This window comes from Flavobacterium sp. 140616W15, from assembly GCF_003668995.1.
In the GTDB taxonomy this organism is placed as follows: Bacteria; Bacteroidota; Bacteroidia; order Flavobacteriales; family Flavobacteriaceae; genus Flavobacterium.
In genome coordinates this window covers 1,211,101-1,326,443 of record NZ_CP033068.1, presented here as the reverse complement: position 1 = coordinate 1,326,443, position 115,343 = coordinate 1,211,101, and the positions used below count along the sequence as shown (strand labels likewise).

Genomic DNA, 115,343 nt, shown 5'->3' with positions numbered 1-115,343 from the left:
ATGCTAATGGAAGCCCAAATACTTCAGTGCTTAGTGCGCAGGAATATTACAAAGCGTCATACAATATTAGCGAAGCTTATATTTATAGCTCCACTTTTGTAAAACTAAGAGAAGTAAAACTTAGCTACAATTTTAACAGTGATTTTGTTAAGAAACTTGGTTTTCAAGGTGCAAGTATCACTGCAACAGGCCGTAATTTATTCTTTATTTACAGAGATGTACCCAATATCGACCCAGAATCAGCTTTCAATACCGGAAACGGACAAGGTTTAGAGAGTTTGGCTTTGCCAACTACCAGAAGTTTTAGCCTTAATGTTAATCTTAAATTTTAAAAACACGAAATCATGCTAAAAAGAATATCATATATAACTCTATTTGCCTTGTCACTGATCTCTTGCAACGACAGTCTGGATGAAATAAATAAAAACCCAAATGCAACTGCAAAACCATTAGCCCCTTATCTGTTAACAGGATCATTAAAACAGGGAGCTGATTTGTATTGGGGATCAGATAGTAATTTTAACTCCTCTTTATTATTTGTGCAGCATTGGGCTAAAGTTCAATATACAGAACCAGACAGATACGATGTATCTAACACCTCTTTTGCTCCTTTGTGGAATACAGGATATGCAACCCTGATTACAGATTTAAACACAATCCTGAATTTTCCTGATCAACAGGCAAATTCAAATTATAAAGGAATTGCATTAACACTGCGTTCATGGACATTTTTATTACTTACAGACGCTTTTGGAAGCATTCCTTATAGAGAAGCAGGTCAAAAAGTGACGCCAGCCTATAATACTCAAAAAGAAGTATATACGGGCTTGCTAGAAGACTTAAAACAAGCTCAGTCTTTACTAAATCCTGCAAACGGAACTGTAACAGGCGATTTGTCCTATAAAGGGGATATTTCGAAATGGAAAAAACTAGTGAATTCGCTTCGTTTGCGTATTGCATTGAGAATTTCAGACAAAGAACCTGCTTTAGCCAAACAAACAGCAATAGAAGCAACTACAGATCCTGCTGGAGTAATTAGTAACAATAACGAAGCTTTTAAGTTTGTTTATACCAGTTCGCCACAACAAAATCCAGCTTCGGCTTGGTTCGAAACTCGTGATGATTTTCGTATTTCGAAAATATTGGTTGATAAGTTAAATGAGTTAGCCGACCCACGTTTGCCTGTTTACGCTCAATTGCCATCTGATGCAACTGTAAATAAATATGTTGGAGCTGCTAATGGATTATCAAACAGTGATGCCAATAGTCAAGGTTTTGCTAAAACATCAAAACCGGGTACTTACTTCCTGACTTCGACATCGCCAGCTGTAATTGCTTCGTATTCTGAAACATTGTTCAATCTTTCTGAAGCAGCAGCTCGTGGTTATATTTCTGGAGATGCAGAACAACTCTATAAAAGTGCCATTACAGCATCGTTCAATCAATTTGGTATTACTGATGCAACTACTATTGCTAACTATCTTAACCAGTCAACTGTGAAATATGATGCAACAAATTATGCCAAATCGATTGGGACACAAAAATGGATTGCATTCTTCGGACAAGGTCTTGATGCCTTTGCTGAGTGGAGAAGACTTGATTATCCAGTATTAAAAGCAGGTCCATCAACGGTTTTAAATGGACAGATTCCTTCGCGTTTCTTCTACCCAGGCACAGAGCAATCATTAAACGGAAATAGTTACCAAGCCGCAGTAGCTGCTCAGGGAAAAGACTTGCTTACTACAAAATTATGGTTTGATGCAAAATAAACTTTAATAGTTCAAAGAAAAGAAATCAGTACTGCTGAAAATATTTTTCTTTTAGAATATTCAAGTTTTATCAAATCATCACTATTTACACAATAAAGAAGCTGTTCGAAAAGTAATTTTCAGACAGCTTCTTTTTTAATTTTTTAAAGTCTTAGAAAACATGATTGTCATATATATCACACCAGATAGGATTTGAAATTACGCCCAGCACCTCTACCCTATCTCATTGAGCATTGATCCAATTTTATCAATCAATTTGCTCGTTTTCTCACATGATTTCAAAAACAAAAATGAGACAACTGATGTATAAAAAACATAAAAGAAAGCCCATTTCTAAACTGAAATGGGCTTTTAAAATTCTAAAAATATCTTCTTCAATTTAGAACAAAAAAATATTTAAGTTAAAACTATTGAACAGGATTATACTTTATGATTTTTTGATTTATTTTTCCAAATATAGATTTACCTTCATTATCATTCATTTCTATCGCTACCATATCACCAAATTTCAAAAAAGGTGTTGTTACCTCTCCTTTTTCGATCATTTCCAAACATCTGATTTCGGCAATACAACTTGATCCAGCAGCAGCTCCTTTATTTGCAACTGTCCCAGAGCCAATTATGGTTCCAGCCATCAGAGAACGAGTTTTAGCTGCGTGCTTAATTAATTGTCCAAAATCAAAAGTCATATCTATCCCTGCATTTGGTGACCCAATTTTTATTCCATTTATAAAAGAATGCAAAGGTAAATGTACCTTTCCTCCATCCCAATTATCCCCTAATTCATCAGGAGTAACAACAACAGGTGAAAAACTCGTCCACGGTTTAGACTGATAAAAACCAAATTGTTTTTTTAATTCATCTGGGATTAAATTTCTTAAAGACACATCATTAACAAGACCAATTAACTTAATGTGTTTTTTGGCTTGTTCTGCACTAACTCCCGGTGGCACATCGTCAGTAATAACTACAACTTCAGCTTCCAAGTCAATACCCCAATCTTCATTCTCTACTTTAATATCATCATTAGCCCCTATAAAGGCATCCGAAGCCCCCATATACATCAACGGATCTGTCCAAAATGATTCTGGTAACTCTGCATTTCTTGCTTTTCTAACCAACTCCACATGAGTTACATAAGCGCTTCCGTCTGCCCAATGATATGCTCTAGGGATTGGAGCCATTATTTTTGCATCAGTAAAATCAAATATTCCGTCTATTTTTCCTTCTTCTAATTGTCCTGCAGCCACTCTCAAAAGACTTTCACATTTTTCCCAATTATCCATTGCTTGTTGCATAGTTGCAGCAATTGATGGAACTTTAACGGCTTTTGTCAGGTTTTTATTAACCACAACTAATTGCCCATCTCTTGTTCCATTGTCGATTGTTCCTAATTTCATTTCTCTTTTTTTTGTAAAACTATAAAATTCTTTTTGATATCCAAAGCAGAATATAATCCATCAAAGAAACTGAAAAAGTTGCCTTTTTGCCTCAAAAAAACAAGGTTGCTTTCTTAACTTTTTGTGACAAAAAGATGCTAATTCCAAAAGTTTATAAAGATAAATAGGCCTTAACTGACTACTATTATATAATTTTGTGATGCATGAAGCAGCTAGCTTCTTGCCTATTATACTATGAGCAATACATTTTCTGACAACAGCCAAATAGGAATGGCAGCTACCTTTTCTGAGCTTGTGCATACCGATTTCAAAGGAGAAATGAATGCTTTATGCTGGCACAGAAATCTGGATGGTGATTTTAAGGAGATTGTAGCCCTATTATCTTTACAAGAAAATATAACCGAAGTTTTTCCCGAAGATTTACTTGCACTCCAACTCTCAGAAAAGGGAAATATAGCAAGAGAAACAATCTTAAATGATTTACAATTATTAGCTGATTTTGGCGCTTCGCCTTCTCTTAATTTACTGAAGTGTTATGAACGTGATGATGAATTTGATTTCATATCTACAGATGTGTATTCGTTTCATGTAGATCGTTCGCCTATTGCAACAGATACTTTTTTATGCACCTATCACGGAGCGGCAAGTGATATTATTTCTAATTCGCAGGCAGAACAAAAAATTCTAATTCCAGAAATTCGAGCCAAGCTAAAAGAACTGCATGATGGACCAGAAGAAGAATTCGAAAACTTTCTACAGGAAAATTATTTTGATTTGCATTATCAGCTAAATGCAGATGCAGAACCTATTAATTTAGGATTGGGGCATCTTTGGCGACTGGCTGTAGATCATCCTAAACAACAAGTACTACCTTGTATTCATAGAGCTCCAATCGAAAATGAAGGAGAATATCGGTTGTTGCTGATTTGTTGAGTAAGTTGCTGGAAAATACATTTATACCCATGAAATCAGGTATTGTTTTTTATATTTGACATTAGTAAATTTGTTCTTTATCAAAAATAATCATCATGAAGAGTAAGAGTATAAACGGTTCTTTAGTAATGAAATTAACTTTTTTAAAAAATAAAACAGCAAGTCTGGTAAAACAACTTCTTTTTGTGATGCTTCTTCTTCCATTTGCTGCATTCTGTCAAAAGACAGTTGCACCAGGCAGCAAGGATATCAATACCAAATACATTAAACCCGAAAAGTCCCTTTATACAGTATATTATGTTAAAGATACAAGCTGGGTAAAGCAAGGATCATTGACGTATGATATTGTTGTGGCAAATAATCAGTTGAGTTTAACCAATTCCTATACTCCAAAAGACAATTCCAGAACCAGCACTCGCACCACTGTAGCAAATCAGCAAACACTAAAACCGATCAGTTATACCAGCGACGAAAAGAATTCAAAATTAAATCTCGACTTTGGTGAGACCGTTACAGGTAATTACTATTCTAAGAAAACCAAAAAGGATAAAAAACTGAAATTGCATCCAAAAGATGCTTATATAGACTGGAACTGGACCGATCATCTTATAGGAACATTACCATTAGATGTTGGTTATAAAGCACGCTTTCCACAATTCTATTATAACGATGAGTCGAATGTTCTTGTAGAATACTATACCATCAAGGAGGTAAAAAGCTTTATCTACAACTCTCCCAGAACAGGTAAGCACGAAACATGGCTTGTTACGGTTTCAGAAGAAAGTACTGGTGCCATTTATAATTATGTTATAGACAAAAAAGACCATCGTCTGTGGCAGAGGGAAATGTCAATGGGCAAAGGAATGTGGGAAATCACCGTGAATGAGGAATTAGACTATCAGCCTATTAAAAACAAATTCAACAAAGAAGAAACTGCTCAACAGATTTCTAAAGGCAACAGTGTTATTATTGGTACAGCCTATGCAAGATCAGATTCAGGTAAAAAATTGGGTGGTTTGGTTAATACAGCCAAAAAACAATATGCCCCAAAAGGCACGGAGATTACACTTTTTCCAAATTCTGCATATTATGAAGAATGGGTAGAAGTCAACAAGAAAATTCGCAAACAGAAAAAAATGCCAGAAGTTCCTTTGAATGCCGATTTTGGTTATTCTGTCAAAAAAGCCAAAGTCTATGATGATCAAGGGCATTTTGAGTTCTCAGATCTAATGCCGGGCACTTATGTTGTTATGGCCAGCTTTGATTTTTCTAACTCTTACAACTATTCGTATGTATCTGGCTATACCAATTATTATAACTATTGGGGCTATACAGGTTCCTCTACAAATTACGGTTCTGCCAGACAATCCTATATTGATAAGGCCAATGTTGAGAAACGTGTAACCATAGATAAAGATGGCGATAAAAAAGAAGTCAACTTAAAAGAATAAAATAGAAAAAGTGTAAAACAGAGCCTTTGCTTTGGTTTGATGATTGTAAAATAGTTCATCACGAACCCCCTTAATAATGCTATCTAATTTTTCTTGCTAACGCGAGCATATTGCTCGTGAACGCAAACCAATATAATCTCTATAAATATCTTTCCAGCAAACTCTTGCTAAATTCTTATTTTATTTAGTTGCCATTCTTTGTGTTCACGAGCGAGACGCTCGCGCCAGCTTGGGGGTTTATAAACTTATCAAATAGAAAGTGCCAACTCTAGAACATTTAGAGAATTTATACAGACAACTCAATAAGTAAATTAAAAGCTTTAGTATTTTAAATTTTTCTAATCAGCATTTAATTTTAATATATCTGTCGATTTAAAAAAATCAAATTATTTTAGTTTTTAAAACCTTTGGTTTTTGCAAAAAAAACTATTGTAGCAAAAGATATTGAATTTTCTACATTTGTTTTCCGGCTATTGTAACTAGATTTTAGGAGATTAATAGATTTTTCTTCATTATGTTTCGTTTGATCTAAACGACAAAGCGATAAAAAATATTTCTCACCTACGTCGTAACTAAAGCTTGATGCGATGGCAAAAGAAACTTTGAGCCAATTATCGTGTGTTTCGGTTATAGACAAATTTCTTTTACTAAGATATTTTATAATTTGTCTCATTATATTCTTGTTTTCTGCTTGATTTAATCCTTCTGTTGCAAAAGCACTTTTTAGAAGGGAAATATCTCTTGTAGGACTATTTGATTTACCTGAATTTTTTATTTTAATCTTCTCAATAAAATCTAAATATATTTCAGAGTGTGGATTATAAAATAAATTTTCATCCCAAGAGGAAAAACAAAGTCTTGAAACATCTTTACCACTGGGATCAAGTTCTATTTGATATTTTTCAAAGAAATATTTAGTTAAAGAGTTAAAAACTGCTTTATGCTTTTCATAATGATTATTAATTCTTACCAAGCATTTTATACCTTTTCCAGATGGTGAATCCCAAAAAGATAAAATGTATTTATCAGCAATGAGAAATTCTTTAATATTCGATAGTTCATCACTCGAAATATGATCAATATCTAACACCATCAAATTATTATATACAGATACTTCAGACGCCTTTCTTATATTATCAAACTCACCGCAGAAAGTTACTGCAGGTAATTTAGTCTTGAGGTCGCCATATAATTTATCATCACCATTCTCTAAAGCCTGTCTACATTTTATAATTAATTTTTTGTAAGTCCCATTTTTGATATTTCTCAATTCATCAAACAACAAAATAGTTGTGCCATTTTTGGCCTTCATGTTTTGAAATTTTGATATCTTTATTGTAGAAAGTTTTTTCATATGAAATACAAAATTAGTTATATTTGTTCAATGCGTAGCTAAGAGTGTTATGTATAACATTAATTTAGACAGGTAGGCTTTGCCTAGGAAAAGTAAAATTAACCGAAAAATCCGCGAGTCATAAGGTCCTGCATATTTTTTTTGGCTCGATTGTGTATTACGCTTATTGGTACATGATCTTTATTCATCTATTATGTTTTTTCCGGCTACGCTATTTTTAATTAGATATTATGACAGACCTTGATCTTTACTTTACTGATAAAAGTATTATTGAATTATTATGCAAGTATAGGGTAAACGAAGCAAATAAGCGACATTCAAAACATATGATTCGTAATGTTAGTTTGCATAAATCTACAAATAAAGTTATAATTACTAATGAAGAAAAAAATTTTAAGTTTCTACAAAATATATTCCCATCAAGAAGAGATTGGAAAAAGCTAAATGAAAAGGAACGTAAAATCTATAATGACACTCTAAGTATTAATAGGAAAAGACTTTTTAAGTCGTATTTAGTAGCAAAAAGAGAAATTGATAGAGGAGGATGTATTCCAGTTTGGTATAGTAATTTATTAGATTTTGTCCATGATATACAAAATGACATTCAGAATATTCAGCAATCAAACTTTAGATTAAGATCTCCTAATATAAAAGGCATTAAAAAAGAAGTAAAAGACGGGATAATAATTTATAGACCCATTGCATTATATGATTTTAAAGAAAAAATTATCTGTTCATTAACATCAAAATACCTTGTAAATTACTTCGAAAATTTATTTAATACATTAGATTGTTCTTATGCATTTAGACCCAAAAGAGTTGATAATACAATTCCAGATCACCATGATTGCATAAGTGAAATTATTAATTATAAAAAACGCTATTCAAAACTTTGGGTAGCTGAATGTGATATTCAAAAATTTTTCGATGCAGTTCAGCATCAACATATAGTTAAAGTTTTCGATCGACATGCTTCTGAAATTGAGAAATATTTTGGAGTTTCTTTGGACTCACGTGCTAAAAAAATTTTTAACTTATTTCTGGATTCATTTAATTTTCAAGAAAATATTTTGAGTCTCACGGCAGAATGGTTTGAAACAAACCGATTGCCTTTTGGAAAGTTTAAATGGGTTGAAAAAGATCTAAATTTAAAGTTTGGCTCCGAATATACAAAAAAGCACAAGATAGGAGTACCCCAAGGTAATGCAATATCTTGTTTTATAGCAAACCTAATTTTACACGATGTAGATGTTGCTGTTAAAAATTATAGTAATTCCATTTTTTATATTAGATATTGTGATGATATGATTTTAATGCACACTGAAGAAAAAGTATGTTCAGAAGCTTTAAAAATCTATATGGATAATATTGACAAAAATTTTCTTCTATTTCATGAACCTGAAAAATTTATAAATTATAAAGATCGTTTAATTTGTAAAGAATTTTGGAAGTCTAAATCAAAAGAACCATTTCTTTGGGGAGATAAAAATAGTAATGAACAAAATGTACCATGGCTTTCTTTTGTCGGTTATCAAGTAGATTATCAAAATCGTGTAAGAGTAAGGAAGTCAACTTTAAAAAAGGAAACTAAGAAGCAAATTTTTGAAACCCAAAAGGTAATTAAATCCCTTGGCAAACATCATCGCAATTTAGAAGTACAGGATGAGCATGCAAGATTATCGAAAGGACAAATTGTATTTCGAATACAGCAACGTTTAATTTCGATGTCAGTAGGTCGTGTAACTATTCATAACCACAAAAGACCATTAGAGCAAGGCTTTTGTTGGACAAACGGTTTTAAAAAACTTGATAAGAATAGAATTAGTAGTAAACAATTACGATTTTTAGATAAAAGAAGAAACATTCAAATTCAAAGAATTAATAGAGAATTGAATAAAATCGTTAAAGAAACAGAAGTTGCAACTTTTCCTGATGATCTGAAGCATATTAAGTTTGGAGGAGCTTACAGTTATTATAACTATTTAAAACATAAGTGACTTCAAAATTATTTCTTAAATTTTTAAGCTTGACGAAAATTTTTAAGCTTGACGAATTAATTAATTTTTTGTGATTTAATGATGTGAAGTTTTTGTCAAGCATAATTTATAATCGATTATAATACTTTCGAATCGATGAAGGAACTCTTTCTTTCCAGTTTTTCTGTTCTACATGAAAACCATGCCACTGCTTTTGCGGGTTATGACCTTCATAAAAAAATTCTAAATATTTATTATGCACATCGTCAAAATAGAACAATCTGTTTTTCTCCTTAAAATCCGCAATTGAATTATTTAGATAATCCTGCGCCATTTCTTTGTTACAAAGTAATGGAGACTCGCCTTGCCATTGACCTTTACCGTTTTCCCCATGTTTTGGAGATAGATTAAAGTTTCTGACCTCTCCATCGTCCTTAAACCATTTTATAATTGAATTTGTATCAGGAATAAAATGAAAACAAAGCTTTTCAAAATCTGAATTACTACGTATTCGAATGTAATGGCCCCTTTTTTCAATGTCATTAAGGGAGATTAGTGCAGTTTTTTCTTTATTTACTATATCTCGAAAATAAATGTCATGTACAGGTTCCAAAAATGAATGTTGGTTGTTGAAATTAATAGAAAAGGCATAAGCGTCAGACGTTTTATGAACAGGTTCTGCCCCTTCTAAAATTAAATCCAATTTATTAGCATCTGAAGTAATAAAATTGTCATCTAGATCCTCACAGTTTCTTATAAAATCATCTAATTGCGCTTTGCTATAATATAAACTACATAAATGTTGTCGTGCAAAATTTACCACTCCAAATAGATTTGGCAGATAATTTGGGATTTCTATGTGTTTTTCCCAACTTAAATTTATAAAGAAATTAAATTGTGTATACATTAAAAGTCTAATAGCGTTTTTCTGTCAATGGTGAACTGATCAAAAAAACCTTTTGGTGTTTTTGTCATAATACCACCTTCTTTTATTTCGATTTTATTAGGAACACTGCTGTGCTCTTCTTCATTTCTTGTAAAGTGGTATATAGAAATGTTATCCTTATCAATACCTAATCCTTTATCTTCAAATTTTTTGCAATTAACTAATAGACCATTTATAATATGGTCGCTATGTGTTTCTAAAATAATTTGAATTCCTGCTTGGCTTGCTAATGCTATAAGTTCAGCTAATTTAGCTTGACCATTAGGGTGAATATGCGCCTCAGGATTTTCAATTAACAATAATGATCCTGCTGGTGCAGATAGTATTGCTACTAATATTGGCATTACGTAGGAAAGCCCAAATCCTACATTTATAGATCTAAAGATGTCTGTTTTTCCATCTTGCGATTCTGTTGCAAATTGATATTTTAATTCATAGCCTAAGTTTCCCAAATCTTCGACAACGATATTTACATTAGAACTTATTTCTTTTTCCCAAGCAGAAGTTTGATAAAATAAATCCTCTGCATCTGTAGATAGATTTCGTAATTCAGGCAATACGGTTCTGTCTTTGTTTACCATTAGGTAGTGAACAAAATGTTCTGATCGACCCTCTATAACGGATATTTGATTATAAATATCCACAACTACGTCATCTTTTTGGTAAATTGCTTGTGGACCTAATCTGGCAGCACTTATAAATTGACAATGTTTATTAAATAAATTCTCAGATGAAAGTTTCTCTCTATCATAAATATGCTCAGTGTCTGCTGCTTTAGACATCATTGTCTTACTTAATTCAGATACTTTAGAAACAAAGGTATATTCTAATTTATTTAGATCTGTTTCTATACCTATTTTAATTTGGTTTTCGTTTGCAAATTGATATATAACATCTTTGGCAGACCCAATTGTTATTGGATTGGATTTTAAATCAAGGTACTCAAATTTTGAATCGGATAAATATGATTCGCGAATTAGCAAAATAGCTTGCATCGCTGATGATTTACCTACTCCATTAGAACCACAAAATACAGTAAGATTTCTTATATCTAATATTGTATTCTTGTGTGATTTGAAATTTGTTAGTTCAATTTGTTTAATCATACTGTATATCTATCAATAAGTTTTTTAAAATCATCGTGCCTTAATTTAACACGATCTTTACTTGCCGTACCAGTAGTAATAGCAGACCAAAATTTTTCATTAAGTTGAATTTGTCTAAATTGCTCAATAAAATTTAATTTATCACCTAAAATAGCTTCTCTTGTATCGTTGGAGCACTTAGCAAAAAAAACGCTTATAATTTCAAAAAGAGGTTTATTAATAGGTTTTCTTTTGTCGCTTATATCTCTTCGCTTGCGAAAGGCATCTCTTCCAAATATATCGAACGAAAGCTTCATAGATTCACGAAAGGCCGTTTTAATTTCAGTTTGTTTTTCACTCTCTATTGGTATTTTTTTTGTCCCTTTTGTTAAAAACGAATCCATATCTGGCTCATAGATATTGTAATCAAGTAAATAAAAAGTAATAAATCTTGTAATAAAATCTAAATCTTGCTGTCTTTTACTCGGTATTGAATTATCTGTAGCTGTAAGAAAAAGTATTCCTTCAGGGCTATCTGTCGACAATAGTTCCTCTAAAAAATCTATTCGGTACCCCTGAAATAATGCCGTTCTTATTTCTTGAGGCGCAAGTTCAATTCCTCCTTGATTAATTCGGCTAAAAATATTAAATTTAACTTGGTCAGGTGTACCCTTACCTATTAAATTTATTGTTATTTGATTAGTTGAGATTCTTCTTTGAACATCTTTAGGAAGATCTGTCCAGTATTTACCATTATATTCCGTTCTAAATTCCAGATCCTGCAGCTTAAAAGGCTCATGATTTTCACTAATTGTATCTTGCTTTTGGCCTGATAATATAAAGTGTTCTAAAGTACTAATTCTTTGTAATCCGTCAATTACCCTCCATTTTTTATCCATACCTTCGTCGAAATAGAACAAAGGAATAGGTAGACTAAGCATCAGAGATTCAATGAATCGACTTTTTTTCTTTAAATCCCATAAATTCGGCAGTCTTTGATATCTAGGAATTAAAATTTCATTGTATTCTAACATTTCAACTAACTGTCCAACATTTCGTGGCACAATATTAATATTTATGTCATTAGGGTTAAAAGGAATTTCGTTAGTTATGTTTTCGTTTCCTTCTTCTGATTCTACAGGATTTAATTGCTCAAAGTCCTCTTCCATGCGATAATTTATAAGATATCATTTAACCCGCAAGGTACAAAAAAAATTATAAGATTATATTTTACAAAATTCAAATCTAGGTTCAACTTTCATATTTTAAAAATACTTAAGAAATATTTTCAGTTCTTTTGTTCGAAAGAAGTGGAAAAATAGCTCTTTATAGTTATATGTATGTCATGGCTTTTGTTAATATAGCAGGTCAAATAATTATTTATTGAATAATTTTTCAAGTTTTGCCAACATTTCATCTTTCTCTTTCAACATACGCTCGTATAACGCAATTTTTTCTTCATGTAATTTAACCAATTGATCAATTTGATTAATGGTAGAATTGTAAAATACAGATGCAGGTTGCTGACAATTATCAAAAGTATTAGAAATAATATTTATTGCTTGTTCTTCATCAAAATTCTGAAAAGCTTCTACAGGAATTCTTAATACAGCTGAAATTTGTTTCAGCAGGTTGTCTTCAATTACATCTTTCTGCTCCAGCATAGAAATTTTCTTCTGATTCCAGTCTTCTCCCAGATCATAAGCTAATGCTTCCTGCTTTATGTTAAGCATTTCTCTAAAACGTTTTACGTTTCTTCCCTGATGTATTTTCTGTTCCATAATGAATGTCAATTTTCTGAAGGCTCAAAGATAAAGCCATTTGCGTAAAAATCGTGAATTTCAAAGATAAAAAAATATATCATAATACATACTTTTTGTCAGATATTATATCCGTTTTAGAATAGTTTATCCTTTTGAAAGAATAGAACTTCGTTTGTAAATTTTAAATCTCTTGAGTATGAAAAAGAATAAAATCTCCTTCGAAACTAGCTTTTGGCCAGGTCATGTGGCAGGAAATCCTTTTAAGGCAATTAAAGCTTTTTTTGACTATGCAGATCTGGATTATTACAAACAAAGTTTAACCGAAGTGGTAATTTACAGCTATAAGAGAGAATGCTACGAAGCCAAAAACCCCTCTACTGCTTTTATTTTTTATACTGCTATAAACACTTTTCTCAAATTGTGTTACTGCCTGCCGGAGAAAAGCAAAAAATGGAAAGTTACAGCCTCTTTGCACTCCGAGACAACATTTCATCTATCTTCCCTGACAGAGGAAGAATATGACAATCCCTTTATTGTATTTCAAAAAGCATTTGATGAAAATACTCTTGAGGAGTTTGAATCATTTCTATGTCTAATCCTGGAGCTTTCATTGTCTCCTTATGATGGATATCCTTACTCCGACCTGACGACGCCCTATATTTATTTAATCAAAATGCTCGATGCTGCGTCACTAATGAAAGAAAGAGGCATTGAGAAAATCAGCAAATCTCCTGAATCTGTGTGCTAAAAAACTCCATAATTAGCTAGTAATCATTTTTAGGTTTGAGACTAAATAGAAGTTCTTATAAATTATTATTTAATCAATCCTAAATTATATATTCACGCAAAGGCGCAAAGAAGCTAAGTAAGCTATCCGATCGCGCAGATTTAGCTCCGCAACGATAGCACGGATTTGCAATCCGTGCCCACAAAGTAATTCCTTCAAAAGCTCACAAATAAAAAACCGATTGCTCGGATATGCTCAACGATAGTGCGGAAATTCTTTTCGTGCCCTTTCCTAGATTAATAAAACTGGATTTTCTTTTTTTTAAATCTGTTAAGATATACTTCGCGGGCACGGATTGCAAATCCGCGCGATCGGGTTTTTCTTGTTTGTTCTACCTTTTAGTGTAAACTCTTACTTTATTTTATCATTTTTTCTGTAATAATTGGCAAATGAATAACTAAACATTAACACAACAGCACTTATAAAAGAATAATTCCAATTCATTCCACTATTAGGCTCTTTCGTATATATAAAATACATGTTTAAAAGAAATACAGGAACAATAGTTATTAGAACAGCAACGAAATTTCTCATAGTCATTTATTTTTATATTTAAAACCCTGCTTTTACAATTTTACTCGAATCAGTTATTTCCTCAGTTAAATACATTTCACTTATTTCTGGTTTAACTTTAGAATATTTTATTTTATAGAATTTTTTTAAAGGAGAATCCATTTCATAGTCACGCCTTTTATTTCCAATGAACTCTATATTATTAACGTAATATTTAAATACTAAAAAATCTTCATTACCACCATAACCTGAATATTTATATACTTTGCCAATTGTAAACGCAAAGTTTTGTGCAAGATGTTTTTTACGCATTGAGACTTCGTATACTGTATATAATATTACTAGTGCAAAGATTGCATATAAAATGTTTTGAGACTTCTCCTTTGTTATAATTAATTTATTCATTTTTATTAACCACACTTTTAGTTCCTTTCTTCTTTTCCTTTAAATCATTCTTTACCACATTAGTGGTTGCTTTAGACCCCATCTGTAATAACGTTTCAGAAATAGTTTCCATACTACTACTAAACTCTGGAATTTATTTCATCATCCTTTTCCTGACCTTGGAATCCGTAATGATACTCGTTGGTATTACCATGTCTATTCGGAACCTGCATTCCAAAAGGATAATAATCTGAATAACTAAGAACGTCTGGACTGAATGTTCCGTTTGTGTTAAAAATACTACGGTCGGAAATTACCGAAACTACATTTCCTAAATGGTTAGATAACTCATATTCTTTATCACCCACAAAGCCATATACCATTATAGGGATACCTGCGGTAGCCTCTTTTCCTTGTCCTCACATTCACAAACATCTCCAATTCCATTTTTATTAACATCTTCTTGTAATGGGTTTGGAGTCATTCTGCAATTATCGCAAACATCTCCAATACCATCTTTATCTGTGTCTATCTGGTCAAAGTTAGGTGTTTCTATATAATTATCACAACCTAAATCTCCTGGTTTATCTCCATCGCCTCTACCATCTTTATCTTTGTCTATCTGCAGTGGGTTATAATGCTTACAATTGTCGCATACATCTCCAACACCATCTCCATCAATGTCATCTTGTTTTGGATTAAATGTATCTGGACAATTATCTTCAAAATCTTTTACTCCATCATCATCTTTATCTCCCTCTTTTTATCCCTCTTTTTATCCCTCTTTTTATCCCAACGATCGCGCAGATTTAACTCCGCAACGATAGCGCGGATTTGCAATCCGTGCCCACAAAGTAATTCCTTTAAAAGCTCACAAATAAAAAGTAAAACTTTCCATTATACTTTTTATTTTTATAAGAAAAAAGATCATGTAGGCAAGATACAAAGCAACAACAACAACAACAACAACAACAACAACAACAACAACAACAACAACAACAACAACAGAGGAAACATATTTTAAATCTATAGCCTTCCAGAAAATATTAACGACAATTGAAATTTTTGATTTGAATTGCGCCCAATCTTTGCGGGCACGGATTACAAATCCGCGCTATCGGGGTTAGAAAATGATTTAGAGGTTGTTTTGTTAGATCTGTTTTGAAAAAAATCTATAACCTTCCAGAAAATATTAACGACAATTAAATTTTTTGATTTGAATTGCGTCCAATCTTTGCGGGCACGGATTACAAATCCGCGCTATCGGGGTATCAAACAATAGGAAAAAGACATAAAAAGGCATTTGATGATTTATGAAATAAAAATCCTATTTTTGAAAATAGATAAACATTGTCATTTATCAGACATATCGCCCCATTTTAGTGTTGATAAGTCGGATATCGTCAGACATATTTACAAGTTAGCAGAAATCTCAAGGAAAAATCGTAAATTAAACAAAAGACAAGAATGAATACAAAAATCAAATTATTATTGACTTTTTTAGTGATATCTAATATTGTATTTGCCCAAAACGTAGTCAAAATGACTAATAATTATGGAAGTGAAAATTCCGAAATTCAAAATATTATTGACTTTGAAAATATTTACATTGAAAAATTGAATTTTGAAAGCAATGAATTAATTGGGAAATTTATCACGATAAGTATAGACGAATACAAAAATGGAAAATTTAAACAAACATCAATATTATTTGATGGTCCTGAAAGTGATTATTTTAAAATTGGATCCGATAAAGAGTCCTTAAAATTCTTTTTTAAAATGAACGATGGAAAGCTAAAAACATATATAAGAGGACAAAAATTCGGAAGTAAAAAATCATTTTTCAAATTATTCGAAGAATCTGAAAAATATGCTTTGAAAGATTTTTTCGGAAGTAAAACGGAATTAAACTTAGATATTAAAAAGAAGAATCCAGTTTTTGCAATTATTACACCGACAATCCATAAGGATGGTTCAGGCTCATATTGTGAAGTTGCTCAATCAAATATCGAAGCGGAAAAACTTGGTGAACATTTTAATATCCCACATTATTTCATAATCAACATTGAATTTAAATAAAGAGACTTCTGCAAACAACAGTTTGGCAAAATGGCGGTTCAGTGCTAAATTGAAAGTAAGTACTTCTAAATCTGCCACTTCGCAAGCTGCAAAACGTTAGGCATCATTGTACAGCGACACCGTAAACATTGAACCAATAGAAAATGATTGAAAATTTACCTACATATATTTCGCTGGCTTTCGGACTGACAACAGTTGCTACTTTATTACTTTTTATTTGGACAATTAGAAACTCAAATTCTGAACTGACACGAAAAAAAGCAATGCCAATTTTTATCGGTTTGACAATTTGGTTGACAATCCAAGCGGTTTTGACTTTAAAAAACATTTACAACTCTGATGCAAACACTTTTCCTCCAAAAATAATTTTGATTGGAATTTTACCGACTATTTTGACAATTATTTTATTGTTCGTAACCTCAAAAGGTAGACAATTTATTGACAGTTTGCCACTTAAAAACTTGACTTACCTAAACATTGTGAGAATACCAGTTGAAATTATTTTGTTTTGGCTTTTTCTCAACAAAGCAATTCCTGAATTGATGACTTTTGAAGGTCGAAACTTTGACATTCTTGCTGGAATTTCCGCGCCAATTATTGCATATTTTGGCTTGACAAAAACAAAACTGAGCCGACAAACAATTTTACTATGGAATTTTATTTGCCTTGGACTTTTAGTAAATATTGTTGTGAACGCTTTATTTTCAGCACCTTCACCAATTCAAAAATTTGCCTTCGACCAACCAAATATTGCAATTTTAAATTTTCCATTCAGTTGGTTGCCAACATTTATTGTTCCAATCGTTTTATTCGGACATTTAACATCAATCAGACAATTAATAAAATAGAAACTAAAACGAACGGCTAACAGCAGTTTGACAAAAAATGTAACATTGAATCAAAATTTTAGCAAATACTAAAAAAATGAAAAACCTGATTTACGGAATTAGCATCTTATTCCTATTCGTTTCTTGTAAAACAGCCAAAGAAATTCAAAAGACAGATCCGATAAACGATCCAAGCGTATTTATCGGAAATCATAAAGCAAAAGCAATGGTTTTAGGTGTTTTTCATTTTAGCAATTCGCAATTGGACAGTTATAAGCCAAAATTCCCCTTCGACATTCTAGAAAAACAAAGACAATCGGAGTTGGATATCCTTTTGGAGAAAATAGCAGAATACAAACCGACAAAAATATTACTGGAACTGAATCGCATTGAAATGGACAGTCTGACGAATGAAAACTATCAAAGTTATCTTAAAGGTAAATTCCTCATTGACGACAAAACCAATGAAGTTTATCAAATCGGTTTCAAACTTGCAAAAAAATTAAATCATCATCGAGTGTATTGTTCCGACGCAGATGCGAAATGGTTCGGAGTTAATTTAGATTGGGACAATTACGATGCAGAAGCCTATTTAAAATCCAAAGGACAATATGAAAAAACAATCCGATATGATTACGAATCGCTATATAAGCTTCAAGATTCGTTAAAAACAATCCAATCATTGACTAAAACGCTCAATATGCTGAATAATCTAAGAGGCAGACTGAAAGACCATCAAGCCTATCTAACGAACATTTTAGAAGGAGCGGGTGATAACTATTTGGGAGCCGACAATGTGGGCCGCTGGTACAGACGGAATTTGAGAATTTTTTCTAACGCATATGATTTTACGAATTTTAATAAAGAGGAAAGACTTTTATTAATTTATGGTTCAGGACACGTTTGGTTGCTACGGCAATTTTTTAAGGACTCGCCAGATTTTGAGTATATAGAAGCAAACGACTATCTGAAGGATTAAAATCCTCGTCTTTTTATTCTTGGTGTTCTTTGAGGTATTTTTTTGAGTAATCTTTAAAAAAGTTTTGGACAAAAAAAAATCCTCATCAAATTCATGATGAGGATTCTAAAGAAAGGCGACGACATACTCTCCCACATAACTGCAGTACCATCTGCGCAGGCGGGCTTAACTACTCTGTTCGGAATGGGAAGAGGTGAGCCCCGCCGCAATAACCACCTTAAGGTCGTTAGTTGCTTTAGGCAACTTTTGTAATAAAAATTAACAATTGATAATTAATAATTACAATAATATCTTAACACACTGAGATAAAGAAAAAATAATTTTTTAGAAAGTTTCTCCCCCCGACTTGCGTCGGGGGAAAAGGCGTACATAAGCTTACGGATTATTAGTACTACTCGACTATGACATTACTGCCTTTACATCTATAGCCTATCAACGTGGTCATCTCCCACGATCCTTAAAAGAAATCTCATCTTGTGGTGGGTTTCGCGCTTATATGCTTTCAGCGCTTATCCCTTCCAAACGTAGCTACTCTGCGGTGCTCCTGGCGGAACAACAGATACACTAGAGGTTTGTCCAATTCGGTCCTCTCGTACTAGAATCAGATCCACTCAAATTTCTTGCGCCCACAGTAGATAGAGACCGAACTGTCTCACGACGTTCTGAACCCAGCTCGCGTGCCACTTTAATGGGCGAACAGCCCAACCCTTGGGACCTTCTCCAGCCCCAGGATGTGACGAGCCGACATCGAGGTGCCAAACCCCCCCGTCGATATGAGCTCTTGGGGGAGATCAGCCTGTTATCCCCGGCGTACCTTTTATCCTTTGAGCGATGGCCCTTCCATGCGGAACCACCGGATCACTATGCTCTACTTTCGTACCTGATCGACCTGTATGTCTCTCAGTCAAGCTCCCTTATGCCATTGCACTCTACGCACGGTTACCAAGCGTACTGAGGGAACCTTTAGAAGCCTCCGTTACTCTTTTGGAGGCGACCACCCCAGTCAAACTACCCACCAAGCAATGTCCCCCGCAATAACGGGGTTAGGCCTCAGATAAACAAAGGGTTGTATTTCAACAATGACTCCACAACGCCTAGCGACGCCACTTCACAGTCTCCAACCTATCCTACACATCATTTATCCAAGGTCAATACTAAGCTATAGTAAAGGTGCACAGGGTCTTTTCGTCCCACTGCGGGTAAGCGGCATCTTCACCGCTACTACAATTTCACCGAGCTCATGGCTGAGACAGTGTCCAGATCGTTACACCATTCGTGCAGGTCGGAACTTACCCGACAAGGAATTTCGCTACCTTAGGACCGTTATAGTTACGGCCGCCGTTTACTGGGGCTTCAATTCAATGCTTCTCCGAAGATAACATCTCCTCTTAACCTTCCAGCACCGGGCAGGTGTCAGGCCCTATACTTCATCTTACGATTTTGCAGAGCCCTGTGTTTTTGATAAACAGTCGCCTGGACCTCTTCACTGCGGCCAGCATTGCTGCTGGCGACCTTTCTCCCGAAGTTACAGGTCTATTTTGCCTAATTCCTTAGCCATGAATCTCTCGAGCACCTTAGGATTCTCTCCTCAACTACCTGTGTCGGTTTACGGTACTGGTACTAATTACCTGAAGTTTAGAGGTTTTTCTTGGAAGCCCTTAGGCGCACTATCTCTTCAACCGAAGTCTCCGAGTACTATCGTATTTCCCCAAAATCTGTGGATTTGCCTGCAGATCTTATAGGTAGGTACTTCAACGAACTATTCCGTCAGTTCGCGGCGCTTTCATCACTCCGTCACCCCATCACAGTAATTAGTAGTACGGGAATATTAACCCGTTAGCCATCGACTGTCCCTTTCGGGTTCGCCTTAGGACCAGACTAACCCACAGCTGATTAGCATAGCTGTGGAAACCTTAGTTTTTCGGTGTGCGGGTTTCTCGCCCGCATTATCGTTACTTATGCCTACATTTTCTTTTCTAACCAGTCCAGCATGCCTTACGACACACCTTCAACCCTGTTAGAATGCTCCCCTACCACTTAGAGTAAACTCTAAATCCATAGCTTCGGTAATATGTTTATGCCCGATTATTATCCATGCTCGTCCGCTCGACTAGTGAGCTGTTACGCACTCTTTAAATGAATGGCTGCTTCCAAGCCAACATCCTAGCTGTCTGGGCAGACAAACCTCGTTCTTTCAACTTAACATATATTTGGGGACCTTAGCTGATGGTCTGGGTTCTTTCCCTCTCGGACTTGGACCTTAGCACCCAAGCCCTCACTGTTGTGAAACATTATATAGCATTCGGAGTTTGTCAGGAATTGGTAGGCGGTGAAGCCCCCGCATCCAATCAGTAGCTCTACCTCTATATAACTTTATGCACAACGCTGCACCTAAATGCATTTCGGGGAGTACGAGCTATTTCCGAGTTTGATTGGCCTTTCACCCCTACCCACAGGTCATCCGAAGACTTTTCAACGTCAACCGGTTCGGTCCTCCACTGTGTGTTACCACAGCTTCAACCTGCCCATGGGTAGATCACACGGTTTCGCGTCTAACACTACTGACTAAAGCGCCCTATTCAGACTCGCTTTCGCTACGGATCCGTGGCTTAACCACTTATCCTTGCCAGCAACGTTAACTCGTAGGCTCATTATGCAAAAGGCACGCCGTCACCCCACGAAAGGGCTCCGACCGCTTGTAAGCGTATGGTTTCAGGATCTATTTCACTCCGTTATTCACGGTTCTTTTCACCTTTCCCTCACGGTACTGGTTCACTATCGGTCTCTCAGGAGTATTTAGCCTTAGCGGATGGTCCCGCCAAATTCAGACAGGGTTTCACGTGCCCCGCCCTACTCAGGATACCACTATCATTTACACTCATTACCTATACGGGACTATCACCCTCTGTGGTTCTACTTTCCAGTAGATTCTAATTCTTTGTGCAACAAATATCGTGGTCCTACAACCCCAACATTGCCGTAACAACATTGGTTTGGGCTAATCCGCGTTCGCTCGCCACTACTTACGGAATCACTTTTGTTTTCTTCTCCTCCGCCTACTTAGATGTTTCAGTTCAGCGGGTTTGCCCACCTATCGGTGTACTATGTCTTCAACATAGTGGGTTGCCCCATTCAGGTATCTACGGATCAATTCGTGTGTGCCGATCCCCGTAGCTTTTCGCAGCTTATCACGCCTTTCATCGCCTCTGAGAGCCAAGGCATCCCCCATACGCCCTTATTTTGCTTATTGTACCAATCATAAATTAATATGACCGTTTTTTTTTGTTTTTATTATCGCTAATAAAAACGCTTTCTACTTTTTATTATTTTCTTATCTCAATATGTCAATGAACTTTTATCGCACCCAATTAAGGGATTGACCTGTGGAGAATAACGGAGTCGAACCGTTGACCTCCTGCGTGCAAGGCAGGCGCTCTAGCCAGCTGAGCTAATCCCCCATTTTTAAAATGATGATGAATTATGAGTTATGAATTCGCTCATAAATGCTCAACTTCTAAAATTTCCTTTTATTTAAGTTTAAATAGTAGTCCCGGGCAGACTCGAACTGCCGACCCCTACATTATCAGTGTAGTACTCTAACCAGCTGAGCTACGAGACTCTGTTTTTACTTAAATTTATTATTTGAACTAACAGCAGAGTAATATAATCTTTAGAGATGAACCTTTAAAATCTTTCGTCTTCTTTCCCTAACGTGCATTACTGCTAACATATAGGGCTCTAGAAAGGAGGTGTTCCAGCCGCACCTTCCGGTACGGCTACCTTGTTACGACTTAGCCCTAGTTACCAGTTTTACCCTAGGCAGCTCCTTGCGGTCACCGACTTCAGGCACCCCCAGCTTCCATGGCTTGACGGGCGGTGTGTACAAGGCCCGGGAACGTATTCACCGGATCATGGCTGATATCCGATTACTAGCGATTCCAGCTTCACGGAGTCGAGTTGCAGACTCCGATCCGAACTGTGACCGGTTTTATAGATTCGCTCCTGGTCGCCCAGTGGCTGCTCTCTGTACCGGCCATTGTAGCACGTGTGTAGCCCAAGGCGTAAGGGCCGTGATGATTTGACGTCATCCCCACCTTCCTCACAGTTTGCACTGGCAGTCTTGTTAGAGTTCCCGACATGACTCGCTGGCAACTAACAACAGGGGTTGCGCTCGTTATAGGACTTAACCTGACACCTCACGGCACGAGCTGACGACAACCATGCAGCACCTTGTAATTTGTCTTGCGAAAAATCTGTTTCCAAATCGGTCAAACTACATTTAAGCCTTGGTAAGGTTCCTCGCGTATCATCGAATTAAACCACATGCTCCACCGCTTGTGCGGGCCCCCGTCAATTCCTTTGAGTTTCATTCTTGCGAACGTACTCCCCAGGTGGGATACTTATCACTTTCGCTTAGCCACTGAGATTGCTCCCAACAGCTAGTATCCATCGTTTACGGCGTGGACTACCAGGGTATCTAATCCTGTTCGCTACCCACGCTTTCGTCCATCAGCGTCAATATATTAGTAGTAACCTGCCTTCGCAATTGGTATTCCATGTAATCTCTAAGCATTTCACCGCTACACTACATATTCTAGTTACTTCCTAATAATTCAAGTTTAACAGTATCAATGGCCGTTCCACCGTTGAGCGATGGGCTTTCACCACTGACTTATTAAACCGCCTACGGACCCTTTAAACCCAATGATTCCGGATAACGCTTGGATCCTCCGTATTACCGCGGCTGCTGGCACGGAGTTAGCCGATCCTTATTCTTACAGTACCGTCAAGCTGGTTCACGAACCAGGGTTTCTTCCTGTATAAAAGCAGTTTACAATCCATAGGACCGTCATCCTGCACGCGGCATGGCTGGATCAGGCTTGCGCCCATTGTCCAATATTCCTCACTGCTGCCTCCCGTAGGAGTCTGGTCCGTGTCTCAGTACCAGTGTGGGGGATCTCCCTCTCAGGACCCCTACCCATCGTAGCCTTGGTAAGCCGTTACCTTACCAACTAGCTAATGGGACGCATGCTCATCTTTTACCGTTGTGACTTTAATTATAAAATGATGCCATTTAATAATACTATGAGGTATTAATCCAAATTTCTCTGGGCTATCCCTCTGTAAAAGGTAGATTGCATACGCGTTACGCACCCGTGCGCCGGTCTCTGCTTCCGAAGAAGCATACCCCTCGACTTGCATGTGTTAAGCCTGCCGCTAGCGTTCATCCTGAGCCAGGATCAAACTCTTCATCGTATATTTTTATATTATATTGCGACTAAGATTCTATCGGTTATATTCAAATCTTGCGATTCTATTACTCTTTATTCTTTGTTTCGAAATCTCTTTCGAAACGGCTGTCAATTCAATATGTCTAAGAACTTTATCTTTATTTCTGTATCGCTTGTTTCTCAAAGCGGGTGCAAAAATAATGAACTCCTTTTTAACTGGCAAGATTTTTTTGAAGTTTTTTTTTAGAAACTTTCGTTTCCGTTTTCTTCGTTTTTCTTAGCAGTATTTCAAGGAACTTCCGTTGTTTTATCTCACTTAACTCTTATCTAAAGAAGTGTTCGATGAACTTCGTTTGCGGGGTGCAAATGTAACTTTCGTTTTCCAAACTCACAAGCTTTTTTTAATCTTTTTTTTAGAAACTTTCGTTTCTAAATCCGATTGTTTTGCTTGCCAGTGTGTCAGTGAACGTCTTGTTTGTTGCGGGTGCAAAACTACCGCCTTTTTATAGATAAACAATACTTTTCGATCGCATTTTTGCGTTTATTTTGCGTTTATTTTTTAACGCATTGATAACTCACATCTTACTGTTTGGCTATTTTTGGGTTTTCTAAGTATTATCGCAATCAGAATGCGTTTTTGATAAAAACCTCTAAGTCTTAGTGCAATTATTACGTGATTCTCATTAAGAAGAGCTCTTTTTTGATACGCTTTCTTAACTAATCCTCATCTCAATACCTTAAAACAGCAATCAAAGTAAATTCTATTCCTTATATATAATAAGAAACAATAATCCTTCCTTTATATATACTATCCAACTCTTACTTCTCCAGACACCCTTATATAATATGAAACCTACTACCCTAGCCCCAATAGAAATGGAAATCCTTTTATGACGGGGTTCGACATAAAAGATTGAAATGTATAGTGGGATTAAGCTCCTGATAAATTTTACTCTTATATATAGGTCTCATCTAATCTCCAGCTCCCTCCCGCGCTACCTTTTCTCTACTTCATCTCTGATTCAAGCAAAGGCGTAAACTTATAAAACCAGCGCTGAATCGCAGCATGATCCACAAGCACCTCTCTAATTTTCATTATTTCGTCAACATCACGGTAACTAAGTGTAAATCTTAATTTGAAATATACTGCCTGAAGAATTATGTGTTTTGGATTACAATAACCTCTAGTATTCATTTTTTGATCGCTTTAGAATTCTAAAGATAAAAGTTATTGCGAGATGCGACAGAACCGCCAAGATTGCTTTAATAAATTATAGATATCTACAATTGACAGCCAAAAGATATTTTGCATAAACTGGTCCCCAAAATAAAGATGATATTAAAATTATATAAAAAAGAGTGGTTACTAAAATCGAAATTTTTGGGCTACCTAAGAAATCTGGTTGTTGTTTTATAATCTTTTTCGACCTTCCGTTTTTTGTAAAATATAGATAATTAAGTAATAAACAAATAACTCCAATTGCAATCATAAACCATTTCCCCATATTGATGCAAAAAAAATGAATCACTAATAAATTAAAAATAACACTTACAAAAAAGCCTTCTGCAAATCCTAATGCCCAGATAGTAGTCGAATAAGGAGTATCATCTTTTAGATTTTTTTATAAAATAAAAAACTATAATAATAAATAACTTTCATAATAAATTAGTTCGGTTCTGTCGCATCTGTCAGAAACAAATATAAGAATTTAAGTAATTTAAAAATTAGCCTGCCAATTTACAGAATGATTTAAACATAGTTATCCCTAGACTAATCATCTGATTCTTTCTAAACATATGAACAACTTCAATTCCACTCAAGGTTCGTTTGGGCGATTCAAAACTTTTAAAGCCTAATGCATTTTGTATGCGCCAATTGATAAAACGATGATCCTGTTCTACAATATTGTAGAGATATTTTCACTGTCTGATTCTAATCTTTGAGAACGAACGTTTGTTATATACTTTGTAATCTCCAGCTCCCTCTCACTCTACCTTTTCTCTTCTTCCTCTCTGACTCAAGCAAAGGTGTAAACTTATAAACCCAGCGCTGAATCGTAGCATGATCCACAAGCACTCATCTAATTTTCATTATTTCGTCAACATCACGGTAACTAAGTGTAAATCTTAATTTGAAATATACTACCTAAAGAATTATGTATTTGGGATAACAATGACCTCTAGTAGTCATTTTTTGATCGCTTTAGAATTCTAAAGATAAAAGTTATTCCCAGATGTGACAGAACTCTTTTCTCCGCAGATTCAATTAAGAATCTAAAAAGTAAAAACAGAGGAGGAAGTTGGAGTTAGACCTTTTCGAAAATAATCATCTGTAAAAGTTTGTCCTGAATTATTATCCCAATTAACATACGTTTTATCTTCAAATTCACATCTTACGAAATTATGATCAGGAACTTCAACCATATTTATTGGAAAATTCAGTACTTCTCCAATTGACATATATAAAATTGCACCTAAATCACAATCAATACCATAAAAGTACGAAGAAGCATTTTGCTTAACAAACTCATCTCGATATCCAGGTTTATTATTATCTATTGATTAAAGTCTACAGAAAAGCTTCTAAATAATTTCAGTCCCCGAAAATAAACAAGATGTAAATAAAGTTCAAATGCAATTAATAATATGAAGAAAAAAATTAGCACTTTTAGCTTTCTGTGACAAAATAGTGATTCATTAGTTTTTGAAAGACCTAAAAAATGTAGTATCCCAAAGGGTAAAAAAAGTTTGGCTTCGAATCTTAGCTCCTATTGTACCTAAAATCCATGAGCTACAGTAAGCAGTGGCTTGCTAACTTCTGACTCCAAATTACACAGAATTTTATTACTTATTTTTTTCACAAGTAATCGAAACTCCTTACTTGCGACTTGATATCGGATGTAAACCGATATGTCCAATACAAAAGGTAAAACTACTTTAATTTTTAATCTCAACTACCAAATTAAGTTGCATTTCATCAGCAAAAAAAGTATTTCATCGGTATTTCACCCACAAGAACAAAGACACTAACTACTTGACAAATAAATACTCAATAAAAAATAAGTATGTTTTTAATATTTATTTTCTATAAAAAAGTTCAATTCAAGAAACTGGGTGTTTATTTTTTATTCTTTTATCTAAAAATTGTCATTTCAACGACTTTTTATGTTATTGAAAGAAAAAAAACAATAACAAAAATAGAGTATATAAATTTAATTCTGTTAAAAAGATACATATTTCATAAATTTTAAATTAAAAGACTATGAAAACAAAAACTACGCTACTTCCACAGACTTTTTAATTCTACCATTTTCGACAATAGACTGTTATTCACAAACAAATCCAAGGGTTAGCTTAGGTGAATCAATAGGTTTTAAATATTCAGGTTGTCCTTCAAAAGACATAACAATCCCATATTTTTTATTAAAAAATTAATTACTGGTTTATTTAAATAATACAGATTATGAAAAAAATTACTTTTATTCCGTTTTTAGCTTTTTTGGTATTGTTGTTTTCTACAATAGTTAGTCATTCTCAAAATACTAATATTACATTCGATAATACTAGCGCTTCATTAACAACAACTCCAGCTTGTTCATTTAATCAATGTAATGCTCAAGATGTAAATTTTGAAGATGTTTATTTAGGTGATAATGTTGGGAATGTAGCTACTTTGGCTTATATTTCAAATCCTGTAAATGGATTATATATCTGGGTCACGATTGCATCTAATAGTTCCAAATATGATTTGTTATTTCAATTTGACTATCTAGTTGGGGGAGTTCGAAAAATTTCGATAACACTAATTTTGTTGGTGCTACAACAGATAGGTTAACTATTAAAATTAGAGGGAGTATAATTACAGCCGGTTTAAAATGAGATAGCTATATTTGGATACGTTAAAGGTTGCCCAATCGCTCATATATACACAACGAGAGTACGGAAAATCTTTCCGTGCTGGTTCCTATATTAATAAAAACTGGATTTTCTTTTTTTAAATTTGTTAAAATATACTTTGCGGGCAAGGATTACAAATCCGCACGGTCGGGTATAGAAAAACAAAAAGAGACAGTATTATGGCTGAAATTGAACAACAAAAACTAAAAAAGTATTTCAAAAAAAATGTTACTAATTTGTTATAACTGCATGAAAAAAATATTACTAATATTATTTGCCTTACTGCCTTTAATTAGTTTCTCCCAAAATAGTGAAGCTTTGAGAAAACAAGCCATGCAGTTTTACAATGAAGGAAAATTTAATGAATCTCTTAAAACATTTGATAAAATAAAAGATAAGGAACTTTTACAAAATACCAATATTGGTGTTTGGAAAGAGCATATTACTTCGATTCTCAATCATAAATTTTCGGAGAAATATAGTATATCGGATAAAGATACCTTGAACATTAAAGTTAGAGTACAAACGGTAAATATTGTATCTGAAGGTGTTTTTAATAGAAAGACAAATACTTATGTGATTGCACCTATTTACGATTGGATTTTAGCTTTGTGCGATGATAAATTTAATTTTTATGTGGTCATTAAAAATAATCAGCAAGCACTTCTTGATAAAACTGGAAAAATTGTAATACCATTTAAAAATCAGAAAATTACAACCAGCGAAGATTATTTTACTTATCACAACGGTTTGCAGGGGGCGTTAGAATATTTTATCGTAACCGATTTGGACAAAAATTCAAAAACTAAGGAAACCATTGGCATTTATGATTTAAACTGTAAACTGATTTTTGAGTGTTCTTCGGCTATACTGTATAGAAATAACCTGCTATTGGCTAAAAAAGATGGTAAATGGAAATTTATCAATTTAAAAAACAATGAAGTTTTAGTTGATTCTATTGATTCTTATGAAGAAATGTATCCGAATTATGCTGAAGAAAAGGAATCACAATATTTTATTTTACACATCGGCAATCACCTTTCTATTTACCGTCCGCAAACGAACCAATTGATCAAGGATGTTTTTGATTCTTATACAAAAGAAAGTCAGGATGAGAATATTTTGTCAGAGATTATTTTTTGTAAAGAAAATTTTGTCGAACCTAAAGAAGTTCCTTTAAAAAATAAAAATAAATATTTAATTGTAAAAAAAGACAACAAAGCGGGGGTTTATAACTTTAGCAAATTTGAGTATTATACAGAACCTGTTTATGATTCGATTTCGAATATGGGAAATACATTTTTAAAAGGTAAGGACTCGAATCTTTTCTTTCCAGAGCCTGTTGTAGGACAAAAAGAATTTTCGAAATACTATATTTTCATTACAAAAAGTAAAAATAAATTTGGTGCCAGGCTATTGGATGGGAAAAAGCTATTAAATAACGATTATGATGAAATTAAAAGTTTTAGCAGTAACAGTTATTACAAAGATGTACTGTTTTATAGGATAAAAAACAAATGGGGATTTACCATTTTGAATAATAAAAAAATAGAACAACCAAAGTATGATTTTGTATGTACTGATAATGCTAAAGCTCGGGATTTACTTATAGCAACTTATCACAACAAAAAAAAGACCCTTTATAAATTAAATGGTGAATTATACCGCGATTCAAAGGACAATAACCCAAAAGAATATGTATCAAGCCAAAATCCGTTTGATGGACAGAATGATAGTTACACAGATCGACAATTATTTAAACAAAATAATAAATATGGTATTGCGGATGTTGATGGTAATGAAGTTCTAAAGGCTCAATACTCGTATATAGTTCGTGCTAATAAAAATATTTTTTTAGCTGGAAATGATATAAAAGATTCTAAATCGCTTGAAGGTTTGTTGGATATTAATGGAAAAGAAGTTTTACCCATAAAATATGAAAGTATTACTATTTATCCGAGTCCAAACTATAGCGAAAAAAGAGAAGAATCCCTTGTCTTTCAAGTAAAAAATAAAGATAATAATTATGGTCTGTATAATAGCAAAGGACAAAGCATTTACCCTTTTATAATTCAGGATATATTAGAAAGATTGGTTATCCGAAATGATTCCATAAAAACATACTATTATATTATTTCTGAAAAAGTAAATCATCAAAACATTACCTATTTTGATAATGGGAGACAAATTTATAATTACAAAATATCCTTGTTGAAAATACAGGGAGACACACTTACCAAGGTATTGGATAATTGCAATAATATCCGAACTGATATCCACAATATTATTCTTGGTTATCAGGATAAATTAGGTCGATACGGATTATACAATCTTCAAAACGGAAAGGATTCGGGAGCAATATTGGCACGTTATACTCATCCACAGCATGATCAAAAATTTATTTTGGCAAACACTGCCGATGAAAAACAGGTGTTTTTTGATACAGATTTTAATATGCATCAAATTCCATATCCAATAGTTTCATATAAAAATAAATTTTTCATCTATAAAGATAAAGATCTCTACGGAGCTATTAACGATAAATTGGAAATTGCCAAGTTCAAGTATCCAGTAGTAGATTATTATTATCAAAATGATAAAGAAAGAAATCAAGTTTCTGAAAGTCAAAAGATAATTTTTAGTTTATTTAAGTTTAAGACCGATGCCAAAAGCGATAAATACGGTATAGTCAACTTTGACGGAAAAGTTTTAATGCCAGCAGACAACAAATATGATGAAATCATTTTTCCATTTGAAAATCATAATAGTGTTTGGTGCAACAAAGCAAAAAGAGATGTTATTTTAGAATATGTCAACAAAATATTCATTTGCAAAACCAAAGACAAAGTAGATATTATTGGCCCAGAAAGCAAAAAAATAGTTTCGTTTATAGTGCCTGCCAATTGGAAATTTGATTTTAGTGATATAACCGTTAATCATCATTTGATAATTAGGGACGGTAACACCATTAAACTGCTGAATTTAAAAACGCAAAAAATAGATTTAGAAACTATAGCAACAAAATTTAGTGACGACATTGACGGAGGTTATTCAGATAGGCAATATGACGATAAAAATCATAGTGTGAAAATGATTAAATATAGTAAATATGGTCGTTTGATTTTTGAAGATTCAAAAACAATGGAGCATTATGATCGTAATTACGATCCTTTTTTACGCACTACACTTTTTATGGTTAAAAGGAATAATAAATATGGGGTAATTGATGCAAACGAAAGTATAGTAATACCCTTTGTAAATGATAGCTTATATACGCCGGACAATATCAATTTCATTGCTAAAAGAGGTACTAAATATGGAGTGCTTACTAATAAAAATCAGATGCTTCATGAATTTGTTTATGATAATATTAAAAATATTGATTTTAATAAAGGGTATGCGAATCAACAAAAGGTATTGGTAGTTACAAAAAACAAGAAAAAAGGAATCTTAGATTTTCTGAGTGGTCGCGTAATAATTCCGATAGAACAAGATGATTTAAATTTTACAGAAGGAATCCAAGGTCGAAAGAATAAAACACGCACAATGTATGGAAGCTATGGAGAAAAACAATTTTCGATTGAATGCGATACATTGTATAGAGAAAAAAATCTTCCTTATTGGTGCTATACCTTTATAAAAGATGGAAAAAAGGGACGAATTGATTATTATGGAAACCTAATTGATAATGACCGTAATCCGTATGAAATTACTCCTGAAAATCAGGAAAATGATAAAACAAAATCGGAAAATAATAAAGACTATGATGATTATAAAATCCTTGAAAGGACAAATTTCGCTATCGTTTCCAAAGAACAAAAACAAGGAGTGGTAGATTTATCAAATTTCATAATTATTTCACTTATTTATGATGATATCAGATATATAGAGAAGGGATATTTTGAATGTAAACAAGGTAAAAAAGTAGTATTGGTGACACCACAAAATAAAGTGTTTTACGAAATAAAGAATAACGACAATAATTAAAATTATGAAAACAACTCTATTCTGTACCGTTAAACCCGATCGCTCAGATATGCGCAACGATAGCGCGGAAATTCTTTCCGTGCCCGTTCCTATATTAATAAAAACTAGATTTTTTTTAATCTGTTGAGATATACTTTGTGGGCACGGATTACAAATCCGCGCGATCGGGATTTTAGCTTTTAAATTTCAGTATCACATTACGTTTTTAGTTCTATTTTTCAACCGCCGGGACTACTTTGCTATCAACCACATTATATGTAATTAAAGTTGCAGTATCGCCACCTTTGTCGTTCCATACACATTCTTCAGAATTCCAATAAAGAAAATGTATAAGATGTTTGTCTTTGTAATGTTTTTCTTTTTTATATTTTCCCTTCCCTGTATATAACCTGACGAATTCGCCTGGGTTTACTTCAAGGTCTGGAAAAATAAAAATATGTCGAAATTCATTGGAAACTTTGCCTTCATCACTAAATGTCTTATCTATTAGTGCATATCCTTTTAAATTAATTTTTGTTGAAGTTTTGAATCTAATAATCTCACTTTCAGGATTGTTTGAATTATTCACGCTGTAAATTTTTAAGCTCATTTTTTCGGTTTTTAGTTAAGAAATAGCCACTTTAGGCTATTTATATGTGTTTCATGCAAGATTTGGTAAAGCCATTACTATGGTTTCTTTATAAATATCTTTCAATCAGTTTGTAGTTATCTTCATCTAATATATATTCGCTTATTGATTCTTTAAATATAATTTCGGTTTCATCAATTTTTTGAATATATTTCTTTAATTCATCAATTTCATCAAAGGTAAATCCGTACTTCAACATCCAAATTTCAGTATCGTCATTTGTACCATATTTTATATAATTACTCAATACAATTGCCCTATTATCTCTTGTCTTCTGATAATATAAAATAAACACACTAGAAACAGGATCTTTTATTGATAACGATAAAACTTTGTCAATATAATCGTATGTGTCATAAACAACTTTATCAAAATCAACATCATCTAGATGCGTATTGTTCGAAAATAATGGAACTCCCTTTTTAAAATTAATATCAGGCAAAGTGTTTGCTATACAAGAATATCGAACTTGTTTTTCTTTTAGTAATTTTCGATATTCCTTTAACGATATTTCTTTGTTAATAAGTTGCTTACGAGATTTTCTTCGAAAATCCTTCTCTGAAAGAAATGCATATCTTAAAGAAATAATTTCTGCGAATGATTTTCCTTGTATCAACCATAGCAAAACAGGAATTGAGGTGCTTAGTACATTTTTTTCACCCATTGTCAAATCTTGTCTTCGCAAGTGAACTTTATAAATATTTTCAAATGATTTTTTTACTTTTTTCCTTTTGGATTCCTTTAGATGATAATATTCTTTAACTGTTAAAGGTTTTGATTCTGCATTTAAAAAATTATCTAAAATGAATTTAATATCTTCTTCAATATTTGAATTGTTTATTCTTTCAATTTGTGTTTCCGTTAAATGCAGTTCAGTATTAAAAGTATCATTTCTAATTGCATCAACTATATCAGCAAAGTCTTCATTGTTACTATTAGTTTCTATGTCAAGATCTGATGTTTCTGACAAAGAAGACTCCTTATTTAATCTTGAAATAAAAAGTTTTTTATTCTTTTTTTCGATCACAACATATCCATAATCAAAGGAATTATTTTCCAATGTAGTCCTGCCTGCTCTACCTATTAAATTTTTCAGATTTAAAGTTTTCTGATCTTCATTACCATTAAATGTGAAGTTGTTAATCCAAACAAGATCAAAAGGCATATTAATTCCTTGTATTAAAGTGGAGGTTGAAAAGCAAATTTTTGCGTGCTTGTTGTTTACAAAATCCTCAATTATTAATCTTGCTTTTAAAGGAATTGAACCATGATGTATAACAATCCCTTTCTTCATCAAATAAATTAATAATGATTTTTTTTCGTTATCATTTTTTGTTCCAAAAAACTCTTCTAATTTGTTAATGTAAGTTAAGGCTTCTGCATTCTGTATATCTTCACACAGATCGACATATTCAGAATATGTATCCATAAAACTACCATCATAGATTTTAGATTTTGATATAAAAATTAAAGCAGTTCCATTTTTTAGGATAATTTCTTTAATGATATTGCCATCAACATTCTTTCCTCCAATTTTATCTTCAAAAGGTGAAAAATATTTAAATTTATTTTTAAAATGTTCTATATAGATTTTTCCAACTGTTTTTTGATTATATGTCTCGTAGTCAGTATTATTTTCAATATTATGTTTTAAAAACTGAGCTTCTGGATTTATTACAAAAGGATGCGTAAAAACCTTCTTGACATTATTTAATTTTTTATCAACTCTCCGAACAAAAGAATCAAATTTCATTCCTCTAATTCCTTCTTCTGAAATTTGAGCTTCATCTAATAAAATTAATTCAATATTTAATTTATCTAAATTCTTAAATAACTCTTCTCCTCTTTCTGGAGTAATTATAAAAATCCGATTTTTTGTTCGTTTTGTATTTACTATTTCAATAAATGCTAAGACAAGGGTTTCTTTTGATACAAGCTTCTTGACTTTAATTAAATATTCGGAAAGCAATGCTCTTGAAGGAATTACAATAATAATATCACCGCGAGATTCTTTGATAATTTCTTGAAACAGAAAAGATTTTCCTGCACTCGTTGGAGCCGAGAAAGAAAAGTTTGTAAACCTTTTAATTGAATTATATGCATCAGCTTGGACAGGTGTAAAATTATGCCCAGTATCTTCTAATATTGCCTGCGCATAAGAATTATAGATTGCTTCAAAAAATGAATTTGGTTCATCAGTCTTGTAAAATAGTCCCATTAAAAACATCAATTTTGATTCGTATTTTTTGAAAGAATCTGGTTGAAGTTTTTTAAAATAGGATAGTGTTTCTAAATGATTTTGGTCAACAGGACCGTTTTTATGAAAATCATATAAAATTTCATCAATAATCTCTATCTTGAAATTTGTATTAAAAAAATGTTCATTGATCATATCTCAACTGCTATTAGGTAAAGTTCTTTGTGCTTTATTACTTCTTTTACTATATCTGAGTTTAAGGCATTATTAAATATTGTCAGAACATTATTTCCATTAAATGAAAAAGCGGCAGTGTAGCCCTTATGTCCATTAGCAATGTGAGTAATAGTGTCATTTTCCAAAAATGGTTTCAACCATAACAATTCAGCATGATCGCGGTCATTAATGAAAAGACCGATTTGATCTAAAGCTTTAGCCCTAGGTGTTCCTTCCATACTAAACTTTGCTTCTCCAAAAATTAAATATTTATTTGAACTTATTGAATGAAAATCAAACCCAGGATTACCAGATATTTTTTCTTTTAACAATTCTGCCAATGGTATTTTAGTATGAGTAAATTCTATTTCTAATGCACTTTGCGCAGCATAGGATACAATATATTCCCCAATATCAACAGTAAGACTGGTTGTTACTTTAGCGATAATATCATTTACTATCTTATCGATAGTTTTTGTTGCATTTGCTTTAAATGCCATTTTCGATAATTCATCAAGTGCATTAATCCAGCTTGTATCGGTAATAGTTTTTTGAAATTCTTGAATAATTGGTTTAAAATTACTAATCTGTATATGTATGCAATTAATTTCGCAAGAAGAAACTGATGATAAGTCAGGATATTTTTTTTTATCAATTACGTTTATTTTCATATATCAGTTAAGTTTGAACGAAGATATAGTTCTTCATAGATAATATTTTACGGTTTTCCATAAGTAGGACAAAAGTCAACTATATTTCGAATAAATAACTTAGTAAAAACACCTGATTTAAATATGTTTTATGAAAAATTATATGATAAAATAAAACTCATATTGAATTACAAAATGATTTTAACAAATTAAGTTAATTAGATAAAATTTTTAACGGTTTAAGTCTAGCCTTGGTAACTCTATAGCAAACCCGCTCTCCGAATAGTTCTTATGAAAAGCTGTCCGAATGTCTTTGGACTTCGCAAATACTATTAAAACAAAAAAAGAGACTCGAAAGTCTCTTTGTAAATTAATATATCTTCTATAAATAATTACTTATTGATTAATTTTTCAAGCTTCACCATCATTTCATCTCTCTCTCTCAACATACGCTCATATAATGCAATTTTCTCATCATATAATTGAACAATTTTATCAATTGTATTAAATGTACAATTATCATTCTTCTGAAAACCAATTGCACCATTATCGAAATTATTCGAAATAAAATTTATTGCTTGTTCTTCATCAAAATTCTGAAAAGCTTCAACTGGAATTCTTAATACAGCTGATATTTGTTTCAACAGGCTATCTTCAATTACATCTTTCTGCTCCAGCATAGAAATTTTCTTCTGGTTCCATTCTTCTCCCAAATCAAAAGCTAAAGCTTCCTGTTTTATGTTAAGCATTTCTCTGAAACGTTTTACGTTTCTTCCCTGATGTATTTTCTGTTCCATAATGAATATCAATTTTCCAAAGACTCAAAGATAAAGCCATTTGGATTAAAAATAGTGAATTTCAAAGATAAAAAAAAATCCCACTTCGTAAGAAATGGGATTTTTTTGTGACCTCGACTGGATTCAAACCAGTAACCTCTTGAGCCGTAATCAAGTGCGCTATTCAGTTGCGCCACGAGGCCTTTTGTTTACAATTCCGCTATTTTTTTGTAGCTTTGTTGTGTGCTCATTGCGGGTGCAAATATAAGAACAAATGTTAGATAAACAAGCAAAAAATAACAGAAAAATTAAAAAAAATGCAGATAAAAAATTATATACGTGATATTCAAGACTTTCCAAAAGAAGGAATTTTATTCAAAGACATCACTCCACTCCTAAATGACCCCATTGCGAGGGAAGAATCGCTTAAAATTTTATTAGATTCTTTAGAAGGTCAAAAAATAGACAAGGTAATTGGAGCTGAAAGTCGTGGTTTTTTCTTCGGAATGTTACTTGCACAAAAATTAAATGCAGGTTTTGTACCTGTAAGGAAACCAAAAAAGCTTCCTTTTAAAACTATTTCAGCAGAATTCGACTTAGAATACGGCACCGATTCATTAGAAATACATATTGATGCTATTAAAAAAGGTGACAAAGTATTAATTCACGATGATGTTTTAGCCACAGGCGGAACTGCCAAAGCGATGTGTGATCTAGTAACTGAATTAGGTGGCGAAATTGTACAATGCAACTTTTTGATGGAACTTTCCTTTTTAAATGGAAGAGAGAAAATAAAAGAGAATCCCATTTTTGCGGCAATTACATATTAAGGCTTTAAAAGCTTTTAAAATATCTAGAGCATACTATTATTAGAATTAACTATAATGCCTTTTAGAAGCGGCGAAACCTTATGCTGTATTTGTATCAAGATATGATAATAAAAAAACATCCCATAAAGAAAGGTTCTTTTGGGATGTTTTAATTTTTAAAAGTGTGTTAAGCCATTTCTACTTCTTCTACTTTTAATATTTCTAGTTTTAAATCGCCTTTCTTAGAAGGCCAGTCTATAAGTTTACCTACCTTTTGAAAACTTGATGCAAAAAAAAGGAGCACAAACAGAGCATAATAAATTGAAGCAAATAATTTGATTTTTGATTTTTGATTTGGATAATTAATATATTGTAATAATGCTGTCCATTCAGATTGACTAATGGAATATTCATTTATTAATACCACAGTTTAAGAATTGTTTTTTAGGTATTTATACCTGTTTTTAATTTTAAGAGTTTTAGTATATTTGATTTGTAATACCTATTCAGTCAAAAATGATACTGGAAATACAATGCGAAATACAAAAACAAAATTTCAACAGAAAACGGACTCAAAGATACTTTCACCTCAAAAAGATATAAATGTCATCACGGTTAAAAATGCAGGTATTGTACTATTGAATAATTATATAGAAATGTTAATAGACAGACTGGATTTATTAGAAAAAAAACAATTTAAAGATAGTAGTTCACAATTAAATGCTGTTCATTATTTGCAATATGTTGTCACCGGGTTAACCAAAACAGAAGAAACCTCATTACCTCTAAATAAAGTATTGTGCGGATTACCCATAACAACACCTGTGATAGAGAATATAACTATTACAGAAGATCAAAAAAATTTAATTAATGGACTTATTAGTGCCGCCATTTCCCATTGGCCAAACGTAGGAGACACCTCCATATTAGGATTTAGAGGAAATTGGTTGGTACGAGATGGGATCCTTATAGAAAAAGAAGAACGCTGGGAATTAACTGTTGATAAAAGAGCCTATGACTTATTGATTCACAAATCACCCTTTTCATTTTCTATTATTAAATACCCCTGGATGCAAAAACCTTTGCATGTTATTTGGCCCTATTAATTAAATATGATAATAAAAAAAACATCCCATAAAGAAAGGTTCTTTTGGGATGTTTTAATTTTTAAAAGTGTGTTAAGCCATTTCTACTTCTTCTACTTTTAATATTTCTAGTTTTAAATCGCCTTTCTTAGAAGGCCATTCTATAAGTTTACCTACCTTGTACCCTACCATTGCAATACCTTCATCAGAAAGAATAGAAATTTTATTTTTACTCGTTTTTACTTTTTGAGGCCCTACAAACACAACTGTTTTCTCTTCGTTGTTTGTGTGATCTTTGTAAGTTACTTTTCTATTTACAGAAACAATATCTTCTGGTAAATCTTTTCTTAAAACCTGAGATGCTTTTTTAAGCTCAGCTAATAATAATATTTCCTCTTCTATTGTTACTTTCTTTCTTCTTAAATGATCTTTAATTAAATCGTATATTCCTGTTGTTAAAATAATATTTTGTGACATAACTTTCTTGCGTTACTTCATTTCTCATTAGGCATGATATATAACTCATCATTAAATATCGTATAGCTCTATAGTTTGGATCCAATGATACCATGGTCCTAAATGAAAATTGAAGATTAAAATAAATTGAGCCGTCTAAATAAAGGGGTCCCTGTCTAGAGTTTTGACAGGGCTTAAAGAATAAACTCTTTTGAGCTTCTTAAGAAAGTATCGTCATGCAAGTATAACAACGTACCCAAAAGGCACATCAAGTGATTATCTGTTAAATAAAAATTTGAAGTAGTCATTATTATAATATGCTATTAATTCTTCGCAAGATACACCTTTTTTTGAAAGAAAAAATTCTCAAAAAAAAGGCCAAATATCAAAAAAACTAAAAAGTTAGCTTTTTGAAACACATACTCTTAAAATAATAGTTTTAAAGCAATAATACTACAGAACTTCTAAGAAAGGAATCGTTTACAACCTTACATAAGCTGCTAATTGAACTATATTATTAACAGTATTATTATTTTTACCAAGAACAAATTGATTCATATACCCTGCTTCAATATCAAATTTTGGACTTATTCTCCAGCCTAATGCTAAGTAAGCTCTGTTTTGATCAAAAAACTTGCCATTGGGAGCGTTTTCTACATTCACAAATACTTCATTTTGCAAGGCTACAAAAGCGCCATTTGTAAAACTTGTTGTTGGTGAAAGTGGAAATATAGAACGGGTAAAATAACGCAATCGTTGCGCAAAATCATAACTATCAGTTACTAGTTCGTTTTGATCAATCGTAGGTTGCCCCATGAAACGCTGTTCTAATCTAAAACGATGTTGCAAACTCACTGGACGATTATTTGATGTAAACTGTTGGTTAAAAATAAATTGTTCCCATATTCTATGTTCTGGAACCCAACCATCAATATCCATAACAGTTCTATTGTTCCCGATATAAGCATAACCAATTGTAGTAGTCATGTTATTTTTTATATTATAATTCAAACCTGCACGTATAATAAAAGATTGAGTATCTTCTAATTTATCTGTACTCCTCACCTGTCCATCAAAATGTACACTAAATTTATTATCTAATTTGTAAGTAAAAAAGGCGGCATTCCAACCGCTAAAAGTATGTTGCGTTTGAGCGCTTAAAGTTGTGTTAAACAAAAAAATTATGATACTGAATAAGGTAATGAACGGAAATCTAAAAAGCATATTTGATTGAATTATATAATGAAATCGCTAATTTATAGAATTTATAATTTAGTTAAACTCTTCACATTGTTAATTCTTATTTAATAGTTAGGGGAAACTAATTTATTTACTTTTATCCTCTTCCCTATTTTTACTTTATTCTTCTTTAAATAACCAAAAGAATAAATAAGTTTACCAATCCCTAAGTTTATTCTAAATAAAATATCAATTTATTATATTCTATAGCTACCTTGATATCTATTAGTATAATTTTTCTTATCTTTAAGAAATAGATTCTGTTTTATAGAAAATAGCATGATTGAAATTCTTAACCTTGACAAGAAGCAATACCCTACTGGATTTAGTGCACACTTAATTAAATCTAATGAAAATGCACTTTTAAATAAGTCATTCAGAAGTTCCTTTTACCAAATGTTTTGGGTAAAATCTGGAGAGCTTACACTAAACTTGGATAACAATCTAATCCATTTAGATAAATTTGAATGTAGTTTTATTGGTCTAAACCAAGTATTTAGCGTAGAAACCTCATCTGAATTTGAAGTGTTGCTTGTTTGTTTTGAAGAAGCATTTTATTGTCGCACCGATCTTGACAGGGACTTTTTAGAATCCTGTATCTTTTTTAACTCGCAACAAGCATTAAAATACAAATTACACAATTCTCTAAAAAAAGCTATTATACAGCACCATCAGTCTTTATTACACATATGTAGGCAACCTTACAATGAATTAATGTACCACTTTGCACATAATACTGTAGAGCGATTGTTGCTTTATACCCAAAAAGGATTATTAGACAAGTCGTATAGCCCTATTGAAACATTTAAAAAATCTGAAGTAAATGTTGCTAATAATTTCAGGAAATTGGTACAAGAAAACCTGAGAAATATGCGATTTGTAAAGGATTATGCCGATAAAATGAATATATCCGTTAAGAGCTTAAACGAAATATGTAATAGTATATATGGTAAGTCTCCTAAAAAAATAATTACCGAAGAAATCGTCATAGAAAGCAAACGCTTACTACGATACACTGCTATGAGTATTAAAGAAGTTGCCTTTGAACTGCTGTTTGTTGATCCTAGCAATTTTATTCGTTTTTTTACAAATGCTACAGGAATGTCTCCTAAACAATACAGAACCCAATTTGAAGATAAACGGGTGTATATACCTAAGCAAAAACCAATACCAGTTGCAAATACAATAACTAAGTAATCATTGCTAAAACTTGCAACAACATGTCTGTCAAAATCTCCTAAAAATTAGTTTCTACATCGTAATAGCTTGCCGTAAACACCTAACATACTGCTATTTACATTTTAAACAATAATCTCCCTTGTTATAAAATGACATTAAAAACTCCGTTTTTGACTTTGACTTCCGTCATTCACGAAAGTAATTTTGTGCCATCTAAATAGCTTAGATAATCTAACTGTTTAGAACATAAACTTTAAACAAATTATTAAATGAAAAAATTTTTGATAGCTGCATCATTTGCAATTATTGCATTGTCAGCAAATTCTATTAATGCACAAACAACAAACCTAAATGTAAATGTAGCAAACGTTTATTCACTTGAGGTAACTAACCCAACAGTTAGTATCGGAATGAATACAGCTGCTAACTTTACAGGAGGTAACACAACAGGTTCTTTGCCGAACCACATTAAAGTTAGTGCTACTAATGGTTATAAAGTAACTGTTCAGGCAGCTACTGAGCTAACATCACCAGGAAACGATGTTATTCCAGTATCGACTGTTGTTGTATCAACTACTCCAGGTACTTACTCTGGTGCTTCTGGTAGTATTGACGCAGGATCAAACGCAACTTTCCCTGCAAATGCTCAAGCACTTAGTGTAACTACTCCAGTTGAGATTATTTCTTCAACTACAGGTGATATTCGTGGATTTAACATACAGTACACAATTCCTCCAGTGAGTGCTCCTGTATATTTAAACAAGCCTGAAGCTATTTACAGCACTTTGCTTACTTACACTATAGTAGCAAATTAAAATAATAAAAACTTTTAGTAAAATGGCACTAATCTGAATTTTGGGTTAGTGCTATTTTAATATATTTTATTTTCAGAATTAATTGTCTTCTGGAGGATATTGTTGAACCATTAGAAACATAATTAGAGTTGAAAACTTCAAAAAACATATGGAAATTTTTTCTGTTGCTACTTTGTTCTATTCCCGCAATGGCACAAAGCATAGGATCTGCACAAACGCAGGTTAATGTTACTATTGCGCAAGTACAAAGCATACAGGTTTCTCAGCCTACAGTTAATATAAGTATGGCTCAGCCTTCTCATTTTCTTTTAGGAAATAGTTCGGGGCAACAACCCGACCATATAAAGGTGAGCTCAAGTACTGCTTATGAGGTAACTGTAAAAGCAAGCACAGAATATTTTTCTCATAACGGAAACAGCACTACATTACCTGTAAATACAATTACTGTAAAAACGGCCACAGGTACCCTTACTAATTCAAATGCTGCTCCTCCAGCTGGTCTTCAGATAGCATCGCAAATTATGCTTTCTAAATTACCAACAACAATTATAAAATCTCCTGCAGGTGAATGGGGTCGCGGATTTCATGTTAATTATGTAATACCTGATACAAAATCACCAAGCTACCTCAATCGTGAAGCAGGTGCATATAGTACTACAATTATGTATACGTTAATTCCTCAATAATTGGTATATTTACTACTATTAAAAAATGAAAAAAATGAGAAATTTCATATTGATTCTAATTGGATTACTCATGGTAAACCAAATACAAGCTCAGGCAGGTATATCTGTATCACCAGGACGCTTATATTATAAATTAAATGCAGGTGCATCGGGCTCACAATATATTAACCTAACAAACCCTACCGACAAGGAACTTGAAGTAGGTGTTTCTTTTAATGATTGGGAATATGAGCCATCTGGTAATAATAAAATTGCAGAAGCAAATACGCTTCCAACTTCATGCACCGACTGGATACAAATTTTACCAACCTCCTATTTTGTTGTTAAACCTGGTGAGACTAAACAAATAGAAGTACTATTTAAAGTCCCTGCCAATGCTGATACATCTATTCCTGTTCATACAGGTATGATTTTCTTTACCCAGCTTAATCCTGGTACTGCCATAGATCAAAATGGAGCTGCTATACAAGTAACTGTAAGGATGGGCGTAAAAGTGTATCATAGTTTTATTAAAGAAAATAAAGTTCTTGTTGATTTTGTTGATTTTACAAGCTACGCAGATGATAACAAGAATAAAATCATTGAATTAAAAATAGAAAACCAAGGTAATCTTTGGACAGATGGAAAAGTAAAATGGGAACTATTTAACAATAGTACTGGTAAAAAAAGTACCTTAAAAGAATCAGAATTTTATACGCTTCCTAAAGATATTAGGGTATTAAAACAACAATTACCATCTGACCTTGCCAAAGGGAATTATACTGTTTCAGCAATTTTAACTTATGGAGAAAAAGATATTATAAAAATTGCAGAACTAGAATTTAGCCTATGAAACAACTAGTAATTATCATATATTTTTCTTTGTTTGCCCAATATACCGTCAATGCTCAGTATATGCTGGGTGGCTATAATAGCGGGCAACCTGTGTTTTCTACTTATGCAGAAATGGTATCTGGAAAAACACTAAATAATCAAATCTCTATTCCTATACAATATTATGGACCCCATATGAATGTAAACGAATGGAAACTCACCGTAAGACTTACGCAAGACTATACCAATGATTCTAACAGTGCCTATACTGTAGGAGCACAATATAGCTACTTAAAGTTTAACAGTCAGGAAAATAGTGGTTCTGCCAATGGAAATCTAATAAACATACCTACACAGGTGTTTCAATTAAGTAAATACAATGAGGTTACTCTTATTCATAGCAATGTAAATTTAAATGGTGCTGTAAACAGGCTCTTTCGCTATAACTTAACTGTTCAGGGCGGCAATCAATTATTAGTGAGTCCAAACGGGATGTATAATTCATCTTATGAATTCAAGCTTTATAAAATATCTGAAGGAGCAGAACAGCTAATAGGCATTTATACCTCTCCGATGGGAAATGCCAGGTTTCAGTTATCGTTTGGTGGAAATTTTGGAAGCCAAAGTGTTGTGCTACAAAATGGTGCTCAACAATTTAATATCAATTATAGCACTCCAACCGATTATGCAGTAGAAAAATCGGTTACAATTGCAAATGCGCTACGAGTTAACACTTATAATTCGCAACTAGCAGTAGAGGCATCAGGAGATTTTATATCACCTACATCATCACAAACATTGCCTCTTTCTATCCTTAAATTGCAATTAAGTACTAATATGGCTTATAAAGGATTACAGATTATTTCTCCTATAACACTGGCAACAACAACACAGCCAGTTGCTATTAAATCCAGCAGTACGCCTCAGGATATAACATACAATATAAAATTCTTTATACCCGCAAATAGCCCTGGGCTTAATGTTAGTCCTGGTACCTATAGCACCCGTGTTTACTTTGTAATAATGCCAAATTAATTCTCTTTATACATGCTGGTTAAATACTATAAAATATTATTATTTCTTGCTTTCTGGGGATCAGGCATAAGTGCTTGGGCTCAAAACAATAGTTTTAATATAGAATTTACCAACAATAAAATTGAAACAAATAGCAAAGGAGTTATTGATGCTTATGTAAAAATAATAAACACTAGCTCACAGTCGATAGAAGGTGTTTTTGACGCACATAGTAGTCACGAAGATATTTACCTTTCATTAAAAAAATCAAAAAACATTACAATAGCTGCTCATGATAGTATCTTCATTCCGATAAAAGCTATTGTTGCTGCGACTGCAAAAGCGGGTAACCAAAGTACTATCGAAGCTGTATTTACAATTGTTGAGACACAGGAAACTAAAAGTGTGTTTTTACCTGTTTATATACGCGAAAGAAAATTAGTAAAAGTAATGCTACTCGAAACTAATCTAATCTATGAAAGAATCGGTGATAGTCTTGCTATACCTATACGTATTTCTAACGAAGGGAATACTGCTCAAAAAGTGACCATCTTAGCCCGTTATCCCGATTTTATAACCCGAAACGCAATAGAAAATACCGATATCCATATTCAGGCATTTACAGATACTATTGTAGTATTAAAAAAAGTGGTTAACAAAACGGTATTAAATCAAGAAGACATCACTATTAATATCACTGCTCTGTACAGTAATGGAGATATAATTAATAATGGTACCGTAAGAGCAAGCTCTATCAGGCAAGACAGAAGATATGTTTCACCATATAACCCAGATTATAACCTTACATTTAATCAAACGAATCAGGTTACTGCTAGTATACAACACAATAGCGACAATACAAACGCTTATTTTATATATGCTAATGCACAGGCAGAAATTAACAAAGGAGTGCTACAGGCAAATGTAGATGTGAACTGGTGGGAGAATTCAGATCAGGTTTTTTTGAGAAATACCTGGCTTAGCTATAAAGAAAAAAACTATGGTGCTACAATTGGAAACATATCAAAGTTTTTTGACCTCAACCTAATAGGAAGAGGTGCCGAAGGATTTTTTAAACCCAATGAAAAAAGTACCATCGAGGCTGGAGCAATTGATAAAACGTATAACCTAATTGATGATTCAAGCTTGTCATTTGGAAAATCGGCATGGGCAATGTACACGCATAATAACGGGTGGATGCAAAAAAAAGGATATGAAAACACGATTATTTATGATGATGATACTTATTCTGGTACTAAAAATTACTTAGCATCATCACGATTTTCATTATATACATCCGAAAATTTTAACCTTAGAGCCGGAGGAGCAATTAGTAACCTTACATCTGAAATTGAAACAGGTAATAAAATAGGTGGTGCAGGAGAAGTTCAGTTTAATGGTAAACTCAAAAATTTATTCTACAGTAGTTCTAATTACCTAAGTTCAGGTTACTTCTCGGGAATGAGAAAAGGAGTTATCAACCTAAATGAAAGAGTAAATTTACCTGTAGGCAAATTCAACTTATGGGGTGTTTATAATTATTTATCAGCAAAGCCAGAATCCTTTGCTAATCAATTTACTTCAACTCATTTTTCTACAGCTCGTTACGATGTAGGTGTATCAAGACGATTTTCTTCATTAATACTATCTCTATCTCCGTATTATTATACCGAAAGTCGTAAAGAACAGCTGCTAAGTACAACAAATCCTAATGGATATTCAATGAAAGCAGCCCGAATGACTTTAGGGCTAACCTATTACAATACTCCTACAAACCAAAATGTATCGTTATCTTTTGAAGGAGGACAATTTACTGCCACGACAATAGATAAAAACGAATTCCATTTTAAAACAAATTTTATTTACAGCTGGAAAATTCTAAACCTATTGGCCTTTTATCAATATAATAATTTTTACTTAGGAGAAATCATTGCTAACTCACAATTGGGCATAGAAAAAGTATATACGAATCTGACCATCTCTCCTACTTTACAGCAAAAGTTTTTTAACGATAAGCTAACTGTTAATCTCGGAATGGTATATTCTAAAAATAGCATGATTAATGAATCACTTCAGATTAACGGACGTTTAGATTATGACATCAGTAAAGATTTCAGCCTATTTGTTTACAATTATTATAGTGATTTTTCTACCAGTATAAATACATTAAACACCATACAGCTAGGGCTAACAAAACGTTTTAATCCAATAAAAATTGATAAAACAAAAAGCGAACTTGAAGTTTATGTTTACTATGAAACTGGAGACAAAAATAAAACAACCGCTAAAAATACACCTGCAACAAATCAGCTAGTACTTATTGATGGAAAAGCATTTAGAACAGATAATAAAGGAATCTTAAAATACAGGTCATTACCCCCTGGATCTTATACTATAAAACCCATTAATACTGATGAGTGGTACGCTAATGCTGTAAAAGCGACGATAAATGCTGATACTAAAATTGCTATAGGCTTAAATAAAACAGCCTCTATAAAAGGGTCTTTATCATACGTTGCTACCGACAAAAGTTTTGATATCACAAAGAAAAAAGGAGGATTACCAATAATTGCAATAGATGACAACGGTAACGTATTTACAACAAAAACCGATGAAAATGGAAACTTTGTATTGTATGTACCTAAAGGATCCTATACTGTGAGTCTTGAAAAAACAGGAATTTCAGAATATGTAGAAGTAGAAAATAACAATCAGCTTATAAATGCAGCGCCTGATGAAATTAAAGAAGTAAAATTTACTTTAGCTATAAAAGAAAAACGTGTAGAAACAAGAAAATTTAGCTCAAACGGATTCAAAAAACAGTAAGTTTAGTGCATTCTGTGTAAGTTTTAGTTCCAAACTTTGATTTAATTTTTTATAATTTCCAATGGCAAAGTAAATTTGAATGTACTGCCTTTTCCTGGTTCGCTTTCGGTCCAAATTTTACCTTGATGCATTTTTATAAATTCACTACAAAGTAATAATCCGAGTCCGCTCCCACTTTCATTTTCAGTACCTTTTTGAGTTACTTTTCCATTAATTTTAAATAATTTTTCTTTTATATTATCTGGAATTCCAATACCATTATCTGTTATAGCGATTTCTACTTTTTGATGCTTTCTTTTGATCTTCACTGTAATCTCTCCATGCTTATCAGTAAATTTAATAGCATTAGTCAATAAATTACGTACAATGGTGTCAATCATATTTTTGTCGGCCTCAACCTCTATAATCTCAGATGATTCAAACGAGAGATTGATGTTTTTATTTAAAGCCGCATTTTTGTTAAGTTCAATATTTTCCTTAATCAAAGTGTTTAATATGATTCTCTTAGGACTAAATTCTATCATTCCTGTTTGTACTTTCGACCAGTCCAAAAGATTTTCTAGTAATTTATAGCTATTCTTATTCGATTCATGGAGCATTTCTATAATTTCTCTAATTTCGTCGCGGCTATATCCTTCAATATTTTGCGTTAATATTTCTGAAAGCCCAGCCGATGATCCTAATGGCCCTCTCAGATCATGGGCTATAATAGAGAAAAACTGGTTTTTATCGTCTAAAAGTTTTTTAATTTTATGATCTTGTCTTTCTTTTACCAGTAACAAAAAACCTACTGTTCCGATGAGTGTTAGTAGAAACAAGCTTATACTATACAAAGTATCAAAAACACTATAGGAAAAAAAGTCCTTCTGCGGATTTAAATAATTATAAATCATTCGCGTAATAATTAAGACTTCGAATGCAGCGTAACAAAACACATAAAAAGTTCGGAAAAAATTATTTCCTTTTTCTATAAAATAACTAATCGTAGGAGGCAAATAAATAGCAAAAACACCAAGAGATATAATTAAAACACGAGTATTAATTGTGCTTCCTAATAAGACAAATGTGTTAAAAACCAAAATTCCAACAATGGTTATTCCTATTTGTAATTTGTATCGCCTTTTTGTTTTACTCTTAAGCATTGCCAACATTGCTAACGTTTCATAGCAACAGGCTATAAGAACGAAGCTATTTGCAATATTAATAGAGATTATATCTGAAATGATACCCCGTAACAGAATTAATGTCCATCCGATGGTGAGTAATAATTTTCCATACCCAAATTTTTTTAACATCTTCCTGTTTTCAGTGGTAGCATATGAAAAGGAATAACTAAAAATAAGAATACAGATAAACAAATTTGCCCAAAAATAAAGAAGGAAAACAGTTTTTGGGTCTAATGAAAAAGGTTCAGACATTATAGATTTTATGGGATTTAAAAAACCAATGATCAAATATACAAATTAAGGCAACAATCGAATATAATATTATACTGAGCTTCTTTTTATATTTGATAATTAACGCGCTATAAATGCAATAAATAGTATAATTAAATGTTTATTAAATAAGTATTGCTGTATTTAATTTTAAGATTAATCTACATTTATATATTAATATTTAAGAGATATGAAAAAGATATTGTTTTTAATTATAATGATTAGCGTTTCTATACAAGGATACACACAGGATGAGCTCAATACTAAATTTAAGCCGATTCCTCCTAAAGAATCGAAAATCAAAAAAGCTATTCCTCCTAAAGAAATTGCACCCAAAATTGACCCACCACCCCTTGTAGAAAAACCAGATCCTTTAAAAGTAAATCCAGAGGAACTTTTTAAAGATAGTAGTTTATACAAAAAAGAAGCTAATGTTGAAGGCATATTTTATAGACGAAATCAATATTTAGGAAGCTTCAAAACAAAATCACTTACTTCTACAATTCGCTACCGAGATGCTGCTTTTGTAGATGGCGATAAGATAAAAGTATATCTGAATGATCAAATAATTGTACCCGAAGTTAGTTTGAATGGAGAATTTCAAGAATTCAAAATAAAATTAGTAGATGGAATTAACAAAATTGATTTTGAAGCTTTAAACGAAGGTTTCGCTTCACCAAATACTGCCGAATTTCAGGTTTTTGACGATAAAGGAACTGTTATTGAAGCCAGCCAATGGAATGTAGGTACAGGTTATAAAGCTACCATTAGATTAATAAAAGAATAAACACCCAATTAAAGAGACATGCCCCAAATAGTTAGACACTATTTGGGGCATTTTTTATGGAAATAAAAGTTAAATCTGCTTATACATTTATGTATAAATATGTTGAATTAGTATTAATTTATCAGTCGGTTTCTTGCCGCCTTCAAACCTACTGCCAACATTATAAGTACAACTACTAAAAGAAAATATAAGGAAAGATTCCATGTATTTCCATATTCATATAGCTTACCAAATATTGGAGGTCCAAATGCTGCTAATAAATACCCTACCGATTGTGCCATTCCTGATATTTTTGTAGCAGCATGACTATCTGTTGTACGAAGTACAAAAAACATCATCGATAAACTAAAAGATAGACCTGAAGATATTCCGAAGAGTATAACTGAAGTATAGATGTATTGCAACTGAAAGAATACTATTAGTAACACACTGATAAACATTCCTGCAGCAACAACTAAAACCAAGCTTTTCTGATTGGAAAGTTTAGACGCAATAATTGGCCCCAGAAAAGTTAGAGGAAGCATTGCCATCTGCATAAAAGACAAAACCCATCCGCTTTCTTCTTTTAGCATACCAAAATCTTGCAGTAACATCGGAAGCCAAGTCACAAGAGAATAATACATTAACGATTGTAGCCCCATGAAGATGCTAATTTGCCATGCCAATGGAGATTTAAAAATATTTAGATTACTTTTTATCATTTTTTGAGTTTCAGCTATTTCAGTTTTTTTTAATGCAATAGGCAGCCATATCAAAAAAGAAAACACTGCAACCCAAATCCATATTCCTAAAGAACCTTTCCAGCCTAGACCACTTAATTTACCAATTGCTATACTAAAACCAGAGGCAAGTGCTGCGGTAAGATTCATAGAAACAGAATAAAAGCCGATTACCATTCCTGATTTATTAGGGAAAGTTTTCTTTATATATCCCGGTACCAAAACATTTCCAATACATATTGCTATACCAAGTATGGCAGACCCTAGAAATAATGTGAAAACGGTTCCCATTACTCTAATATATAATCCAGCTATTAAAAGTACAATTGAGAACAACAAAAACTTCTCTATACTAAGTTTTCTAGATAGTTGTCCTACAAAAATTGATAAAAAAGCAAACGCCATTAATGGTATAGTAGTCAGTAATCCAGCTTCGCTATTAGAAAGATTTAGCGACTTACTTATTTCAGTTAGTACTGGACCAAGAGTTGATAATGGTGCACGCAATGTGGCTGCAACAAATAGGATTCCGATAAAAGGAAGTAAGATTTCAAAACAGAATTTCGTCTTACTATTCCAGTTTTTTTTATGTGTATTCATAATATTTTTTACTGTTGCAAATTTAAAATGAGTATTATAATTAAATTTGCCATATGTTTAATCTAAAACGACACTAAATGGATTTTGCCATACATTCTGAAACACCGAACGAATTAGTAGATCGCATTGTCAAAAAAGCCTATGTTTGGTTTGAAGACAATTGGAAACACGATACCAAAGAGCATTTCCATAAAAGAGCACAACTTGTTTATGTAGAAAAAGGTTTTCAATACCTTCATATTAATGGACGCATCTACCTCCTACCTCAAAATCATGCGGCATGGATACCTTCTAATCTATCTCACAGAACAACAACTGTTTCTGATAATATAAATCTGAGAACCATTTTTTATTCCATTGACTCGGGAAATGTATTTTATGATAAATTAAGAATCTTTTCTGTTCCCCCCGTACTTCGGGAGATTATATCCTATTCATCTAAGTGGAGCAAAATAGAACAATACTCTATTGAGGAAGAAGCATTTCTAAATGCCATTTTTGTAGGATTACCTAGTTTCTTTAAAGATGCAATGACTTTAAATATCGTTATTCCCAATGATGAACGATTATTACAAATAAGCAATTTTATTATTGATAATATTGGAAATGATTTGCAAGTGACTACAATAGCCGAAAACTACAATATGTCATTACGATCCTTAGAAAGGATATTTAAGAAAGAAACAACAATTACAATTTCTAAGTACATACAGTTAGTACGAATCATAAAAGGTATTGAATTTTTAAGTAGTGGAAAATATACTGTATCGCAGGTAGCGTATCTTGTAGGTTACAAAAGCCTTCAAGCATTTAGTTCTAGTTTTTTTCAGATACTAAATAAAAGACCTAACGAATTTTTAGGAGCTTAAAATCTCTATTGTAACTGAAACTTTTATTATATTTTTTGTGTATCTAATCTTTTATAAACTAATTAATCCACATTATCATATATAAAACAATTAATAGGGTAATTGTAATGACAGAAAATAAAATAGGAACTAACCATATACCCAACTTAATATGTGCTTTAAAATAGAAAAAGTAAGCTAAAATTAATACTCCTATATTACAAATAGCCAAAATATTCAATTCAATAAAATCAGCAGGAAATTGTCCACTCTCATGTTTATGGACATAATATAAATGTCCAAAACTCCCTAATTGAACTACGGCTATTATTATTGGAAAAATCATTAATTTATTCATTCTGTGTACTCAATATTTTTTTTAAAAGTAGGACTTATTTCTTTTCAGAATAACAAGGTTCTTTTTTATTAAAAATGCAATGTGGAAAACGAACATCTACCGAATCTTTTAGAGTATATGTTTTCGTACTGTCTATTGATCCATCTTTATTATAATACTTCCATTCTCCAATCTTAAAATTATTTCTAACCTCACCTTCTTCTTTTAAAACTTCTAGTGAATAATCCTGAGTCTTCCCATTCCATTGACTATAATAATAGTTTTTCAAAATACCATTTCCTTTTAAAAGTAAAACGTTTTCTTTAATAAAATCATATTGTATGTCACCTTCATCATTATAAGAAACAGAATACATATTGGGACGAGGATTGTTATTTACATTTATTGTATAACCCATTGGTTTTCCGTTAATAACATAAACGATATAATCAATATCTTCATTTTGGCGATAAAAAATTTGAAGGCTATCAATTTCTTTGTTTTCATAATATAGTACTCCATTCTTCATACTATATTGTTTCTTAACAACTTCAATACTTTTGGAATGTTTAGAATCATAGTTTCTTATTGTCGTCATGTTTTTATCATTATACCAACTATCTGTTTTCTTAAATTTGATTCCTGAATTTCCGCAAGCTGTTTTATAGTCTGGTTTTGGAATAGATATCGAAACTGGTTTTTGAGGTATCTGTTTTTTTTGCGCAATACAAGTTGCAAACAATAAATTGGTTATAATTATTGAAAATAGTTTTTTCATTTTAATGATATATGTTTTTAGCTTATTTCTCCATAATTTCTCATTGATATCTATTAAAAGTTAAAGCTTTATTTTCAGCCTTCGATCTGATTTATCTACCTCAAAACCTCATAGTCTCTTCAGATTATTTCTTTTTTAGTTTAATCTTTTCATGAATATTGAGTCTTTTTTATATAAATCATTTGAATTACCGTATACTTCAATAGTATCTGTCAGATAATTTTTATTTTTTAAAAGAATTAAATTTGCCAGATTATGAGATGCCATTCCTAAACTTACTTTGGTTTGTTTACATACCTCAAAGTAACCCTTTATAGAAGATATAGCAACAACTACATGCTCTCCATCTAATAACTGTATCACTTCTACATTTTCAATTGGAGTTTTGGAAATGGAGTCATATACATAACATTTCATCTCTACTCTTTGAGTATCCCTGGCACATGACACAAATAATAATAGTAATAATAATAGATTATTTTTTTTCATTTTATTTTGGTCTAGCATAACAATCTAAGAATATTTATCCCTTTTCGGAATAACAAGGTTCTTTTTTATTAAAAATGCAATACGGAAAGCGAACGTCAACTGAATCTTTTAGAGTATATGTTTTCGTACTCTCTATTGATCCACTTTTATTATAATACTTCCATTTTCCAATCTTAAAATTATTTTCAACCTCGCCTTCGGATTTCAAAATAGGCGTTGTTATAACTCCACTACTCTTTTCATTTTTGGGATAATAGTAATCTATATAATAGCCATTCCCTTTTGAAAACTCATTTTCTAGTTCAGAGATCCTCTTTATATTACCCTCTTTATCATAATAATAACTTTTTCCTGAGGGGATAAGATCATTAATGATTTGAATTTCATGACTTTCCACAAGTCCGTTATTAATATGTATAAATTGAATAGTTGTTTCATCGTGAAATACTAATCTCATACTTTTAATAACTCCATTTCTACAAGTTAATTTTCCTGATTTCAATAAAAAATCTTTTTTAAACTGCTTTACCGAATTATATCCTGAGAGGTTTATATTAGAAAATTTATATTCTTCAAAATTATCACAAGTATCAAGTTTATATTCCTTTCTATAAATAAGTTTACCATTATTCCATTTTTCTTTTTTTATTATCTTTCCATTCTTGTGATAATACTTCCAAATTCCTTGATATTTCCCTTCCAAAAACTCACCTTCTGCAAAATTATATTGAATAGATGTTGGAGTGTCATTTCCTGAAGTTAAGTAGTATGAGTAAAGAGTTGTTTTTCCATCAATTATATCACACTCACTATCAAATAGATAACAATACAAATTATCTTCATTTTGTTGTAACTCTTCAAAATTTAATATTAGATGTCCTTTTTTATTAGGTAAAATATTTTTAATTATAGCTGTTTTCTCTTTGCCTGCTTTTGGAGGTCTTTCAAATTTTTGCTGTGCAAAAGAATTAAGAAAGAACAAAAAATTAAAAATTAAAATAATTGATATTTTCATACTACTATTTATTTTCGATTATAAAACCATAATATAATTTCACATCATTTTGCATAATCTTCCATTGCCATTTAGTATAGATATTTCTTTTGGATGAATACCCCATAAAATTTAATGTAGATTTTTATTAAATATCTTTATATACATTTTGAGCTTTTCTCGTACTTTTTTATATCCTAATTTGATTTAGTATTTATTCTTGTAATCACATAAAGAGCTTAATTCTCTATAAAACTAACTATTGAATCATTTTTATAAATAACATTTTTTTTGTCTTCATAAGTCCCTGCGTCATTAAAGCAATCTTCTTTCCACAAGCCATTTCTCAAACCATTGGCATAATTTCCATCTTTAAAACAAATTCCATTATATTCTTTCCAATAACCTTCTTTGTTATGATTAGTGTTAAATACTCCTTCTCCATCAATAATAATCGCAGGATTCATAGTCATTATAAGACGATAAGTGCTATTTTTTTCTAAATATAATTTATTAATATACTTGCCAACAGGTTTATTTTTATCATAATGGCAGAAATACAACGTATCTTTTTGTTTAATAAAACTCATCTCCCCATCTAACTTTCCTTTTTTTAAAGTATACATGAAATTTAATTTAGGATATATATACATCCCAGATTTTTTACCGATTTTTAAATACTGAAAGTCCTTTGTTATGTAGTTAATGCCATCATGATTATCTTCATATCTATTTTCAACATGATAACTTTTACAGGAAACAAAAAGATATAGTATTATAATCTTGAATATGTTTAAATTCATCATTTAATTTTTTTCACAATGTATTGTTCTTATTGTTTAATACATTCTTTATAAAAACGCCAAATTCCATAATGTTTTATGCCCATTCCAATCATTAACATCTAATCAATGATCTTATCCTTTTGCCTTCAAAATAAGTCTGACGATTATAAAAGACAAGATAAAGAATACAAAAAAAAGAACTAAAGCTACAACTGCTGCTCCAAAACTTATAAAGCCTTTTGAAAAAATACAGCTTGTAATAATCAATGAAATAATTGCCCCAATTATTATTGATTTTATATTTATAATATCATTTTTATTCATTAGGCTACTGTTTTGTTTTAACAAATATTAGATTGACTTTTAGTTGTACTTTCTTTATACACAAATGATTTTCTAATATCACTCTTTTTCAATCTTTAATTTTACTTATTTAATTAACTTCTATTTTTGTTTATCTTATTTTTATACAGAATTTTTTATTACATACAATTTAAAGGGTTCATCTGTAAACAATTGATATTTATTATTTGGGTTACTATAATAGTAATAAGGTACATTCTTTAAGACTTTAAATAATGAATCTCTAACAGCTTTCCCATTAATTTTTATATTCTTTTTACTTCCATCACTATCTATAAAAAAAAATTTCTTAATTTTTAAGGTGTCATTCCCAATAACAATATTAGTATATAAAAAACCTTCCCAAAATTCCCTTCCAGAATTATAGCGCCTCAACTTTGACTTTTGAAAATACTTGTACTGAATATCTTCAATATAATGTGTCCCCAATACATTCTTAACTGTTGAATCACTTATTACCAAACGATTAGCTACTACACCTTTACTTTTAAAAACTTGATGAGTTTTTCTATCATCATAAAATGCATTCCATTTATTATTATCCCAAAATATTACTTTTTGGAATTTTTTAAGGGATGTATTCGTACTTATATAACAATCAGTTGAAAATATAAAATCTGCTTTTTCATAAATTTTTCTAACGAAGTCGCTTTGTTTTATTGTATCTAAATTAAAATTCTCGTTGTATGTTTTAATTTTGCGTTTTAAGGTATCCCCATCTAAAGCCCAGGTTCTATAATAATTTTCATCAACATTAATCAGATATCCTTCAAAAAAAATCTCATCACTTTCAGATGGTTTATATTTTGCTGTAATATTACCGAGACTATCAAATTTATAATATATTTTACCACTTATTCGTCCTTCATTAAGTAATTTGCAATCGGAGGCTCCTACTATTAAATTATTTTGAATAGTCATATACTGTTCCAAATCCTTATCACAATCAAGTAAAAGTCTCATTTTTTTGTTCTTAAACTGTAAAACAGCTTTACTTTCTAAATCTTGATATTCATTATATTCGGGAGGTAATGATGTATTATTAAATAAATTTTTAAAATAAATATCAAGGTTGCAAGTCGCTATAATAATTATAGATCCTAAAACAGTAATACTACCAAAAAACCATTTTAGTTTCTGTATAGATCTAAAGAATATATAAATAAAATAAAAAATATTGTTCCAAAAAATAGGCTCCCAAAAACGAATAAAGCGACATACCCGGCATATAAATCCTTGAATGCAGCAACTACAAATACAGCACCAAACAAAGCAACACCTATTGCAACTACAATTGCTTTTAATAAATGTTCTGAAAAAGTTTTTTCTTTTTTCATTTCGTTATTTATTCGTTATCCAATTGTACTCCTTTTTGTAATGCTTATAATAACTTTTATTCAAAATCTTCTTTTTTTAGATTTAATAATTGAATTATTTCTTCTAGCTGATTAGGTCTCTTAGTAACATCTACATGTTTCAGTTCAGATTGATACTTTAAAAAATAGGATGTTCTTCCTGTAGAATTTTGAGTCCAACTTCCCGATATAGAATCAAATAATGTTTTTTTATTTATAAACGATATACTTTCTGAATTACTTCGTTCATTTACAACATTTTCTATAGCCCATTTTGTAAAATGCTTATTCTCTAATAGAAACTTTTTATTATATCTATTTCCACCTAAAATACTTAATAATTTCCCCTTGTTATCATACATATAATGGATAGAGTAATTGAAAAATTGATTATCAGTTTGAAAATTTTTATTTTTAATTTTTGCACTAATTATTCTATGTGTATTATTTTCTTTCTGATTTCTCCAATTTTTATTTAATGGCTCAAGTGATTGTGAATAATCTCCATATCCATCTTTTAAAAAATATGCTAAATCTAAAACTGAATTTTCTAGCAGTATTTTTTGTTTTAAAAATTTATGATATTCATTATTGAGAGTATATACATCATTTTCAACTATAACTGTATTATTTTTATCGAAAACGACTGTTATACTTTCTTCAGATTCGGTACATTTAAATACAATTGAATTATTGTTTTTATTTTTAACCCAATAAGAAAATTTTTGTGCTTTTTCGGTCAAGTCAGGATTCAATTGATAAACAGTTATAGTATCATTATTTTTAGGAAAAATACCTATCGAATTTCTAATATCCTTTTCGTCTTCATTGTTACCCCTATCAATATAAATCTCCTTTACAAATACCAATGAATAATCTGATCTATTATTTGCAGGCTTAAGAATACAAAAAGATAAAATAAGGCCGCTTAGAATTATCAAAACAAGTGTTTTTTTCATAATTATTTATTTCTTTTTATGTCCCCGTATTTATACCAGAACTAAAAACTCCTCATAATCCCTTTTCAGCCTCTTGTCACAATTAAGCATACCTCAAATTATGAGAGTTTAAGCAATGACTTTACAAACTTATCTATCTTAATTCTATTTCATTTTCGCTAAAATTTTGAAACGAGTGAAAACCAAACTTATATCCAATTTAGTCCGAATTCTAAAATATAATGAATTAATGTAACTATTGCGCTTAAAACAAGAATAGTAAAAATTCTCATAATATTTTGATTTAGTTTAGTTTGTATTTTTATTTTAATGTAACATATGTCTATTAATACAAACGGAATAAAAGAAATCACTCCAATAAATCCACCTATCCAAACTATTATAAATTCATCTAATCCATTAAGTATGGAAAAAAAACCTGTTGCTATAATCGGTTTTCCAAGTTCTATTCTCATCCATCCCATTCCTGAAAATATACTTAAAAGAAGCCATATTAGGTATTTAATAATTGTTGTTATAACTTTCATTTAAAATAATTATGGTTTAACACAACGAATCTTTACTTTTTTTAAAAGTCTATTTAACTCTATATCAAGCATTTTTACTCGAACAATACTATTACTAAAATTCATTATTTATTTTATCTATTTAATTGTTTAAGTTCGCTAAGTGCATTAATGGCTTCAAAAACCTCATCTTGATTTTGTCTGACAGTCCAACCTTTTTGAGATAATTCTTTTCTAACTTCTCCTTCTGTTTTATTTTTCACAAAATGATAAAAAGCGAAATCAATAACATCTACAGGAACTCTTCTCAATTGATATGATGCAACATTAGAAATCAACCTTAATAAGGCAATATAATAAGTAATCACAAATTGTAAAATCCAACTAATTACTAATCCAATCCAACCTGTATTTGTTTTTTTAATAATTAACCCTTCCTCTAAACGAAGTTTAATGAACTCTAAAAAACCTATTCTGTCATAATTATTTTCTCTTATAATTATTTCATATTGAAAATATTGATTCAATAAATATGTTAAAATAATTATTCCAATAAGTAAATATCTAAGTTTATTCAATTCCGTAAAATTAGAAATTTCTATTAACCATTTTAATGAAAAAGCAATTGCTAAGGCAACTCCATATTCAACTAAAACAATAACATACATTCCGATTACAGATATTTGAGCCAGAATAAAAGCTAATACGACAGAAATCAAAAAACCACCAATTAATAGAATTGTAAAATTTGCTTTTTTTATTTCATTGGGTCTAGAAAGATTTTCAGGGATTAAATAATCATCCCAATTATTTTTTCTATCAATTTCAACTTCTAGCCTTTCAAGTGATTCTCTGTCAAAACTTTTTTCAATCTCTTTAAAAGCATGGATAAATAGTTTAACTCTTTTTGAATTTTTACCGTTATCCCAAATTTCATTTCCTAAAGATTCACTTTTTACAATAATTTTTCCATGACTAAAATTAATTGAAATAGCTTCAGTCCATTTTTCAACTCCAAAATTGCTTTCTTTTCTTTTAGCTTCAATGACTTTGTCTTCTTTATAAACTAAATCCCAATTTAGCTTCTCAAATGTTTTTTCAGCAATTGATACAAATACTTTCTCATTTAAGTTAGTTCTAAATTCTTCTTCATATTTTGGTGTCCAACCAAAACCATGTTTTTTATCTATACTTTTCTCATAATTTTTTAAACTTTCTTCCATCAATTATTATCGTATTATTATTTAAATATTATTTTCCTAAAGGCTTTTACATTTTCAAAGATGCGAATTTTATCTAAGTATTTTCTGCTTAATAATAGTAATATGTTTTTTATATCAGTATGTCTCTTTCAATGAATTTTAAAAAAAGTTTTTTTTTTAATCTTGACCTAGAAAACTACTAATGAAAATCAATTCAAAAAAACTTTTTTTTTGCACTAGTAATCTTTTATCATAAATTTGCACTTTGCCACAATCGGCAAATAATTTAAGTTATAAATTTCTCAGATTAAATTACATCTGAAGTAGTAAAGATAAAACACTACTTTATCAGTAGACTCAGCATCAATTGTATCGACTAATTTTTTTCTTACAAAGGGGATTTAAGATCAAGTAAAATAAAGAAAAAAGTGAAAAAAGAAGAAACTAGCTGGACTATTTGTCAAGAATGCCAAGGACGAGGTAAAAAAAACCGAGGAATTAGCAAGAAAGCACGAATAAACTACCAAAAAGCATTAGATCAATTTGAAAAAACAAAAGAAGGAATAGCTCCTATACCTCCTAAAGGACACCTCTACTCTTGTTTAAACTGTTCCGGATCAGGGTTAATTCCTTCTACTGCCCATCCTTTAGCTGATACAGAAAACTACCCTCACATTGCTATTATTGGTGGCGGCATTGGTGGTGTAGCACTAGCTACAGCATGTTTGCACCGCAGCATCCCGTTCACCCTTTATGAACGTGATAACAACTTCGAGGCGCGTTCTCAAGGCTACGGACTAACTTTACAACAAGCTAGTAAAGCCATTCGAGGATTGGGGATTCAATCTTTAGATGAAGGTGTCACCTCAACAAAACATGTGGTTCATACTACTGAAGGAAAAATTATAGGAGAATGGGGACTCCGAAAATGGATGGAACCTGAAGCAACAACATCTTCGAAACGTTCAAACATACATGTCGCAAGACAAGCTTTACGCTTAGCATTACTCAAACAACTTGGCGGACACGATGCTGTACAATGGGGACATCAATTAATAGATTTTAAAGAAACACAAAACGAAGGTATTAATCTAAGATTTCAAGTAAATGGAGAAATAAAAAACTCAAAGGCTGATCTTGTAGTTGGAGCCGATGGTATTCGCAGTTCTGTGAGAAAATTGCTCATTGGTGAAGATCCTACTCCGTTACGGTATCTAGACTGTATTGTCATATTAGGTATCTGTCCTTTAAAAGCTCTTGAAGGTCTTACAAGTACTTTATTAGATTCAGCTACTGTGTTTCAAACTGCCAATGGTAATGAACGAATCTACATAATGCCTTATACAGCAGACTCGGTGATGTGGCAACTTAGCTTTCCGATGTCTGAAGATGAAGCTAAAGCATTAAGCGCTCAAGGACCTCAAGCACTCAAAAAGAAGCTTGTCGCAGAACTCAGTGGCATAATCCAATTCCGCAGATAGTTGCCGCAACACTAGAAGCTCAAATTTCAGGTTATCCCGTGTATGACCGAGAATTACTTAAACCTGAGCTATTTAACAAAGCAGGGCAAGTTACTCTAATTGGAGATGCTGCTCATCCGATGAGTCCGTTTAAAGGACAGGGAGCAAATCAGGCATTATTAGATGCACTGATGTTAGCAAGAATAATTTCAAAAAAATGTGGCCCATTATCAGAATGGAGAAAAACAGGATTAAGAGCAACTGTATTAACTGAATTTGAATCAGAAATGTTAGAACGTAGTGCCACCAAAGTAAAAGATTCTGCTGAGGCAGCACAGTTTCTACATTCTGAAATTGTACTTCATGAAGGTAATTCACCTAGAGGAAGTTGTGCAAAGAAAAAAAACATCTAATATGTTTGATTATTTTTTTTAGTTGTGTTTTTTGAAAAAAGCTTTCATTGCACCATAATATTCTTCTGGTGCTTCAAATGGCGTATTATGAGAAGCATTTTTTAGGTATACTAATTCTTTGTCTTTTTTAGGAATATTTTTGAGCGCATTATAGATTGTTCTTCCCTGCTCTACTCCAATTGCATAATCATATTCTCCTTGAATAACTAATACAGGTTTTTTGATTACTGTAAGTTCATTAAGTATATTCAGATTATTATACGATTCCGTATTCATAAAAACTTCGTTTATGTATTCTAGCTTTTCAATTGCCTTTTCAAGAAGTTCAGGAGTGTATTTTACTCTAGCATAAAAAGCTGTATCTTTAAGTAACTCATCCTTTTTTTCTTTTAATTCTGGTCTAGCCCAATAAACATCAAACCCCAAATCTTTTGGAAATTCATATCTTATAAGATTCATGTCGCTAAAGAAATTTTTGAATCCACTTTTTTCAATTTCGTCTAATTTTATTAGAATTGTTGTAAATCTTTTTTTCTTAACAGAATCTGTAGTGCTTTTTAAAAGTTCATTAGCCAATTTACGCTCGTGTGATATCAACGCGGAGTTTCTTTGTGGACTATCCGCAAATCCAGAACTACTAATAAATGAATTAATTTTATCCTGATGTTTTATCAAATACAAAAAGCCGTATGTTCCACCCCAAGAAGTACCTAAAAGATTGATCTTTTTGTTTGGATATTTCTCTTTTATATAATCTACAACCTGATCTAAATCTTTAACAAACTGATCTGTTGTAAGCATCGATTTGTCTTTACATTCATCAGATTTTCCTCCTCCTCTTTGATCAAAATAAACTACTAAATAATCCTTTTCGAATATATTTCTGAAAAATTCATGATCTACAGAAAAAGCTCCTGGTCCGCCATGTAATGTTATAATTATAGGCTTTTCTGGATTACCAACAACACGGGTATAAAGATTTGATTTTTCAATTGGAATAAAAAACTCAGTATCTATCTGGTTTTCTTTTGTTTTTTTTGAGCTTCACAACAGTTAATGCTTATAAAATAAATTGTAATGAGACTTAATAGTACTCTTTTCATTGATGTGGGTTTATGGTTAGTTAAGTAAAAAATTAGTATTCAGGTAGCCAAAATAGTACTTTTGAACCAAATTTAATTAGATAATTAAATAAAATTAAAAAACCATCTCAAAATGTATTGAGATGGTTTCCTTTTAGAAATTAACCATGAAGTTTGAATCAAACTTTATGTATAAAGCAATTCGCTATTGTATGGCTAAAGTTATTCTTCTTCTTCCTCAACAACTTCAGCTTGTTCCTTTTTATGATGGAAAGGACATCCTGACATAGCCTTCTTTTCCTTATGAATATTCACTGGAGTAGATACAGGTCTTCTTTGATGTTGTTCTTGTACAACTGGAAAAACCGAAGTGAAGAAGTTTGTCCAACCACCAGTACGTACACGCAATAAATCAAACTGTTCTGGCGAATTTACCGCCTCACTAAAAGTTGTTGGATTGGCGACAGTAACAGTCAGTATATTAGAAGACTGTCCTTGGCTGAATTGTTTCATTACCTTAATGAGTTTTTCTACAGGGAAATTTTCATCAATATTAAAATCTGTAGGTGCCCCATCAGTCATCATTTCACTTCCTACGCCTTCAAAACCTGCAAGTGATTCCTCAAAACCAGCATATTGATGTTCAATGGGTAAATCTGAAGGACTAGGCATCGCACTCAAATCAGAAGCTACAGTTGTACCTAATCGTCTTCCATCAGCACTGGCCCCATTCCAAGCTCCCATTTCAACATGGTTTTCAAATGTTCCTACACCAGGTTGAATTTGAATTCCAAAAGGGAACTCTTCTGAACCAAAGCGAGAAGTCATATCTTTTAAGGTTGCATATAATTGTGACCATGGTTCTGTAAAAGTTTGCATCGAAATTTTGGCAACATTCTCAACAATAGTATCTCCTAAAGCGTCAATCTCCTTATGACCTCTACCATAACGAGGTAATGCTAAAGCAAAGTCTCTAAGCTGTTTGAAGCGCTCAGAACGAGATGCAATTCTAGATTCGCCTGCCAAGTTACTAATAAATGGTTCAGTCATTTTATGTCCCCAATCGCAACACAAACATTCCAATAATTCTGTTAATGTTGTTACGGCATTTTTATCATCAAACACCATTTTTTTTATGGCATATAGCGAATTGATTGTAGAGCTCAATGAAATGTAACAAGGCCCATAAATGTTATATTTTGCCCCGCCACTATAAAAATCCTGCCCTTTGGCTAAGCAATCATCCATAAGAACATTTAAGATTGGAGACGGACAAAATTTAGTGTTGTTACCATAACCTCTCAATTGCCCATCGAATGCTTTTCGGTTCAATAATTCGAAGTGTTGAAAATATATCCTTACAAGCTCATCAAAACTTTTAATCTGATCGGCTGGCTTCGAATTAAGAGAAACAGTTTGCCCAAAAAGATAAGTCTCTCCTGCCGAAGAATAAGTTCTTCCTTGATTTAAAGCGCATTCTAAGGGTTGCAAGGTCGAAAAACCACCTAATGAAAACCAATTTTCACCTGGAAATTGAGGCTCGTAACAACCATCACAAGCATAATTTTGTGCAGATTTCATACTAACAGACGGATTCCAACTCTTAGTTTCCTGACTCAATGACCCACCAATATTGTCACCACTGTGATACAATCCCTTTATAATCTTTTCATCGTTTAACAAAATAGGATGTGCACCTCCAGAAAGTACAGCATGCGCGGCTTCAACCAGAAGTTCTTCAGGTATATCTTTTCGGGTTCTAAGAGACAAACAGGGTGCGTTTAGTGGCAAACGACCTGAGGAACGAATAAATAATTTAGTCATAAAGTTGTAGGCAGGTCTTGTAGACTCAAAATCAGTTTCACCATCTGCAATTGTTCCTCCTACTGTAATTTGTTGAATCCATTGTCCCAAAGAAGCTCCTTGAGGATAAGGCCCTGAACTTCCTCCCATGGCGAGATTACCAAAAGGTTGATGATCTTCCATAAAGATTCGGTTCTGCTGTACTTTTTCATCTAGCTTGATATAAAAAGCATCTATGATTTCCTGCGCTTCATCCTCAGAGATAGCGTCAGAGATAATATCACTATCGTAAAAAGGTTGCAGCAATTGATCCATTCTACCTATTGCAGTTGGCTCTCCATTTAAATGAAGACAACTGTGAAGTGTAAAAATTAACTGAGTAGCTTCAATTAAACTATCTGGCTTTTCTGTAGCTAACTTTGTCATTCGATATGCAATAGAATCCAGATTTTCTTTTTCCCATTGTTGTCCTATACTCATTTTAGCAGCTGTATCTCGAGCTAATTTGGCATAGTTGAGGAAATATTCAGAAATCCCTTCCAAAGACAAATAAGCAGATCGATACAAATCTTTTTTCTCCTGCGTTACTGCTTTAGATTCATAATCAAGGATTTCTTCCTTTAAACCCTTTAAACCTTTTGTTAAGGCTTTTTCAAAATTAGGAATTACATGCCCTACTCCCGAAGCTTCACTGAGATTACCTAAAAACCCTTCAAGACGCTCCGCTTCTGATAAGTATTTCATCACATAGCGCCCTTCACCCAATGTTAGATTAGGCATTGCACCCACGATAATCTCTTCTGGAGAAATTCTAAAAGTATCAGAACCATAAATAATTTCTCCTTTATTTTCTAAATAAGAAGAATAGGGAACCAACGAACCGTTTTTCAATCTTATTCTCCTACCTCTAAAACCATAATCCGCAGAACTAAAAAGTTGCAGACTCAAACGAATCGCCCAACCTTTTCTAACCATGATAGATTCCTTCATAATTTCAGAAGGTTTGTCTTGCCCTTTATATTGGTCGATATAATATTGAATATCTTCCTTGATTTCTTCCTGTTTTCTATTAAAGTACCAATTGTCCTGCCATAAAGAAAATATGTTTTCTAGTAAACTTAAAATCCTTTTAGATGGTTGGGTAAAAAAATCATTGCCTTTATGAATACCTGTTGCCATTGTAAAAAGATAATTCTGATGACTGTAATACATCAAACCATTTTCAGAAGCATTTTTATAATGTCTATCCAATCGAGTCCAATCTACACCAGGAAATCGTGACCAATCACCATCTTCCATAAAAGAGAAATCATTTGAATAATTCTTCAAGGTATCCAACTCCAAATCATCTACACTTGGTATATAAAAAAAACCTCCCAAATCAGATTTTAAATTATTAAACAAACGATCATTCATAAAACCTTTATCAGAACCAATCTGATTTCTCATAATGTTTTCGAGAATACCAATCTCTTTGCAAAAACCAGCAAAATAAATTCCTTCTTCATCAGAAACTGTTACAGATTTTGGTGCTCTAAAACCTGTATTCGATTGTTTAGCTCTCCCAAAAGGCAGTCCTAAACGAAGTATTGGTGTTGTATTTCCGTTTTCATCCTGTATTCTAGCTGATTTAATATGCGAACGAGAATCGCGATCAGGAATAATAGTATCATCTGTTTTTCTTCCAATCAAATCTTCAATTTGATCTTCAGTCATAGCATTAATTTGATTCCAATTGATTAAAAAACGTTGAGCCAATACAAATGATCCACCAAGATGCTCAATATCTTCACAACCAATTATAGTATGTTTGGCAATGGTTACTGGATCAGAAGGATTATTTAAGTTTTCGGAGAAACGACATCCTAACACTTTTCCAGCATGTCCATCTTCGTTACTTGATTTTGAAGCTGCTGGCTGTGCATAATATCTTTCCGTTTTCGATTTTAAATAAGTCAAAATAAGGTTTAACACTATTTTACAAGCATCCTCATTATCACTTTTAATATGAAACCAAATATCTGCTTCTGAATCATTAAAAACACCATTAGATTCCTTAAAAGCCCTAGATTGGTTGGGATTGGATTTCTTAGGATAATTTAATTTCATCCCTTTAGGAATAGTTTTTCCTTCCTCTTTGCAAATCCTTTCCCAGTTTTCAAAAGACACTCCCAAAATAACCGATGTGTTTTTATTACTAAGCGCTTTATCTGTGTTAATCTTTAAACGCAAAGATGCCATCAAAAGGGCTAATTCTGAACTAGTAAAAGGTTCTTTCATCCAGAAAGTAGAAAAAATAGCAAAAGGAGACGGATAAACCAATCCTCTCTGACAGTGTTTCCACACTTCTTTAAAACGATCTTCAAAATTTAATGCTTCCATAATCAATAATAGGTTAGTAGGTTAAGACATCAAATATAAAAGTATCTGAAGACTCTAAAACAAGTACAAATACTTGTTTTACAAATTATTAGATTAAAAGCATTAGTCTTTTATTCAAAAACAATTAAAACTATTGGCATTGAAATTATCAAAACAAAAAAAAGAGATCTTAAAAAAGTCTCTCTTAAAAAATAATTGATTGTCCGTAATGGAGCTTCAGAAAAACAAATACAGTAATTAGTGTAGTTAACACTGCTTGAATATATTAAACAAAAAAAACATCTCTTCTTCTGTAATTTTCCTTTTTTTTATCTTAAAAAAATTCCTAGTTCAGTTTTCCCCTTTGGTAAATAGAATAAATAATTTAAAGCACTTTCTCCGTCGTTTCCCTCTGGCATTACTGGTTACACAGCAAATAAAATAAAACAAATTAAAACAGCTAAAGTTTCTATGATTATGGGGTCGGGGTTTATACTAAACCATTAAATAAAGTAGATATAAAATTATCAAATAAGCACCTTAATATCATCACTTTTTATCTAATAACTTCTAATGGTGATCCTGATTTTGGACGATGGAGAAGTATATTATAAACTTCTTCCTTATCGTCAATGTTTGCAATTAAAGGAGATTCATGATTCAAGTTTTCTAATGAAACAATTTTTCCTTTAGCATAGAAAACAACTTTTAAGTTTTCAAACGGAATCATCTTTCCTTTACTTTTTAGGATCCTTTCATGCATCCACTTTTTGTCCTCTGTAATAGATGTAATATCATTATATAAAGAGGTATAAATTTCTTCATTTCTTTTCTGATATTTTTTTGACAAACCTAGGGTATCTCCTTCATTCAATGTTTGTTTAATTTCTGAATACTTATCTAATACTTCGTCTTTTAAAACATTCAAATTCTCTTTAGATAAATCAGCAGATTCAGACCATCCCTTTACTTCATAATGAACTCGAGCTTCAAATTGTATTTCTTTGGAAATAACAGGAGATTCTCTAAACTCACTTAAATTAAATTCTTTTATTAATACCTTATCTTCAGAAGACATATTTGACAAACCATGAGGATATTGATAAATTTTAACATTTACATAATCTATTCCTGATTTGTCTACTTCTGATTTTCCTTTTTCTGGTAGCAGAACTATTTTTACAAATTGTACACCACTCTTCAAAATAAAATCATTTACTGGAATCTCCGTATTAGTACTTCCTTTTTCATAATCTTTTTCAACAGGCATGTCATTTACATACGTTTCATAAGGATTTGCTACAGATATTTTAAGAGTATATATGGGTTGATCATTCATTATATTGCTTTTTTTAATTATAGTATTAGTATTTTCTTTATTCTGACAACTTGCTATATTAAATACAAGCAAGCCAATTAAAATCAATTTATTCATATTCTTTTTAATTATATCAATATTTATGTTCTTGTCCTTCTCCAAATTTCATACTAATTGGTGTACCTGTATAACTTGGAATTAGTGTAAGAGGATCCATTCTTTTTTCTTCATTATCACTTTTTGATCTTTTTGAAGTAATTACAGAGAGTTTATAACAGTTAAAAAAGGGTGAAAACATTATATTTTGCTCTTTTTTTATTTTACTCATTTGAAGGACTTTTCAGTGCCCTAATTAATTACCATGATATTTTTCCAAATATGCATTATACAAAATAGAAAAAATTAATAACGAATAATAAATACTACCTGTTGCTATAAGAGTAGAATCTTTTGAAAGATCAAAACCATTGTGATGAAAATTATTTTCATTCAAAAATGCATTTGTGTAAATTAATTTCGGTAGATAATTTGAAAATACAATGCAAAAACCAATCGATAATATATATATTATAGCTGCCAATCCCGAAAATCCTAATAATTTATCTTGCTGTTTTTTGCTTATATTATAAAATGCAAAACGCATTCTATGAAGAACAACAGTAAAATAAGCAATCATTATCTTGTTATCTTGCAAGGGAAGCATTTTATTAAACTCATAGGTGAAAAGTGCATATGCTATTACAAAAAACAATATTGAAAGCTTTTTCTGAAAAACAGCCATAAAAACTGCTGAATGAACCATGATAAATTCAAAACAAATTAAAACAGCTAAAGTTTCTACGATTATGGGGTCTGGGTTTATACTAAACCATAAATGTAAATACTGATATAATAAATAACCATTAAATAAAGTAGATACAAAATTATCATATAAGCACCTTAATATCATCACTTTTTATCTAATAACTTCTAATGGTGATCCTGATTTTGGACGATGGAGTAGTATTCCAAAAATCCTTTTATAATCCTTATCTTCGTAATAAAGAGGAGAATCTCCATTTTTATCCTCTAAAGTAATTAATCTTCCATCTCCATAAAATTTCAATGAATATTTACTAAAGTCAATAGAATTCATTAATCCTTTTGCTTGTTGTACTTTCTCTTTTTCATCGTCCTGTTCTTGTAAAATTTCAGGAGCATCAAAATAGGCTAACAAAACTTCTTCTTCTCTTTTTTAATAATTTTATAATAATCGTTATAAGATCCAGAATTCAAAATATTAAATACTTTTATATAATATCCTTGAACTTCTTTTAATAAATTACTTTCATTTTCAGCTAAATTTTTAGACGAATACCAACCCAAAATAGGGTTAAGTTTATCAAAATCTACATTCAAGAAATATGTATATTCAATATAACTTTCTTCTTTTATTTCTTTAGGAATACTTATTTCTTGCAAAAGACTAAAACCTTCAAATAAATTATTTTTACAAAACATTATTTTTAAACTAAAATTTTTATACAACTCTTTAGTAATATATTGTTTTTTTGCAGATTTATATAACTTTACTTTTAAAATAGCTTTTTTATTTGAAAGTAAATATTCATTAATAGGTAAAAAAGCACTTGATTTTATATCTTCAAAATTTTGGGCTACAAGATCATCATTTACTAAAATCTGGAAGTGGTTTTGAATATCATAATCAATACCATATATTATTGGAGTTTTCTTCATTGTTACCTTATTTTTTGCATTATTTTCTTTTTTCTCTTGACAACTTCCTGTACTAACTATAAACAAGAATATTAAAATTATTGTTTTCATTTTCTAATAATTATTTTCCTTTCCTTCTCCGAATTTCATACTGATCGGAGTTCCAGTGTAACTCGGAATCAATGTCAAAGGGTTCAATACTTTAGACTTATCTTTACTTCTTTTACTTTTATAAGATAGTTTAACATATCCTGTAATAATTAAACCCGAAAATTTGGTAGTCCAATCTATCATGTTATCATAATCGGCATTTGGACTTGCTGTTATTTTAAAATAACAATCCCCTTTAATCCCTGCTTCGAAAGTCATCTCAGGTTCAACAATTATCTCTTTTTTATTTTAAATTTCACTTCCGTAGATATCTCCAATTTCCCTCCAAAAGTTCCAGAAATTTTTAGGTCAGCGTCCAATCTTTCCCCTTTTGCTTTGGCGGTATTGTATTTTATAAAAGCTTCTTCTAGTGCGAGATTAGCATAAAAAGTAAGGTCTATTCTATAATTTATACTTAAGGCATCCCTCGATATTTTTTCTGCCAACCAGGTTGCTAAATCCAGTACTGTTATTAACTTGCCAAACAATGGTATTTTATCAGCCAGAGCCAGTACATCAATCTTTAGCTCTCCTCCTATAAATGGTACTATTTTGGCTCTCGCTGCTAATTCTATACCCAATTGATTATTTAGCGTATTGTATTTCCAGCCTACTCCTACAGAGGGTGAAGGAGGTAAAAGAGAAAGACTCATCATATTTCTTCTTCCTGCCAAAGAAGGAGGCAACGTTTCAGATGCTTTTCTTGCTTCATTTGCTCCAGCTACTTTATCGACCAGATCATAAATAGATTTTATAATAGACAATGTTTTGCGGTACTCTTCGGCAAATTTAAAACTCAATTCTTGGCTTTTACCACCGTCATAAACCGCTCTTACAGATAGTCCGAAGTTTGATTTAGCATCTCCAAAATGTCTATTGGCATTCGTAGTTATTTTTTTCTTTCCTTCTCTTGCATTTTTATTGTCTATATTCTCTTCTCTCTTTAAATCAGCCAATGCAACTCGATCTCCTTTATCTCTAATATCACCAATGGTGGTATTATCTCTTACAGCAGTTTTTTCTGTACCATAGATATCATACGTAGGTTCAGATTGTCCGTACCAGATAGGGTCTGGTGTGTTATACATGAAATTAATTGTCCATTCTATTTCAGGCACCACTTTTAATAAAATATTGTGTTTGTGCCTACAAGTAGCAGCAGTGATAGGTAATTTGGATATCGCCTTAGAATTATTTTCAGATAACCAAAAATACTTGGGTAAATCGACAAGATCAAACTCAAAATAAGCTGTCCCTTCGATACTTTTAGGCTCGTGCTTGGTAATACTTATGTTTTTAGGCAATTTTGACTTATCGAAAGTAAAAATATTTTTCCCATGATCTTTGGGTTTATCTACATATCTACATTCATCGGTATTACTATCCTTATCCACTTTGATTGAGAATTTTTTAGGCTCAGACCCTAAGATTAATCCTATCTCAATATTGGGATTGTAAAGTACGCTAGGGTTTTCTTTAAATATTTCTACAGTTGCTGTTTTTGCCCCTTTTTCATATTCTAATTCAATAGCAGTATACTTACAATGATCAAAATACGCTACATTAGTCTCAACATTCCCTACAATCAAGGGCATATTGGTAGCAGGAATTGGCAGCTCATCAAGTACTATGCTTTTTTTATCTGTACTCACTTGTAGATAACTCCTACCAAAATCAGTAAAAAAAACTCCTGTTTTTATAGATTTTACAATAGGAAATATTTTTAAATCGTCTCCAGCTGTTTTTATCCAAGCATTATCAAGTACTACCTCTAGTTCTATTTTTTGAGCATAATTTATTTGGGTGTTATCTATTGTTAAAACACCTGATATCCCTTTTTTATTACTATCGTTAGGTTTTAGTTTATGAACCTTCACCTCACGAGTAAAAAAATCTTCCCCAGATATGCTTAGTTTATCATTAGGAGTAAATATATTCCTATCTACCAAATGTACCTCGACTTCCTGACCATAAAGTCCAGTAGTATAAATATGTAATATAACCTTAGATCCTAAAGCTACTGTTGTACTTTCATTAATAGTATTGTATCTTAAATCAGTCCATTCAGTACGAACAATCCCAGAAACCCCTTCTGCTTGCACATACATCCCGAAGGGAGCTATTCCTTTTGGCTTTTCTTCTTCATGCCAGGCTTCGAGCCACGCAATACCTCCTCCTTCTAATAATTTAGGAAATGAGATACGCTCATGAATGCCTTTTTTAAAAGCAACATTAGGCGTTATTTTATTGGGATCTACCCCATTATAAACTAATTGCCAAGTCCAGTTTAAGTCGTCAAATTTTTTTAAACGTTCGTTATACAACTTTAGTTTTTCACTGTATTTTTTAACGTCAATATTATATTGGTGTACATCAACATCATAATTCCATCTTCCGGTTTTGTTTAGCTTATTATATTCTTCCTTAGATAATTCGGTTATGGCTTTAGGTGCTATGGGCTTTTGTTTTTTTAAGTCCTCTATTTCCTTTATTGTTATAGTAAAAGATCCTGCCTTTTTTAGTACTAAACTATTTAGTCTGGGATCATATTTTTGTCCTTCTTCGACCTTTTGTGGTATGATGTGTACTTGCTTTTCCATCTAATTTGTATTATAAATCATTAGGTATTTTTAAAATATCATTCTCTGAAGCATCTAAATCAAAGCCAGGAAATAATTCGGTTGCAACTTCAGGACTAGTATTTTTTATATTTTGTTTATTTAGTTCAGCAACTTGCCCGTGATTTTTTATGCTTATACAATCTGGTCCTCCTATAGGACATGAAGCTTTACTATCTTCAAGCAAGATTTTTCCTTTGTTCGAGAGAACTACTTCTTCATAAAAACTGCTCCATTCTGTAATTACAGCTTGGCAAGGCTTGTAACCAAAAGCTGTCGGTTGTTTTTTGCATTTACCAAAGGTATTTGCCTCTAGGGTTTGCCCGATTTCTTTGGTAGTAGCAATGAGTTTTTTGCCCCCATCTTTGTCGTTTCCAAAATGCTTGGAGTGCGTTTTAACCTGTAAAACATCTGTTTGAGGAGCTTCGCTAAACTTGCATAGGCAAGTAGCTCCATGAACAACTACGTGTTTTTCTGCCATAATTTTTTATTTTATAGGTTCAAATAAAATTTATTGTTGATATATTTCTACCTGAACCTTGTTTATTTTTTCATCGCTCATTTTGGTACTAAAAGTTCCTATTATAGAAAATATGCTATTATCAGAACTGTTAAGTTTGTATTGTACATTTCCCTCAGATTGTATAATTTGAATGTTAGGGCGGTCTTTTTCTAATATCGTTTTATTTTGCAAAACTTCACCAATAGTCCTGTTTTCCAATACCTTACCAATGTAATTGATAATCAACTTACCACTCTTTGTATAAAATTTTTTCAGAGTTTGTGTTATTTCATATTCTAGTAATCTCTTAGACAAGAAGGGTACTTTTTCCGTATATTGAATTTCTTTTTTTTCAGGATAATTACCATATATAGGTTTAAAAAACAGATTGAAAAACCAATTTTTTGACAGCATTTTCAGCAATACTTTTTCGTTATTAAAGTACTGATCTGCTTTTTTTATAATAGTATCCGACTGTTCTTTTTTATAATAATGTGTTAGTTCTTCTTTATTAGCGATCCAGCGTTTTTTGATTTCACTATGGTTTACAATTCCTTTTATTTCTCCCGTATTACTAATTTCCAATGCAATAGGGAAGATATTTTGGGCAATTTTATCTAAAAGCTGTTCTATTGCAACGTCAGGCATTTTTTGATTTATATAAACTTGTCTGCGATTTATTTCTATTATTTTAAAATTAAAATCATTTTTTTTATAAACGACATCTACCTCATAATGAATCTTGCTTTTTAGAAGATCTCCCTCATAATTTTCAAAAGTATAACCATAGGTTTTTGGGGCATAAAACCTAACAGGAAACAGATTGCGTCCTGTTTCTCTTTGCACCAATTTTTCGGGCGATTGACCTTGTAATACATCTGAATAAACATAAATTTCAGTCAAGTGTTTAGGAAACCTATTTCTTCTTATTTTATCCCAGAATCCAGCCTTAGCATTGTGTACCTCTTTTAAGTATTCTGTCTGAATTTTTAATTTTTCAGCAACACTCTCTAGGGTGTCTCCTTCTAGTATAGGATATTTTGTAAGATAGATTAATTTCATTTTTTATTGTATTTGTGGCTTCTTATTGTCGTAATTTTTATGTTCATGAGCGATACCGCTCACTCCAACATATGATTTCTAAATTTTTATTAATTTAATAAATGGTTTAAGTATAGTTCTATAATATATAAAACTGTAATAAGTAATATTATTCCAACATTAGAAATTGCGTGTTTTATTTTGGAATTATAAAATAATTTAAACATTTCAAACAATAGAAAAACTCCAAATAGTATCAATAAAGTAAATGCAAAAAAGAGAGGCACATTTATTCCAATTCCACTATTCCCACTTTGTTTTTTATGTAAAAAAAATAAATTAGCAAGAATTCCAATTGGAATAAGTCCAAATACAATTCTAAATAAAATGTGTTTCTTTAAATCTCGTTTCATTTTTGACGACTTCATTTATACTATTCATAAAATTATCACTAACGGAGTTCTTTTGCGACAAGAGGTTTAGGATTAAATCAAAACTCATTTCGGATTTGCCTAAACATTCTGAATACAAAAACAACTTCCTCACTAAGTATATTGCCCAAATATGTTGTAGTAGTTAAGTTAGTATGTCCAGTAAATCATTTTCTTACTATTTTTTTATCTTCTTATTAAAACACTGGCTTAAAATTTTATAACTAGGCAAATTAGCTACTACAATAGCTCTAAAAATAAAATTTTAGCGTAGGGTCTTTGTCTTAATATTTGTGCTTCCACATATTCTCGAAAATCTATATACAGCTATTTTTTTAGGATAAGCATCATGAAGCCGTGCAACATTGGACCAGGCATTATGATAACTGTTGCTTGGGGAATTTTTACCGTTTTTTCTATACGCCTCTGCAGAAATGGTTTCTTCAGGTGTTAATTTTTCACCTCTAGCCCTTTTGTCATAATATTCTTTGGCATTGGTGTTGTTTTTATTATTATTAGTACCATCGAAAAAAATACCAATGGTCAGTTCCGTAACTTCATCTTCTTTTTTAGGAGGGGTATAATGTCCAAATATAACGCTCATAACTATTCGTATTTACCTGTTCTTGTTACCTTTTCTTTTATCTCATATCGTTTTCCATCTTGTTCTAAATATAAATCAGTAACTCGCTCTGATTTTATCTCAACATTAGGATCAATTTTTATAACCAATTCTACAGCCTTATTTTTATCAAGATCTTCTTTAAAAAATTTTCTAATTTGATTTTTATCAAAATCTACCGGAATTTCATCCTCTCCACCATCAAGATACTTTGCCCAATATTCTTTATCGTGCGTAAAAGCTATTCTAGAAACAAACTCTTGTTCTTGTTTGCCACTGCCTACAGACCAGAATATTTCAAAAGAAAAAGGAATTGCTCTATTTTTTAGCTCTATTGGTCTATCATACGGATTTTCAATTTCTCCGTTACACATTTTAATATACATTGAAGCTATTTTACTGCCTTCGGGTAAGATTACTTTTGGTTTCCAGTTGAATTTTTCACGATATTCCTCATAAACCTCTGGTGGTGGGTAGCCATATTCCTTAATCTGTTCTCGAACGTCTTTAGATATAACAAAATTGTTTTCTAATCTATGTTGACTATAACCATTTCTAAACATATACTTCTCATCTTTGCTAATAAGTTTCGGGTCTATAATGGTTTCATGAGCCTGAAATCGAGCTACTTCAACTTGTCTTCCAATTCCAGCAACCCAAACTACTACCATTCCTTTTGGGGCAAATCCAATTTTTATATGTTTATAAGGTTCTGTTACTACTTCTTGTCCTCTTTTAGCATAAAAACCCTCATCAAATAGCTGTTGTATTTTTTCGATAGGGAGTTTCCATTCGCCTGCATAAAATTTATCATCAACATACGATAACCATGTCATATCGAGCTTATCAGGCAAGGGCGCTTTTATAAAATCTACACTGCCTCCGCCTCCCCAACCAGTGTTGCTAAATCCTCCCATTTGGCTAAAAAAATAACCTCCTGCTGCTCCTGTGTACACTTCTACAGGATATTCTCTTGGTGCAGAAATATCTGCTGACCACTCATACTTTTTTTCCATACATGAATTTATTGTTATTGCTAAAAGCAATAAAAGCATTGTTTTTTTCATGAGCTGGGTGCTTTTTTCTTCTTTTGCCTAAAATTCCATAGTTGAGTAAATAAACTCCACAATTAATCCTCAAAAACCCTGACAATTATTTTGGTTAATGGGATTTCTTTACTTTCTTGTTTTATGATTACATTACATTCTTTATTAGAACCGTTAACTTTAAATAAGATTTCGATGGGTTTGCTTTTATCCAAACTATTGAATGCTTTAAATATTTCTTCTTCTTGAAAATCTTGTGGGTTTTTATCCTTAATTATTTCAGAATGATATCTATTTAGATAATATATAATGTCTTCTCTTAACATAACATCAGCAACATATTTTTGTCCAGATGCATCTTGCCATCTTGGCTCTAAATTATAAGGAATAGCCCTAGACTGAGGAGGATCACTATTTAATAAGGGATTGTTGCTATAGACACTTTCTTCTTCCGCATTGATCATTCTAAAATAAATCTCATTTAATTGCTCTCCATTGGTACCTATGAGTTTAAAGGACCAATTGTATTTTTCTTTATAAGTTTGCCATAATGTATAGGGCAATGTGTTGCTTTTTATTTCTTGTTTTACTTTTTCTGAAAATATTTTATTCATGTTGTCTTGCATATTTTCTTCACGAGTACCGTATTCAGATATATTCTTCCATTTTACATTTGTTACTTCTTTTGCATAATAGGTCGCTATTAATTTTTGCTCTCTCATGCCTGCCATCCAAACGGTAACTTCCCCTCCTAAAGAAACGCCTGCAATGATCTGGTCATACTTCATGTATTTTAATTTTCTGCCGGATTGTTCGTCATCAAAGGTTTTACCTTGATTAGATGGGTCTGTACTTTCTTCTTGTAGCATCTTTTCTATTTCTTCGGACGGCAAATCAAAAGTGCTCTCATAAAATTTATCTTCAGTTTCTGAATAAAAATGAATTCTCAAATCTTTCGGCACTTCATTAAATCCATCCCCTACTGCATCATTACCACCTGAGCCCCAAGGACCTCCTAATGTACCAGTAGGCCCTACAAGTGGTAAAAAGCCATTGGGGGTGTGAAAAGAGCTGGAATAAACAGTAATTTGGTATTGTTTATCGCAACTGGCATAAGCATCATATTTATATTCTTTCATGGTAAAATATTGGCAAGAAGTTAGGTTTATACTCAAAATACTTAAGAGTATAATATTGATTAATTGTTTTCTAGGATTATCCATCTATTACTGTTCTTATATTATTCGCTCTTGGTTCATGACCCGTTTTTTCTGTGGCCGACCAATGCAGGTTGGTGTTAATGAGTATTTTTTCATTGGCAAAATCAAGATAATTTTGATAAGATATGGGCAAACGTGTGTAATCTTCAGTATCTTTTACAGCCTGGATGTACGCTTCTAGTTTCTTTTTTACATAACTCAAAATGTGTTCTTTATCTCCAGCTTTTTCAGGTATTCTAAATTTTCTATTTATACCGTCCATATCAAATCCTGCCTCTTTTTCTTTAGCAAACCCACACATAAAGTGTAAGGAAAGAAAACTGTATCTCTGATCTATATAGCGAGTCCCTTTGTATATAATGTTATGATTGTCTGTAATCATTATATATTTTAACTGATCAGGTTTATACCAGCCACTCTCTACCAACTCTTTTTTGTGTTTTTCTTTAAAATATTCAAATTGTTTACTTGCGACCCCGTATTTTATTAGTGTAGCTATGCCTTCTTTATCCATTTTAACCAAATGCTTCTGCTCATAATTTCCATTTTCATAAGCCCCTCCTATATCACAGTGACAGCCAGGTAATGTGTATTGAAAGCCTCTAGTTGTGGCACTATTAATATTGGTAAGGTTAAAGTTTTTGCGCCATTCATGACCAGCTGCTATTTGTACCACATTTTTGACAGCACGATTACTTATTGCTCTCAAATTAATTTCCTTAACATCACCTTTAGCTTTCGTATCGTCATTAAAATTAACACCATAGGACGAAACAGTGTCATATAACCCTACAAATCTAATTTCCAAGACATTGATTTCAATTTTATTTGTCTCGAATAACAAGCCCAAATGACCTCGTTTGGGCAACTGTTCTTTCTCGACTTGCTTTAAATCCAGATCATAGTAGTCGTATTTTTTTTGCTCTGCATTCCACACCTTACTAGCAGAGTACCACTCTTTGGTGATTTCATTAATAAAAGCTCTTGCCGCTGCTGCGCCACGGCTAAAACCAAAGACATCTAAAACTAAATTTACTTTTGGACTCTTAACTTTAGATACCTCGTCAAAAACTTTTTTGCAGCCAATACGCACTTTTGCTCTTATGCCTGTTTCGCCTGTTCCTGTAAGATACCCCGCAACAGTATCAGTATCTCCATCCAGAGTGCCTATGCCTTCAACATATAATGCTTTATCCTTTCCTATAAGATAAAATTCCTGCATTCTGGCAACATTCGAATAATCATTGTCATAACTGTCTTTGTCTACCCCCCAAGGATCATCTTTTACCGCCTCTTTATCATATAAATCTCCTTTTTCCTTTTTTTCTTTTTCTTTCCTAATGTAAGTATTACGCTGGTTGTTTAAGGTACCATCAAATAGTACTGCTAAGGTAATTTGCTTTATCGTGTTTTCCGTTTTATCTGGTGGCGTGTAATAGCCGAAACTAATGTTTGTTGCCATCTGCCGTTATCTTTTTATTCGAAATTAAAGTAAGGTTCTCTGTTGTAGCTTCAATATTAGATTGGTTTGCGATTTTTGTTAATGTACCACCTACTATTAAAGTATATTCATTATTAACCGTCACTTTTCTGTTTTTACAAATTTTATAGATTGCCATAATTAAAACATTTTAGATTTTTCTGCACTATTAACTTCAACCGTCTTACCACTTTTCAGGGTTAAATTTTCTTTATTGCTGAAAATAGTAACACTAGAAGCTACCACATTAGAGATTTTTGCCTGACACATAAAATCTTTATCAACCATTTCTTTTCTATTATCGGAACTTTCAGTAATATCACCATTTGCTGTTTGGGTTAAATCGTTACCCGCCGTTTGCGAAATATTTTTACCTGCGTCACAATCCATATTTTCTCCTGCATCAATTTTTACATTTTTACCTGCGTTGACAATAAAATCTTCTCCTGCCTGCATTGTAATATTCTTTGGGGCAGTAACATTAATATTTCCTTTCCCATCCATAAACCAAGTATTGCCTGATGGGTCTTTTACTAATATGCTACTTGCACCCTCATCAAAGGTTATGGTACTTCCGGTTCTGGTATAAATACTTTTAATATTATTGTCTGCTTGACCGCCAGCACCAATTTTCCCATTAAACAAACTTCCTATTACAAATGGTCTGTTGGGGTCATTGTAGCGAAAACCAAGCATCACATGATCTCCTACTTCGGGAATAAAAACCATTCCTCGATTGGTGGTGACTTCACCACTGGTTCCTGCATCGGGTGTCATTACTCGTAACCATGGTGTACGTTGTTGTTTGGTGGCTTGCCATAGCATCTTTACACGTATTCTGCCCTGCCCTTTTGGATCATCATTGGCTACTACTTCTGCTTGTTGCATTTGAGCTATAGGAAAGCTGATGTTTGGCTCTGGTAACTTGCGTATTTTGGCAGGCAAGGCTTTAAAAGTATTTTCATACTCACCTATGTCGCTAGCTTTATGTGTTATTTCGGTGATGATATAAATCCCTACTTCGTTGGTTTCGTAGTTGATTTTATTAATGTCTTGTCCACTGGTAAATGCCGTTAATTTATCTTTTACCTGCATGGCATCTATGCTAATACTCATGCCTATTCGTAAACTTCTGTTTCGACTAGTGGCGGTTATAAAATTAGATTCTGTTGCGGCACTTTGCTGACGGTTTTGCAGTATGGTTTGCAAATACATATCGTCTCCAGTGGCTATTCTGCCATATTCTAATGAAGATGTAGCATATAGTTTTTGAGAAGCTGTTATAGCATCAGTGCCCAACTTTGGAAACCCTTCTATTTCGTCTCTAGTCTTAGCTTGATACAGTTTATTGATATCTTCGTTATAGGTAAATGCTTCAAATTGATTAGGAATTGCCTGAACAGAAATATTTAGGTTATAAAGATCTTTGTTATAAATCAATTTTGTAAAATCCATACTAACATTTGGTTTGCCAAAAAATAGTTTTTCTCCATCATAATACAGCCATTCGTTGTATTGTTTGGCCAAGCGTTGTATGAATTGAAAATCGGTTTCGAGATATTGGGTTTGATAGCCTAAATTACTACCGAGCTCAGGTTTAATGTTGTTTTGTAATTGTTCACCTGCTGTTGTTTGTATTACTTCCTCAATAATATCATGCAAATTGGTGTCTTCCCAAGAATTGAGTTTTGCTCCTGATTCTAGAAGTATCGTTTTAGAATAACCAGAAATAATAATTTGGCTTCCCACATGTCCTAGTTCTTGGGCATATTGGACATTGGTCACTATTCCTAAAAAGTTATTATTATTTTCAAAGGCAATATGCACCACTTTTCCCAGCCAATTCTGAGCACTCTCTATAGTGTATGCTCTTGGTTTTTCGACCACAGAATGCGGAACACTAATTGTAAAATGATGGTGGTTATTAATCGTTTGATGTAGCTCAATAGTAGTGAAATGTGAAATTTCTTTTCTATCAATACCAAATGTAATTTTAGAAATGACCATAATATGTTTAATTATAAGTTTGATTTTTAAAATTTTAACTTAAATAGATTATAGTCTTAAGCTCTTGTTTCTAAAGTTCTTATGGAGAATTCAATTTTAAGCTAAAAATATCATGTTCTGAAAATAGAAGTGATACTTATTCAATGTTTTTGAAGAAATTGTATAATGAAAGAAACAAGAAGCGATGCATTACCGCTTCTTGTCAATTGAGAAATTAAATTTTAGCCCAATTGTTATCTAATGTAGCATTACCTAATGTAATTTTTTCTGCAGAAAAAGTAATCTCAGTTACCATTGGAGTTTCAGCCAAAGCATCTAATTGCTCACTAAAGAAAACAATAAAAGCATTCTCAAAAGAAAGTTCTTTCATTACTTGCTCAGAATCGGCTTTGAAAAATTTCACTTTCCCACTTACTGGTTTGTGCTGACTGTTTACTGCCTGCTCAATAACAGTAGTATTATCTGTAGATTTTACTTTTAAATTTAATCTTCCTCCTTTAATTTCAGATGAAACTGCACCTTTACCATCAGTATGTCTTATCATCTCTACTTTTGAGAATAATACTTGATAATCGTTTCCCTCGAATTCTAAAATTGCTTTAAATGCCATAATATAAATTGTTAAATTGTTAAAAATTATTTTTTAGAAACCTCTCTCTAATGTCTGACTAATATAAACAGAAAAAGAGGTAGCCTAAACTGATCTTAGAATACCTCTTTTTTATACTTAAAAGTACTTTTTTGATTTACTTCTTGGTAGGAAGATGAGAGTGATTCGTAATCAATATTAATGTAAATATATGACTACAAATGAAACAAACAAATTATTTTGTACTATTTTCATAAAAAAATTAAAATCAATATAACGAAAAAGTAAGATTATAACTCTAAATTACCCGTATTTAGATTATCCAATATTTTTAGATAATCCCAACTTTTGCACTTGATCCCCTTTAAGTGCAAAAAAATATTTCAAAAAAAGGCATAAAAAAACTCCTTAAGAAATTAAGGAGTTTCTTAGTATAGCACCAGTGATTACAATCGAACACCTAATAGGACTGTTAGCGTTAGTTTTTTTGTTTCAAAATATACAATCCTCCATTTTTTATGATAGGCTCAACGATACCTGTGCTATCGTTCATATAGCCGCCAATATTGATATCATAATGCAAAAAAGCCACTTTTGATTTTGTTCTCAAATGCTTGGGTAATTCATATAAATATAAATCATTTTTACATTTGGAGTCTTTAAAATATTTTATTGCTTTCTCTTTGAAAAACAAACTTTCGTTGTTATAAGCAACTTGAAAGTAGGCTGTATTAATAAACGATGGAAAAACCCAATCTGGAAAATCAAAGAAACCTCCAGTAAAATAATACTCATCTTTTTTGCGAGAAAGCAATTCGATTGAATTTGAAGTTTGGTAATCCAACTTTTGCTCCTTTAACAGTTGTGTATAATACATTTTTAGATAATCATCATCTATTTTTTCGCCAATCTGTTTGGTTGAATAAATTCCGGTTTTTTGGTTTTTTAAAACAATTAACCTTTTATCGGCAAATTTTGCGGGAAAATTTAAAAAATCAATCTGACCAATAGTATCATTTTCCAATTTATTACTTCCAGAATGCGTAAACCTATAATCTCCTTTTTGTGAGAATAATAAAATCCAATAGTTTTTAATTTTAAAATACATTGGATAATTTTCGGCTAGATAATCAAAATTCCTATTGGTGTCATAAACTACCATTTCAGCATCTTTGTAATATTTCTCAAAAAGTATTTTAAAATCGCTGTCTTTAATTTCATTTTTAAAATTTAGTATTTGCGAAAATTTAGTATATACCAGCTTCTTTCCTGAAAAATCATACACTCCATTTTCAGCAAATACATACGGTATAAAATTTGCAAAATCAAAAACAGATGTAAATTTTTCTTTTGCTAAATCATCTGATATAATAATATTTCCTAAATAATTATATTTTGTTAATCCTTTATTATTAGAAACGTAATAATCATTATTAATGCTATCATACAATATTGGAAAAGTACCATTCACTGGTAAAATTTCATAATTTTCAGATTGCGGTTTTTCTATTAGGCTTTTAAAATTTTTATACCATTTTGGCTTAAAAAAATCATTTGTTGATATATTATGGGGCGTACATCTATCTAAAAACAATAACACCAAAAGAGCACTAATAATCAAATAATAAATAATTTTTTTCATGTTTTTTGTTCAATTTTAAGCTTTCGGAGATAAAATTACTACAAACTTGTATATAATTCTGATAACGATAAGATTTACTTACTATTTTGTGGATTACCCTAAAATTATCTACTTATGCCAAAAATTATTTCAAAAAAAGGCATAAAAAAAACTCCTTAATTTCTTAAGGAGTTTCTTGGTGGGCGATGAGGGGTTCGAACCCCCGACCCCCTCGGTGTAAACGAGGTGCTCTGAACCAGCTGAGCTAATCGCCCTATTTTACTTAGGTTGCTATCATATCCTGATTGCGTGTGCAAATATACAGCTAGAATTCATAATTACAAGCCTTTTTTTTAAATAAATTTAAAGTTTTTTTTACACATCTCTTTTACAACACTTTAATTACATCACGAAATGGTATAATTCTTTTGTAATAACTCGCTATAGTCATACATTTGTATTTATATATATTATACAATGGCAAGATTCAAAGAAAATGATTTACCTAAATCAAAAATAACCGCTACTTCACTCAATAAAGCAACAATAATATTTAAATACGCAGGAAACCACCAATGGAAATTTTATGTTGGATTGGTTTTTTTACTTTTTACAGGAGCAACGGCATTAGCTTTCCCTAAATTAATGGGAATGTTAATAGATTGTGTTAAGAACAAAGACAACTCCGAGGCCAATATGATCGCACTCGGACTGGTTGTTATTCTTTTTTTACAGTCTATCTGTTCTTTCTTCAGACTATCATTATTTGTAAATTTCACCGAAAATACGCTAGCAAATCTACGTTCGGCACTTTACAGTAATTTGGTAAAATTACCAATGTCATTCTTTTCACAAAAACGTGTAGGTGAATTAAATAGCCGTATCAGTGCCGACATTACTCAGATACAAGATACCTTAACATCGACAATTGCAGAATTCTTACGTCAGTTTATACTAATTATAGGAGGAGTTATTTTATTGGCTACCGAAAGTTTAAAACTAACCTTATTAATGCTATCTGTCGTTCCGCTTGTGGCAGTTGCAGCAGTTATTTTTGGTCGTTTCATTCGTAAATATTCAAAAAAAGTACAAGACCAAGTTGCCGAAAGTCAGGTAATTGTTGAAGAAACAATGCAAGGAATTAGCATCGTAAAAGCTTTTGCTAATGAATGGTACGAGATCGCACGTTATAACGGAAAAATCAAAGAAGTAGTAAAACTAGCAATCAAAGGAGGTAAATACCGTGGCTACTTTGCTTCATTTATTATATTCTGTTTGTTTGGAGCTATCGTAGCCGTAGTTTGGTATGGAGTACGATTAAGTATTGCGGGCGAAATGAGCGTAGGTCAATTAATTTCGTTTGTACTCTACTCTACTTTTGTTGGAGCTTCGTTTGGTGGAATCGCCGAATTGTATGCACAAATTCAAAAAGCAATTGGTGCAACCGAACGTGTTTTTGAATTATTAGATGAGCAACCAGAGAAAATAAACTCGAACCAAAATTCAACGGCTATCGAAAAAATACAAGGAAATGTAACGTTCAAGAACGTACAATTCAGCTATCCGTCAAGAAAAGAAATTATGGTTCTAAAAGATGTTAATTTTACTGCAAAATTCGGACAGAAGATTGCAATCGTGGGGCCAAGTGGGGCTGGAAAATCAACAATCTCTTCTTTATTATTACGTTTTTATGATATTGATGCAGGAGAAATCATTGTTGACGGAAAAAACATTTACGATTATGATTTAGAAAACCTAAGAGGGAACATGAGTATTGTTCCTCAAGATGTAATTTTGTTTGGAGGAACTATTAGAGAAAATATCGCCTATGGAAAACCAGATGCGACTGAAGAAGAAATTTTATTAGCAGCCAAACAAGCCAATGCGTTTAACTTTATTGAAGGATTCCCTGAAAAATTCGATACACTGGTTGGAGAAAGAGGAATTAAACTTTCTGGCGGACAACGTCAGCGCATAGCTATAGCACGTGCATTACTTAAAAACCCAAGCATTTTGATTCTTGATGAAGCAACATCATCATTGGATAGTGAAAGTGAAAAATTAGTTCAAGAAGCATTAGAAATTTTGATGCAAGGAAGAACAAGTATAATCATCGCACACCGTTTATCAACCATTCGTAGCGCCGATCAAATTCTAGTTCTTGACAACGGAGTAATTTCGGAACAAGGAACTCACCAAGAATTAATAGCGCTAGAAAACGGAACCTATAAAAATTTAAGTAATCTACAGTTTAATAACTCTTAGATTTTAAAATTAAAATTCATAAAAAAACTCCAATCAAAAAAATTGATTGGAGTTTTTTATATTAACTGAGACTGAGACTAAAAACTACTTCTCTTTTCTTCTCTTACGCTCTGTTTTTAAAAGTTCTAACTCTCTATTTGTTTGTCCGGCAACCGAAGTGTTTTCTTCTGCTCGACGGATAAGGTATGGCATAACATCTTTTACAGGTCCAAACGGAAGGTACTTAGCAACATTATATCCATTTTCAGCCAGATTATAACTAATATTGTCACTCATACCATATAACTGACCGAAGCAAATTCTGTGGTCGTTATTTTTAATCCCTCTATCTTGCATTAATTGCATCAAAGTATAAGAACTATTTTCGTTGTGTGTTCCTGCAAAAATAGACATTGTATCTAAATGCTCTAACATATATAAAACTGCCGCATCATAATTAATATCGGTAGCTTCTTTAGAAACACAGATTGGAGAAACATATTTTTTCTCTTCAGCTCTTTTATTTTCTTTTTCCATATAAGCACCACGAACCAATTTCATTCCTATAAAGAAACCTTCAGCTTTAGCTTGTTCATGTAATTTTTTCAAATAATCCAAACGATCCCAACGATACATCTGTAATGTATTAAATACAATTGCTTTCTCTTTATTGTATTTACGCATCATTTCAGTAACTAAATCATCGGCAGCATCTTGCATCCAACTTTCTTCACCGTCAATAAGTAAAGCAACATCATTTTTATGCGCTTCCTTACATACAATATCAAAACGCTCTACTACTCTATTCCACTCTGTTTGTTCAGCAGGGCTTAAAGTTTGTTTCTCACCTAATTTTTCATACAATTCAAAACGACCTAAACCAGTTGGCTTGAAAACCGCAAACGGAATTGCTTCTCGTTCTTTAGCAAACTCAATTGTTTTTAAAGTCATTTTTAAAGCAGCATCAAATTGCTCCTCTTCTTCTTTTCCCTCAACTGAATAATCTAATACTGAACAAACACCTTTAGTGTACATTTTGTCAACAACAGTAATACAGTCATCTTCATTTACTCCTCCACAAAAATGATCAAAAACTGTGGCGCGAATTAATTTCTCTACAGGTAAATTTGCTTTTAAAGCAAAGTTTGTAACGGCTGTTCCAATACGAACTAATGGTTGATTGGCAATCATTTTAAAAAGAAAATAAGCTCTCTCAAGTTCTGTATCACTTTTTAACGAAAATGCAACTTGTGTATTATTAAATATTTTTTCCATTATTAGGGATTTTTTTTTATGCAAATATAGTGAGAGTTTGAATACTTTTTTTGTTAAAAATTCATTATTTCACATCAATTACTACTTAAAACAACTAATAAACAAGATTAAACGCTATCGCGACATATATATAATAGAACAACAAGCAATTAACATTATTAAAATAATTATTTACATAGTTAGTTCTATTTCAATTTTCCCTAATATTCTACATCAGATAGAAGTATCCTGTAGAAACATTTAAATAACATAAACTATTTACAAATAGAATAATTTAAACAAATTAGAGAGCGAGTTTGAATATATTTTAGTTTAAAATAACTTATTTTTGCGCTTTCAATTAACTACAAACAACATGCAATCAATTCACGCCAATAATTACCCTATTCATTTTAATGAAAATGCATACAAAGCATTAAATAATCATTTAAACGAAAATAAGTATTCTAATTTATTCATCGTTGTAGATACAGACACAAATGAGCATTGCTTACCTAAATTTCTACCTTTATTAGAAACCGACCTTACTATAGAGATTATCGAGTTTGAATCGGGTGAAATCAATAAAAACATTGAAACTTGTATCGAAATATGGAAAGTACTAACTGAACTTGGTGCCGACAGAAAAACATTGATAATTAACCTTGGCGGTGGTGTTGTTACCGATTTAGGTGGTTTTGTAGCTTCTACATTTAAACGTGGAGTCGATTTTATACACATCCCTACCACCTTACTATCTATGGTAGATGCTTCTGTAGGTGGTAAAAATGGTGTTGACTTAGGAAATCTTAAAAATCAGATTGGTGTTATCAATGTTCCTAAAATGGTATTAATTGATACACAATACTTAGAAACTTTATCACAAAGCGAAATGCGCTCTGGCCTTGCAGAGATGCTAAAGCACGGATTAATTTACGATGCTACTTATTGGGAAAAGTTTTTAGACTTAAAAGCTATCGATTTTGCAGATCTTGATGAATTAATATACCGTTCTGTAGAAATTAAAAACGAAATTGTAATGCAAGACCCTACCGAAAAACATATTCGTAAGGCTTTAAATTTCGGACATACATTAGGACATGCCATAGAAAGTTATTTTTTAGAGAATGAGAACAAGAAAACATTACTACATGGTGAAGCAATTGCTATTGGTATGATTCTCGAAAGTTATATCTCATTACACAAAAACCTACTTACTAAAGAAGAATATTCTCAGATAAAATCGACTATAAAATCAATTTATGACGATGTCATTATTGAAGAAAATGATATAGAGCCAATCTTAGAATTGTTAATTCATGATAAGAAAAATGAATATGGATTAATTCAGTTTGCGTTGATTGAAGGAATCGGAAAAATCAAAATCAATCAATCCGTTGAAAATGAATTGATTCTTAACTCCTTTCAAGATTACAAATCTTAACTTATTTTTTAATAAAAAAGCTTTGCTTTACGTATATAATATTTTTTACATTTGCACCGTGAAAAAAAGTCAAAAACAAAAACAATTTGGTTCATATAGAAACCACGCCAATGCCTCATTCCTGAGGATATTGAACCGTTTTTACAATATAAAAGGAAACTTTTGTTTTGATATCTTTCAATGCTTAAAAGCTGAGCACGAGAAACTACAGATCGTGTTCGCAAATATTAGAGTTTGAATTTTAGATTATTTTATTGTTTACAACTAATTTAATTTAAAATACATCCATTTCAATGAATACAAAATATTCTGATTTAATAAATCAAACTTATTACTTTCCTCAAGAGGAATTCACATTAAACAAAGACAACCTACATTTCCACAATATCGATTTGATGAAATTGGTAGAAAAATATGGTACGCCATTAAAATTTACTTATTTACCTCAAATTTCTAACAACATCAACAAAGCAAAAAGTTGGTTTAGAAAATCGATGGAAAAAAATAAATACGAAGCAAAATACTATTACTGCTATTGTACTAAAAGTTCTCATTTTGAATTCGTAATGAATGAAGCTTTCAAGAACAATATCCATATAGAAACTTCATCTGCATTTGACATTAATATTGCAGAGAATTTATTAGAAAATGGTAAAATCAACAAAAACACGCACATTATATGTAACGGTTTCAAGAGAGACCAATACGTTACAAATATTGCAAGACTTATAAACAATGGTCATAAAAATACCATTCCGATTATAGACAACTACGAAGAACTTGATTTGCTTCAAGCAGAAATCAAAGGGAAATTTAAAATCGGAATCCGAATTGCTGCTGAAGAAGAACCAAAATTTGAGTTCTACACTTCAAGATTAGGAATTGGATACAAAAACATTGTTCCTTTTTACAAAAAAGAGATCAAAGAAAATAAAAATTTAGAAGTGAAAATGCTACACTTCTTTATTAATACTGGTATCAACGACAATGCATATTACTGGAACGAATTAGTAAAATGTATTAAAGTTTATGTAGCTTTAAAAAAGGAATGCCCTACTCTTGATGGTTTAAATATTGGTGGAGGATTCCCTATTAAAAACTCATTGGCTTTTGAGTACGATTACCAATATATGATTGATGAGATTATCAATCAAATTAAAATTGCTTGTGACGAAGCTGAAGTAGATGTTCCTAATATTTTTACTGAATTTGGTTCATTTACCGTAGGTGAAAGCGGAGGTGCTATTTATCAGATTTTGTACCAAAAACAACAAAATGACAGAGAAAAATGGAATATGATTGATTCGTCTTTCATTACCACTTTACCTGACACATGGGCAATCAACAAACGATTTATTATGCTAGCCGTAAACCGGTGGAATGATACTTACGAACGGGTTCTATTAGGTGGTCTTACTTGTGATAGTGACGATTATTACAATTCTGAGCAAAATATGAATGCCATTTATTTACCTAAATACAATAAAGAAAAACCTTTGTATATTGGTTTCTTTAACACAGGAGCTTATCAAGAAACAATTGGAGGTTACGGAGGATTACACCACTGTTTAATCCCGCAACCAAAGCATATTTTAATTGATAGAGACGAAAATGGATTTTTGGCAACTGAGGTATTTTCTCAAGAGCAAACATCAGATGAAGTATTAAAGATATTAGGGTACAGTAAAAAACAATAAAAAAAATCGCAAATTGCACTAAATAATTATAAAATTTATTAATTTGCATAACAATCTTTAAAGGCTTTCAACCTTTGAAATCATAAAAAAAAGAAAAAATGAAAGGACCAATTAGTCAGTTTATTGAGAAACACTATTTACACTTTAACTCTGCATCATTAGTAGATGCAGCAAAAGCATACGAACAACAATTGGCTAATGGTGCCAAAATGATGGTAAGTATGGCTGGAGCAATGAGTACTGCCGAAATTGGAAAGATTTTTGCTGAGATCATTCGTCAGGATAAAGTTCAAATTATTTCTTGTACAGGAGCAAATCTTGAAGAAGATATCATGAACCTAGTAGCGCACTCTCACTATGAAAGAGTACCAAACTACCGTGACTTAACTCCACAAGATGAGTGGGAATTATTAGAGAGAGGATTAAACAGAGTTACAGATACTTGTATCCCAGAACATGAAGCATTCCGTCGTTTGCAAAAACATATTTACAAAATATGGAAAGATGCAGATGATAAAGGAGAACGTTATTTCCCACATGAATTCATGTACAAAATGTTACTTTCTGGAGTATTAGAAGAATATTACGAAATTGACTTGAAAGATAGCTGGATGTATGCTGCAGCAGAGAAAAATTTACCTATTATTGTACCAGGATGGGAAGATAGTACAATGGGAAATATCTTCGCTTCATACGTAATCAAAGGTGAACTAAAAGCATCTACGATGAAATCTGGAATCGAATACATGGTTTTCCTTTCTGATTGGTATCCTAAAAACAGTACTAACGGAATTGGATTTTTCCAAATCGGTGGTGGTATTGCTGGAGATTTCCCAATTTGCGTGGTACCAATGTTGTACCAAGATATGGAAATGCATGATGTTCCATTTTGGAGCTATTTCTGCCAAATTTCAGATTCAACAACCAGTTATGGTTCGTATTCTGGAGCTGTTCCTAATGAAAAAATTACTTGGGGTAAACTAGATATCAAAACTCCAAAATTCATTATTGAGTCAGACGCTACCATTGTAGCACCATTAATTTTTGCATATTTATTAGATTTATAGAATAACTTTATGAAAAGAGTAATAGTTGATTACGCTAAACTTACCAACGAAATTTTAAACTTACTAGTTGAGAAATTTCCTGATGGTTATGATGATTCGGATGTTATCCGTTTTAGAAATGCTAAAAACGAATTAATAGAAGCTGTTGAAGTACGCACAGAAGACACTATTTATTTAGTGAAAATTAGTACTAAACTTGCTGATAGAATTGAAAATTACGATGAAGATGATGAAATCGACGCAGACGTTGACACAATCGAACCAATTAAAGGTCTTGATTTAGAAGATGATGCAGACGACGAAGACGAAGACGAGAATCTGGACAAACCAGATCTTGATGGAGACGACGACGACGAAGATAATGATAAAGACATCGCCGATGAGGATGATGACGAAGATGATGAAGATTAATTAATCTGAATATTTCAAAATAAAAAAGGAACTCACACATGAGTTCCTTTTTTATTTAGTAAATTACCTACAAAAATATAAGCCGATGGATACTGCGCTATTACATGCCAAACTAAAGGAAAATTTTGGATTCGAAAAATTTAGACCAAACCAAGAAGATATAATAAATACAATACTTTCAGGTCAGGATACTTTAGCTATTATGCCAACTGGTGGAGGAAAATCAATCTGTTTTCAGTTACCCGCCCTATTATTGCCAGGAATCACAATAGTAATCTCTCCTCTTATTGCCTTAATGAAAGATCAAGTGGATAGTTTAAAAGCAAACGGAATTACAGCTTGCTTCATAAATAGTAGCCAAACCGAACAAGAGCAGCAATTTTATATGGAAAGTTTAAAATCTAACACTATAAAATTGGTTTATATTGCTCCTGAGAGCTTATCTTATCTCGATGTACTTTTTAACCAACTCACAATAAGCCTAATAGCGATAGACGAAGCACATTGTATCTCGGCTTGGGGTCATGATTTTCGTCCAGCATATACTAATTTAGGATATTTAAAAAATCGCTTCCCTTCTACTCCTGTATTAGCATTAACAGCTACTGCTGATAAAGCAACTAGAACCGATATTACAAAGCAGCTTAATTTAAACAACCCAAAAACCGTTGTCGCCTCTTTTGACAGAAAAAATTTAAGTCTAGAAGTACGCCCTGCTCTCGACAGAGTAAAACAGATCATCGATTTTATTGAAACCAAACCCAATGAATCTGGAATTATATATTGCCTGAGCAGAAAAACAACGGAAGAACTTGCCCAAAAATTAAAGAAAAAAGGAATTAATGCCAAAGCATATCATGCAGGTTTGGATAGCAAACTACGTTCCAAAACTCAAGATGATTTCATTAACGATGATTGTCAGGTAGTTTGTGCTACAATTGCTTTTGGAATGGGTATCGACAAATCGAATGTACGCTGGGTGATTCATTATAATTTACCAAAAAATATTGAAGGTTATTACCAAGAAATTGGAAGAGCTGGCCGTGATGGGTTACCTTCAGAAACCATTTTATTTGAAAGCTATAGTGATGTAATTCAACTGCAAAAATTTGCTTCGGAAGGGTTAAATGCCGAAGTACAACTTGCAAAACTAGAACGAATGAAACAATATGCGGATGCTTTGAGCTGTCGCAGAAAAATATTGCTTTCTTATTTTGGGGAATTAGTAAATGAAAATTGTGGCAATTGCGATATTTGTAAAAATCCACCAAGGTTTTTTGATGGAACTCTTATAGCACAAAAGGCGCTTTCGGCAATTACACGTTTACAAGAAAAAGAAACCTTACCAGTTATTGTGGATTTTCTTAGAGGTTCTAAAAATGCACATATATACGAAAACGACTATCAGAATCTAAAAACTTACGGAATTGGCACTGATATCTCATGGTACGATTGGAATCAATATCTAATTCAACTAATAAATTTAGGTTATTGCGAAATTGCCTTTCATCAGCATAATAAAATTCTACTGACTCCTTTTGCTAAAAAAGTCTTATTTGAAGGTGAAAAAGTAAAACTAACAACTGTAGTCAAAAAATCTACTGAAAGTATAGAAATAAAAGAAAAAGCAACCAAAGCCAAATCTAATTCTCTTTCGAAATACTTCGTCAACTGCGATATAATATTGCAAAAGAAGAAGAAGTTCCTGCTTATGTTATTTTTAGTGATGCTGTTTTAAGACAAATGGAGACATTACGCCCAATGAGTGATGATGAACTAATAGTAATTGATGGCGTTGGAAAAGCTAAACTTGAAAAATATGGCCCTGATTTTGTAAACGCCATAATTGAGTTTCAAAAAAACAAAAAAAACCTCAAGTAAAATCAAAAAAAGAAAGCACTACCTATAAAGTAACACTAGAATTATTTCAGGAAGGAGTTTCTATTGAAGCAATTGCCGCAAAAAGAAAGCTAGGGATTTCAACAATTGCGTCACATTTAGCAAAATTATACGTCGATGGACACGATATCGATTTATCCGACTACGTATCAGATGCTGAAATTTTTAAGATAAGAGATGCCCAAGTAAAACTTGAAAACCCAGATACTCTAAAACCTTATTTTGATTTTCTTGAAGAACAAATTTCTTATGACAAAATTCGATTAGGTCTTGCAATAATCGAGAAGAATTATTAAAACGTATCATAAATATTACGCAACCAAATCTTTGTCAAAGTTTTGAACTTTGACAAAGATAAAGCCAAATTGTAACTATCCTTCGACTCCGATCAGGAAGACAAAATTGATATTTTAATAGCATATTTTTTAGAAATTAAGATATTCCTTAGCCCTGATAGGAACGACATTCTTTTTATTTTTTCTTTAAAAATAAAAAGATACAGTGTCTCAATAGCTATCGGGAAGCAGGATTAGCTCCATAAAAAAATCCTGTGAATTAGTACTTCACAGGATTTTAAATATCTAATTATAACCTTTATTACTACAAATATCTTTCTTGAAAAACTTTCTGATGATGCTTTTGGTGACCAATAATAACAAAACCTAAAGCACGAACTGACATCTGATTATTAGAAGCAGTACCAATTCTTTTAAGCTGTTCTTCTGATAAACTTTTATAGAACAATAAATTAGAATGCCTTACAGCAGACAATTCAGTTAATAAATCCTGAAGCCCTCTGCTATTTGCATTAGTATTGCCTACATAATCATTTTCATCAAAACTAGGCAATGCTGTTTTATCATTTCTAGAGAATCGTAAAGCACGATATGCAAAAATACGTTCGGTATCGATTATGTGCTGAATGATTTCTTTGATTGTCCATTTCCCTTCAGCATAACGATAATCAAATTTATCCATCGGAATATTTTGAACAAATCGTATAAAATCATGTAATGAAATTTCTAATTCTTCAATCAAATTTACATTTCCTGCTTCTTGAACATAAGTTGTAAATCCGCCTGAATATTCATTTTCTAATAATTGTGATGCTAACATAATAAATTAAATTTAAGCTGAGTTTCTACTTGCGTTTGTATTTCCAAAGAGAGAACGTGTTACTATCTTCTCATATACTTTAATCAATTCATCATCGACTTGATCTTGCTTGTTTAATTCATTAATTCTCAACAATGCATATTGCTGTATTGTTAACAATGGCAATACTATACGCTCTCTTATTTGAATTGATGCTTTACCATCAGGATAGTTTTCCATTAGTTCTTTATGCCCTGCAATTTTGAGCAATAAACGTTTTGTTTCTGAAAACTCATCATAGATAATTTGCCAAAACTCTCCAAATTCAGGATCTTTTCTCATGTAAGCTGTTAATGGCAAAAATGATTTCGCCAATGACATCATACTATTTTCTAACAAGGTTTTAAAGAATAATGAATTATCGTATAAATCCTGAACTTTTTCCCATTGGTTCGTTTCTTCAAAATGTCTTAATGCAGAACCGACTCCAAAGAAACCAGGTACATTTTGTTTTAATTGACTCCAAGAACCCACAAACGGAATGGCACGTAAATCAGCGAAATCTAATTTTTCTGACTTACTTCTTTTTGATGGTCGGCTACCAATATTTGTTTTTGAGTAATATTTTAAAGTACTCATCTTCTCTAAATAAGGAATGAATTTAGGATGATTCTTAAAACTTAAGTATTCTTGATACCCAAGTTCTGCTAACTGATCTAAAACATCTTTTTCTTCTACAGTCAACTCATTTTTACCTTTACTAAATACCTGATTTGTAACTCCAGCACTTAATAAATTTTCTAAATTATAACGACAAGAATCTAATGTACCAAAATTAGAACTGATAGTTTGCCCCTGAACAGTAATCTGAATTTCGTTATTTTCTATTTTTGGCCCTAACGAAGCATAGAATTTATGTGTTTTTCCTCCTCCACGAGCAGGTGGTCCACCACGTCCATCAAAGAAAATAGCATTAATTCCGTATTTTCTAGAAATTTCAGTTAGCGCTTCTTTGGCTCTATAAATACTCCAGTTTGCCATTAAATACCCACCATCTTTTGTACCGTCAGAGAAACCTAACATTATCGTTTGTTTGTTTCCTCTTTCGATCAAGTGTTTTGCATATTCAGGATTTGTATATAATTGCTCCATAATTTCATGAGCTTTTTGCAAATCATCAACAGATTCAAATAGCGGAATAATATCAACAGTTGGACTATCCCAGTTGTTTAGCCTGATTAAAGCAAAAGTCTCCATTACATTCAATGCACTTTCGTTATTACTGATTATGTAACGATTTGCTCCATACTCCCCATTATTCTCCTGAATAATTTTAATAGCTTGTATAGACTCAATTGTTGACTTAGTAATTTCGTTTTCAAAAACATTTGGATCCAGATTTCCTTTTACTTTTGAAAGTACTGCTATTTTTTCATTCTCAGGTAAATCATAATAATTAGCAGGAAATACTAAAGGATCTGACTTTAGATAATACGTCACAACATCTTTAAAAACAGCATCATGTATTTTACTATTCTGACGAATATCCAACGTTGCAAAATAAAACCCAAATAGATTTATTTTGATAAGCAACGCTTCTAATTCATCTAAATACAAGGACTGGTGCTTCTCAACAATAATCTCTTTAATCGTATTTAATTGTGTTTTAAACTCGTCTAGAGTGATATAAATCTCTCCTTTAGAATAAAAAACGGAACGATATAATTTATATTCAAGGTCAGATACCAATGTATCCACTCCTGCAAATGTCAATTTTCTTTTTAAGTTTCGCATCTCAACATAGTAACATTTAAGAATTGAAGTTCTTAAACGTTCTGCTACTTTTAATGTAATAGCTGTTGTTACAAACGGATTCCCATCACGATCTCCACCTGGCCAGAACCCAAGTTTCACCAAAGGATTCTGAATCGATTTGCCGTGAAAAATGTTTTTTTGAAGGTAATGCACTATTTCACCAGAAGTTTCGTAGAATACGTTCTCCAAGTACCAAATCAAGCTAACTGCTTCATCATAAGGATTAGGTTTTTCATTTTGTATAAATGGAGTTTTTCCTAGCTGAGCTAGCAATTTCTTGATTTTAAGCAAATCATTTGAACGAATAGCTTCTGTCAAATCATTAATAATTCCCAATACAGGACCTGGATAAAACTGTGTAGGATGTGCCGTTAAAACAGTACGAACATTAAAGCTTTCTAAAAACTCAATTAGTTCATCTTCCATCTCTTTAGCATCCGTTTTTTCTTTGATATCACGAAGCGAGCCTCTTCCTTCCATGTTATTTACAGTTGGAAACGCTGCATCCTCTATAGCATCAAATAATACAATTTGGCGCTCGATATATTGAATAAATCGAAACATCAAATCGATTTTATCTGTCTCTGAAGCATCATTTAAATACTTTCCTGAGAAAAAATTTACAATCTCTTTAGGTGTTTCTTGTTTTTTAAAGCCTGTTTCGCAAACTTCGGTAAATAAAGGAAGTAAAACCCCAGTATTATCAATAGAGTCGAATGGCAAAGTAATAAAAACACTATTATAAATATGGTATTTAGAAAGAACGTCTTGGTTAAAACGTTCTATTTTGGGAAGCGTATACATAATGTGTTATAGTTGGTTGGTTGTTAATAGTTAATTTTTCATAAAAAAACCCCAAGAAAAACTTGAGGTTATATTCAATATAGCATTCAAGATCAATTACATATTTTTAAAAATAGTATGCATCAATCGCTTTTTATCATTAATACTTTCTTCTAATGAAATCATAGTTTCTGTTCTATATACTCCTTCGATATCATCAATCATAAAGATAACTTCTTTCGCATGTTTAGTATCTTTTGCTCTAATTTTACAGAAAATATTAAATTTACCTGTAGTTACAGAAGCAACAGTTACAAAAGGAATCTGATTAATACGCTCTAAAACAAATTTTGTTTGAGACGTATTATTAAGAAAAACACCTACATAAGCTATAAATGAATATCCTAATTTATCATAATCCAATGCTAATGAAGACCCCATTATTATTCCGGCATCTTCCATTTTTTTCACTCTCACATGCACTGTTCCTGCAGATATCAATAGTTTTTTTGCAATGTCAGTAAACGGTACTCTTGTGTTGTCTATCAACATGTCTAATATCTGGTGATCTACTTCATCCAAACGAAATTTACTCATAGTTCTTTAATTAATATTACTAATTACTATTACAAAGTATAAAAATATATATAAAAAATAACAAAACGACAAAAAACCTATCCTTTTATCAGTCCATTAACAAATTTTATGTTTTTATTTAAATAAAAATCTGCTTTCTGGCTTGTTTTCGGAAAATTATCAAAATCATCTGTATATTCTGCTCCTTTGGCATCGTATTCAAAATGACCATAATAATTCTCTAATTCACCAACTTCAGTAACATAAGCAGTGAAACAAATTTTATTTTCAATCAATTCCTCTTTGTATTGTGCAGCAAAATTCGTGATTATTTCAATACCATCATAATTTATTTTGATGTTTTTATACATAAAATCATAAAAAACGACTTTATTTTGTGAAATATTCAAATATTTATTAATTCCATTGATAACTATATCGTTTTCGCTTAATGCTTTAAACCCTGAGATCAGAGCAAAAAAGATATATTTTCTTGTGATTTCTCTTTCATAATCATTAGGAAAATGCCCCGCCTCAAACAAAACTGTAGGCACTCCTAAATACTGAAACGTATCCCCTATACAATTAATATTAAAAGAATCATCAAAACGCCCTACTTGTCCTGGAATATAATCTTGCAAAACATCATTCATAGCTACAATCAGATCTATCGCCTTCGTACGCGACTCATTTATCTCTCGCTCTTCATTATATGCTGGAGCCAAAAATGATACTGTTGCTGGCTTCCCTGTATCGCCAGCTCCAAAAATTGTACGTTGATCATGTAAATTATAACAATAATGAGGCTTAAACTCTTCAAAAGTCGCTCTTAACACTTTACTTTCTGGTTGCGTTAACTGCTGCGAATCACGATTTAAATCAACTTTATTAGCGTTTTCACGAGTATATAACTTCGCTCCATCAGGATTTAGTATAGGGATACTATAAAAAGTAAACGTTTCAAGTAATTTATTCGCAAAATCAGAACCACTATTCAGCACGTTAATAAAGTCAAACAAAGCTTTTGTAGTTGTACTTTCATTTCCATGCATTTGAGACCAAAGGTAAATTCGAGTTTCACCTGTTCCAATTTTGTAACTATATATAGGTTCTCCCAAAACAGATTTACCAATAATCTCAACCTGATTATTCGTATTTAATTTCTCTAATAAAGGAGTTATTGCATCTAAGGTAAGATACCTTCCTTCTATAGTTTGTTCTTTATGTAAGCTAAATAATTCTTCTAAATTCATGTTGTATTGTTTGGTTTACAAAAGTAAACATCTTTATTTTTACAATTGTAAACAGTAAGTTTTTTTAATAATCTACATTTGTAAACGCTTATTTCTTCCAAATAGCATTGCTCAATCTTCTTTTTAGTGACATTTGTTACTCCCTTACAAAAACACATCCAAACAAATAATTACTAAGCACTTATACAACATTAATTAAAGCTTAAGTATTAACCAAATACGGCGAATTACACTATTTACAATTGTATAATTGGTATTTTACCCTATTTTAATTACATTTGTAAACCGTCTTAATTTAAAAAACAATTTACAATGGTAAACATCGAGGATTTTATAAAAAGATTGGAAATCATATTAGAATATTATGGCTTAAGCGCCTCTTCATTTGCGGATAAAATTGGAGTACAACGCTCTAGTATGTCCCACCTCCTTTCGGGCAGAAACAAACCTAGCTTAGATTTTATATTAAAAATTATTGAGGTTTTTCCCGATATAGATTTGTATTGGGTTTTAAACGGAAAAGGATCTTTCCCTAAAAACGAAAATGAAGAAGTTACAACAAATCCAATTCCACAAGAAATCGAACAACCCATTGCTCCTATTTTCTCAAATAGCAATTTCATCCCTGAAGATTTATTTTTAGAGATCGAAAAAACGAATGAGAAAAATGAGAAAAAAATAATTGAAGAAAATGCTCCAGAAATAAAAAACACAATTTCCAATACCTCTTCTGGAGAAATAGAGAAAATTGTGTTCTTTTATAAAAACGGAACATTTAAAGCGTACATACCTTAAATTTATATTTTGTGTGCTTTTGAAAATTTTAAGCTTTTTCGTTTGCACAATTCTGAGAATTATTAAAAGATTCTATAACTGAAATCCATTAGCTGGAATTTTCCCCACGACTCCTTTATAGTGTTGTTTTAAAATTTCTATGTCAATATCATAATTTCCTGTTGGATAAAACGGCTTACCTAGATTAACTTCTTTTTTACCCCAATCAAAAGCTACTGGGACAATTGGCACATTTGCTTTTAAAGCGATATAATAAAACCCCGTTCTAATTTCTGAAACTTTTTTACGAGTTCCCTCTGGAGCAACTGCTAAACGAAAGGTTTCTTTTCTATCAAAAATAGCAGCGATCGAATCTACTTTATTCAAACCTCCTGATCTATCTAGCGGTTCTCCTCCTACACTTCTGAAATAATATCCAAAAGGAAATTTAAATAATTCTTTCTTTCCTACCCAATTCATTTCTAATCCAGAAATACCTCGAGTGAAAATTCCTAAATAAAAATCATGATTACTTGTATGAGGCATTACCATCAACACGCATTTTTTCACTTCAGCATTTTCAATCCCTACAATTTTCCATCCCATTAATTTAAAAAAGATGAATTTATATAATTGTTTCTTCATTAATTTTATTTTAACCTGCAAAATAAATAATTTAAATCTTAAATTTGGTAAAAACGCATACCAATGATTAAGAAAATATTCAGTTACCTTGTTCCTATAAAAATATTTGAAAAAAAATCTGCTCGTAGCAAAGCCATCGAAGTTACATGGGCAAACGGCGAATTAGTTTTAGATTCTGAAAATACCAATTACTCTTACGGAAGTTTACAACGCATCTTGAGGTACGGTTTAAAAAATATTGGCTTTGATAAAATTCTCTCAATGAAAGAAATCTTACTTCTGGGAGTAGCTGGAGGAAGTGTTATCAAAACTCTGGTTGATGAAATAAAATACGAAGGCAAAATAACTGGAGTCGAAATTGATCCCGATATTCTTGAAATCGCTAATAAATATTTCAATTTAAATAAAATTAAGCAACTCGAAATTATTATTGATGATGCATTTGAGTTTGTTTTAAAAACAAATAAAAAATACGACCTTATAATAATCGATGTTTTTGAAGACACCACAATGCCTAACTTTTTATTTGAAAGCTTCTTTAGTAATAGAGTTTCTGATCTTTTAAAAAAAAATGGGTTTGTACTTTTTAATACTATGATTTTAAACGAAACTCACAATATCAGAAATAAAAAATATATTTCGGAAATAAACAATCAGCATATTGTTAAAATGCTGCCCCGTATTGAAGAACACAATGAATTAATTATTATCGAAAAATTAGCCTAGCTTGATTTATATTAAAAAAAACAACACATATGCCTGCTTTAGAAACTGTTTTAAAAAGCTTACCTCCAACAAAAGTAATCGACGCAACAATTGAATATTCTCAATATATGCTTTTAGATCTATCAATCTCTAATCAGGAATTAGCGAAGAACAAAACTAAAACGGCCCATGAATTTGAATTTTACATTGAACATTTATTAACTCAAACCAAAGCGAAAGTCGCTTTTGGTGGCTATCTGGAAGAACGAAATATTTACAAACGAAGTGAAAATTTCAATAATTCAACAACTGCTGAGCGTAACATTCATATCGGTTTAGATTTATGGATTAAAGCTGAAACTCCTGTGTTGGCAGCGTTTGACGGAACTGTTCATAGCTTTAAAAACAATACTAGTTTGGGTGATTATGGCCCTACAATTATCCTAAAACATACTATTGAAAATCATATTTTCTATACTTTATATGGTCATTTATCGTTAGAAAGTATAGTTAACCTTAAAGTTGGAGCTGTTTTTCAAAAAGAACAAATTTTGGGCACTTTAGGTAAATCAAATATAAATGGTGATTATGCACCACACTTGCATTTTCAGATTATAAAAAATATAGGAGACAATTTTGGTGATTATCCAGGTGTTTGCAGTAAAATAGATTTAGATTATTACACTAACAACTGCCCAAATCCCAATTTAGTATTAAAAATAACATAAAGAACAATGAAGAAAGTACTATTTATTTTAAGTTTGCTTCTGTTGATTGGTTGCAAATCAAAAACAGGCGGAAACAAAACAGAAGATTTAAAAATATCAAAAGTTTTAGCTACAGAAGTAAATAACAGCCAACAAAAAAAGGCCTACGATTTAGGAAAACGAGTTTTATTGACTTGTAATACTTCCAAATTCAAGCCTTTTAACGAAACTGAAGTTACACCATCCGTTATGGCTAATACTACAGAAGAGCGACTAACAAAAACATGTCAGAAATTCCGACAATGGTACGGAGCCTTTAAAGACCTTAAACTAGATGGTGTTTACAAAACCAAACACGAAACCATCTACAGATACAGAGCTTTATATGAAAAAAAAGTAGCCAATAAAGAACTTCGTGTGTATGTAAATGAAGATAATCTAATTTCAGCTATAAAATCATTAGACTGGGACGAAACATTCGAGTCAAAAGTAATTGAAAAATAAAACCTTATGAATTATAAAATGCTACTGATTTTGCCCTTTTTTTCTTATCCATTTTGGTTAATGCTCAAGAGTCACTTAGTTTTAAAGGGAAAACCTATCCAGCTACACCCACTTGGAATTTTATATGTGAAAACTATGCTTTATCTGGAGAAGCCAATATTCAAATTGCAAAAACGGAAACTGGAGGACTTTTAAAAATTAGTGTAGCAACAACAGATCCTAAATTACAAATTACTGGCACTACATACATTTACCTAGTAGACAACACTATTATTGTTTGTATAGATAAAAAGAATACAGAAACTGCTGAAAACAAAACAGCAAATTACTTTAATCTTTCTGCTATTGAAATGAACAAATTAAAGAAAACCGATATACAATCTATTAGATTCAACATATCAGGAACTACAAATAAATTTAGCAGTCAAATTGGAAATTTTACAGCAGTTAATAAAAAGTCATATTACGCAACCAAATTTGATAAATCTAAAAATAGCTTCAATACTGCAGAAGAAATTACCGTTTTGTAATTTTTTTATTAGTATAAAATCATTAATTCTGTACTTTTATATTCTAATTCACAACCAAGATGAATGCAAATGAAGCCACTATTGCTAAATTTTATACTGCTTTCACCAATGCTGACGCGGTCAAAATGAGCGAATGTTACCATTCAAAAGTACAATTTCGTGATCCCGCTTTTGGCTTATTAAAAGAAGATCAAGTTTATAAAATGTGGGAAATGCTTCTTAAAAAAAGCAAAGGAAATATAAAAATAGAATTCTCTGAAGTAAAAGCTGATGACTTTGTAGGTTCCGCCTATTGGATTGCGACTTACAATTTCAGTAAAACAAATAGAAATGTTGTAAATCATGTTTTTGCTGAATTCCAATTCCAAGACAGTCTAATCATCAAACACACGGATACTTTTGATGTTTGGAAATGGTCTAAGCAAGCATTCGGTATTACTGGTTATCTATTAGGATGGACAGGTTTTTTTCAGAAAAAAATACAACAACAGGCTTTGTTATCACTTCAGAAATATCAGTCTAAATCATAATGGCACATTGCGAAACATTAAGAACTCTTTTTAATCGTGATCTTAATAAATTAAAACTCGAAATTGAATCCTATAAAAATGAAGCTAAAATTTGGACTATAGACGAACAAATTTTAAATTCAGCAGGAAACCTGTGTTTACACTTAATTGGTAATTTAAACACTTATATAGGCGCCACATTGGGTAATTCTGGCTACGTAAGACATCGAGAATTAGAATTCTCATTAAAAAATATACCAAGAGCCGAATTAATTACTAAAATTGAAGAAATGATTGTAGTAGTTGATGCCACTTTAAGTAATTTACCTGAAGAAGAATTGGAACATGAATTTCCAATTATTGTTTTTGAAGACAAAGATTCTATAGGGTTTATTTTAACGCACCTCACCACTCACCTAACCTATCATTTAGGGCAAATAAATTATCACCGTCGATTGTTAGACACGTAAAGCTAATTATTGATGGATCATAAATTTAAAAAAATCATTAAACCATTAAGTAAGATATTAAGCTATATAAAGTAACAAAAGCTTAATTTTTCTTAATCCCTCAATGGTAAAAAAAATCAAAAAAAATAGCTTCAATTGAAGCTATTTTTTGTTTTATGATGCAAACCAACCTGCGACCAATTCGTCTTCGAATGAATTTACATTTTCATGAATAAATTCGTTTGTATCCTTATTATACTCATAATCCTGAGCCCATTCTTTATGGTTTTGAGCTAGCTGTTTAATACTATTACATACAAAAGCAATCTCGTCGCTAGTTGTTGTTGGGTGTATTGACATTCTTATCCACCCTGGTTTGCGTATTAAATCTCCAATAGTAATTTGATCAATTAGTTTACTAGATGTTTCTTGGTCAACATGCAATAAAAAGTGCCCGTATGTTCCTGCGCAACTACAACCTCCTCTAGTTTGAATTCCAAATCTATCGTTTAATATTTTTACACCTAGATTAAAATGTAAATCTTCGATAAAAAACGAAACTACTCCTAAACGTTCCTGATGTTGGGACGCTAAGATTTTAATATTCGGAATGTCATTCAATTCATTAAAAACAAAATCAACGATTTCATGTTCGCGTTGCAACATGTTCTCTACTCCCATTTGCTCTTTTAACTCGATTGCTAAAGCCGTTTTTATAACTTGTAAAAATCCTGGAGTTCCTCCGTCTTCACGATCTTCAATATTATCTATATATTTATGCTCACCCCAAGGATTCGTCCAACTTACAGTTCCTCCTCCAGGGCAATCTGGAATCATATTCTTGTATAGTTTTTTATTAAAAATTAAAACCCCTGAAGTTCCTGGGCCTCCTAAAAATTTATGAGGAGAGAAGAAAATAGCATCCAAATAAGCCTCTGGATCTTCTGGGTGCATATTTATTTGCACATAAGGTCCTGAACAAGCAAAATCAACAAAACAAACTCCATTATGCTGGTGCATTAATTTTGCAGCCTCATAGTAAGGGGTTTTTATTCCTGTAACATTTGAACAAGAAGTAATGGAAGCTATTTTATAAGCTCTGTCTTTATATTTATCTAATAAAATTTCTAATCTTTCAAGGCTAAAAAGTCCTTTTTCGCAAGCAGGAATAATTTCAACATCAGCAATAGTTTCCAACCAACTTGTTTGATTTGAGTGGTGTTCCATATGCGATATAAAAACAACTGGTTTTTTATCTGCAGGGATTGTCGTGAAATCTTTTAGGTTTTCAGGGATTTTTAATCCCAAAATACGTTGGAATTTATTTACAACACCAGTCATTCCGGTTCCATCTGTAATTAAAATATCATCTTGATTGGCATTTACATGACGCTTAATAATATTTCTGGCATGATGGTACGCTTTTGTCATGGCAGTACCTGACACAGTAGTTTCTGTGTGCGTATTTGCGACAAAAGGTCCAAATTGATTTATAATTTTCTCTTCAATTGGTCTATACAAACGTCCGCTAGCAGTCCAGTCGGTATAAATTATCTGCTTTTTACCATAAGGAGAGGTAAATTCCTGATCGATTCCAATAATATTTTTTCGAAAATCTTGGAAATAAGCTTCTAAAGCCGTGGTATTGTTTTTGATATTCATTATTAGCTGATTTGATGCCAAAGGTATATATTTTTTACATAATTGCGAATTTGTTAACAGTGAAGTTAAAACTATAGTACAATTTCTTTTATTTATAATTAAATACCTCTTTAGCAGTTATCTTTTTAGTAAAAGACACATATTAGGATTAAATTTGAGGAGAAATCATTAATTTTTTTCTACTCTCAATCGATAAACAACAATAATTATTTTAAAATTATATACATGAAAAACTTATCTATAGCAACTTTTGGAGGAGGCTGTTTCTGGTGTATTGAAGCAGTAATTCAGCGCTTAAAAGGAATTGTATCAATAAAATCTGGCTATGCCGATGGACATATAAAAAACCCTGCTTATCGTGAGATTTGTACTGGAAGAACAGGACATGCCGAGGTGGTTCAAGTAACTTTTGATCCTGAAATCATTTCTTACCATGACTTAATAGCTATTTTTATGACAAGCCATGACCCTACGACGTTAAATCAGCAAGGAGCTGACAAAGGGACACAATATCGCTCTATTATTTTATATCATGATGATGAGCAAAAAGCAATCGCAGAACAAGTATTTGAAACAGTAAAACCTTTTTATACTGATCCAATTGTTACTGAATTAAAACCTTTTGAAGTATTTTACGAAGCTGAAGAAGATCATCAAAATTATTACAACAACAATCAGGAAGCTGGTTATTGCCGAATGGTAATTGACCCTAAAGTGCAAAAATTAAGAAAAATGTATGCTGATAAACTCGCATAAGCAAGCACGAATTACTGTTATTGAAATTGAATAAAATGAAAAAATTAAATATACATAATCGGTTTACAGCCGAACTTCCTGAAGACCCACTAAGCACCAATGAAACAAGGCAAGTCTTAAATACTTGTTTCTCTTATGTTAATCCAAGAATTCCTTCTGAGCCAAAATTAATCCACGCTTCTGAAGCAGTAGCTGAATTAATTGGACTTTCACCTGAAGATGTTCAATCAGAATCGTTTTTGAATGTTTTTTCTGGAAAAGAAGTATTACCGACCACGCATCCATACGCTATGTGTTACGCTGGACATCAATTTGGAAATTGGGCAGGGCAATTAGGAGACGGGAGAGCTATTAATTTAACTGAGATCGAACACAATGACCAGTTTTATACTTTACAGCTTAAAGGAGCCGGAAAAACACCTTATTCTAGAACTGCTGATGGTTTAGCTGTATTGCGTTCCTCTATTCGTGAACATCTATGTAGCGAAGCCATGTTTTATTTAGGAGCTCCTACCACTCGTTCTCTTGCTTTACTATTATCTGGTGACGAAGTATTACGTGATATGCTTTATGATGGTAATCCCGCTTATGAAAAAGGAGCAATTGTATGCCGTGTAGCTCCATCATTTATTCGTTTTGGAAGTTATGAAATGCTTACGGCACGTAATGAGCTTAAAAACCTTAAATTACTTACTGATTATACGATTAAATATTATTATCCTGAAATAAAAGAAGAGGATGATAAAAAAACCTACATCCAATTTTTTAAAGCTGTCGCTGATAAAACCCGTAAAATGATTCTCGATTGGCAACGTGTAGGATTTGTGCATGGCGTAATGAATACCGATAATATGTCAATTCACGGCTTAACAATAGATTTTGGACCTTATGGCTGGCTAGAAGATTACGATCCTAATTGGACGCCTAATACAACTGACAACCAGCACAAAAGATACCGTTTTGGCAATCAGGCTAATGTTGCTAAATGGAATTTATTTCAATTAGCAAATGCTCTGTATCCTTTAATCAATGAAGCTGAAGGTCTTGAAAGCATATTAGAATCTTTCTCTGATTTGTATGATGAAGAATACAAAGAAATGATGCTTAGCAAACTAGGAATTTCAACTTCTAAAGAAACTGATAACAAAATCATCTCGGATTTAGAAACTAATTTGCAATTATCTGAAACAGACATGACTATCTTTTTTAGAAATTTAAATAAAATCAAAAAAGAAGAGTCTGCTGAACAAGCATTTGCATCTATTCAAGATGCTTTTTACAAACCTGAAGAAATTAAAGGGGCTATTTTAAATACTTGGTTACAATGGTTCTCCGATTATTTAAAACGTTTGAGTACTGAAAAAATTTCTGACAATGAACGAGTAGCAATCATAAACAAAGTAAATCCAAAATATGTTTTGCGTAATTATATGGCACAATTAAGCATTGATGAAGCTGATAAAGGCAATTACTCATTAGTGGATGAGTTACATCAATTACTTAAAAAGCCTTATGATGAGCAACCAGAATTCGAAAAATGGTTTGCTAAACGACCTGATTGGGCAAGAGACAAAGTAGGTTGCTCTATGCTTTCTTGCAGTTCTTAATTATTATTTAGTCCAACAAGTATAATATCTTAACACATAGAATCATAGGTTTTGCGAGCATAAAATAGACGTTTCACTTATTCAAAACCCACATAGCTGTCTATGTGAAAGAAATGTGTTTCTTTTTGTCTTCTTTTTACAAAAAAACTATGTTCCTATGTGTTAAATGATTTTAAACTTCCTACATCTCAAACAATTATTTAGAAGAAATACAATCTAATATTAAGTTGGCGTGAACCCTTGAGTTCTCTATAAACCATTTATGAGTTTCCATTCCGCCACAAACAACACCTGCCAAAAACAATCCTGCAACATTGGTCTCCATTGTTTCAGGATTGTATGTTGGTACTTTTCTTTCGTCATCTGACAATTGAATTCCCGTTTTTTCAAGAAACGTTAAATCTGGTTTATAACCAGTAAGCGCCAAAACGAAATCATTTTCAATAGTTACTTTTCCGCTTGGAGTATCAATTACTACTTCATCCTCTCTAATTTCAGTAATATTTGATTCAAAATAAGCTTTTATACTTCCTTCGGCGATTCTATTTTCAATATCTGGTTTAACCCAATATTTGACTCGATTATTTATTTCGCTTTTGCGAATAACCATTGTTACATTAGCTCCTTTACGCCAGCATTCTAAAGCCGCATCCACAGATGAATTATTTGCCCCTACCACCACGACATTCCTAAAAGCATACTCATGTGCTTCTTTGTAATAATGACGGACATGAGGCAACTCCTCTCCTTTTACATTCATATGAATCGGAATATCGTAAAAACCTGTTGCAATTACTACATTCTTAGCTTCATACGACCCTTTATTTGTAGCTATTTTAAAAAGTGAATTTTCTTGTTTGATAACCTGTGTTACATTTTCAAATAGATGAATAGAGAAGTTAAAATAACGATGAATATTACGATAATATTCTAATGCTTCCTGTCGCCCTGGCTTTGGTGCAAGGCAATTAAAAGGGATATTTCCTATTTCTAGCCTTTCGGCTGTAGAAAAGAAAGTCATATACAACGGATAATTGAAAATACTATTTACAATTGCCCCTTTTTCGATAATCAGATACTTTAATTCCTTCTTTTGTGCTTCGATTGCGCAAGCTAAACCTATTGGCCCTCCACCCACAATTATCAAATCATATTGTTCAACTACCATAAAACTATTTGTTTTTCCACTCCGAAAATGGAATCTTGCTTAAATAAGCATTATAATACCTTGGATCATTGGTTACTTCTTCTCCTAACCAAGCTGGTTTTTCGAACGTATCTGTTTCTGATTGTAACTCGATTTCTGCAATTATCAATCCTTCATTCTCTCCATAAAATTCATCCACCTCAAAGACATGGTTTCCTGATTTTATTTCGAATCTCGTTTTTTCAATTTTACCTTTTTCACATAACTTCAATAATTCTTGTGCTTCTTCTAGCGGAATTTCATTTTCCCATTCAAATCGTGACATACCACTTTCGCTTCCTATTCCTTTTATTGTGATATAGCCTTTTTTACCTTTTATACGAATACGTACTGTACGTTTTGGCTCAGAACATAAATACCCTTGCGCAATTCTATTTTGAGCATATGCTTGCTCTTTAAAATCGGTTGCTTTAACTAAAAACTTTCTTTCTATTTCGACCATCTTTTCCATAACTAGAATCAGTTAGCAAGTTACTCATTTTAATTAATTGATGAATCAAGATTTTTTATTTCCATTTTTTAATTCTCAAATTATTTACTTTAAAAAACAAGATTTTTCGTAAACACAAAAACATTTTAATTAGAACATCTATATTAAAATAACTGATTAGTAATGCTTTGCATTTATTTTTTTGTTAAATTTGAGAGAATTTAACTCATAAATATTATGTCTAAAAAAACACTTTATCTATTAGGCATTGTAGTCACAATTATTTTGGGTACATTTTTGTATTTAAAATTTTGCTGCAATTGCTGTATGAAAGAACCTGCAGACGATATCGAAAAAGTAGTTATTGTAAAAGAAACCGTCACGGAGATTGTTCCTTTTGTAATTAATGGCAATGGTATTGATTATCGCAGTAGCGACAATATCAAATTCCTGAAGAACAGTGCTTCAGTTATCCTTCCTGTAAAAGATTCTGTTACGATTGGCATTGAGAAACTAAAAGCATTCTTGAATGGTAATCCTAAGCAAAAAGTTACTATTACTGGTTATGCGACTACTGAGGAAAAAAACACTACAACCTATCCTAATCTTGGCTTAGCGAGGGCAAATGATGTTAAAAACTATTTTATATCTAAAGGTTTACCAGCAGGAAACTTCGACACCAAAGGAGAACTAATTGATAGTTGGAAGACAAATGCAGATACACTTTTAGGTCCAGTTGCGTTCCAAATAAACACCTCATCAGATACCACAGCAACTAAAACTGATGGTGAGAATTTTGCGGCTTTAAAAGCTAAAATAAACGCGGATCCTTTAGTACTACATTTTAATACCAATAAGTCTAATGAAAATCTAAATGATGCAGAACGTCAGAAAATTAAAGACATTACTTATTATATTCTTCATGTAGGTGATGGCGCTTTATTGGTTGTAGGTCATTCAGATAATGTTGGAAAACGTGAATCTAATGTTGTTTTAGGTCAAAAACGCGCTGATTTTACTAAAGACTATTTATCTAAAAACGGTATTGATGGTAGTAAAATCGAAACTCAATCAAAAGGTCCTGATGAGCCTGTAGGCGATAATTCAACTGCCGAAGGCAAAGCAAACAATCGTAGAACTGTAGTTACAATAAAATAATTAATCCAAAAAAAATAACATTATGAATATACCTTGTATCTTAATACCAGCACTTGTTGGGTTAATCTGTGGAATTTTAGGTTACTTGATAGGAAAAATGGCTTCAAAAGGAAACGACTCTGATTTGCTTTCTTTACAAGCTGATTTAGACGCTTGCAGAGCGAATACGAAGAACTTAAATGCCAAAATAACTTCTTTAGAAGCTGATTTAGCTGCTAAATTAAATTCTTCTGCATCTGCACAATCATTTGTTAGCAAAACCTCACCAGAAATTGCTTTTGATGCTACATTGGCAGCGACTGTATTTGGCAAAAAAATAAAGAAAGACGACTTGAAAATAGTTGAGGGAATTGGTCCTAAAATTGAAGAACTATATCATAAAGCAGGAATCAAAACCTGGCTTGCTTTATCTGAAACACCAACATCTAAATCACAAGCTATCTTAGATGAAGCAGGCGAAAACTACGCTATTCATAATCCTGGAACCTGGGCAAGACAAGCCAAATTAGCTTATGAAGGAAAATGGAAAGAATTAAAAGAATGGCAAGATGCCTTAGATGGCGGAAAAGAATAATCTTTGTTCTCTAAACTTAAAAACTAGCTTTATGCTAGTTTTTTTTTATTTTCAGATTAAAGCTTATCAAAAAATATTTGTCAAATTTCAAAACTTTGACAAAGATAGTTATGCTAATATTTTTATATAAAATACCTAACAGGTTTTGAAAACCTGTTAGGATAATATAGTAGAATCTTGCAGAGATTAAAATTTATCAATATCTATTTCCCAGTTTAAATCTGGATTATACCACAACTGCCCTTGGGTAACTTCTAACGGGCAATCAAAATTATTGGTGTACAATGCTCCTGTTCCTAATCCTTGTGGCATCGTATTATCTTGTAAAAAAGTCCATTGTGCAATTGCATTAAGTCCAATATTACTCTCTAGAGCTGATGTAATCCACCAGCCAATATTATATTTTTCTGCCAATGTTATCCATTCCTGAGTACCACGAAAACCTCCTATAAAACTTGGCTTTAAAATAATATATTGTGGTTTTATCTTTTGTAATAATTCTTCTTTTTCCTGTAAAGTAAAAATCCCAATCAACTCTTCGTCTAGCGCTATAGGAAATGGCGTTTTTTTGCATAAACCAGCCATAGCCTCAATATTATTTTGTTTTATTGGCTGTTCTATACTATGCAATTCATATTTATCTAGTTGACTTAACTTATCTAAAGCTGAATCTAAACTAAAAGCTCCATTGGCATCTACTCTTATTTCAACTTGTTCTGAACTAAAATGACTACGAATAAAAGCTAATAATTCAAGTTCTTTCTCAAAATCGATAGCGCCAATTTTAAGCTTTATACATCTAAAACTGGCAGCCAATTTCTCTTCTATCTGTTGCTTCATAAACTCTGGCTCTCCCATCCATACCAAACCATTTATTGCTATCGATTTTTCTCCAGTTGTAAAGTTTGAAGGGAATAACATAAAAGGAGTTTCGCTATTTAAAGAGCGAAAAGCCATTTCTACTCCAAATTGTATTGAAGGAAATGCTAATAAGGCTTCCCAAAGCACTTTTTCACCAAGATGTATATTACTACATGTCCATTGTAATTTTTCTTCATAATCATCACGATTATCTGCGCTTAAACCTCTAAGGATCCCACATTCTCCTATTCCTTTTTTATTATCTTTTTCAATTATAATAAACCAGGTTTCTTTTTCATTCATTACGCCTCGTGAAGTTCCCGATGGGCGTTTAAAATTGAGTGTGTATTTATGATAAGTTGCTTTCAATGTGATTTTTTTTTAAAACATATAATCATAATTTACTTCTTAAACATAAAAGTTATTTAAGTAAATTAAGCTATTGTCTTATCCATAAATGATTAATTAAAAAGGTCTAAAACTCTATCGAAGTTAGCAGATGGTAAATTTGCTTTTTTAAAAACCGCAAAATCAAGCCTTACTTTTTCTATCCAACTTAAACTATCGGTTACATTTTGTGTCTGATATTTTTTATAAATAGCTTTAGCATCTTTATAATCACCATTTACCAAATAGGCATGAGCTAAATTGAGTTTTAGTTGCAATTCTGTTTCATCTAATTTTTCACCTTCTTTCAAAAACTTAAGTGCTTTTTCGTATTGTTTGGTTATAATATAACAATATCCTATTGAACTATAATCTAGCGCTGTAGCTTTCTTGTCTGTAATTATTGTATGAAGTAAAGCTATTGCTTCACCATATTTTTGGCTTTTAATAAGTTTAGAGGCCTGACTTCTTAAATCACTATAAATATTTTTTGAAATATTAGTATCACTATAACAGGAACTTCCATAATCTTTATAGGCTTTGATTTTTTCCATTGCCAATAATTTATCAAACTCAGTATAACGATATTGCTTTTGGATTTTTTCAAGAATACAAACACAAAAATCATCTGAATTAGCCATTTTTTGTGCCAAATTTGAGGTTTTACATTGGCTAATGATTTCTTTCTTATTCTCCTGATTCCAACCACGGCTTAGTTTTACATCAACCCAAGGCACCACTTCTAGAACTACTTTTTGTTTTAAAAGCCAATTTTTGCTCTCGAATCCAAACCAAATTACATTTGTGTTTGACTTCAAACAACCTAACTTGTCTAACGATAACCGTTTTGCATCTTTACTTATTGGTTCTTCTTGGGCATAACATGCCTTATCTGTTTTACCGCTTTGAACATAACTTTTAGCTGTTGCCTGATCGGTAAAAAGTGCATACTTACACTTATCATCACCTGATATCTTGGACATTAAAAATACTGCTCCAGCTGAACCTTGACTAATTCCCGTAGGATCTGGAATCGATTTTAATACCGACACTAAACTACTTGTTAATTGTTGGTTTTCATCCAATAGCGTTATTCTATAAACCACTTCGGTTGTTCCTAAAGGTAAATCTTCGGTTGAAATAATTATTCTGTCGCGGGCTGGAACGATTATTTCTTTAGTGGTTGATCGTTCTTTATCCCAATAGCCTTCTTTTTGAGCAAAAGCTGAATAAAATGAGCTCATTAAAAGTACTAAAACTAGAATTCTAGAATTCTTTCTTGCCATAATTTTTAATACCATATTACTTAATTAATATGTTTTCTGTAAATTTAATCCAATCATAATCGGGAATAGTCTTATCTATATAATAATCTGGCTGAATCCCTTTTCTATCAATTTGCATATCTGGAATTCTTAGACTTTTTGAGAGTGAATATCCGAGTTTTAAATCTTTGCATGGAGAATTAACAAAATACATATTAGAAATATCCAATACTCCTTCTGTTGTTGTCCCGAAAAGCTTAACTTTTTTACTTTGTTTTGCTACTAATAGAAATTCCTCTGCTGTACTTCCATTATTTTTATTAATAATGATTGCAACATTTTTGGGGTTATCATAAACACGATCTAACTTATACTCATCAACTGTATTTTCTTGTAAACTAACATATTTACCAATGTTAGCATTCAGTTTTTCTAACCCTTTCCTAGCCCATTCCTTATCCCCTGCTGACCAATCTGGGTCTGCCATAAAATCTTCCATTCGTTTATTATTCTGCACAGTAGATAAAAATTCAACACCAACTGTTCTAATAGGATTCGTATATAAATATGGAATTATTTTTTGGAAACTGGCATCTGAACCACCTCCGTTATTTCTTATATCAATTATTAAATTTTCTCTTGAAAGAATTAAACTATTGTTAGCAATAAGTATGCTATCAATCATTTTTTTATTAGAATAATTAAATGTTGGAATTCGCAATAAAATAGTTTGTTTCGAGATCTCTTTGAGGTAAGGTTTTTGAGTAGTTAGCGATTCTATATAATCATTTATTAATGGAGTATCTTCTAAGTTATTTGGAAAGGTTCTTACTAATGAAATAAAACCAATTTTCAATAAATTTTTTCCAATAAGTTGTACATCCTTGAATTTTTGAACAGAGTAATCTCCCATATAATATATAGCATTATATGTTTTATCTAAATTCTCTTTAATCTTAAATTTTACTTGATATTGCTTCCATTTTGTTCCTTCTGAATTTAAAATGTAACCAATATATTCATCATTTCTTTTTACAACTCCAATAGTATAAGCTCCAGAAACCCATATCCCCTCAAAGCTAGGCTGTACAACTCTTAATAAATTATCCTTTAATACATCTTCCTTTATTTCTACTTTTTCCCAATTTTTCCCAACCTCTGGATCAATCTTACTAACTGTTTTTTTAATATTTTCCTGATTTACAGATAGTGATAAATGTCCCGGTCTAAAAAAGAGTAACCAATCAGAAAGTACTTTTCTACAATCATCCAGCTCTTTTATTTTTTTTACTTTCTTGACAAAAATACTATTGTGATTTTTATATTCTGTCAATCCTTTTTCATCAATGACGTACTGAAAACCAGCGTCGTTTTCTTCAAACGTTTTCTTAAGCCAATAAAAATTATCTTCACAAGAACATTTTTGTGCATATGAGCCATATGAAACAATAATCAAAATAAATAAAAGTACTTTTCTAGAATTCATGCTTTATTGATTAAATATATATTTTTAGCTATATCCTTAATAACTACTTAGAGACTACTATATCTTTTCCTAACTTCTTTAGCTAAGAAAGAGATAAAGCATATAAGCTGGTTACTAATAAAATGAACTAACGAAGTGAACAACTTCTATCCCTTAAATTACATCAGGATAACAAATACTATTCCGTTTATAATTCAATAGATTCTCCTATTTCAAGAAGCATTAAGTCTTTTCCTTTATCAAAAAACTTACGAATTGCTTCATCATGATTAATTTTAATATATCCAAAAGTATCAAAATGATACCCTAAAATTTTATCACATTCTATAAAATCTGATGCTATAATTGCATCTTCAACATCCATGGTAAAGTTATCTCCTATTGGCAAAATAGCTAAATCTAGCTTGGTACGCATCGGGATTAACTTCATATCCATTGTAAGCGCAGTATCTCCTGCTATATAGATGTTTTTGTGTTCGCTTTCGATTACAAATCCTCCTGGGTTTCCTCCGTTACTACCATCGGGAAATGAACTTGAATGTATTGCATTTACATATTTCACTCTCCCAAAATCAAATTGCCAGCTTCCTCCGTGATTCATTGGATGAGCATTTAACTCTCTTTGAGCAAAATAACCTGCAATTTCGGCATTAGATACGATTACTGCTCCGGTACGTTTAGCAATTGCTTCGGCATCTAGAATATGATCACCATGCGCATGCGTTAACAAGATATAATCGGCTTTTAATGTGTTACTATCGATATGTGAAGCCATTGGATTTCCCGAAATAAAAGGATCTACCAGAATGTGCTTTCCTCCTACTTCGATTCCTAATGAGGCATGACCGTAAAATGTAATTTTCATATGGATACAAATTTTAAATTTAACATATTTATCTTCCTCCTAAGAAGAGATTTACAATAATGTCTGAAATTAATGAAATCATACACAAAGTCAATAATACTGAAAGTAAAAATGTACTTAGTGCTACTCTTTTTAATTCGGGATCTAATAACTTAGGCTCTTTGTTTTTAGAAACTACAATTAAATGTTTTGTTAAAGGTATATAGGCTAACAAAAATAAGTATTGATCAAAATGATAATCGCTTAAAACAGCAAATACTACTACTGAAACCATTGCTCCAATAATTAAAAAATAATGGTATTTTTTGGCAGCCTCACCTCCCATTTTTACCACAA

The 115,343-nt window shown here is 31.9% G+C and carries 101 protein-coding genes, 4 tRNA genes, 3 rRNA genes and 4 pseudogenes (2 of these 112 only partly in view); 39 read left to right on the top strand and 73 right to left on the bottom strand.

Annotated elements, in window-relative coordinates; genetic code table 11:
• Both EAG11_RS05800 and EAG11_RS05795 read left to right on the top strand, forming a co-directional pair.
• A protein-coding gene (locus EAG11_RS05800; protein ID WP_129538323.1) for a SusC/RagA family TonB-linked outer membrane protein crosses the window boundary here: on the top strand, positions 1-332 show its end. The gene continues 2,851 nt to the left of window position 1, outside the view; the window shows 332 of its 3,183 coding nt (coding positions 2,852-3,183); its start codon lies beyond the left edge, outside the window; it ends in the stop codon at positions 330-332.
• A 12-nt stretch (positions 333-344) separates the two neighbouring features.
• Complete coding sequence (locus EAG11_RS05795) at positions 345-1,769, top strand: SusD/RagB family nutrient-binding outer membrane lipoprotein (RefSeq protein WP_129538322.1); 1,425 nt, start codon at positions 345-347, stop codon at positions 1,767-1,769.
• Between the two features lie 407 nt (positions 1,770-2,176).
• Here the strand turns inward: EAG11_RS05795 and EAG11_RS05790 are convergent, their stop codons facing one another.
• Positions 2,177-3,169: a fumarylacetoacetate hydrolase family protein gene (locus tag EAG11_RS05790; protein ID WP_129538321.1), complete on the bottom strand. Its 993-nt coding sequence runs from the start codon at positions 3,167-3,169 to the stop codon at positions 2,177-2,179.
• Positions 3,170-3,403: 234 nt separating this feature from the next.
• Between EAG11_RS05790 and EAG11_RS05785 the strand changes: the two genes are divergently transcribed.
• Both EAG11_RS05785 and EAG11_RS05780 read left to right on the top strand, forming a co-directional pair.
• The gene (locus EAG11_RS05785) at positions 3,404-4,102 is read left to right on the top strand and encodes a DUF1826 domain-containing protein (RefSeq protein WP_129538320.1); all 699 of its coding nucleotides are present in this window, start codon (positions 3,404-3,406) and stop codon (positions 4,100-4,102) included.
• 95 nt (positions 4,103-4,197) lie between these two features.
• A complete protein-coding gene (locus EAG11_RS05780) occupies positions 4,198-5,553 on the top strand; it encodes a hypothetical protein (protein WP_242499273.1) in 1,356 nt (451 codons plus the stop codon).
• 391 nt (positions 5,554-5,944) lie between these two features.
• Here the strand turns inward: EAG11_RS05780 and EAG11_RS05775 are convergent, their stop codons facing one another.
• The gene (locus EAG11_RS05775) at positions 5,945-6,907 is read right to left on the bottom strand and encodes a BT4734/BF3469 family protein (protein WP_129538319.1); all 963 of its coding nucleotides are present in this window, start codon (positions 6,905-6,907) and stop codon (positions 5,945-5,947) included.
• 230 nt (positions 6,908-7,137) lie between these two features.
• On the opposite strand from EAG11_RS05775, the gene EAG11_RS05770 reads away from it, so the two are divergent.
• Positions 7,138-8,904 (top strand): reverse transcriptase domain-containing protein, encoded by a 1,767-nt coding sequence (locus EAG11_RS05770; protein ID WP_129538318.1) that lies wholly within the window; start codon positions 7,138-7,140, stop codon positions 8,902-8,904.
• Between the two features lie 106 nt (positions 8,905-9,010).
• Here EAG11_RS05770 and EAG11_RS05765 read toward each other — a convergent pair whose 3' ends face one another.
• The 4 genes from EAG11_RS05765 to EAG11_RS05750 all read right to left on the bottom strand — a co-directional run bounded on the left by EAG11_RS05765 (position 9,011) and on the right by EAG11_RS05750 (position 12,695).
• Positions 9,011-9,790 carry a hypothetical protein gene (locus tag EAG11_RS05765; protein WP_129538317.1) on the bottom strand — a complete coding sequence of 260 codons (780 nt, stop codon included), beginning with the start codon at positions 9,788-9,790 and terminating at the stop codon, positions 9,011-9,013.
• Positions 9,790-10,935 (bottom strand): DUF3696 domain-containing protein, encoded by a 1,146-nt coding sequence (locus EAG11_RS05760; RefSeq protein WP_129538316.1) that lies wholly within the window; start codon positions 10,933-10,935, stop codon positions 9,790-9,792. The genes EAG11_RS05765 and EAG11_RS05760 overlap by 1 nt, the downstream gene beginning before the upstream one ends.
• Positions 10,932-12,083, bottom strand: a complete 1,152-nt coding sequence (locus tag EAG11_RS05755) for a DUF262 domain-containing protein (RefSeq protein ID WP_129538315.1) — start codon at positions 12,081-12,083, stop codon at positions 10,932-10,934. Before EAG11_RS05755 ends, EAG11_RS05760 begins: the two co-directional genes overlap by 4 nt.
• Before the next feature lie 207 nt (positions 12,084-12,290).
• Positions 12,291-12,695 carry a helix-turn-helix transcriptional regulator gene (locus EAG11_RS05750; RefSeq protein WP_129538314.1) on the bottom strand — a complete coding sequence of 135 codons (405 nt, stop codon included), beginning with the start codon at positions 12,693-12,695 and terminating at the stop codon, positions 12,291-12,293.
• A 178-nt stretch (positions 12,696-12,873) separates the two neighbouring features.
• Between EAG11_RS05750 and EAG11_RS05745 the strand changes: the two genes are divergently transcribed.
• Entirely contained in the window at positions 12,874-13,425 is a 552-nt protein-coding gene (locus EAG11_RS05745) for a hypothetical protein (RefSeq protein ID WP_129538313.1), read from the top strand.
• Positions 13,426-13,815: 390 nt separating this feature from the next.
• Here EAG11_RS05745 and EAG11_RS05740 read toward each other — a convergent pair whose 3' ends face one another.
• From EAG11_RS05740 to EAG11_RS05725, 4 genes and pseudogenes are all read right to left on the bottom strand, one after another.
• A complete protein-coding gene (locus tag EAG11_RS05740; RefSeq protein WP_129538312.1) occupies positions 13,816-13,998 on the bottom strand; it encodes a hypothetical protein in 183 nt (60 codons plus the stop codon).
• A gap of 18 nt (positions 13,999-14,016) precedes the next feature.
• Positions 14,017-14,382, bottom strand: coding sequence for a hypothetical protein (locus tag EAG11_RS05735; protein ID WP_129538311.1), 366 nt, complete (start codon positions 14,380-14,382; stop codon positions 14,017-14,019).
• A 119-nt stretch (positions 14,383-14,501) separates the two neighbouring features.
• Entirely contained in the window at positions 14,502-14,744 is a 243-nt protein-coding gene (locus EAG11_RS05730) for a hypothetical protein (RefSeq protein ID WP_129538310.1), read from the bottom strand.
• Positions 14,744-15,088, bottom strand: a pseudogene (locus EAG11_RS05725) (thrombospondin type 3 repeat-containing protein); the annotation flags it as partial. The gene EAG11_RS05730 and the pseudogene EAG11_RS05725, both read right to left, overlap by 1 nt.
• Before the next feature lie 740 nt (positions 15,089-15,828).
• Between EAG11_RS05725 and EAG11_RS05715 the strand changes: the two are divergent.
• The 3 genes from EAG11_RS05715 (at position 15,829) to EAG11_RS05705 (ending at position 18,246) form a co-directional block, all read left to right on the top strand.
• Positions 15,829-16,440 carry a hypothetical protein gene (locus tag EAG11_RS05715; RefSeq protein WP_129538309.1) on the top strand — a complete coding sequence of 204 codons (612 nt, stop codon included), beginning with the start codon at positions 15,829-15,831 and terminating at the stop codon, positions 16,438-16,440.
• Positions 16,441-16,583: 143 nt separating this feature from the next.
• Positions 16,584-17,288, top strand: coding sequence for a hypothetical protein (locus EAG11_RS05710; RefSeq protein WP_129538308.1), 705 nt, complete (start codon positions 16,584-16,586; stop codon positions 17,286-17,288).
• Positions 17,289-17,364: 76 nt separating this feature from the next.
• Positions 17,365-18,246 (top strand): DUF5694 domain-containing protein, encoded by an 882-nt coding sequence (locus EAG11_RS05705; RefSeq protein ID WP_129538307.1) that lies wholly within the window; start codon positions 17,365-17,367, stop codon positions 18,244-18,246.
• Between the two features lie 110 nt (positions 18,247-18,356).
• Here the strand turns inward: EAG11_RS05705 and rrf are convergent.
• From rrf to EAG11_RS05665, 8 genes and pseudogenes are all read right to left on the bottom strand, one after another.
• Positions 18,357-18,466 (bottom strand): 5S ribosomal RNA (gene rrf, locus EAG11_RS05700).
• 145 nt (positions 18,467-18,611) lie between these two features.
• Positions 18,612-21,496: ribosomal RNA gene (locus tag EAG11_RS05695) — 23S ribosomal RNA — on the bottom strand.
• A 134-nt stretch (positions 21,497-21,630) separates the two neighbouring features.
• Positions 21,631-21,704: transfer RNA gene (locus EAG11_RS05690), tRNA-Ala, on the bottom strand.
• An 87-nt stretch (positions 21,705-21,791) separates the two neighbouring features.
• Positions 21,792-21,865 (bottom strand) — tRNA-Ile (locus tag EAG11_RS05685).
• A gap of 123 nt (positions 21,866-21,988) precedes the next feature.
• A 16S ribosomal RNA gene (locus tag EAG11_RS05680) occupies positions 21,989-23,502 on the bottom strand.
• Together the 16S, 23S and 5S rRNA genes with 2 tRNA genes alongside form the textbook arrangement of a ribosomal RNA operon.
• 981 nt (positions 23,503-24,483) lie before the next feature.
• Positions 24,484-24,672 (bottom strand): IS6 family transposase, encoded by a 189-nt coding sequence (locus EAG11_RS05675; protein WP_129538306.1) that lies wholly within the window; start codon positions 24,670-24,672, stop codon positions 24,484-24,486.
• Between the two features lie 581 nt (positions 24,673-25,253).
• Positions 25,254-25,397: pseudogene (locus EAG11_RS22750) on the bottom strand (DDE-type integrase/transposase/recombinase); the annotation flags it as partial.
• Positions 25,398-25,751: 354 nt separating this feature from the next.
• On the bottom strand, positions 25,752-25,937 hold the full coding sequence (locus tag EAG11_RS05665) for a hypothetical protein (RefSeq protein ID WP_129538305.1): 186 nt from the start codon (positions 25,935-25,937) through the stop codon (positions 25,752-25,754).
• Between the two features lie 1,003 nt (positions 25,938-26,940).
• On the opposite strand from EAG11_RS05665, the gene EAG11_RS05660 reads away from it, so the two are divergent.
• Both EAG11_RS05660 and EAG11_RS05655 read left to right on the top strand, forming a co-directional pair.
• Positions 26,941-27,312 carry a hypothetical protein gene (locus tag EAG11_RS05660; protein ID WP_129538304.1) on the top strand — a complete coding sequence of 124 codons (372 nt, stop codon included), beginning with the start codon at positions 26,941-26,943 and terminating at the stop codon, positions 27,310-27,312.
• 311 nt (positions 27,313-27,623) lie between these two features.
• Positions 27,624-31,361 (top strand): WG repeat-containing protein, encoded by a 3,738-nt coding sequence (locus tag EAG11_RS05655; RefSeq protein WP_164998661.1) that lies wholly within the window; start codon positions 27,624-27,626, stop codon positions 31,359-31,361.
• A 211-nt stretch (positions 31,362-31,572) separates the two neighbouring features.
• Here EAG11_RS05655 and EAG11_RS05650 read toward each other — a convergent pair whose 3' ends face one another.
• The 5 genes from EAG11_RS05650 to EAG11_RS05630 all read right to left on the bottom strand — a co-directional run bounded on the left by EAG11_RS05650 (position 31,573) and on the right by EAG11_RS05630 (position 36,031).
• On the bottom strand, positions 31,573-31,950 hold the full coding sequence (locus EAG11_RS05650) for a hypothetical protein (RefSeq protein ID WP_129538302.1): 378 nt from the start codon (positions 31,948-31,950) through the stop codon (positions 31,573-31,575).
• Between the two features lie 88 nt (positions 31,951-32,038).
• The gene (locus tag EAG11_RS05645) at positions 32,039-34,381 is read right to left on the bottom strand and encodes a DEAD/DEAH box helicase (protein ID WP_129538301.1); all 2,343 of its coding nucleotides are present in this window, start codon (positions 34,379-34,381) and stop codon (positions 32,039-32,041) included.
• Entirely contained in the window at positions 34,378-35,073 is a 696-nt protein-coding gene (locus EAG11_RS05640; protein WP_129538300.1) for a hypothetical protein, read from the bottom strand. The genes EAG11_RS05645 and EAG11_RS05640 overlap by 4 nt, the downstream gene beginning before the upstream one ends.
• A gap of 371 nt (positions 35,074-35,444) precedes the next feature.
• Positions 35,445-35,849: a helix-turn-helix transcriptional regulator gene (locus EAG11_RS05635; RefSeq protein WP_129538299.1), complete on the bottom strand. Its 405-nt coding sequence runs from the start codon at positions 35,847-35,849 to the stop codon at positions 35,445-35,447.
• 108 nt (positions 35,850-35,957) lie between these two features.
• A tRNA-Arg gene (locus tag EAG11_RS05630) sits at positions 35,958-36,031 on the bottom strand.
• 114 nt (positions 36,032-36,145) lie between these two features.
• Between EAG11_RS05630 and EAG11_RS05625 the strand changes: the two genes are divergently transcribed.
• Positions 36,146-36,658, top strand: a complete 513-nt coding sequence (locus tag EAG11_RS05625) for an adenine phosphoribosyltransferase (RefSeq protein ID WP_129538298.1) — start codon at positions 36,146-36,148, stop codon at positions 36,656-36,658.
• A gap of 166 nt (positions 36,659-36,824) precedes the next feature.
• On the opposite strand, the gene EAG11_RS05620 is transcribed toward EAG11_RS05625, so the two are convergent.
• Positions 36,825-37,064: a hypothetical protein gene (locus EAG11_RS05620; RefSeq protein WP_129538297.1), complete on the bottom strand. Its 240-nt coding sequence runs from the start codon at positions 37,062-37,064 to the stop codon at positions 36,825-36,827.
• Positions 37,065-37,170: 106 nt separating this feature from the next.
• On the opposite strand from EAG11_RS05620, the gene EAG11_RS05615 reads away from it, so the two are divergent.
• The gene (locus EAG11_RS05615; protein WP_129538296.1) at positions 37,171-37,743 is read left to right on the top strand and encodes a contractile injection system tape measure protein; all 573 of its coding nucleotides are present in this window, start codon (positions 37,171-37,173) and stop codon (positions 37,741-37,743) included.
• 72 nt (positions 37,744-37,815) lie between these two features.
• Here EAG11_RS05615 and EAG11_RS05610 read toward each other — a convergent pair whose 3' ends face one another.
• Together EAG11_RS05610 and EAG11_RS05605 are read right to left on the bottom strand one after the other, a co-directional pair.
• On the bottom strand, positions 37,816-38,199 hold the full coding sequence (locus EAG11_RS05610) for a GreA/GreB family elongation factor (RefSeq protein ID WP_129538295.1): 384 nt from the start codon (positions 38,197-38,199) through the stop codon (positions 37,816-37,818).
• Positions 38,200-38,658: 459 nt separating this feature from the next.
• Positions 38,659-39,354 (bottom strand): DUF2490 domain-containing protein, encoded by a 696-nt coding sequence (locus EAG11_RS05605; protein WP_164998660.1) that lies wholly within the window; start codon positions 39,352-39,354, stop codon positions 38,659-38,661.
• Between the two features lie 342 nt (positions 39,355-39,696).
• On the opposite strand from EAG11_RS05605, the gene EAG11_RS05600 reads away from it, so the two are divergent.
• From EAG11_RS05600 to EAG11_RS05575, 6 genes are all read left to right on the top strand, one after another.
• Complete coding sequence (locus tag EAG11_RS05600; protein WP_129538293.1) at positions 39,697-40,614, top strand: AraC family transcriptional regulator; 918 nt, start codon at positions 39,697-39,699, stop codon at positions 40,612-40,614.
• A gap of 251 nt (positions 40,615-40,865) precedes the next feature.
• Positions 40,866-41,411 carry a hypothetical protein gene (locus EAG11_RS05595; RefSeq protein ID WP_129538292.1) on the top strand — a complete coding sequence of 182 codons (546 nt, stop codon included), beginning with the start codon at positions 40,866-40,868 and terminating at the stop codon, positions 41,409-41,411.
• A gap of 188 nt (positions 41,412-41,599) precedes the next feature.
• Positions 41,600-42,097 (top strand): hypothetical protein, encoded by a 498-nt coding sequence (locus EAG11_RS05590; protein ID WP_129538291.1) that lies wholly within the window; start codon positions 41,600-41,602, stop codon positions 42,095-42,097.
• A gap of 34 nt (positions 42,098-42,131) precedes the next feature.
• Positions 42,132-42,929, top strand: a complete 798-nt coding sequence (locus tag EAG11_RS05585; RefSeq protein ID WP_129538290.1) for a hypothetical protein — start codon at positions 42,132-42,134, stop codon at positions 42,927-42,929.
• Positions 42,926-43,945: a hypothetical protein gene (locus EAG11_RS05580; protein WP_129538289.1), complete on the top strand. Its 1,020-nt coding sequence runs from the start codon at positions 42,926-42,928 to the stop codon at positions 43,943-43,945. The genes EAG11_RS05585 and EAG11_RS05580 overlap by 4 nt, the downstream gene beginning before the upstream one ends.
• A gap of 12 nt (positions 43,946-43,957) precedes the next feature.
• Positions 43,958-46,750, top strand: coding sequence for a carboxypeptidase-like regulatory domain-containing protein (locus tag EAG11_RS05575; protein ID WP_129538288.1), 2,793 nt, complete (start codon positions 43,958-43,960; stop codon positions 46,748-46,750).
• Between the two features lie 41 nt (positions 46,751-46,791).
• Here EAG11_RS05575 and EAG11_RS05570 read toward each other — a convergent pair whose 3' ends face one another.
• The gene (locus tag EAG11_RS05570; RefSeq protein WP_164998659.1) at positions 46,792-48,045 is read right to left on the bottom strand and encodes a sensor histidine kinase KdpD; all 1,254 of its coding nucleotides are present in this window, start codon (positions 48,043-48,045) and stop codon (positions 46,792-46,794) included.
• A 331-nt stretch (positions 48,046-48,376) separates the two neighbouring features.
• On the opposite strand from EAG11_RS05570, the gene EAG11_RS05565 reads away from it, so the two are divergent.
• A complete protein-coding gene (locus tag EAG11_RS05565) occupies positions 48,377-48,973 on the top strand; it encodes a hypothetical protein (RefSeq protein WP_129538286.1) in 597 nt (198 codons plus the stop codon).
• Positions 48,974-49,086: 113 nt separating this feature from the next.
• Here the strand turns inward: EAG11_RS05565 and EAG11_RS05560 are convergent, their stop codons facing one another.
• Positions 49,087-50,292, bottom strand: a complete 1,206-nt coding sequence (locus tag EAG11_RS05560) for an MFS transporter (RefSeq protein WP_129538285.1) — start codon at positions 50,290-50,292, stop codon at positions 49,087-49,089.
• 77 nt (positions 50,293-50,369) lie between these two features.
• On the opposite strand from EAG11_RS05560, the gene EAG11_RS05555 reads away from it, so the two are divergent.
• Complete coding sequence (locus EAG11_RS05555) at positions 50,370-51,161, top strand: AraC family transcriptional regulator (protein ID WP_129538284.1); 792 nt, start codon at positions 50,370-50,372, stop codon at positions 51,159-51,161.
• A 371-nt stretch (positions 51,162-51,532) separates the two neighbouring features.
• Here EAG11_RS05555 and EAG11_RS05550 read toward each other — a convergent pair whose 3' ends face one another.
• From EAG11_RS05550 to EAG11_RS05505, 10 genes are all read right to left on the bottom strand, one after another.
• Positions 51,533-52,255, bottom strand: coding sequence for a hypothetical protein (locus EAG11_RS05550; protein WP_129538283.1), 723 nt, complete (start codon positions 52,253-52,255; stop codon positions 51,533-51,535).
• Positions 52,256-52,390: 135 nt separating this feature from the next.
• Positions 52,391-52,744: a hypothetical protein gene (locus EAG11_RS05545; RefSeq protein ID WP_164998658.1), complete on the bottom strand. Its 354-nt coding sequence runs from the start codon at positions 52,742-52,744 to the stop codon at positions 52,391-52,393.
• Positions 52,745-52,778: 34 nt separating this feature from the next.
• Entirely contained in the window at positions 52,779-53,759 is a 981-nt protein-coding gene (locus tag EAG11_RS05540; RefSeq protein WP_129538281.1) for a hypothetical protein, read from the bottom strand.
• A gap of 218 nt (positions 53,760-53,977) precedes the next feature.
• A complete protein-coding gene (locus EAG11_RS05535) occupies positions 53,978-54,544 on the bottom strand; it encodes a hypothetical protein (RefSeq protein WP_129538280.1) in 567 nt (188 codons plus the stop codon).
• A 111-nt stretch (positions 54,545-54,655) separates the two neighbouring features.
• Positions 54,656-54,847 (bottom strand): hypothetical protein, encoded by a 192-nt coding sequence (locus EAG11_RS05530; protein ID WP_129538279.1) that lies wholly within the window; start codon positions 54,845-54,847, stop codon positions 54,656-54,658.
• A gap of 141 nt (positions 54,848-54,988) precedes the next feature.
• Positions 54,989-55,849, bottom strand: coding sequence for a hypothetical protein (locus EAG11_RS05525; RefSeq protein ID WP_129538278.1), 861 nt, complete (start codon positions 55,847-55,849; stop codon positions 54,989-54,991).
• A 167-nt stretch (positions 55,850-56,016) separates the two neighbouring features.
• On the bottom strand, positions 56,017-56,223 hold the full coding sequence (locus tag EAG11_RS05520; RefSeq protein ID WP_129538277.1) for a hypothetical protein: 207 nt from the start codon (positions 56,221-56,223) through the stop codon (positions 56,017-56,019).
• 56 nt (positions 56,224-56,279) lie between these two features.
• Entirely contained in the window at positions 56,280-57,200 is a 921-nt protein-coding gene (locus EAG11_RS05515; protein ID WP_129538276.1) for a hypothetical protein, read from the bottom strand.
• 188 nt (positions 57,201-57,388) lie between these two features.
• On the bottom strand, positions 57,389-57,727 hold the full coding sequence (locus EAG11_RS05510) for a hypothetical protein (RefSeq protein ID WP_129538275.1): 339 nt from the start codon (positions 57,725-57,727) through the stop codon (positions 57,389-57,391).
• A gap of 113 nt (positions 57,728-57,840) precedes the next feature.
• Positions 57,841-58,929 (bottom strand): hypothetical protein, encoded by a 1,089-nt coding sequence (locus EAG11_RS05505; RefSeq protein ID WP_129538274.1) that lies wholly within the window; start codon positions 58,927-58,929, stop codon positions 57,841-57,843.
• Positions 58,930-59,324: 395 nt separating this feature from the next.
• Between EAG11_RS05505 and EAG11_RS05500 the strand changes: the two are divergent.
• Positions 59,325-60,781 (top strand): annotated as a pseudogene (locus EAG11_RS05500) (FAD-dependent oxidoreductase).
• An 18-nt stretch (positions 60,782-60,799) separates the two neighbouring features.
• Here EAG11_RS05500 and EAG11_RS05495 read toward each other — a convergent pair.
• The 21 genes from EAG11_RS05495 to EAG11_RS05400 form a co-directional block, all read right to left on the bottom strand.
• Complete coding sequence (locus EAG11_RS05495; RefSeq protein ID WP_242499347.1) at positions 60,800-61,717, bottom strand: alpha/beta hydrolase; 918 nt, start codon at positions 61,715-61,717, stop codon at positions 60,800-60,802.
• Positions 61,718-62,085: 368 nt separating this feature from the next.
• Complete coding sequence (locus tag EAG11_RS05490; protein WP_129538272.1) at positions 62,086-66,048, bottom strand: Dyp-type peroxidase; 3,963 nt, start codon at positions 66,046-66,048, stop codon at positions 62,086-62,088.
• 535 nt (positions 66,049-66,583) lie between these two features.
• On the bottom strand, positions 66,584-67,462 hold the full coding sequence (locus EAG11_RS05485) for a hypothetical protein (protein ID WP_129538271.1): 879 nt from the start codon (positions 67,460-67,462) through the stop codon (positions 66,584-66,586).
• A 16-nt stretch (positions 67,463-67,478) separates the two neighbouring features.
• Positions 67,479-67,673: a hypothetical protein gene (locus tag EAG11_RS05480; RefSeq protein WP_129538270.1), complete on the bottom strand. Its 195-nt coding sequence runs from the start codon at positions 67,671-67,673 to the stop codon at positions 67,479-67,481.
• A gap of 24 nt (positions 67,674-67,697) precedes the next feature.
• Positions 67,698-68,294 carry a hypothetical protein gene (locus EAG11_RS05475; RefSeq protein ID WP_129538269.1) on the bottom strand — a complete coding sequence of 199 codons (597 nt, stop codon included), beginning with the start codon at positions 68,292-68,294 and terminating at the stop codon, positions 67,698-67,700.
• Positions 68,295-68,300: 6 nt separating this feature from the next.
• Entirely contained in the window at positions 68,301-68,561 is a 261-nt protein-coding gene (locus EAG11_RS05470; RefSeq protein WP_129538268.1) for a hypothetical protein, read from the bottom strand.
• Complete coding sequence (locus tag EAG11_RS05465) at positions 68,555-69,172, bottom strand: hypothetical protein (RefSeq protein ID WP_129538267.1); 618 nt, start codon at positions 69,170-69,172, stop codon at positions 68,555-68,557. Before EAG11_RS05465 ends, EAG11_RS05470 begins: the two co-directional genes overlap by 7 nt.
• 3 nt (positions 69,173-69,175) lie before the next feature.
• Positions 69,176-69,430, bottom strand: a complete 255-nt coding sequence (locus tag EAG11_RS05460; protein WP_129538266.1) for a hypothetical protein — start codon at positions 69,428-69,430, stop codon at positions 69,176-69,178.
• Positions 69,431-69,444: 14 nt separating this feature from the next.
• A complete protein-coding gene (locus EAG11_RS05455) occupies positions 69,445-71,811 on the bottom strand; it encodes a hypothetical protein (RefSeq protein WP_129538265.1) in 2,367 nt (788 codons plus the stop codon).
• Positions 71,812-71,821: 10 nt separating this feature from the next.
• The gene (locus EAG11_RS05450; RefSeq protein ID WP_129538264.1) at positions 71,822-72,310 is read right to left on the bottom strand and encodes a DUF4280 domain-containing protein; all 489 of its coding nucleotides are present in this window, start codon (positions 72,308-72,310) and stop codon (positions 71,822-71,824) included.
• Between the two features lie 30 nt (positions 72,311-72,340).
• Positions 72,341-73,393, bottom strand: coding sequence for a hypothetical protein (locus tag EAG11_RS05445; protein ID WP_129538263.1), 1,053 nt, complete (start codon positions 73,391-73,393; stop codon positions 72,341-72,343).
• Between the two features lie 89 nt (positions 73,394-73,482).
• The gene (locus EAG11_RS05440) at positions 73,483-73,785 is read right to left on the bottom strand and encodes a hypothetical protein (protein WP_129538262.1); all 303 of its coding nucleotides are present in this window, start codon (positions 73,783-73,785) and stop codon (positions 73,483-73,485) included.
• 283 nt (positions 73,786-74,068) lie between these two features.
• Positions 74,069-74,407 (bottom strand): hypothetical protein, encoded by a 339-nt coding sequence (locus EAG11_RS05435; protein ID WP_129538261.1) that lies wholly within the window; start codon positions 74,405-74,407, stop codon positions 74,069-74,071.
• 2 nt (positions 74,408-74,409) lie between these two features.
• Positions 74,410-75,492, bottom strand: coding sequence for a DUF2931 family protein (locus EAG11_RS05430; protein WP_129538260.1), 1,083 nt, complete (start codon positions 75,490-75,492; stop codon positions 74,410-74,412).
• 62 nt (positions 75,493-75,554) lie between these two features.
• Complete coding sequence (locus tag EAG11_RS05425; protein WP_129538259.1) at positions 75,555-76,694, bottom strand: DUF2931 family protein; 1,140 nt, start codon at positions 76,692-76,694, stop codon at positions 75,555-75,557.
• A complete protein-coding gene (locus EAG11_RS05420) occupies positions 76,687-78,153 on the bottom strand; it encodes a phospholipase effector Tle1 domain-containing protein (protein ID WP_129538258.1) in 1,467 nt (488 codons plus the stop codon). The genes EAG11_RS05425 and EAG11_RS05420 overlap by 8 nt, the downstream gene beginning before the upstream one ends.
• Complete coding sequence (locus tag EAG11_RS21650; RefSeq protein WP_164998657.1) at positions 78,137-78,310, bottom strand: hypothetical protein; 174 nt, start codon at positions 78,308-78,310, stop codon at positions 78,137-78,139. Before EAG11_RS21650 ends, EAG11_RS05420 begins: the two co-directional genes overlap by 17 nt.
• A gap of 2 nt (positions 78,311-78,312) precedes the next feature.
• A complete protein-coding gene (locus tag EAG11_RS05415; protein WP_129538257.1) occupies positions 78,313-80,178 on the bottom strand; it encodes a type VI secretion system Vgr family protein in 1,866 nt (621 codons plus the stop codon).
• 214 nt (positions 80,179-80,392) lie between these two features.
• Positions 80,393-80,788 (bottom strand): type VI secretion system tube protein TssD, encoded by a 396-nt coding sequence (gene tssD / locus EAG11_RS05410; RefSeq protein ID WP_129538256.1) that lies wholly within the window; start codon positions 80,786-80,788, stop codon positions 80,393-80,395.
• Between the two features lie 457 nt (positions 80,789-81,245).
• Positions 81,246-82,409, bottom strand: a complete 1,164-nt coding sequence (locus EAG11_RS05405) for a hypothetical protein (protein WP_129538255.1) — start codon at positions 82,407-82,409, stop codon at positions 81,246-81,248.
• Positions 82,410-82,585: 176 nt separating this feature from the next.
• Positions 82,586-82,663, bottom strand: a tRNA-Val gene (locus EAG11_RS05400).
• Between the two features lie 202 nt (positions 82,664-82,865).
• Between EAG11_RS05400 and EAG11_RS05395 the strand changes: the two genes are divergently transcribed.
• Positions 82,866-84,653 carry an ABC transporter ATP-binding protein gene (locus EAG11_RS05395; RefSeq protein WP_129538254.1) on the top strand — a complete coding sequence of 596 codons (1,788 nt, stop codon included), beginning with the start codon at positions 82,866-82,868 and terminating at the stop codon, positions 84,651-84,653.
• An 84-nt stretch (positions 84,654-84,737) separates the two neighbouring features.
• On the opposite strand, the gene EAG11_RS05390 is transcribed toward EAG11_RS05395, so the two are convergent.
• A complete protein-coding gene (locus EAG11_RS05390; protein ID WP_129538253.1) occupies positions 84,738-85,907 on the bottom strand; it encodes a proline dehydrogenase family protein in 1,170 nt (389 codons plus the stop codon).
• Between the two features lie 355 nt (positions 85,908-86,262).
• Here EAG11_RS05390 and aroB point away from each other — a divergent pair, with 355 nt between their 5' ends.
• From aroB to recQ, 5 genes and pseudogenes are all read left to right on the top strand, one after another.
• Positions 86,263-87,330 (top strand): 3-dehydroquinate synthase, encoded by a 1,068-nt coding sequence (aroB, locus tag EAG11_RS05385; protein ID WP_129538252.1) that lies wholly within the window; start codon positions 86,263-86,265, stop codon positions 87,328-87,330.
• 293 nt (positions 87,331-87,623) lie between these two features.
• Positions 87,624-89,027, top strand: coding sequence for an arginine decarboxylase (locus EAG11_RS05380; protein ID WP_129538251.1), 1,404 nt, complete (start codon positions 87,624-87,626; stop codon positions 89,025-89,027).
• 98 nt (positions 89,028-89,125) lie between these two features.
• A complete protein-coding gene (locus tag EAG11_RS05375; protein ID WP_129538250.1) occupies positions 89,126-90,094 on the top strand; it encodes a deoxyhypusine synthase family protein in 969 nt (322 codons plus the stop codon).
• Positions 90,095-90,103: 9 nt separating this feature from the next.
• Entirely contained in the window at positions 90,104-90,505 is a 402-nt protein-coding gene (locus EAG11_RS21645) for a DNA primase (RefSeq protein ID WP_164998656.1), read from the top strand.
• 85 nt (positions 90,506-90,590) lie between these two features.
• Positions 90,591-92,700: pseudogene (gene recQ, locus EAG11_RS05365) on the top strand (DNA helicase RecQ).
• 304 nt (positions 92,701-93,004) lie between these two features.
• On the opposite strand, the gene EAG11_RS05360 reads toward recQ, so the two are convergent.
• From EAG11_RS05360 to EAG11_RS05345, 4 genes are all read right to left on the bottom strand, one after another.
• Positions 93,005-93,520, bottom strand: a complete 516-nt coding sequence (locus EAG11_RS05360) for a DinB family protein (protein WP_129538249.1) — start codon at positions 93,518-93,520, stop codon at positions 93,005-93,007.
• 12 nt (positions 93,521-93,532) lie between these two features.
• Positions 93,533-96,118 carry a phosphoenolpyruvate carboxylase gene (locus EAG11_RS05355; RefSeq protein WP_129538248.1) on the bottom strand — a complete coding sequence of 862 codons (2,586 nt, stop codon included), beginning with the start codon at positions 96,116-96,118 and terminating at the stop codon, positions 93,533-93,535.
• Between the two features lie 96 nt (positions 96,119-96,214).
• Positions 96,215-96,694 (bottom strand): Lrp/AsnC family transcriptional regulator, encoded by a 480-nt coding sequence (locus tag EAG11_RS05350; RefSeq protein WP_007805990.1) that lies wholly within the window; start codon positions 96,692-96,694, stop codon positions 96,215-96,217.
• Positions 96,695-96,771: 77 nt separating this feature from the next.
• Complete coding sequence (locus tag EAG11_RS05345; RefSeq protein WP_129538247.1) at positions 96,772-97,926, bottom strand: M14 metallopeptidase family protein; 1,155 nt, start codon at positions 97,924-97,926, stop codon at positions 96,772-96,774.
• A 312-nt stretch (positions 97,927-98,238) separates the two neighbouring features.
• On the opposite strand from EAG11_RS05345, the gene EAG11_RS05340 reads away from it, so the two are divergent.
• Positions 98,239-98,721, top strand: a complete 483-nt coding sequence (locus tag EAG11_RS05340; RefSeq protein WP_129538246.1) for a helix-turn-helix transcriptional regulator — start codon at positions 98,239-98,241, stop codon at positions 98,719-98,721.
• A gap of 72 nt (positions 98,722-98,793) precedes the next feature.
• Here EAG11_RS05340 and EAG11_RS05335 read toward each other — a convergent pair whose 3' ends face one another.
• Positions 98,794-99,345, bottom strand: coding sequence for a 1-acyl-sn-glycerol-3-phosphate acyltransferase (locus EAG11_RS05335; RefSeq protein ID WP_129538245.1), 552 nt, complete (start codon positions 99,343-99,345; stop codon positions 98,794-98,796).
• 63 nt (positions 99,346-99,408) lie between these two features.
• Between EAG11_RS05335 and EAG11_RS05330 the strand changes: the two genes are divergently transcribed.
• Genes EAG11_RS05330 through EAG11_RS05305 form a run of 6 tightly spaced genes read left to right on the top strand, consistent with a single transcriptional unit; the run spans position 99,409 to position 102,770 of the window.
• A complete protein-coding gene (locus EAG11_RS05330) occupies positions 99,409-100,071 on the top strand; it encodes a spermidine synthase (protein ID WP_129538244.1) in 663 nt (220 codons plus the stop codon).
• Between the two features lie 29 nt (positions 100,072-100,100).
• Positions 100,101-100,778, top strand: a complete 678-nt coding sequence (locus tag EAG11_RS05325; protein ID WP_129538243.1) for a peptidoglycan DD-metalloendopeptidase family protein — start codon at positions 100,101-100,103, stop codon at positions 100,776-100,778.
• Between the two features lie 6 nt (positions 100,779-100,784).
• Positions 100,785-101,261, top strand: a complete 477-nt coding sequence (locus EAG11_RS05320; protein WP_129538242.1) for a hypothetical protein — start codon at positions 100,785-100,787, stop codon at positions 101,259-101,261.
• Positions 101,262-101,314: 53 nt separating this feature from the next.
• Positions 101,315-101,791 carry a hypothetical protein gene (locus EAG11_RS05315; RefSeq protein WP_129538241.1) on the top strand — a complete coding sequence of 159 codons (477 nt, stop codon included), beginning with the start codon at positions 101,315-101,317 and terminating at the stop codon, positions 101,789-101,791.
• Positions 101,792-101,850: 59 nt separating this feature from the next.
• The gene (locus EAG11_RS05310; RefSeq protein WP_129538240.1) at positions 101,851-102,321 is read left to right on the top strand and encodes a nuclear transport factor 2 family protein; all 471 of its coding nucleotides are present in this window, start codon (positions 101,851-101,853) and stop codon (positions 102,319-102,321) included.
• Complete coding sequence (locus tag EAG11_RS05305) at positions 102,321-102,770, top strand: DinB family protein (RefSeq protein WP_129538239.1); 450 nt, start codon at positions 102,321-102,323, stop codon at positions 102,768-102,770. The genes EAG11_RS05310 and EAG11_RS05305 overlap by 1 nt, the downstream gene beginning before the upstream one ends.
• A 153-nt stretch (positions 102,771-102,923) precedes the next feature.
• Here EAG11_RS05305 and EAG11_RS05300 read toward each other — a convergent pair whose 3' ends face one another.
• On the bottom strand, positions 102,924-104,411 hold the full coding sequence (locus tag EAG11_RS05300; protein ID WP_129538238.1) for an aminotransferase class V-fold PLP-dependent enzyme: 1,488 nt from the start codon (positions 104,409-104,411) through the stop codon (positions 102,924-102,926).
• 225 nt (positions 104,412-104,636) lie between these two features.
• Here EAG11_RS05300 and msrA point away from each other — a divergent pair, with 225 nt between their 5' ends.
• Positions 104,637-105,167: a peptide-methionine (S)-S-oxide reductase MsrA gene (gene msrA / locus EAG11_RS05295; RefSeq protein ID WP_129538237.1), complete on the top strand. Its 531-nt coding sequence runs from the start codon at positions 104,637-104,639 to the stop codon at positions 105,165-105,167.
• Positions 105,168-105,202: 35 nt separating this feature from the next.
• Positions 105,203-106,774 carry a YdiU family protein gene (locus EAG11_RS05290; RefSeq protein ID WP_129538236.1) on the top strand — a complete coding sequence of 524 codons (1,572 nt, stop codon included), beginning with the start codon at positions 105,203-105,205 and terminating at the stop codon, positions 106,772-106,774.
• Positions 106,775-106,970: 196 nt separating this feature from the next.
• Here the strand turns inward: EAG11_RS05290 and EAG11_RS05285 are convergent, their stop codons facing one another.
• Positions 106,971-107,942, bottom strand: a complete 972-nt coding sequence (locus tag EAG11_RS05285) for a YpdA family putative bacillithiol disulfide reductase (protein ID WP_129538235.1) — start codon at positions 107,940-107,942, stop codon at positions 106,971-106,973.
• A 4-nt stretch (positions 107,943-107,946) separates the two neighbouring features.
• The gene (locus tag EAG11_RS05280; protein WP_129541035.1) at positions 107,947-108,423 is read right to left on the bottom strand and encodes a CYTH domain-containing protein; all 477 of its coding nucleotides are present in this window, start codon (positions 108,421-108,423) and stop codon (positions 107,947-107,949) included.
• A gap of 315 nt (positions 108,424-108,738) precedes the next feature.
• Between EAG11_RS05280 and EAG11_RS05275 the strand changes: the two genes are divergently transcribed.
• On the top strand, positions 108,739-109,569 hold the full coding sequence (locus tag EAG11_RS05275; protein ID WP_242499272.1) for an OmpA family protein: 831 nt from the start codon (positions 108,739-108,741) through the stop codon (positions 109,567-109,569).
• A gap of 22 nt (positions 109,570-109,591) precedes the next feature.
• The gene (locus tag EAG11_RS05270; protein WP_129538233.1) at positions 109,592-110,143 is read left to right on the top strand and encodes a hypothetical protein; all 552 of its coding nucleotides are present in this window, start codon (positions 109,592-109,594) and stop codon (positions 110,141-110,143) included.
• Between the two features lie 186 nt (positions 110,144-110,329).
• Here the strand turns inward: EAG11_RS05270 and EAG11_RS05265 are convergent, their stop codons facing one another.
• The 5 genes from EAG11_RS05265 to menA form a co-directional block, all read right to left on the bottom strand.
• Positions 110,330-111,373, bottom strand: coding sequence for an o-succinylbenzoate synthase (locus tag EAG11_RS05265; RefSeq protein WP_129538232.1), 1,044 nt, complete (start codon positions 111,371-111,373; stop codon positions 110,330-110,332).
• 92 nt (positions 111,374-111,465) lie between these two features.
• Complete coding sequence (locus EAG11_RS05260) at positions 111,466-112,677, bottom strand: M48 family metallopeptidase (protein ID WP_242499271.1); 1,212 nt, start codon at positions 112,675-112,677, stop codon at positions 111,466-111,468.
• Between the two features lie 16 nt (positions 112,678-112,693).
• Complete coding sequence (locus tag EAG11_RS05255) at positions 112,694-114,142, bottom strand: S41 family peptidase (protein ID WP_129538230.1); 1,449 nt, start codon at positions 114,140-114,142, stop codon at positions 112,694-112,696.
• A 187-nt stretch (positions 114,143-114,329) separates the two neighbouring features.
• Positions 114,330-115,007 (bottom strand): metal-dependent hydrolase, encoded by a 678-nt coding sequence (locus tag EAG11_RS05250; protein ID WP_129538229.1) that lies wholly within the window; start codon positions 115,005-115,007, stop codon positions 114,330-114,332.
• Between the two features lie 28 nt (positions 115,008-115,035).
• Positions 115,036-115,343: the 3' end of a 1,4-dihydroxy-2-naphthoate octaprenyltransferase gene (menA, locus tag EAG11_RS05245; RefSeq protein ID WP_129538228.1), read on the bottom strand. Its footprint extends 655 nt past the window's final position; only the last 308 of its 963 coding nucleotides appear in the window; the start codon falls outside the window, past its right edge; it ends in the stop codon at positions 115,036-115,038.

Coding starts and splice junctions, on each gene's coding strand:
- EAG11_RS05795 (WP_129538322.1), top strand. CDS start 345: ATGCTAAAAAGAATATCATATATAACTCTATTTGCCTTGTCACTGATC.
- EAG11_RS05790 (WP_129538321.1), bottom strand. CDS start 3,169: ATGAAATTAGGAACAATCGACAATGGAACAAGAGATGGGCAATTAGTT.
- EAG11_RS05785 (WP_129538320.1), top strand. CDS start 3,404: ATGAGCAATACATTTTCTGACAACAGCCAAATAGGAATGGCAGCTACC.
- EAG11_RS05780 (WP_242499273.1), top strand. CDS start 4,198: ATGAAGAGTAAGAGTATAAACGGTTCTTTAGTAATGAAATTAACTTTT.
- EAG11_RS05775 (WP_129538319.1), bottom strand. CDS start 6,907: ATGAAAAAACTTTCTACAATAAAGATATCAAAATTTCAAAACATGAAG.
- EAG11_RS05770 (WP_129538318.1), top strand. CDS start 7,138: ATGACAGACCTTGATCTTTACTTTACTGATAAAAGTATTATTGAATTA.
- EAG11_RS05765 (WP_129538317.1), bottom strand. CDS start 9,790: ATGTATACACAATTTAATTTCTTTATAAATTTAAGTTGGGAAAAACAC.
- EAG11_RS05760 (WP_129538316.1), bottom strand. CDS start 10,935: ATGATTAAACAAATTGAACTAACAAATTTCAAATCACACAAGAATACA.
- EAG11_RS05755 (WP_129538315.1), bottom strand. CDS start 12,083: ATGGAAGAGGACTTTGAGCAATTAAATCCTGTAGAATCAGAAGAAGGA.
- EAG11_RS05750 (WP_129538314.1), bottom strand. CDS start 12,695: ATGGAACAGAAAATACATCAGGGAAGAAACGTAAAACGTTTTAGAGAA.
- EAG11_RS05745 (WP_129538313.1), top strand. CDS start 12,874: ATGAAAAAGAATAAAATCTCCTTCGAAACTAGCTTTTGGCCAGGTCAT.
- EAG11_RS05740 (WP_129538312.1), bottom strand. CDS start 13,998: ATGAGAAATTTCGTTGCTGTTCTAATAACTATTGTTCCTGTATTTCTT.
- EAG11_RS05735 (WP_129538311.1), bottom strand. CDS start 14,382: ATGAATAAATTAATTATAACAAAGGAGAAGTCTCAAAACATTTTATAT.
- EAG11_RS05730 (WP_129538310.1), bottom strand. CDS start 14,744: ATGGTATATGGCTTTGTGGGTGATAAAGAATATGAGTTATCTAACCAT.
- EAG11_RS05715 (WP_129538309.1), top strand. CDS start 15,829: ATGAATACAAAAATCAAATTATTATTGACTTTTTTAGTGATATCTAAT.
- EAG11_RS05710 (WP_129538308.1), top strand. CDS start 16,584: ATGATTGAAAATTTACCTACATATATTTCGCTGGCTTTCGGACTGACA.
- EAG11_RS05705 (WP_129538307.1), top strand. CDS start 17,365: ATGAAAAACCTGATTTACGGAATTAGCATCTTATTCCTATTCGTTTCT.
- EAG11_RS05675 (WP_129538306.1), bottom strand. CDS start 24,672: ATGAATACTAGAGGTTATTGTAATCCAAAACACATAATTCTTCAGGCA.
- EAG11_RS05665 (WP_129538305.1), bottom strand. CDS start 25,937: ATGTCAATTGGAGAAGTACTGAATTTTCCAATAAATATGGTTGAAGTT.
- EAG11_RS05660 (WP_129538304.1), top strand. CDS start 26,941: ATGAAAAAAATTACTTTTATTCCGTTTTTAGCTTTTTTGGTATTGTTG.
- EAG11_RS05655 (WP_164998661.1), top strand. CDS start 27,624: ATGAAAAAAATATTACTAATATTATTTGCCTTACTGCCTTTAATTAGT.
- EAG11_RS05650 (WP_129538302.1), bottom strand. CDS start 31,950: ATGAGCTTAAAAATTTACAGCGTGAATAATTCAAACAATCCTGAAAGT.
- EAG11_RS05645 (WP_129538301.1), bottom strand. CDS start 34,381: ATGATCAATGAACATTTTTTTAATACAAATTTCAAGATAGAGATTATT.
- EAG11_RS05640 (WP_129538300.1), bottom strand. CDS start 35,073: ATGAAAATAAACGTAATTGATAAAAAAAAATATCCTGACTTATCATCA.
- EAG11_RS05635 (WP_129538299.1), bottom strand. CDS start 35,849: ATGGAACAGAAAATACATCAGGGAAGAAACGTAAAACGTTTCAGAGAA.
- EAG11_RS05625 (WP_129538298.1), top strand. CDS start 36,146: ATGCAGATAAAAAATTATATACGTGATATTCAAGACTTTCCAAAAGAA.
- EAG11_RS05615 (WP_129538296.1), top strand. CDS start 37,171: ATGCGAAATACAAAAACAAAATTTCAACAGAAAACGGACTCAAAGATA.
- EAG11_RS05610 (WP_129538295.1), bottom strand. CDS start 38,199: ATGTCACAAAATATTATTTTAACAACAGGAATATACGATTTAATTAAA.
- EAG11_RS05600 (WP_129538293.1), top strand. CDS start 39,697: ATGATTGAAATTCTTAACCTTGACAAGAAGCAATACCCTACTGGATTT.
- EAG11_RS05595 (WP_129538292.1), top strand. CDS start 40,866: ATGAAAAAATTTTTGATAGCTGCATCATTTGCAATTATTGCATTGTCA.
- EAG11_RS05590 (WP_129538291.1), top strand. CDS start 41,600: ATGGCACAAAGCATAGGATCTGCACAAACGCAGGTTAATGTTACTATT.
- EAG11_RS05585 (WP_129538290.1), top strand. CDS start 42,132: ATGAGAAATTTCATATTGATTCTAATTGGATTACTCATGGTAAACCAA.
- EAG11_RS05580 (WP_129538289.1), top strand. CDS start 42,926: ATGAAACAACTAGTAATTATCATATATTTTTCTTTGTTTGCCCAATAT.
- EAG11_RS05575 (WP_129538288.1), top strand. CDS start 43,958: ATGCTGGTTAAATACTATAAAATATTATTATTTCTTGCTTTCTGGGGA.
- EAG11_RS05570 (WP_164998659.1), bottom strand. CDS start 48,045: ATGTTAAAAAAATTTGGGTATGGAAAATTATTACTCACCATCGGATGG.
- EAG11_RS05565 (WP_129538286.1), top strand. CDS start 48,377: ATGAAAAAGATATTGTTTTTAATTATAATGATTAGCGTTTCTATACAA.
- EAG11_RS05560 (WP_129538285.1), bottom strand. CDS start 50,292: ATGAATACACATAAAAAAAACTGGAATAGTAAGACGAAATTCTGTTTT.
- EAG11_RS05555 (WP_129538284.1), top strand. CDS start 50,370: ATGGATTTTGCCATACATTCTGAAACACCGAACGAATTAGTAGATCGC.
- EAG11_RS05550 (WP_129538283.1), bottom strand. CDS start 52,255: ATGAAAAAACTATTTTCAATAATTATAACCAATTTATTGTTTGCAACT.
- EAG11_RS05545 (WP_164998658.1), bottom strand. CDS start 52,744: ATGAAAAAAAATAATCTATTATTATTACTATTATTATTTGTGTCATGT.
- EAG11_RS05540 (WP_129538281.1), bottom strand. CDS start 53,759: ATGAAAATATCAATTATTTTAATTTTTAATTTTTTGTTCTTTCTTAAT.
- EAG11_RS05535 (WP_129538280.1), bottom strand. CDS start 54,544: ATGATGAATTTAAACATATTCAAGATTATAATACTATATCTTTTTGTT.
- EAG11_RS05530 (WP_129538279.1), bottom strand. CDS start 54,847: ATGAATAAAAATGATATTATAAATATAAAATCAATAATAATTGGGGCA.
- EAG11_RS05525 (WP_129538278.1), bottom strand. CDS start 55,849: ATGAGACTTTTACTTGATTGTGATAAGGATTTGGAACAGTATATGACT.
- EAG11_RS05520 (WP_129538277.1), bottom strand. CDS start 56,223: ATGAAAAAAGAAAAAACTTTTTCAGAACATTTATTAAAAGCAATTGTA.
- EAG11_RS05515 (WP_129538276.1), bottom strand. CDS start 57,200: ATGAAAAAAACACTTGTTTTGATAATTCTAAGCGGCCTTATTTTATCT.
- EAG11_RS05510 (WP_129538275.1), bottom strand. CDS start 57,727: ATGAAAGTTATAACAACAATTATTAAATACCTAATATGGCTTCTTTTA.
- EAG11_RS05505 (WP_129538274.1), bottom strand. CDS start 58,929: ATGGAAGAAAGTTTAAAAAATTATGAGAAAAGTATAGATAAAAAACAT.
- EAG11_RS05490 (WP_129538272.1), bottom strand. CDS start 66,048: ATGGAAGCATTAAATTTTGAAGATCGTTTTAAAGAAGTGTGGAAACAC.
- EAG11_RS05485 (WP_129538271.1), bottom strand. CDS start 67,462: ATGAATAAATTGATTTTAATTGGCTTGCTTGTATTTAATATAGCAAGT.
- EAG11_RS05480 (WP_129538270.1), bottom strand. CDS start 67,673: ATGAGTAAAATAAAAAAAGAGCAAAATATAATGTTTTCACCCTTTTTT.
- EAG11_RS05475 (WP_129538269.1), bottom strand. CDS start 68,294: ATGATATTAAGGTGCTTATATGATAATTTTGTATCTACTTTATTTAAT.
- EAG11_RS05465 (WP_129538267.1), bottom strand. CDS start 69,172: ATGAAAACAATAATTTTAATATTCTTGTTTATAGTTAGTACAGGAAGT.
- EAG11_RS05460 (WP_129538266.1), bottom strand. CDS start 69,430: ATGACTTTCGAAGCAGGGATTAAAGGGGATTGTTATTTTAAAATAACA.
- EAG11_RS05455 (WP_129538265.1), bottom strand. CDS start 71,811: ATGGAAAAGCAAGTACACATCATACCACAAAAGGTCGAAGAAGGACAA.
- EAG11_RS05450 (WP_129538264.1), bottom strand. CDS start 72,310: ATGGCAGAAAAACACGTAGTTGTTCATGGAGCTACTTGCCTATGCAAG.
- EAG11_RS05445 (WP_129538263.1), bottom strand. CDS start 73,393: ATGAAATTAATCTATCTTACAAAATATCCTATACTAGAAGGAGACACC.
- EAG11_RS05440 (WP_129538262.1), bottom strand. CDS start 73,785: ATGAAACGAGATTTAAAGAAACACATTTTATTTAGAATTGTATTTGGA.
- EAG11_RS05435 (WP_129538261.1), bottom strand. CDS start 74,407: ATGAGCGTTATATTTGGACATTATACCCCTCCTAAAAAAGAAGATGAA.
- EAG11_RS05430 (WP_129538260.1), bottom strand. CDS start 75,492: ATGAAAAAAACAATGCTTTTATTGCTTTTAGCAATAACAATAAATTCA.
- EAG11_RS05425 (WP_129538259.1), bottom strand. CDS start 76,694: ATGGATAATCCTAGAAAACAATTAATCAATATTATACTCTTAAGTATT.
- EAG11_RS05420 (WP_129538258.1), bottom strand. CDS start 78,153: ATGGCAACAAACATTAGTTTCGGCTATTACACGCCACCAGATAAAACG.
- EAG11_RS21650 (WP_164998657.1), bottom strand. CDS start 78,310: ATGGCAATCTATAAAATTTGTAAAAACAGAAAAGTGACGGTTAATAAT.
- EAG11_RS05415 (WP_129538257.1), bottom strand. CDS start 80,178: ATGGTCATTTCTAAAATTACATTTGGTATTGATAGAAAAGAAATTTCA.
- tssD (WP_129538256.1), bottom strand. CDS start 80,788: ATGGCATTTAAAGCAATTTTAGAATTCGAGGGAAACGATTATCAAGTA.
- EAG11_RS05405 (WP_129538255.1), bottom strand. CDS start 82,409: ATGAAAAAAATTATTTATTATTTGATTATTAGTGCTCTTTTGGTGTTA.
- EAG11_RS05395 (WP_129538254.1), top strand. CDS start 82,866: ATGGCAAGATTCAAAGAAAATGATTTACCTAAATCAAAAATAACCGCT.
- EAG11_RS05390 (WP_129538253.1), bottom strand. CDS start 85,907: ATGGAAAAAATATTTAATAATACACAAGTTGCATTTTCGTTAAAAAGT.
- aroB (WP_129538252.1), top strand. CDS start 86,263: ATGCAATCAATTCACGCCAATAATTACCCTATTCATTTTAATGAAAAT.
- EAG11_RS05380 (WP_129538251.1), top strand. CDS start 87,624: ATGAATACAAAATATTCTGATTTAATAAATCAAACTTATTACTTTCCT.
- EAG11_RS05375 (WP_129538250.1), top strand. CDS start 89,126: ATGAAAGGACCAATTAGTCAGTTTATTGAGAAACACTATTTACACTTT.
- EAG11_RS21645 (WP_164998656.1), top strand. CDS start 90,104: ATGAAAAGAGTAATAGTTGATTACGCTAAACTTACCAACGAAATTTTA.
- EAG11_RS05360 (WP_129538249.1), bottom strand. CDS start 93,520: ATGTTAGCATCACAATTATTAGAAAATGAATATTCAGGCGGATTTACA.
- EAG11_RS05355 (WP_129538248.1), bottom strand. CDS start 96,118: ATGTATACGCTTCCCAAAATAGAACGTTTTAACCAAGACGTTCTTTCT.
- EAG11_RS05350 (WP_007805990.1), bottom strand. CDS start 96,694: ATGAGTAAATTTCGTTTGGATGAAGTAGATCACCAGATATTAGACATG.
- EAG11_RS05345 (WP_129538247.1), bottom strand. CDS start 97,926: ATGAATTTAGAAGAATTATTTAGCTTACATAAAGAACAAACTATAGAA.
- EAG11_RS05340 (WP_129538246.1), top strand. CDS start 98,239: ATGGTAAACATCGAGGATTTTATAAAAAGATTGGAAATCATATTAGAA.
- EAG11_RS05335 (WP_129538245.1), bottom strand. CDS start 99,345: ATGAAGAAACAATTATATAAATTCATCTTTTTTAAATTAATGGGATGG.
- EAG11_RS05330 (WP_129538244.1), top strand. CDS start 99,409: ATGATTAAGAAAATATTCAGTTACCTTGTTCCTATAAAAATATTTGAA.
- EAG11_RS05325 (WP_129538243.1), top strand. CDS start 100,101: ATGCCTGCTTTAGAAACTGTTTTAAAAAGCTTACCTCCAACAAAAGTA.
- EAG11_RS05320 (WP_129538242.1), top strand. CDS start 100,785: ATGAAGAAAGTACTATTTATTTTAAGTTTGCTTCTGTTGATTGGTTGC.
- EAG11_RS05310 (WP_129538240.1), top strand. CDS start 101,851: ATGAATGCAAATGAAGCCACTATTGCTAAATTTTATACTGCTTTCACC.
- EAG11_RS05305 (WP_129538239.1), top strand. CDS start 102,321: ATGGCACATTGCGAAACATTAAGAACTCTTTTTAATCGTGATCTTAAT.
- EAG11_RS05300 (WP_129538238.1), bottom strand. CDS start 104,411: ATGAATATCAAAAACAATACCACGGCTTTAGAAGCTTATTTCCAAGAT.
- msrA (WP_129538237.1), top strand. CDS start 104,637: ATGAAAAACTTATCTATAGCAACTTTTGGAGGAGGCTGTTTCTGGTGT.
- EAG11_RS05290 (WP_129538236.1), top strand. CDS start 105,203: ATGAAAAAATTAAATATACATAATCGGTTTACAGCCGAACTTCCTGAA.
- EAG11_RS05285 (WP_129538235.1), bottom strand. CDS start 107,942: ATGGTAGTTGAACAATATGATTTGATAATTGTGGGTGGAGGGCCAATA.
- EAG11_RS05280 (WP_129541035.1), bottom strand. CDS start 108,423: ATGGTCGAAATAGAAAGAAAGTTTTTAGTTAAAGCAACCGATTTTAAA.
- EAG11_RS05275 (WP_242499272.1), top strand. CDS start 108,739: ATGAAAGAACCTGCAGACGATATCGAAAAAGTAGTTATTGTAAAAGAA.
- EAG11_RS05270 (WP_129538233.1), top strand. CDS start 109,592: ATGAATATACCTTGTATCTTAATACCAGCACTTGTTGGGTTAATCTGT.
- EAG11_RS05260 (WP_242499271.1), bottom strand. CDS start 112,677: ATGGCAAGAAAGAATTCTAGAATTCTAGTTTTAGTACTTTTAATGAGC.
- EAG11_RS05255 (WP_129538230.1), bottom strand. CDS start 114,142: ATGAATTCTAGAAAAGTACTTTTATTTATTTTGATTATTGTTTCATAT.
- EAG11_RS05250 (WP_129538229.1), bottom strand. CDS start 115,007: ATGAAAATTACATTTTACGGTCATGCCTCATTAGGAATCGAAGTAGGA.